General features: G+C 42.1%; 109 protein-coding genes, 7 tRNA genes, 1 other RNA gene and 2 pseudogenes (2 of these 119 cut by a window edge). 53 read left to right on the plus strand and 66 right to left on the minus strand.

The window, feature by feature from the left end:
* The 3 genes in view from FTT74_RS02645 to bioD are tightly spaced (at most 8 nt apart) and all read left to right on the plus strand, a layout consistent with a single transcriptional unit that may run on beyond the window.
* Positions 1-208: the end of an 8-amino-7-oxononanoate synthase gene (locus tag FTT74_RS02645; RefSeq protein WP_004972348.1), read on the plus strand. Its footprint begins 950 nt before the window's first position; only the last 208 of its 1,158 coding nucleotides appear in the window; the start codon falls outside the window, past its left edge; the stop codon is at positions 206-208.
* Between the two features lie 8 nt (positions 209-216).
* Positions 217-1,026 carry a malonyl-ACP O-methyltransferase BioC gene (gene bioC / locus FTT74_RS02650; protein WP_179988531.1) on the plus strand — a complete coding sequence of 270 codons (810 nt, stop codon included), beginning with the start codon at positions 217-219 and terminating at the stop codon, positions 1,024-1,026.
* Entirely contained in the window at positions 1,023-1,673 is a 651-nt protein-coding gene (bioD, locus tag FTT74_RS02655) for a dethiobiotin synthase (RefSeq protein WP_096902081.1), read from the plus strand. Before bioC ends, bioD begins: the two co-directional genes overlap by 4 nt.
* Before the next feature lie 404 nt (positions 1,674-2,077).
* On the opposite strand, the pseudogene rluB reads toward bioD, so the two are convergent.
* From rluB to FTT74_RS02685, 6 genes and pseudogenes are all read right to left on the minus strand, one after another.
* Positions 2,078-2,998: pseudogene (gene rluB, locus FTT74_RS02660) on the minus strand (23S rRNA pseudouridine(2605) synthase RluB); the annotation flags it as partial.
* A gap of 41 nt (positions 2,999-3,039) precedes the next feature.
* Positions 3,040-3,633, minus strand: a complete 594-nt coding sequence (gene scpB, locus FTT74_RS02665; RefSeq protein ID WP_004972340.1) for an SMC-Scp complex subunit ScpB — start codon at positions 3,631-3,633, stop codon at positions 3,040-3,042.
* Positions 3,630-4,424 carry a ScpA family protein gene (locus FTT74_RS02670; protein ID WP_096902076.1) on the minus strand — a complete coding sequence of 265 codons (795 nt, stop codon included), beginning with the start codon at positions 4,422-4,424 and terminating at the stop codon, positions 3,630-3,632. Before FTT74_RS02670 ends, scpB begins: the two co-directional genes overlap by 4 nt.
* A gap of 219 nt (positions 4,425-4,643) precedes the next feature.
* Positions 4,644-4,925: a hypothetical protein gene (locus FTT74_RS02675; protein ID WP_179988533.1), complete on the minus strand. Its 282-nt coding sequence runs from the start codon at positions 4,923-4,925 to the stop codon at positions 4,644-4,646.
* Between the two features lie 68 nt (positions 4,926-4,993).
* On the minus strand, positions 4,994-5,611 hold the full coding sequence (locus FTT74_RS02680; protein ID WP_004972336.1) for an L-threonylcarbamoyladenylate synthase: 618 nt from the start codon (positions 5,609-5,611) through the stop codon (positions 4,994-4,996).
* A 91-nt stretch (positions 5,612-5,702) separates the two neighbouring features.
* Positions 5,703-6,365 carry an elongation factor P hydroxylase gene (locus FTT74_RS02685; RefSeq protein ID WP_096902070.1) on the minus strand — a complete coding sequence of 221 codons (663 nt, stop codon included), beginning with the start codon at positions 6,363-6,365 and terminating at the stop codon, positions 5,703-5,705.
* Positions 6,366-6,463: 98 nt separating this feature from the next.
* Between FTT74_RS02685 and FTT74_RS02690 the strand changes: the two genes are divergently transcribed.
* From FTT74_RS02690 to lysM, 6 genes are all read left to right on the plus strand, one after another.
* Positions 6,464-7,021: a DUF177 domain-containing protein gene (locus FTT74_RS02690; RefSeq protein WP_131260705.1), complete on the plus strand. Its 558-nt coding sequence runs from the start codon at positions 6,464-6,466 to the stop codon at positions 7,019-7,021.
* A 76-nt stretch (positions 7,022-7,097) separates the two neighbouring features.
* Positions 7,098-7,280 (plus strand): 50S ribosomal protein L32, encoded by a 183-nt coding sequence (rpmF, locus tag FTT74_RS02695; protein ID WP_004972331.1) that lies wholly within the window; start codon positions 7,098-7,100, stop codon positions 7,278-7,280.
* Between the two features lie 204 nt (positions 7,281-7,484).
* Entirely contained in the window at positions 7,485-8,471 is a 987-nt protein-coding gene (gene fabD / locus FTT74_RS02700) for an ACP S-malonyltransferase (RefSeq protein WP_179988534.1), read from the plus strand.
* Complete coding sequence (gene fabG / locus FTT74_RS02705) at positions 8,468-9,202, plus strand: 3-oxoacyl-ACP reductase FabG (protein WP_004972328.1); 735 nt, start codon at positions 8,468-8,470, stop codon at positions 9,200-9,202. Before fabD ends, fabG begins: the two co-directional genes overlap by 4 nt.
* 83 nt (positions 9,203-9,285) lie before the next feature.
* Positions 9,286-9,522 (plus strand): acyl carrier protein, encoded by a 237-nt coding sequence (gene acpP / locus FTT74_RS02710; protein WP_001279871.1) that lies wholly within the window; start codon positions 9,286-9,288, stop codon positions 9,520-9,522.
* A gap of 250 nt (positions 9,523-9,772) precedes the next feature.
* Complete coding sequence (gene lysM / locus FTT74_RS02715) at positions 9,773-10,246, plus strand: peptidoglycan-binding protein LysM (RefSeq protein ID WP_004972325.1); 474 nt, start codon at positions 9,773-9,775, stop codon at positions 10,244-10,246.
* Positions 10,247-10,587: 341 nt separating this feature from the next.
* Here the strand turns inward: lysM and FTT74_RS02720 are convergent, their stop codons facing one another.
* The 4 genes from FTT74_RS02720 to FTT74_RS02730 all read right to left on the minus strand — a co-directional run bounded on the left by FTT74_RS02720 (position 10,588) and on the right by FTT74_RS02730 (position 15,313).
* Positions 10,588-11,871, minus strand: coding sequence for a ribonucleotide-diphosphate reductase subunit beta (locus FTT74_RS02720; protein ID WP_178319240.1), 1,284 nt, complete (start codon positions 11,869-11,871; stop codon positions 10,588-10,590).
* Between the two features lie 139 nt (positions 11,872-12,010).
* Positions 12,011-12,145: a hypothetical protein gene (locus FTT74_RS13860; RefSeq protein ID WP_004972322.1), complete on the minus strand. Its 135-nt coding sequence runs from the start codon at positions 12,143-12,145 to the stop codon at positions 12,011-12,013.
* A gap of 62 nt (positions 12,146-12,207) precedes the next feature.
* Positions 12,208-12,402, minus strand: coding sequence for a hypothetical protein (locus FTT74_RS02725; protein ID WP_179988535.1), 195 nt, complete (start codon positions 12,400-12,402; stop codon positions 12,208-12,210).
* 88 nt (positions 12,403-12,490) lie between these two features.
* Positions 12,491-15,313, minus strand: coding sequence for a ribonucleoside-diphosphate reductase subunit alpha (locus FTT74_RS02730; protein WP_179988536.1), 2,823 nt, complete (start codon positions 15,311-15,313; stop codon positions 12,491-12,493).
* Positions 15,314-15,903: 590 nt separating this feature from the next.
* Between FTT74_RS02730 and bfmR the strand changes: the two genes are divergently transcribed.
* Both bfmR and bfmS read left to right on the plus strand, forming a co-directional pair.
* A complete protein-coding gene (bfmR, locus tag FTT74_RS02735) occupies positions 15,904-16,620 on the plus strand; it encodes a response regulator transcription factor BfmR (protein ID WP_096902057.1) in 717 nt (238 codons plus the stop codon).
* Between the two features lie 62 nt (positions 16,621-16,682).
* Positions 16,683-18,350: a sensor histidine kinase BfmS gene (bfmS, locus tag FTT74_RS02740; protein ID WP_131260700.1), complete on the plus strand. Its 1,668-nt coding sequence runs from the start codon at positions 16,683-16,685 to the stop codon at positions 18,348-18,350.
* Positions 18,351-18,453: 103 nt separating this feature from the next.
* On the opposite strand, the gene putP is transcribed toward bfmS, so the two are convergent.
* From putP to FTT74_RS02765, 5 genes are all read right to left on the minus strand, one after another.
* Positions 18,454-19,944: a sodium/proline symporter PutP gene (gene putP, locus FTT74_RS02745; protein WP_179988537.1), complete on the minus strand. Its 1,491-nt coding sequence runs from the start codon at positions 19,942-19,944 to the stop codon at positions 18,454-18,456.
* A gap of 221 nt (positions 19,945-20,165) precedes the next feature.
* Positions 20,166-21,023, minus strand: coding sequence for an SPFH domain-containing protein (locus FTT74_RS02750; protein ID WP_004972306.1), 858 nt, complete (start codon positions 21,021-21,023; stop codon positions 20,166-20,168).
* Between the two features lies 1 nt (position 21,024).
* Complete coding sequence (locus FTT74_RS02755) at positions 21,025-21,510, minus strand: NfeD family protein (RefSeq protein WP_179988538.1); 486 nt, start codon at positions 21,508-21,510, stop codon at positions 21,025-21,027.
* Between the two features lie 130 nt (positions 21,511-21,640).
* The gene (locus tag FTT74_RS02760) at positions 21,641-22,558 is read right to left on the minus strand and encodes a patatin-like phospholipase family protein (protein ID WP_096902052.1); all 918 of its coding nucleotides are present in this window, start codon (positions 22,556-22,558) and stop codon (positions 21,641-21,643) included.
* A 62-nt stretch (positions 22,559-22,620) separates the two neighbouring features.
* Entirely contained in the window at positions 22,621-23,274 is a 654-nt protein-coding gene (locus tag FTT74_RS02765; RefSeq protein WP_004972299.1) for a 1-acyl-sn-glycerol-3-phosphate acyltransferase, read from the minus strand.
* Between the two features lie 227 nt (positions 23,275-23,501).
* Between FTT74_RS02765 and FTT74_RS02770 the strand changes: the two genes are divergently transcribed.
* A complete protein-coding gene (locus FTT74_RS02770) occupies positions 23,502-24,785 on the plus strand; it encodes an MFS transporter (protein WP_179988539.1) in 1,284 nt (427 codons plus the stop codon).
* 272 nt (positions 24,786-25,057) lie between these two features.
* On the opposite strand, the gene FTT74_RS02775 is transcribed toward FTT74_RS02770, so the two are convergent.
* Positions 25,058-25,735: a YetF domain-containing protein gene (locus FTT74_RS02775; protein WP_178866190.1), complete on the minus strand. Its 678-nt coding sequence runs from the start codon at positions 25,733-25,735 to the stop codon at positions 25,058-25,060.
* Between the two features lie 149 nt (positions 25,736-25,884).
* Between FTT74_RS02775 and FTT74_RS02780 the strand changes: the two are divergent.
* A pseudogene (locus FTT74_RS02780) lies at positions 25,885-26,273 on the plus strand (endonuclease domain-containing protein).
* 148 nt (positions 26,274-26,421) lie between these two features.
* Here the strand turns inward: FTT74_RS02780 and FTT74_RS02785 are convergent.
* Positions 26,422-26,997 (minus strand): hypothetical protein, encoded by a 576-nt coding sequence (locus FTT74_RS02785; RefSeq protein ID WP_136144609.1) that lies wholly within the window; start codon positions 26,995-26,997, stop codon positions 26,422-26,424.
* A 64-nt stretch (positions 26,998-27,061) separates the two neighbouring features.
* Positions 27,062-29,956: a valine--tRNA ligase gene (locus FTT74_RS02790; RefSeq protein WP_179988540.1), complete on the minus strand. Its 2,895-nt coding sequence runs from the start codon at positions 29,954-29,956 to the stop codon at positions 27,062-27,064.
* 251 nt (positions 29,957-30,207) lie between these two features.
* Here FTT74_RS02790 and FTT74_RS02795 point away from each other — a divergent pair, with 251 nt between their 5' ends.
* The 3 genes from FTT74_RS02795 (at position 30,208) to FTT74_RS02805 (ending at position 32,575) form a co-directional block, all read left to right on the plus strand.
* Positions 30,208-30,876 carry a hypothetical protein gene (locus FTT74_RS02795; protein ID WP_004972289.1) on the plus strand — a complete coding sequence of 223 codons (669 nt, stop codon included), beginning with the start codon at positions 30,208-30,210 and terminating at the stop codon, positions 30,874-30,876.
* A gap of 42 nt (positions 30,877-30,918) precedes the next feature.
* Positions 30,919-31,725 carry an SDR family NAD(P)-dependent oxidoreductase gene (locus FTT74_RS02800; protein WP_179988541.1) on the plus strand — a complete coding sequence of 269 codons (807 nt, stop codon included), beginning with the start codon at positions 30,919-30,921 and terminating at the stop codon, positions 31,723-31,725.
* Positions 31,726-31,840: 115 nt separating this feature from the next.
* A complete protein-coding gene (locus FTT74_RS02805) occupies positions 31,841-32,575 on the plus strand; it encodes a hypothetical protein (RefSeq protein ID WP_179988542.1) in 735 nt (244 codons plus the stop codon).
* 27 nt (positions 32,576-32,602) lie between these two features.
* Here FTT74_RS02805 and FTT74_RS02810 read toward each other — a convergent pair whose 3' ends face one another.
* The 8 genes from FTT74_RS02810 to sdsA all read right to left on the minus strand — a co-directional run bounded on the left by FTT74_RS02810 (position 32,603) and on the right by sdsA (position 43,308).
* On the minus strand, positions 32,603-33,064 hold the full coding sequence (locus FTT74_RS02810; protein ID WP_179988543.1) for a YbjQ family protein: 462 nt from the start codon (positions 33,062-33,064) through the stop codon (positions 32,603-32,605).
* A 31-nt stretch (positions 33,065-33,095) separates the two neighbouring features.
* Complete coding sequence (locus FTT74_RS02815; RefSeq protein WP_004972285.1) at positions 33,096-33,452, minus strand: YbjQ family protein; 357 nt, start codon at positions 33,450-33,452, stop codon at positions 33,096-33,098.
* A gap of 141 nt (positions 33,453-33,593) precedes the next feature.
* Positions 33,594-35,039, minus strand: a complete 1,446-nt coding sequence (adeK, locus tag FTT74_RS02820; protein WP_179988562.1) for a multidrug efflux RND transporter AdeIJK outer membrane channel subunit AdeK — start codon at positions 35,037-35,039, stop codon at positions 33,594-33,596.
* Positions 35,039-38,218 carry an efflux RND transporter permease subunit gene (locus tag FTT74_RS02825; protein ID WP_004972283.1) on the minus strand — a complete coding sequence of 1,060 codons (3,180 nt, stop codon included), beginning with the start codon at positions 38,216-38,218 and terminating at the stop codon, positions 35,039-35,041. Before FTT74_RS02825 ends, adeK begins: the two co-directional genes overlap by 1 nt.
* Before the next feature lie 13 nt (positions 38,219-38,231).
* Positions 38,232-39,476 carry an efflux RND transporter periplasmic adaptor subunit gene (locus FTT74_RS02830; protein WP_167845836.1) on the minus strand — a complete coding sequence of 415 codons (1,245 nt, stop codon included), beginning with the start codon at positions 39,474-39,476 and terminating at the stop codon, positions 38,232-38,234.
* Between the two features lie 21 nt (positions 39,477-39,497).
* On the minus strand, positions 39,498-40,115 hold the full coding sequence (locus FTT74_RS02835; RefSeq protein WP_004972280.1) for a phosphatase PAP2 family protein: 618 nt from the start codon (positions 40,113-40,115) through the stop codon (positions 39,498-39,500).
* 142 nt (positions 40,116-40,257) lie between these two features.
* Entirely contained in the window at positions 40,258-42,318 is a 2,061-nt protein-coding gene (locus tag FTT74_RS02840; RefSeq protein WP_167845837.1) for a site-specific recombinase, read from the minus strand.
* A 12-nt stretch (positions 42,319-42,330) separates the two neighbouring features.
* Positions 42,331-43,308: an All-trans-nonaprenyl-diphosphate synthase gene (gene sdsA, locus FTT74_RS02845; RefSeq protein WP_104853134.1), complete on the minus strand. Its 978-nt coding sequence runs from the start codon at positions 43,306-43,308 to the stop codon at positions 42,331-42,333.
* Between the two features lie 472 nt (positions 43,309-43,780).
* Here sdsA and rplU point away from each other — a divergent pair, with 472 nt between their 5' ends.
* The 7 genes from rplU (at position 43,781) to FTT74_RS02880 (ending at position 49,950) form a co-directional block, all read left to right on the plus strand.
* Positions 43,781-44,092, plus strand: coding sequence for a 50S ribosomal protein L21 (gene rplU / locus FTT74_RS02850; RefSeq protein ID WP_004972275.1), 312 nt, complete (start codon positions 43,781-43,783; stop codon positions 44,090-44,092).
* Positions 44,093-44,111: 19 nt separating this feature from the next.
* Positions 44,112-44,366 (plus strand): 50S ribosomal protein L27, encoded by a 255-nt coding sequence (gene rpmA / locus FTT74_RS02855; protein WP_004760935.1) that lies wholly within the window; start codon positions 44,112-44,114, stop codon positions 44,364-44,366.
* A 230-nt stretch (positions 44,367-44,596) separates the two neighbouring features.
* The gene (lolA, locus tag FTT74_RS02860) at positions 44,597-45,295 is read left to right on the plus strand and encodes an outer membrane lipoprotein chaperone LolA (protein WP_096902723.1); all 699 of its coding nucleotides are present in this window, start codon (positions 44,597-44,599) and stop codon (positions 45,293-45,295) included.
* Between the two features lie 459 nt (positions 45,296-45,754).
* Positions 45,755-46,552, plus strand: coding sequence for an RsiV family protein (locus tag FTT74_RS02865; protein WP_131260689.1), 798 nt, complete (start codon positions 45,755-45,757; stop codon positions 46,550-46,552).
* A gap of 120 nt (positions 46,553-46,672) precedes the next feature.
* Complete coding sequence (serS, locus tag FTT74_RS02870) at positions 46,673-47,944, plus strand: serine--tRNA ligase (RefSeq protein WP_004972265.1); 1,272 nt, start codon at positions 46,673-46,675, stop codon at positions 47,942-47,944.
* Between the two features lie 63 nt (positions 47,945-48,007).
* A complete protein-coding gene (gene cysG / locus FTT74_RS02875; RefSeq protein ID WP_004972262.1) occupies positions 48,008-49,378 on the plus strand; it encodes a siroheme synthase CysG in 1,371 nt (456 codons plus the stop codon).
* 92 nt (positions 49,379-49,470) lie between these two features.
* On the plus strand, positions 49,471-49,950 hold the full coding sequence (locus tag FTT74_RS02880; RefSeq protein ID WP_136144597.1) for a tRNA (cytidine(34)-2'-O)-methyltransferase: 480 nt from the start codon (positions 49,471-49,473) through the stop codon (positions 49,948-49,950).
* 194 nt (positions 49,951-50,144) lie between these two features.
* On the opposite strand, the gene FTT74_RS02885 is transcribed toward FTT74_RS02880, so the two are convergent.
* The 6 genes from FTT74_RS02885 to rpoD all read right to left on the minus strand — a co-directional run bounded on the left by FTT74_RS02885 (position 50,145) and on the right by rpoD (position 56,704).
* Entirely contained in the window at positions 50,145-51,539 is a 1,395-nt protein-coding gene (locus FTT74_RS02885; RefSeq protein ID WP_004972258.1) for an APC family permease, read from the minus strand.
* A gap of 267 nt (positions 51,540-51,806) precedes the next feature.
* The gene (locus FTT74_RS02890; RefSeq protein ID WP_096901030.1) at positions 51,807-52,991 is read right to left on the minus strand and encodes an iron-containing alcohol dehydrogenase; all 1,185 of its coding nucleotides are present in this window, start codon (positions 52,989-52,991) and stop codon (positions 51,807-51,809) included.
* A 1-nt stretch (position 52,992) separates the two neighbouring features.
* Positions 52,993-53,526 (minus strand): hypothetical protein, encoded by a 534-nt coding sequence (locus tag FTT74_RS02895; protein WP_026438100.1) that lies wholly within the window; start codon positions 53,524-53,526, stop codon positions 52,993-52,995.
* A 75-nt stretch (positions 53,527-53,601) separates the two neighbouring features.
* A complete protein-coding gene (gene lipB / locus FTT74_RS02900; protein WP_004972253.1) occupies positions 53,602-54,258 on the minus strand; it encodes a lipoyl(octanoyl) transferase LipB in 657 nt (218 codons plus the stop codon).
* A gap of 152 nt (positions 54,259-54,410) precedes the next feature.
* Positions 54,411-54,704, minus strand: a complete 294-nt coding sequence (locus FTT74_RS02905; protein ID WP_019837061.1) for a YbeD family protein — start codon at positions 54,702-54,704, stop codon at positions 54,411-54,413.
* Between the two features lie 113 nt (positions 54,705-54,817).
* Positions 54,818-56,704, minus strand: coding sequence for an RNA polymerase sigma factor RpoD (rpoD, locus tag FTT74_RS02910; protein ID WP_004972247.1), 1,887 nt, complete (start codon positions 56,702-56,704; stop codon positions 54,818-54,820).
* 373 nt (positions 56,705-57,077) lie between these two features.
* Here rpoD and FTT74_RS02915 point away from each other — a divergent pair, with 373 nt between their 5' ends.
* A complete protein-coding gene (locus FTT74_RS02915; RefSeq protein ID WP_004972246.1) occupies positions 57,078-57,287 on the plus strand; it encodes a PA3496 family putative envelope integrity protein in 210 nt (69 codons plus the stop codon).
* 68 nt (positions 57,288-57,355) lie between these two features.
* Entirely contained in the window at positions 57,356-57,880 is a 525-nt protein-coding gene (locus FTT74_RS02920; protein ID WP_004972244.1) for a YecA family protein, read from the plus strand.
* A 104-nt stretch (positions 57,881-57,984) separates the two neighbouring features.
* On the opposite strand, the gene FTT74_RS02925 is transcribed toward FTT74_RS02920, so the two are convergent.
* The 5 genes from FTT74_RS02925 to FTT74_RS02945 form a co-directional block, all read right to left on the minus strand.
* On the minus strand, positions 57,985-58,527 hold the full coding sequence (locus FTT74_RS02925; protein WP_131260684.1) for a hypothetical protein: 543 nt from the start codon (positions 58,525-58,527) through the stop codon (positions 57,985-57,987).
* A gap of 225 nt (positions 58,528-58,752) precedes the next feature.
* Positions 58,753-59,169, minus strand: a complete 417-nt coding sequence (locus FTT74_RS02930) for an ABZJ_00895 family protein (protein WP_179988544.1) — start codon at positions 59,167-59,169, stop codon at positions 58,753-58,755.
* A 48-nt stretch (positions 59,170-59,217) separates the two neighbouring features.
* Positions 59,218-59,832, minus strand: coding sequence for a DedA family protein (locus FTT74_RS02935; RefSeq protein ID WP_004972240.1), 615 nt, complete (start codon positions 59,830-59,832; stop codon positions 59,218-59,220).
* A 75-nt stretch (positions 59,833-59,907) separates the two neighbouring features.
* Entirely contained in the window at positions 59,908-60,195 is a 288-nt protein-coding gene (locus tag FTT74_RS02940) for a hypothetical protein (RefSeq protein ID WP_096901025.1), read from the minus strand.
* Positions 60,196-60,537: 342 nt separating this feature from the next.
* A complete protein-coding gene (locus tag FTT74_RS02945; protein WP_104853141.1) occupies positions 60,538-61,470 on the minus strand; it encodes a rhodanese-related sulfurtransferase in 933 nt (310 codons plus the stop codon).
* Between the two features lie 217 nt (positions 61,471-61,687).
* Here FTT74_RS02945 and FTT74_RS02950 point away from each other — a divergent pair, with 217 nt between their 5' ends.
* Positions 61,688-62,173 carry a DUF1289 domain-containing protein gene (locus FTT74_RS02950; RefSeq protein WP_131260683.1) on the plus strand — a complete coding sequence of 162 codons (486 nt, stop codon included), beginning with the start codon at positions 61,688-61,690 and terminating at the stop codon, positions 62,171-62,173.
* Positions 62,174-62,275: 102 nt separating this feature from the next.
* On the opposite strand, the gene panD is transcribed toward FTT74_RS02950, so the two are convergent.
* The 11 genes from panD to FTT74_RS03005 form a co-directional block, all read right to left on the minus strand.
* Positions 62,276-62,656 (minus strand): aspartate 1-decarboxylase, encoded by a 381-nt coding sequence (panD, locus tag FTT74_RS02955; protein WP_004972232.1) that lies wholly within the window; start codon positions 62,654-62,656, stop codon positions 62,276-62,278.
* A gap of 146 nt (positions 62,657-62,802) precedes the next feature.
* Entirely contained in the window at positions 62,803-63,384 is a 582-nt protein-coding gene (gene pth, locus FTT74_RS02960) for an aminoacyl-tRNA hydrolase (RefSeq protein ID WP_004972230.1), read from the minus strand.
* Between the two features lie 18 nt (positions 63,385-63,402).
* Positions 63,403-63,699: a 50S ribosomal protein L25 gene (gene rplY, locus FTT74_RS02965; RefSeq protein ID WP_004972228.1), complete on the minus strand. Its 297-nt coding sequence runs from the start codon at positions 63,697-63,699 to the stop codon at positions 63,403-63,405.
* 101 nt (positions 63,700-63,800) lie between these two features.
* The gene (locus FTT74_RS02970; protein WP_004972226.1) at positions 63,801-64,754 is read right to left on the minus strand and encodes a ribose-phosphate pyrophosphokinase; all 954 of its coding nucleotides are present in this window, start codon (positions 64,752-64,754) and stop codon (positions 63,801-63,803) included.
* A 36-nt stretch (positions 64,755-64,790) separates the two neighbouring features.
* Positions 64,791-64,865 (minus strand) — tRNA-Gln (locus FTT74_RS02975).
* 93 nt (positions 64,866-64,958) lie between these two features.
* Positions 64,959-65,033: transfer RNA gene (locus FTT74_RS02980), tRNA-Gln, on the minus strand.
* Positions 65,034-65,052: 19 nt separating this feature from the next.
* Positions 65,053-65,127: transfer RNA gene (locus tag FTT74_RS02985), tRNA-Gln, on the minus strand.
* A gap of 27 nt (positions 65,128-65,154) precedes the next feature.
* Positions 65,155-65,229, minus strand: a tRNA-Gln gene (locus FTT74_RS02990).
* Position 65,230: 1 nt separating this feature from the next.
* Positions 65,231-66,058, minus strand: a complete 828-nt coding sequence (gene ispE, locus FTT74_RS02995; RefSeq protein ID WP_179988545.1) for a 4-(cytidine 5'-diphospho)-2-C-methyl-D-erythritol kinase — start codon at positions 66,056-66,058, stop codon at positions 65,231-65,233.
* Positions 66,059-66,077: 19 nt separating this feature from the next.
* Entirely contained in the window at positions 66,078-66,656 is a 579-nt protein-coding gene (gene lolB / locus FTT74_RS03000) for a lipoprotein insertase outer membrane protein LolB (RefSeq protein ID WP_004972223.1), read from the minus strand.
* 7 nt (positions 66,657-66,663) lie between these two features.
* Positions 66,664-68,376: a tetratricopeptide repeat protein gene (locus FTT74_RS03005; RefSeq protein WP_178866170.1), complete on the minus strand. Its 1,713-nt coding sequence runs from the start codon at positions 68,374-68,376 to the stop codon at positions 66,664-66,666.
* A gap of 78 nt (positions 68,377-68,454) precedes the next feature.
* Here FTT74_RS03005 and hemA point away from each other — a divergent pair, with 78 nt between their 5' ends.
* Entirely contained in the window at positions 68,455-69,729 is a 1,275-nt protein-coding gene (hemA, locus tag FTT74_RS03010; RefSeq protein ID WP_179988546.1) for a glutamyl-tRNA reductase, read from the plus strand.
* 63 nt (positions 69,730-69,792) lie between these two features.
* Here hemA and FTT74_RS03015 read toward each other — a convergent pair whose 3' ends face one another.
* Positions 69,793-71,763, minus strand: coding sequence for a DNA primase (locus tag FTT74_RS03015; protein WP_096901021.1), 1,971 nt, complete (start codon positions 71,761-71,763; stop codon positions 69,793-69,795).
* Between the two features lie 198 nt (positions 71,764-71,961).
* Complete coding sequence (locus FTT74_RS03020) at positions 71,962-72,942, minus strand: outer membrane protein assembly factor BamD (RefSeq protein WP_154320974.1); 981 nt, start codon at positions 72,940-72,942, stop codon at positions 71,962-71,964.
* 71 nt (positions 72,943-73,013) lie between these two features.
* Here FTT74_RS03020 and rluD point away from each other — a divergent pair, with 71 nt between their 5' ends.
* The 3 genes from rluD to FTT74_RS03035 all read left to right on the plus strand — a co-directional run bounded on the left by rluD (position 73,014) and on the right by FTT74_RS03035 (position 75,490).
* Positions 73,014-74,066 carry a 23S rRNA pseudouridine(1911/1915/1917) synthase RluD gene (gene rluD, locus FTT74_RS03025; protein ID WP_004972212.1) on the plus strand — a complete coding sequence of 351 codons (1,053 nt, stop codon included), beginning with the start codon at positions 73,014-73,016 and terminating at the stop codon, positions 74,064-74,066.
* Positions 74,067-74,137: 71 nt separating this feature from the next.
* Positions 74,138-74,881, plus strand: coding sequence for a peptidoglycan editing factor PgeF (gene pgeF, locus FTT74_RS03030; RefSeq protein WP_179988547.1), 744 nt, complete (start codon positions 74,138-74,140; stop codon positions 74,879-74,881).
* A 39-nt stretch (positions 74,882-74,920) separates the two neighbouring features.
* A complete protein-coding gene (locus FTT74_RS03035) occupies positions 74,921-75,490 on the plus strand; it encodes a flavodoxin family protein (protein ID WP_179988548.1) in 570 nt (189 codons plus the stop codon).
* 78 nt (positions 75,491-75,568) lie between these two features.
* Here FTT74_RS03035 and smpB read toward each other — a convergent pair whose 3' ends face one another.
* Complete coding sequence (gene smpB, locus FTT74_RS03040) at positions 75,569-76,045, minus strand: SsrA-binding protein SmpB (protein WP_004972209.1); 477 nt, start codon at positions 76,043-76,045, stop codon at positions 75,569-75,571.
* Between the two features lie 179 nt (positions 76,046-76,224).
* Between smpB and coaD the strand changes: the two genes are divergently transcribed.
* From coaD to FTT74_RS03060, 4 genes are all read left to right on the plus strand, one after another.
* Positions 76,225-76,716, plus strand: a complete 492-nt coding sequence (coaD, locus tag FTT74_RS03045; RefSeq protein ID WP_004972207.1) for a pantetheine-phosphate adenylyltransferase — start codon at positions 76,225-76,227, stop codon at positions 76,714-76,716.
* A gap of 1 nt (position 76,717) precedes the next feature.
* Entirely contained in the window at positions 76,718-76,981 is a 264-nt protein-coding gene (locus tag FTT74_RS03050) for a YfhL family 4Fe-4S dicluster ferredoxin (RefSeq protein ID WP_004972206.1), read from the plus strand.
* 27 nt (positions 76,982-77,008) lie between these two features.
* An RNA gene (gene rnpB / locus FTT74_RS03055) (RNase P RNA component class A) lies at positions 77,009-77,386 on the plus strand.
* A 73-nt stretch (positions 77,387-77,459) separates the two neighbouring features.
* A tRNA-Met gene (locus FTT74_RS03060) sits at positions 77,460-77,536 on the plus strand.
* A gap of 39 nt (positions 77,537-77,575) precedes the next feature.
* Here the strand turns inward: FTT74_RS03060 and FTT74_RS03065 are convergent.
* Complete coding sequence (locus FTT74_RS03065; RefSeq protein ID WP_096901016.1) at positions 77,576-77,989, minus strand: hypothetical protein; 414 nt, start codon at positions 77,987-77,989, stop codon at positions 77,576-77,578.
* Positions 77,990-78,182: 193 nt separating this feature from the next.
* Here FTT74_RS03065 and FTT74_RS03070 point away from each other — a divergent pair.
* A tRNA-Met gene (locus FTT74_RS03070) sits at positions 78,183-78,259 on the plus strand.
* A 143-nt stretch (positions 78,260-78,402) separates the two neighbouring features.
* On the opposite strand, the gene FTT74_RS03075 is transcribed toward FTT74_RS03070, so the two are convergent.
* From FTT74_RS03075 to gltA, 3 genes are all read right to left on the minus strand, one after another.
* Positions 78,403-80,028: an NAD+ synthase gene (locus tag FTT74_RS03075; protein ID WP_004972204.1), complete on the minus strand. Its 1,626-nt coding sequence runs from the start codon at positions 80,026-80,028 to the stop codon at positions 78,403-78,405.
* Between the two features lie 355 nt (positions 80,029-80,383).
* Positions 80,384-80,899, minus strand: a complete 516-nt coding sequence (locus FTT74_RS03080) for a hypothetical protein (protein WP_004972203.1) — start codon at positions 80,897-80,899, stop codon at positions 80,384-80,386.
* 196 nt (positions 80,900-81,095) lie between these two features.
* Positions 81,096-82,370 (minus strand): citrate synthase, encoded by a 1,275-nt coding sequence (gene gltA / locus FTT74_RS03085; RefSeq protein WP_004972202.1) that lies wholly within the window; start codon positions 82,368-82,370, stop codon positions 81,096-81,098.
* Between the two features lie 1,154 nt (positions 82,371-83,524).
* Between gltA and sdhC the strand changes: the two genes are divergently transcribed.
* From sdhC to sucD, 9 genes are all read left to right on the plus strand, one after another.
* Positions 83,525-83,923: a succinate dehydrogenase, cytochrome b556 subunit gene (sdhC, locus tag FTT74_RS03090; protein WP_026438062.1), complete on the plus strand. Its 399-nt coding sequence runs from the start codon at positions 83,525-83,527 to the stop codon at positions 83,921-83,923.
* Positions 83,923-84,288, plus strand: coding sequence for a succinate dehydrogenase, hydrophobic membrane anchor protein (sdhD, locus tag FTT74_RS03095; RefSeq protein ID WP_004972200.1), 366 nt, complete (start codon positions 83,923-83,925; stop codon positions 84,286-84,288). Before sdhC ends, sdhD begins: the two co-directional genes overlap by 1 nt.
* Positions 84,289-84,300: 12 nt before the next feature.
* On the plus strand, positions 84,301-86,199 hold the full coding sequence (locus FTT74_RS03100) for an FAD-binding protein (protein WP_179988549.1): 1,899 nt from the start codon (positions 84,301-84,303) through the stop codon (positions 86,197-86,199).
* A gap of 14 nt (positions 86,200-86,213) precedes the next feature.
* A complete protein-coding gene (locus FTT74_RS03105) occupies positions 86,214-86,924 on the plus strand; it encodes a succinate dehydrogenase iron-sulfur subunit (protein WP_004972196.1) in 711 nt (236 codons plus the stop codon).
* An 883-nt stretch (positions 86,925-87,807) separates the two neighbouring features.
* A complete protein-coding gene (locus FTT74_RS03110) occupies positions 87,808-90,630 on the plus strand; it encodes a 2-oxoglutarate dehydrogenase E1 component (protein ID WP_179988563.1) in 2,823 nt (940 codons plus the stop codon).
* Positions 90,631-90,646: 16 nt separating this feature from the next.
* Positions 90,647-91,861, plus strand: a complete 1,215-nt coding sequence (odhB, locus tag FTT74_RS03115; RefSeq protein ID WP_004972191.1) for a 2-oxoglutarate dehydrogenase complex dihydrolipoyllysine-residue succinyltransferase — start codon at positions 90,647-90,649, stop codon at positions 91,859-91,861.
* 60 nt (positions 91,862-91,921) lie between these two features.
* On the plus strand, positions 91,922-93,355 hold the full coding sequence (gene lpdA / locus FTT74_RS03120; protein ID WP_131260672.1) for a dihydrolipoyl dehydrogenase: 1,434 nt from the start codon (positions 91,922-91,924) through the stop codon (positions 93,353-93,355).
* Between the two features lie 174 nt (positions 93,356-93,529).
* A complete protein-coding gene (sucC, locus tag FTT74_RS03125) occupies positions 93,530-94,696 on the plus strand; it encodes an ADP-forming succinate--CoA ligase subunit beta (RefSeq protein ID WP_179988550.1) in 1,167 nt (388 codons plus the stop codon).
* Between the two features lie 11 nt (positions 94,697-94,707).
* Positions 94,708-95,601 (plus strand): succinate--CoA ligase subunit alpha, encoded by an 894-nt coding sequence (sucD, locus tag FTT74_RS03130; protein ID WP_136144279.1) that lies wholly within the window; start codon positions 94,708-94,710, stop codon positions 95,599-95,601.
* 591 nt (positions 95,602-96,192) lie between these two features.
* Here sucD and trpS read toward each other — a convergent pair.
* Complete coding sequence (gene trpS / locus FTT74_RS03135; RefSeq protein WP_004972183.1) at positions 96,193-97,206, minus strand: tryptophan--tRNA ligase; 1,014 nt, start codon at positions 97,204-97,206, stop codon at positions 96,193-96,195.
* 206 nt (positions 97,207-97,412) lie between these two features.
* On the opposite strand from trpS, the gene FTT74_RS03140 reads away from it, so the two are divergent.
* The 3 genes from FTT74_RS03140 (at position 97,413) to FTT74_RS03150 (ending at position 99,699) form a co-directional block, all read left to right on the plus strand.
* A complete protein-coding gene (locus FTT74_RS03140; protein WP_167845849.1) occupies positions 97,413-98,339 on the plus strand; it encodes a DUF808 domain-containing protein in 927 nt (308 codons plus the stop codon).
* A gap of 34 nt (positions 98,340-98,373) precedes the next feature.
* The gene (locus tag FTT74_RS03145) at positions 98,374-99,279 is read left to right on the plus strand and encodes a neutral zinc metallopeptidase (RefSeq protein WP_179988551.1); all 906 of its coding nucleotides are present in this window, start codon (positions 98,374-98,376) and stop codon (positions 99,277-99,279) included.
* 84 nt (positions 99,280-99,363) lie between these two features.
* A complete protein-coding gene (locus tag FTT74_RS03150; protein WP_004972177.1) occupies positions 99,364-99,699 on the plus strand; it encodes an MGMT family protein in 336 nt (111 codons plus the stop codon).
* Positions 99,700-99,854: 155 nt separating this feature from the next.
* Here the strand turns inward: FTT74_RS03150 and FTT74_RS03155 are convergent, their stop codons facing one another.
* From FTT74_RS03155 to carA, 6 genes are all read right to left on the minus strand, one after another.
* Complete coding sequence (locus tag FTT74_RS03155) at positions 99,855-100,295, minus strand: universal stress protein (RefSeq protein ID WP_004972175.1); 441 nt, start codon at positions 100,293-100,295, stop codon at positions 99,855-99,857.
* Between the two features lie 189 nt (positions 100,296-100,484).
* Positions 100,485-101,123, minus strand: coding sequence for a CatB-related O-acetyltransferase (locus FTT74_RS03160; protein ID WP_096901002.1), 639 nt, complete (start codon positions 101,121-101,123; stop codon positions 100,485-100,487).
* Positions 101,124-101,258: 135 nt separating this feature from the next.
* Positions 101,259-101,471 carry a hypothetical protein gene (locus FTT74_RS03165; RefSeq protein ID WP_004972171.1) on the minus strand — a complete coding sequence of 71 codons (213 nt, stop codon included), beginning with the start codon at positions 101,469-101,471 and terminating at the stop codon, positions 101,259-101,261.
* A 113-nt stretch (positions 101,472-101,584) separates the two neighbouring features.
* On the minus strand, positions 101,585-102,061 hold the full coding sequence (gene greA / locus FTT74_RS03170) for a transcription elongation factor GreA (RefSeq protein ID WP_004972169.1): 477 nt from the start codon (positions 102,059-102,061) through the stop codon (positions 101,585-101,587).
* Positions 102,062-102,143: 82 nt separating this feature from the next.
* Complete coding sequence (carB, locus tag FTT74_RS03175; RefSeq protein WP_004972166.1) at positions 102,144-105,374, minus strand: carbamoyl-phosphate synthase large subunit; 3,231 nt, start codon at positions 105,372-105,374, stop codon at positions 102,144-102,146.
* A 15-nt stretch (positions 105,375-105,389) separates the two neighbouring features.
* Positions 105,390-106,529 carry a glutamine-hydrolyzing carbamoyl-phosphate synthase small subunit gene (carA, locus tag FTT74_RS03180; RefSeq protein ID WP_154320968.1) on the minus strand — a complete coding sequence of 380 codons (1,140 nt, stop codon included), beginning with the start codon at positions 106,527-106,529 and terminating at the stop codon, positions 105,390-105,392.
* Positions 106,530-106,852: 323 nt separating this feature from the next.
* Between carA and FTT74_RS03185 the strand changes: the two genes are divergently transcribed.
* Positions 106,853-107,335, plus strand: a complete 483-nt coding sequence (locus FTT74_RS03185) for a hypothetical protein (protein ID WP_167845852.1) — start codon at positions 106,853-106,855, stop codon at positions 107,333-107,335.
* 125 nt (positions 107,336-107,460) lie between these two features.
* Here the strand turns inward: FTT74_RS03185 and FTT74_RS03190 are convergent, their stop codons facing one another.
* Together FTT74_RS03190 and yhbY are read right to left on the minus strand one after the other, a co-directional pair.
* Positions 107,461-108,000: a DOMON-like domain-containing protein gene (locus FTT74_RS03190; RefSeq protein WP_179988552.1), complete on the minus strand. Its 540-nt coding sequence runs from the start codon at positions 107,998-108,000 to the stop codon at positions 107,461-107,463.
* Between the two features lie 6 nt (positions 108,001-108,006).
* Positions 108,007-108,330 carry a ribosome assembly RNA-binding protein YhbY gene (gene yhbY, locus FTT74_RS03195; protein ID WP_004972158.1) on the minus strand — a complete coding sequence of 108 codons (324 nt, stop codon included), beginning with the start codon at positions 108,328-108,330 and terminating at the stop codon, positions 108,007-108,009.
* Positions 108,331-108,627: 297 nt separating this feature from the next.
* Here yhbY and rlmE point away from each other — a divergent pair, with 297 nt between their 5' ends.
* From rlmE to FTT74_RS03215, 4 genes are all read left to right on the plus strand, one after another.
* Positions 108,628-109,278 carry a 23S rRNA (uridine(2552)-2'-O)-methyltransferase RlmE gene (gene rlmE, locus FTT74_RS03200; protein ID WP_004972157.1) on the plus strand — a complete coding sequence of 217 codons (651 nt, stop codon included), beginning with the start codon at positions 108,628-108,630 and terminating at the stop codon, positions 109,276-109,278.
* A 136-nt stretch (positions 109,279-109,414) separates the two neighbouring features.
* On the plus strand, positions 109,415-111,304 hold the full coding sequence (ftsH, locus tag FTT74_RS03205) for an ATP-dependent zinc metalloprotease FtsH (protein WP_004972155.1): 1,890 nt from the start codon (positions 109,415-109,417) through the stop codon (positions 111,302-111,304).
* Positions 111,305-111,478: 174 nt separating this feature from the next.
* The gene (gene folP, locus FTT74_RS03210; protein ID WP_207973931.1) at positions 111,479-112,333 is read left to right on the plus strand and encodes a dihydropteroate synthase; all 855 of its coding nucleotides are present in this window, start codon (positions 111,479-111,481) and stop codon (positions 112,331-112,333) included.
* A 91-nt stretch (positions 112,334-112,424) separates the two neighbouring features.
* The gene (locus tag FTT74_RS03215; RefSeq protein WP_131260668.1) at positions 112,425-112,739 is read left to right on the plus strand and encodes a DUF5713 family protein; all 315 of its coding nucleotides are present in this window, start codon (positions 112,425-112,427) and stop codon (positions 112,737-112,739) included.
* Between the two features lie 25 nt (positions 112,740-112,764).
* Here FTT74_RS03215 and FTT74_RS03220 read toward each other — a convergent pair whose 3' ends face one another.
* Both FTT74_RS03220 and FTT74_RS03225 read right to left on the minus strand, forming a co-directional pair.
* On the minus strand, positions 112,765-113,190 hold the full coding sequence (locus FTT74_RS03220; protein ID WP_167845853.1) for a hypothetical protein: 426 nt from the start codon (positions 113,188-113,190) through the stop codon (positions 112,765-112,767).
* Between the two features lie 120 nt (positions 113,191-113,310).
* Positions 113,311-113,396 (minus strand) — tRNA-Leu (locus tag FTT74_RS03225).
* A gap of 209 nt (positions 113,397-113,605) precedes the next feature.
* Here FTT74_RS03225 and FTT74_RS03230 point away from each other — a divergent pair.
* A protein-coding gene (locus FTT74_RS03230; protein WP_179988553.1) for an alkaline phosphatase crosses the window boundary here: on the plus strand, positions 113,606-115,343 show its 5' portion. It continues 35 nt past the right edge of the window; the window shows 1,738 of its 1,773 coding nt (coding positions 1-1,738); the start codon lies at positions 113,606-113,608; its stop codon lies beyond the right edge, outside the window.

Here is a 115,343-nt window from a genome sequence, read left to right on the forward strand (position 1 = left end):
TGCTTGCCCATCAACTTCGCAAATTGTACCTGTGATTATTGGCGACTCTACTGCAACTGTAAGCAAAGCCCGACAGTTACAGACTGCAGGTTTTTATGTGATGCCTGTACGTCCACCGACTGTGCCGCAAGGCAGTTCAAGACTGCGGATTTGTTTAAATACGCAATTTGAAACGGCAGATTTAACACAGTTACTGGATTTGCTTTGAGTGTGCGTATGCGTATAGATAAGGCACAAGTGGCACAGCGTTTTGCCCGCGCTCATCAGAGTTATAAAACGCATGCCGTGGTACAGCAGCAAATTTGTCAGCAGTTAATGGCAAAAATGCAGCAATATATTGTGCAGCAAAAGTTGTCAGATCAACCTCAGCCTTGCTTTGAAAACGTCTTGGAAATCGGCTGTGGTTCAGGGAATTTAACCGACTTGCTACTGCGTGAATTTCAAATTCAACAGCTGACTTTAAATGATTTATATGCCGAAGTGTTGCATGCGTATCTGCATCATCCTCAAACAACTAGTACGCAAATTCATGGCTTAATTGGCGATATAGAACAGCTCGATTTTCCGCAGTCTTTGGATTTAATTTGTTCGAGTTCGGCTTTGCAATGGGTGGAAGATTTTGGAGCATTATTGCGCAAGGCGAATCAAGCGTTAAAGCCGCAAGGGTATTTGTGCTTTTCGACGTTTGGCCCTCAAAACTTGACTGAAATTAAGCAATTAACAGGTCAAGGCTTACATTATTTGAGTATGGATGCGTTACAACAACAGCTTAAACAGCAGGGCTTTGAAGTATTACACTGTTCAGAGCAGCTTGAATCATTAAGTTTTGAACATCCTAAACAGATTTTGCAGCATTTAAAAGCCACAGGTGTCACGGGTACAGCACAAGGGCAGCGTTGGAACAAAACGACTTTAACCGAATTTTATCGGGGCTATGAACAGTTTAGTCAGCAGCATAGCTCACAGCAAAAAAGTTATACGCTCACGTATCATCCTATTTATTGTCTTGCACGGAGAATGCCATGACAGCTCAAGTCTATTTTGTGAGTGGTATTGATACAGGGATTGGCAAAACCTATGCCACGGGTTATTTAGCCAAGACCATGAATGAACAGGGTATTCAGACCATTACCCAAAAACTGATTCAAACGGGCAATCAAGACGTTTCAGAAGATATTGAGCAGCATCGTAAAATTATGGGCAGTGAATGGTTGCCTGAAGATGATGACAAACTCACCATGCCTGAAATTTTTAGCTATCCTGCTTCACCGCATTTGGCTACACAAATTGATGGTCGTGAGATTGACTTTGCTAAAATTGAGGCTGCGACTGCGCAACTGGCAGCAAAGTATGATGCAGTATTATTAGAAGGTGCGGGTGGACTCATGGTGCCGCTGACCACAGACCTACTCACCATCGACTATATTGAGCAAAAACAATATCCTGTTATTTTGGTGAGTTCTGGGCGTTTGGGCAGTATTAACCACACTTTGCTCAGTTTGGAAGCTTTAAAAACACGTGGTTTGAATTTACATGCATTGGCATATAATTTGAACGATGAATCACAAGACCCTTTAATTTCGCAGGATACTGCCAAATATTTAAAAAATTATTTGTCAAAAAGCTTTCCAAAAGCACAGTGGATTGAAATTCCTGTATTGCCAAATATTTAATTTTTATTATTTTTTGTCCAACCAATTTGCCCAATAAAAAAGCCACACATGAACGTGTGGCTTTTTATCAATTTGGCGTATTTCAGCTTTTAGAATTTTTTAAAGCTTTTATTGCCAAACGGTTTGCGTGGTGCATTTTCGTCACGACGTTCACGGTTGCCGTAGCTGTTGCCATCCTGACGTGGTTCACGGTTGCTGTAGCTGTTACCATCCTGACGTGGTTCGCGGTTGCCATAGCTGTTACCGTCTTGGCGACGCTCACGGTTGCCATAGCTATTGCCGTCTTGGCGACGTTCGCGGTTGCCATAGCTGTTACCATCTTGACGACGCTCACGGTTGCCGTAACTGTTACCGTCTTGGCGTGGTTCGCGGTTGCCGTAACTGTTACCGTCTTGGCGTGGTTCGCGGTTGCCGTAACTGTTACCGTCCTGACGACGTTCACGCGGTGCAAAACCTGTGTTTTGTGCAGCTTCTTCGATGTCACGACGTTGCTGACGCAAGAAACCACCACGACGTGCTGCCAATGGTTTTTCTTGCATACGCTCATTGCGACGTTTTGCCATGCCGTACAAACCTGTGCCTTGACGTGGTTTTAATTCAACTGCTTTGGCAAGGTTGTCGATGTCATTTTTATCCAATTCCATCCAGCGACCTGTACGCAATTCACGCGGTAAAATTACCGTGCCGTAACGGGTACGCAATAGACGGCTGACTTTCAGACCTTGTGATTCAAAAATACGACGAACTTCGCGGTTACGACCTTCTTTTACCACCACTTGATACCAGCGGTTAATACCATCACCGCCAATTTCAGAGAAAGATTCAAACTTGGCAGGGCCATCATCTAGCACTACGCCGCGCAGCATGTTGTTTTTCAGTTGTGGTGTCACTTCACCCATCACACGAACTGCATATTCACGTTCAATTTCGTTCGATGGGTGCATTAAACGGTTGGCTAATTCACCATCGTTGGTGAATAGCAATAAACCTGTCGAGTTAATGTCCAGACGACCAACCATTACCCAACGATCATTGGCAATTGCAGGCAGGTTATCAAATACAGTTGGGCGCTGTTCTGGGTCGTTGCGTGAGCAAATTTCGCCTTCTGGTTTGTAGTAAATCAGAACGCGACGACGAATTTCATCTTCAATTTGGAACTGAACTTTACGACCATCGATGCGAAGCTCATCACCTGGTTCGATACGTTCACCCACTTGGGCAACTTGGCCGTTGACACTCACACGACCAGCGGCAATGACTTCTTCCATATAACGGCGAGAACCCAAGCCTACTCGTGCGAGTACCTTTTGCAACTTTTCACTCATGACAGCATAACCTTAGAAATGATCATCAACAGTTTACCTATTCAAGACACAGACGCAGATGCATCGAGTGCCATGAAAGCTTCCTTGGCATCCTGTAGGGGAGGCAATTGACTTAAGGAATTCAAGCCAAACGCATTTAAAAATTGAGGCGTTGTAACCAACAACGCAGGTCTTCCTGGGAGTTCTCGGAAACCTGATTCTTTAATCCAGTTCCAATCAAACAATGTGCGTAAAATTTGACTATTGTTTGATACTCCGCGAATTTGTTCAATATCTGCTCGGGTCACAGGTTGGTGGTAGGCAATCACCGCCAGTATTTCTAGCAGTGAGGGCGAAAGTCGGGTCGGACGTTCAGGCCACACCTGTGTAATAATTGTACGATACTTTGCCCGCACCTGAAAACGGAAACCTTGTGCGGTTTCGATCAGTTCAATCGAGCGACCATGTTGTAACATGGCCAATTGTTGTAAAAACTGGCGTAATTGCGCTTTGCTATATTTATCTTGAAAAGCTTCTTTCAGACGCGCTAAAGACACAGCACTGTCACTGGCAAAAATAATTGCTTCGAGTTGCATCAGCACTTCATGCTGTTGTTCGCCTTCAGACAAGCTCGAAATTATGGGTTCTGGATTCATGCCTGCGCCCCTTGAATGCTCAATGGTGCTTCAATCCCACTGCTGATAATGCACACTTTTTGCTGGCGAGTCAGTTCTAAAATCGCCATAAAGGTCACAACCATGCCCATGCGTCCCTGACTTGGTTTTAGCAACGCATCAAAACTCAGTACTTCACCCGATGCGAGTTTGGCTTCAATAAATGCAATCCGTTCTTCAAGTAAAACAGGTTCTTGCAAAATTTGATGGGTGACAGGTTCAGGACGATTAAAAATGCAGAACAAGGCATCACGTAATTGATCGGCTGCATAGCCAACATTATTGACTGCGGTATGCCCTAAGCTAACATTGGTAGCAAAAGTATCGCGTTCTAAAACAGGCATTTGCCCCAAGCGTTCAGCTGCTTGTTTGACTCTTAAATAGGTTTCTAAACGGTCAATCAGCTCTTGTTTTGGGTCTTTTTCAATGCTGCTGATACTGGCAGGTTTAGGCAACAATAGGCGGGATTTTAAATCGGCCAGTAATGCCGCCATCACCATATAATCGGCAGTCAGTTCAATATTTAGCGATTTCATGGCATCCATATACGACAGATATTGCGATGCAATCGGGGCAATATCTAACTGAAGTAAATCGAAGCCATTTTTTTGAATCAGGTAAATTAAAAAGTCGAGTGGTCCTTCGAAATGCTCTAACAGAATTTCAAATGCTGCAGGAGGAATATACAAATCCTCAGGAATCGACTCTTGCCACTCATCTAACACACGAATGTGTTGGGCAGGTTCCATCGCATTGTGGAGGGATTGATTCATTACAGTGTTGGGCCACGCGAATTTTCAAAAGCATGCAAATGCTATTTCCGCTTCAGATAAGAAGGAGATGGAGAAATAGCTCAGAATTAATAGCGGTTAGTCTAAAGGATATCGTGATTGAAATAAATCTGTTCTACGACCAAATATCAAAAAAAGCCTAAAATAAATCGGGATTGAGGGAGATTTAAGGCAAGTTGTAAAAATTAACTCATTCAATCTTTAAGTATTTATTTCTGTTTTATTCTGTAATGCGTATTCAATCATTGCCATGCAGCTGTCTTGTAAACACAGATTACGAGTTTGCGATTGCGCTAAAAGTGCTTTACATAGTGCTGCATCTAAAAAGTAAGTATAAGAATCGGGAGGTTCAGGCATTGTTGCTGTGAATGCAGTTTTGGAACATACGATTGCATCGGACTCTAATGTCCAAGGATGTTGCACATAAATGTGCATCTCATCCGAGAACTGCTGCAAATTTAACAATACCTGAAATAAAGTCATCGGTTTAATTCATGCAAGCAAGGCTTTTAAACTGCCGTGCTGTCAATCACTTTGAAGGTAGTGAATGCTTATTCAAAAGCACTCACATCTCCCACACCACGACGCACAATTTGCGGGTTGTCGCCCGATAAATCAATAATACTGGTGGTGCTAAGTGTGCCTAAGCCACCATCAATCAGTACATCAATACGTTTGTTGAGTTGTAGATCAATCTCGTATGGATCATCTAAAGGGTCTTCTTGCCCCGGTAAAATCAGGGTGCTGGTCAGTAAAGGTTCGCCTAATTCTTTAAGCAGCATGCGACAAATGGGGTTGCTTGGAATACGCAAACCAATGGTTTTTTTATTGGGATGCATCAAGCGACGCGGAACTTCACTGGTCGCAGGTAAAATAAATGTGGTGACCGCAGGCGTATTGTTTTTCAGCAGACGATACATGGCATTGTCCACTTTGGCGTAGGTGGCAATATCCGATAAATCGGCACAAATAATGGCGTATTGGTGTTTTGCGCCTAAACCACGAATTTGTGAAATGCGCTCCATCGCGTTTTTATTACCAATTTGGCAACCAATCGCATAAGCAGCATCGGTTGGATAGACCACCACATCGCCTGCGCGTATGCGTTCAACCGCTTGGCTGATTAGACGCGGCTGTGGATTTTCAGGATGTACTCTTAAATGCAACATATGAATTCCTCAGTAGCGTAAATGTGACGTTAGGCTCATTATGAAAGGGGATTGATGTCACTTGCAATCATTGCCTTGTGCTTTATTACATTTAATCCAAATTTTTTCGTTCAAACTCTGCAATTTGTAATGTTTTGCCACCTCGGGTGCAGTAACAAATACATTCAATAAAGCGTTTTGCATCGCGTGGTAATTTGGCTTCTCCGTTAAAATAACGCTGCACTTGGGCAAAGACATTGTCTTTAAATGTGCGGCCATCTCCACCTTCACCGGTCAGGTTATCTAAAGATACACGGAATTTTCGTCCAAACGCTTGAGCAAACAGCCATTCAATGGCTTGAGGTTTAATTTCAACCTGTTCAAATAAGGCTTGTTGTTCCTGAGTACGACCATCGGGAGCATACCAATAGCCTAAGTCTGGCAGTAAACGTCGTTGTTCGCCTGCGATGCTCCAATGGCTAATTTCATGTAAAGCGCTATTAAAGAAACCATGTGCAAATTGAATACGTGCAGGCTGTGTTGCCGTGGCAGGAAAGTACTCAGGTTCAAAATCACCTTTGACCAAGTTCACATTTAGGTGGGAAAACCAGTGATTAAAGTGTAAGATGAGCCAGTCCACCTGTTCCGTTTCTGTATTGAGTTTTGCCCAGTCCGAGAGTTGCACTTGGGGGTGCGAAGTGTCAGAATTGGTGGTTGGAAGTGTGCTCACAAGTGATGAAAAATTCACTTCTGTTTGCGGCTGCAACAGATGCATGACTGTGTTACCCAAAATTGGTCTGTCTAAATAAGTACAAAATTGTATCTTAATCTTTGACAGAGTACTGATGAATTTGTAGAATTGCCGCCTTAATTATGTCAGCAAATACCTTTCCGGCACAGATTGAGCCGTTTAAATGGGCTGAACAGGGCTTTACATGGTCAGGTAACCTGCCATTGTCTCGCTTTGCTCGTATCGCCCGTGAAGCTGTTGGATCAATTGATGATCAATTGGTTAACATAGACTGTAAGCTATCAATGGATGCGTATCATCGCATTGTATGGCTAGATGGTCATATTGAAACGAGAGTTCCAATGGAATGCCAACGCTGCTTGGGTTCTGTAGAAATAGACCTCGTTTCAGATTTTCATCTAGCTCTTGTGGATGATGAGTCACTGATAGAGCGCTTGGATGAGGATGCTGATTTCATTGTATTAGGTGAAAGTGAAGCCACCACCAAAGGCGATTATGATTCGCCTGCGACGGCTAATTTACTGTCACTTATAGAAGATGAATTGTTATTGTTGTTGCCTTTATCTCCTAAGCATGACGCTTGCGAGCATAAGCATCAACCTGCCATTCAGAACATTGCCGAAGAAAAACGTGATAATCCGTTTGATGTTTTGGCAAGTTTGAAAGGTAAACTTAACTGAAAATTATGTTATAATTTTTAGTTAAGACAACTCAATTTGTTCTGATCCATTTTTTCGATCTTTGTAAGGAGCCATCATGGCCGTTCAGCAAAACCGTAAAAGTCGCTCTCGCCGTGACATGCGCCGTTCACATGACGCTTTAACCGAGAATGCATTAACTGTAGACCAAGCTACTGGTGAAACTCATCGTCGTCACCACGTAACTAAAGATGGTTTCTACCGTGGTCGTCAATTATTCGCTAAAGCAGATGCTGAATAATTGGTGATGTATTAAGCGTCAAGCTTAGTAGAAAAAATGGGAGCGTAAGCTCCCTTTTTTTGTGCACGATTTTTGTTGTATTTGGCAATTACTAAAAACAAAATTAAGTGTTAAATTTCCGCTCCATAACTGAGCTTACATGAGAAGGTGTGGGTTGTAGCTGCAAAAAACTACAATTTGCGCATCTTAATTAAAGGATTTTTTATGTCTGCTAAACGACTCGAGCAAGCAGCTCAAGCCACTAAAACTGCATTTGTCTTTCCTGGTCAAGGCTCACAAAAAGCCGGTATGTTGGCTGAGCTTGCAGAACAGTTTAGCGGTGTGCGCGAAACATTTGCAGAAGCCTCTGAAGCGATTGGCTTTGACTTATGGCACATTGCACAAAGTGGTGAAGGTTTAGACCAAACAGAATTTACTCAGCCTGTATTACTCACTGCAAGTATCGCTTTATGGCATGTGTGGTTAGAGTTGGGTGGTGTTGCACCAAAATATTTGGCAGGACACTCATTGGGCGAATACAGCGCATTAGTAGCTGCAGGCAGCTTGAGCTTGGGCGATGCCGTTAAACTGGTAAACTTGCGCGGCAAATTAATGCAAAACGCTGTGCCACAAGGTCAGGGCGCAATGGCTGCCATTTTAGGCCTTGAAGATGCCAAAGTGCTTGAGCTATGTGAACAAGTGAATGTGCAAGGTCGTGGCTCGGTAGAAGCAGCCAACTACAATGCACAAGGGCAAGTGGTTATTGCAGGCGATAAAACTTTAGTCGAAGCAGTAATGGCATTGGCCAAAGAAAATGGCGGTAAAGCCATTGCCCTGCCTGTATCTGTACCTTCACACTGTTCATTGATGAAACCTGCTGCCGAACAGTTTGCACAAGCTTTGGAACAAACTGCCATTGAGCTACCGCGTATTCCTGTAATACAAAATGTCAACGCTGGAATCGCGGCAGATGTTGCGCAATTAGGTCAGGCACTCACTGCGCAATTGTACCAATCGGTGCAGTGGACACAAACCATGCAATACCTACAAGATCAGGGTATTGAATATATCGTGGAATGTGGCCCAGGCAACGTATTGGCGAATCTTGCGAAGCGTTTACCGAATATCGAAAAAGCATTCCCACTCGACACACAAAGTCGTATGGAAGATGCACTAAATGCCATTTTAGTGGCAGAAGGGAAAATTGCATGACACAAGAACGTAAAGTTGCATTAGTCACAGGTGCAAGCCGAGGGATTGGTGCAGCCATCGCTCAGCAACTCATTCAAGACGGTTTTTTTGTGGTAGGTACTGCCACTTCTGAAGCGGGCGCAGAAAAATTATCGGCAAGTTTTGCAGAAAACGGTGCAGGTAAAGTATTGGATGTCCGTGATGGTGCAGCCATTGATGCATTGGTTTCTGAAATTGAACAAAGCTATGGTTCAGTTTTGGTTTTAGTTAACAATGCGGGCATTACCAAAGATAATTTGTTACTGCGTATGTCAGAAGATGATTGGGATGACATTCTCAACATTCACTTAAAGGCAGTTTACCGTTTATCTAAACGTGTCTTGAAGGGCATGACCAAAGCACGTTTTGGACGCATTATTAATATTAGTTCTGTGGTAGCACATTTTGCGAACCCAGGACAAGCGAACTATTCTGCGGCAAAAGCCGGTATTGAAGCATTCAGCCGTAGCCTTGCCAAAGAAATGGGCAGTCGTCAAATTACAGTAAACTCGGTTGCTCCGGGCTTTATTGCAACTGAAATGACAGATCAGCTAAGTGAAGAAATTCGCAAAAAAATGAGTGAGCAAGTGGCATTAAACCGTTTAGGTGATCCACAAGATATCGCAAATGCAGTGAGTTTCTTGGCTTCTGACAAAGCTGGTTACATCACTGGTACAGTGTTACACGTAAATGGTGGTTTATACATGAGCTAAGCTCAAGTATAAACTTTCAAAATTTTATAGATTCAATTAAACTAACGGCATTAAAAACGCCACAAGCAATGAGGAGAATTCCTGTGAGCGATATCGAACAACGCGTTAAACAAGCGGTTGCAGAACAACTTGGTCTTAAAGCTGAAGAAATCAAAAACGAAGCATCTTTTATGGATGACTTAGGTGCTGACTCTTTAGACTTAGTAGAGCTTGTAATGTCTTTCGAAAACGATTTTGACATCACAATCCCAGACGAAGATTCTAACGAAATCACAACAGTTCAATCAGCAATCGACTACGTAACTAAAAAACTTGGTTAATTGTTGATTTCAGCTCTGCTGAAATGAAAGCCACCGCAAGGTGGCTTTTTTATGCGCTGTCGTTTTTACAATCGAATATGAAAAAGGCGCATTTTGTTAAATGTGTGATGTAGCTTACATTTTGTTACCAGGCTAGTGTCTAATCACAACCGAAGTCGCTTATTTTTTTAGTTATAAATGAATGAGAACAGAAACGTGCTTATGTAAGTGAGCGACGCTTTATAACAGCAGAAAAAAATAGGAGTACCTCATGGGTCTTTTTGATTTTGTAAAAGGGATTGGTAAGAAAAATACAGCACCTGCAGAGCCACAAGCTGCACCAAGCACACCTGCAGAACCATCAGCACAAGAAATTGCCAATAAACTTTTGGGGCATGTGAAAAGTTTAGGCTTACCTGTGACAGGTTTATCGGTGAGTTATAACGCAACTACTGACTTAGCGACAGTGCGTGGACAGGTCAACAGTCAGGCAGACCGTGAAAAAATTATTCTTGCAGTGGGTAATATTGACCATGTTGCACAAGTAGATGATCAACTCACCGTTGCAACCCCAGAACCAGAAAGTAAGTTCTATACAGTAAAATCAGGCGATACCTTATCTAAAATTTCTAAAGAGTTTTATGGGGATGCCAACCAATACAACAAAATCTTTGAAGCTAACCGTCCATTACTAAAAAATGCCGATGACATTTTCCCTGGTCAAGTGTTGCGTATTCCTGCTTAAATGTGAGCAGTCTGAATAAAAAAGGCGCGTGATGCGCCTTTTTTTATTTTGTTTTTTGTAGTTTTTGGGGTGTTAGATTATTGTCCTATTCTCATAATGAACAAAAGAAGTAAAAAAAGACTTTGTTGTATAAATATTTTGTAAGATAACGATTTTTAAAAGTTTGTGGAAATTTTAAAAAATAAATAAATTAAATAAAGCATAGTGTTATGTGTTTGTATAACCAAGCCATTAAATACTAGGTCGAATCTTTAAAAAAACCGCCATGAATGGCGGTTTTCTCAATGACAACTCATGTGTCGCACAATGACAGCATATGTATCGAGTGACGCAGCGCTGTATTACCAGCTCAACGCACCGCCCGTCTGATAATCAGTCACACGCGTTTCAAAGAAGTTCTTCTCTTTACGCAAGTCCATCATTTCAGACATCCATTGGAACGGGTTGTTTACGCCAACAAACTGTTCAGGTAAACCGAGCTGACTTAAACGACGGTTACAGATGAATTTCAAATATTCTTCCATCATACCTGCGTTCATGCCCAATACACCACGTGGCATAGTGTCACGTGCATATTCAATTTCAAGCATCGTGCCTTCAAGAATCATTTGAATCACTTCTTGCTGGAATTCTGCAGTCCACAAGTGCGGGTTCTCAATCTTGATTTGGTTAATCATGTCGATACCAAAGTTCAAGTGCATAGATTCATCACGTAAAATGTACTGGAATTGCTCTGCAACACCATTCATTTTGTTACGACGACCCATCGACAAGATTTGGCTGAAACCGCAGTAGAAGAAAATACCTTCAAGTACACAATAGAATGCGATTAAGTTGCGTAGCAAAATTTGGTCGTTTTCAGGTGTACCTGTTTTGAAAGTAGGATCGCTTAAAGATTGCGTGTACTTCAAGCCCCATGCTGCTTTACGTGCAACCGATGGTACTTCGCGGTACATATTGAAGACTTCGCCTTCATCCATACCTAAAGATTCGATGCAGTACTGGTAAGCGTGAGTGTGAATCGCTTCTTCAAAGGCTTGACGCAAAATGTACTGGCGGCATTCTGGGTTGGTAATGTGGCGATAAATAGCCAATACCAAGTTATTAGCAACCAATGAGTCTGCGGTAGAGAAGAAACCAAGTGAACGCATAACAATGGTGCGCTCATCTTCAGTTAAGCCATTTTCAGACTTCCACAACGCGATGTCGTGGTTCATGTTGACTTCTTGCGGCATCCAGTGGTTTGCACAACCATCTAGATATTTTTGCCATGCCCATTCGTATTTGAACGGTACAAGCTGGTTTAAGTCTGCACGACAGTTGATCATGGCTTTATCATCAACCTGTACGCGCGATGCACCCATTTCCAGTTCTTCAAGACCAGGAGCAACGTCCAATTGATCTAGAGCGTTAGATGCTCTTGCCAACGGATCGGTTGAATCTGTTGTTCTACTTCTAGGGGCTGCAGCGGGTTGTGCAGCTGCCACAGTCGTCTGTGGTTGCTCTGCATGAGATACCATCTGCGTATCATGCGCTTTTTGCGGCTCGACGGGCGCAGACTTGTGTTCAGGAGCAGCCGGTTTTTGCGAATCATCTTCGAAATCGTCCCAACTTAGGATAGACATATCAATTCTCTCTTCGTTGCTTTATATCTTTTATGGACATCCAGCTACGCTGAGATGTCTTAATATACGCTTAATTTGTGAAAGCAAAATTAAGTTTTGCTCATCTTGGTCTGAAAAATGTACATTCCGACCAATTTGCTCACGACTTATTTTGCTTTCGTTGTTGTTTTGCCGCTTGTACCCAAAAGTAAGCAATCGGTGCGTAAAACAACACTACAAAGGAAACCAGCAAGACCGCGAGTCCTAACATATAGTTGTGGGTCATGTGTGGCATGGTGATTTCCTTGGTTATTCAACTGGATTGGTTGCCCTAAGTTTTAAGACAACCAAAAAATCTTATAAATTAAAAGTTGAACTCAATAATTTTGTTACTAACTCATTCTCTAACAGAATATTAATCGCTAGCAAAAGGCTTGATGTTGCTTCTACTAAATTTGCACAACTGTTTAAAATATCAGCTAAAGCTAGTAAAAATGTAATGATTAATAAGCTCACGATAGCTCCATTTATATTGTAAGAAGCTACTTTCATGGCGATGTGCTAGTAAAAACATCTACTAGAGTCACATTATTTGCCACGTAGGTAGCTAATAATGTTTTCTGACTTCTAGTTATTTATTTTACTGACAAGCCTCACAATCAGGATTATCAATACTACATGCCATTGGCACTGGTGCTGCTTGAGCAAAATCTTCATCAACAGCTGCAGACGCTTCTGGTGTAACGGCTGCCACAGGGGCTGCTGTTACTGTTGCAGGTTTTACTGCGTTCAATGCGCCCGTGTTAATGGTCGATTTCTCTGCAGACGTTGCACCCAATGCACGTAGGTAATAAGTCGTTTTCAGACCACGTAACCATGCCATTTTATAAGTCAGGTCAAGTTTCTTACCGTTTGCACCTGCAATATACAAGTTCAACGATTGCGCCTGATCAATCCATTTTTGACGACGTGATGCTGCATCTACAATCCAGCGTGGTTCAACTTCAAACGCAGTCGCAAAAATCGCTTTCAATTCTTCAGGAATACGTGAAATTTTTTGTACTGAACCTTCAAAGTGTTTCAGGTCATTCACCATCACAGAATCCCACAAATCACGCTCTTTCAATGCACGAACGAGGTAAGGGTTGATTACTGTAAATTCACCAGACAAGTTCGATTTCACATACAAGTTTTGGAATGTCGGCTCAATAGACTGAGAAACGCCACAAATATTTGAAATGGTTGCAGTCGGAGCAATCGCCATCACGTTTGAGTTACGCATACCATCTTTTTGAACTTTGGCACGTAAGCTGTCCCAATCCAAACGCTGTGTACGGTCTACTTCAAACATACGTTCTGGACGCGATTTCGCCACAATGTCTAAAGAGTCAATTGGTAAGATGCCTTGATCCCACAATGAACCTTTAAATGTTTCGTAAGTACCACGCTCAACCGCTAAGTCGCTAGACGTTTGAATCGCGTAGTAGCTGATCACTTCCATAGATTCATCGGCAAATTCAACTGCAGCATCTGAACCATAAGCCAAGTTCATCTCATAAAGCGCATCTTGGAAGCCCATGATGCCCATACCTACAGGACGATGTTTCAAATTTGAATTGCGTGCTTGTGGTACAGCGTAGTAGTTGATGTCGATGACGTTGTCGAGCATACGTACTGCAGTTTTAATAGTACGTGCTAATTTTTCACGGTCTAACACACCACCTTGAACGTGTTGCACAAGGTTGATTGAACCCAAGTTACATACCGCGATTTCATCTTGGTTAGTATTGAGGGTAATTTCAGTACACAAGTTAGATGAGTGCACTACACCAACGTGTTGTTGCGGTGAACGTAAGTTACATACGTCTTTGAATGTGATCCACGGGTGACCTGTTTCAAACAACATTGACAACATTTTGCGCCATAAGTCCTTCGCACGAAGTTTTTTATGCAGCATGTTAGTTTCTTTGGCAATGCTTTCGTAGTACGCATAACGCTCAGCAAAAGCTTCGCCCGTCAAGTCGTGCAAGTCTGGTGTTTCAGATGGCGTAAACAATGTCCATTCTGCATCTTCAAAGACACGTTGCATGAACAAGTCTGGTACCCAGTTTGCGGTGTTCATGTCATGGGTACGACGACGGTCATCCCCCGTGTTTTTACGTAGTTCTAGGAATTCTTCGATGTCTAAGTGCCAAGTTTCTAAGTAAGCACATACTGCACCTTTACGCTTACCACCTTGGTTGACCGCAACCGCAGTATCGTTCGCCACTTTTAAGAATGGCACAACACCTTGAGATTTACCGTTAGTACCTTTGATGTACGAGTTCAGCGCACGAACTGGTGTCCAGTCATTGCCTAAACCGCCTGCCCATTTAGACAGCATTGCGTTATCACGCATTGCGCCATAAATGTTGTAAAGGTCATCAGAAATGGTAGTTAAGTAACAGCTTGATAACTGTGGACGTAGCGTGCCTGAGTTAAACAGGGTAGGTGTAGACGCCATATAGTCGAAGCTAGACAATAAGTTATAGAACTCGATTGCACGTGCTTCACGGTCATCTTCATTGAGCGCCAGACCCATCGACACACGCATGAAGAACAATTGTGGAAGTTCAAAGCGTACGCCATCTGAGTGAATGAAGTAGCGGTCAAATAAAGTTTGCAGACCTAAATAGGTAAACTGGTTTGAGCGTTCAGGCTGAATTGCTGCTGCAAGTTTAGCAAGGTCAAACTCAAGCAAGTCTGCAGAAAGCAAATCAAGTGCTACACCTTTTTTCAGGAAAGTTTCTAAAGCGTCACCTTCAGGAGTATCTACAGATAAGCCCAAGAACTCTAAACCTGTTGCCACCAAGTCATTACGCAATAAACGCGCAGTCACATAGGTATAGTTTGGTTCTTGTTCAATACGGGTACGAGTCGCCATCATCATGGTGGTAGAAATGTCTGACTCTTTTACGCCGTTGTAAAGATTTTTTACGGTTTCATCAATGATGGCGTCTACATCAATGCCTTCTAAACCTTCGGCAGCTTTATTTACTGTCGCTTTTAACGCACCTAAGTCGAGTGGTTTAAGCTGACCGTTGGCATCGGTCACTTGTAAGGTTGGGTGATGATTTTCACCTGCTTGCTTACGTGCTTCAGAGCGTTGTTCACGGTAGATGACATAAGCACGGGCAACTTTTTGTTCGCCAGTACGCATCAGCGCAAGTTCAACTTGGTCTTGAATTTCTTCAATGTGAATAGTTCCGCCAGACGGTAAACGGCGATTGAACGTATTCAGCACCATTTCTGTCAGTTGTTCGATACGATCATGAATACGGCTTGAGTCTGCGCTTTGTTGACCTTCTACAGCCAAAAACGCTTTGCCAATTGCAACTGCAATTTTTTCAGCATCGAAAGCGGCAACATCACCAGTGCGTTTAATCACTTGTAATTGACCGGGGGTTGATGTGATTACGCTCATGTCAGCATAGCTCCATTGTCATCTATTGTTATGTTTATGGACCATTTAAACTGGGCAAAATTTAGGCCACAGTGTTTGAGGAATAAACACAAGACTTAGTGGTTTAAAATTGAATTGAACACAAGATACGGGAAAATTGAGGGTAGATCAATATTGACTTTTTTTTTTAAATTTTGACTTTTTCTGAATTAAAATTTATCTCAAAAATACCGAATTTTGTCCTATTGGCTATAAGCCTTATCAGACAAGGGCATAGCATAACAAAGCTCGGAAAAACTGCTTATAGATAACCTTGTGGATAACTTGAAAAGTTAAGAGATAATTTTTCCAAATCAAGCAAGGGCTTGATCTAGTGCAAAAAATACCCATTTTGTAACTCAATATTTCTTAAATGTGCCCAAAAATCACTAAAACTAGAAAAATACTATAAATTCAATGCTTAATAAAAATATAACAAAATAATACGCAGATGTATCAGTTTGGTGAACGGCATCTTGTTTACAATGTAAACGTGTGTATATTGCAAATTATATCAAGACCTATCTCTCAGATTTTAAAAGGATAGGTCGAATCCAATAAAGGGACAGGTTATGAGTCAAGAAGAAAAGTTACCAAAAATTTTAATTGTTGAAGATGATGAACGCCTTGCACGACTTACGCAGGAATACTTAATTCGCAATGGTTTGGAAGTTGGGGTAGAACCAGATGGCAACCGTGCGATTCGCCGTATTATTGCCGAGCAACCTGATCTTGTGGTGCTCGATGTGATGTTACCAGGTGCCGATGGTTTAACCATTTGTCGTGAAGTTCGTCCACATTATCATCAACCAATTTTAATGCTGACTGCGCGTACTGAAGATATGGATCAGGTGCTAGGTCTGGAAATGGGTGCAGATGACTATGTTGCAAAACCTGTGCAGCCGCGTGTGTTGTTGGCGCGTATTCGTGCTTTATTGCGCCGTACCGACAAAGTGACTGAAGATGAAGTGGCACAGCGCATTGAATTTGATGATTTAGTGATTGATAACGGTGGTCGTTCTGTAACTTTAAATGGTGAATTGGTTGATTTCACCAGCGCAGAATATGACTTGTTATGGTTATTGGCTTCAAATGCAGGGCGTATTTTATCTCGTGAAGATATTTTTGAGCGTCTACGCGGCATTGAATATGATGGTCAAGACCGTTCAATTGACGTGCGTATTTCACGTATTCGTCCAAAAATTGGCGATGATCCTGAAAATCCAAAACGTATTAAAACTGTGCGCAGTAAAGGTTATTTGTTCGTTAAAGAAACCAACGGCATGTAATACGCTTTTTTCTGAGTCAAATACTGGCTCACATATAAAATAAGTCACATAGGACGGATTTTGTGCTTAAACACAGTATATTCTTGCGCATATATGCAGGATTGGTGATCTTAGTTGCAGTAGTTGCCATTTTGGCGTACTTATTGGTGCAAATCATCAACTATCAGCGTGCGCAAGAATATCGTGAGTCTTTAACTGATGGTATGGCTTATATTATTAGTGAAGGGATTGCACGACAGCAAAACGAACAGCAAAAGAAAGACTGGATTTCTGATGCATCCGATTTGCTGGAATTGCCCATCTACTATGTGCAGGCAGACAAAGTAGATTTGTCGCGCGCAGAGCTTAGACGGATTAAAGAACGTAAAGCGGCTGTGCGCTATAATGCCGAAAATATGATTGCCTATATTATTTTGGGTATGAAAGATGATCCAAATCATTATTTATATATCAAGGCAGATAAAATTACAGAACGGCAAATGAAAGCTTTGCCGATTTTTGTTTTAGATTATTTGGTGTATTACCCAGGTCAGGAAAAAGAATATCTAGCCAAAATTCAGCAGCACTTTTCTTATCCGGTCAATATTAAAAATATTCAGGAACTGCCACTCGATTCTGAACAGATTGGGCGTTTAAGACTCGATCACAGCATTATTTTATATCGTGACAATGCCACCGTGCGTGGTACAACCATCTCGATTGTGTCACCGATGCCAAATTCACCCTCAGAAGTCTTGGTTTTAGGGCCTGTGCCGTTATTTAACTGGATGCCATTCCAGTTGGCAGCAGGCATTACCTTGCTCAGTATGTTTATGTTGAGCTTGGGGGTTTATGGTTTGATCTTGCCTATGCAACGTAAGATCCGCCAAGTGAACTATGCCTTAAACCGCACCAAATCGGGTGATTTAAACATGCGTTTGCCTGTAGATGGCACAGATGAAATGGCAAGTTTGGCATCTAGTTATAACAGCATGTCCGACCATATTCAGCGTTTGATTGAGGCGCAGCGTGAACTGATGCGCGCTGTATCGCATGAGCTGCGCACGCCTGTGGCACGTATTCGTTTTGGTATGGAAATGCTGGCAGAAGAAGATGATTACGAATATCGCTTACAGCAAGTCGAAATGATTGATAAAGATATTGAGGCTTTAAACACCTTGATTGATGAGATCATGACCTATGCCAAACTTGAACAGGGCATGCCATCTTTAGAAATTGAAAAGATCGTTTTGGTTGAAGTGCTAGAGCAGGTGGCTACGGAAACAGAAGCATTGAAAACCCAAAAAGATATTCAATTGCTTGCCCCACCTGTGACTTTGGAAGTGGAAGCTGAACGCCGTTACTTGCACCGTGTGGTACAGAACTTGGTGGGCAATGCAGTCCGTTACTGTGACCATAAAGTCTTGATCAGTGGCGGTATTAACGAACAAGGCATGGCCTATGTTTGTGTGGAAGATGATGGGCCGGGGATTCCCGAACAAGACCGAGAACGTGTATTTGAAGCCTTTGCTCGTTTAGATGACAGCCGCACCCGTGCTTCAGGTGGTTATGGTTTAGGTTTGTCTATTGTAAGCCGCATTGCTTATTGGTTTGGTGGCAAAATTGAAGTCGATCAGAGTCCGAACTTGGGTGGTGCACGTTTTATGATGGTTTGGCCTGCCAAACGGTTTAGTAAGGCAAGAAAAAAAGCCGCAGCAGAGAAAGAAAAAACCACCGATTCATTGACTTGAATTGAGTGCACCAAAACTAATTTTAGACATAAAAAACCAGTGCAATTCAAGGCACTGGTTTTTTTTAATTGCTTTTTTATCTCTATGCAGATCAATCTACAGCTTAGTGCGATTCTTTATATTGCTGATCGGCCTGTTCAAAACGGTCTGTCACTTCATGACTTGGCACTTTACCCAATAAACTCACCACGACAATCGCAATCCAAGAACACACAAAGCCTGGAATAATTTCATAAATACCCGTATCTGCCCAAAGGTTTTTCCAAAGAATGACCATAAGTGCGCCGACAACCATCCCCGCCAATGCACCATTTAAAGTCATGCGTTTCCAGAACAAAGACAAAATGATTAGTGGACCAAATGCTGCACCGAAGCCTGCCCAAGCATAAGAAACCAATCCCAAGACTTTTGATTCAGGATTACCCGCCATCCAAATAGCAAGCAGCGCAATCATGAGTACCATGCCGCGTCCGACCCACACCAATTCATTTTGTGAGGCATTTTTACGCAGGAACGATTTGTAAAAATCTTCGGTTAAAGTACTTGAACAGACCAAAAGTTGACAGCTTAGGGTACTCATCACAGCAGCTAAAATTGCAGCCAGTACCACACCTGCCACCCACGGATTAAACAGGATTTTGGTCAATTCCATAAATACTGTTTCAGGATTGGCATTGACCACACTTGCCAGTTCAGGATGTTGCTGGAAGTAGGCGATACCAAAAAAGCCCGCAGCCACCGCACCGCCTAAACATAAGGTCATCCATGTCATGCCAATACGACGTGCATTCGGAATAGACTTGACTGAATCAACTGCCATAAAACGCACTAAAATATGTGGCTGTCCAAAATAGCCTAAGCCCCATGCCATGAGGGAAATGATCGCGACCCAGCTTAAATCACTGACTAAATTCAGCGCCTGCGGACGAGCCGCTTCTAAAGCAAGTGTGACTTGGCTTAGGTCAGAAAAGCTGAGTAGGGTAATGATAGGGGTCAGCAAGAGCGCAAAAATCATCAAGCCAGCCTGAATGGTGTCCGTCCAGCTGACTGCCAAGAAACCACCAATAAACACATAGCTGATGGTGGCAATAGCACTAATCCACAATGCAGTGCTATAAGGCAGATCAAACATACTTTCAAATAAACGCGCACCTGCAACCATGCCCGAAGCACAATAAATCGCAAAGAAAATTAGAATTACGCAGGCAGATACAATCCTTAAAATTTTTCTTTGATCATTAAAACGGTTAGAAAAATAATCAGGCAAAGTCAGTGCATTGTGCTGTACTTCGGTGTGTACTCGTAAACGACCTGCCACCAAAAGCCAGTTTAGCCATGCGCCAATAATCAGACCAACGGCAATCCACATTTCAGACAAACCTGAAAGATAAATGGCACCGGGCAAGCCCATCAGCAACCAACCACTCATATCGGATGCGCCTGCAGAAAGTGCGGTGACAAAACTGCCAAGACGACGACCACCTAAAATGTAGTCCGAGAAATTTCGAGTCGCGCGATAAGCCAATAAACCAATGACAATCATGGCGACAATATAAAACAGGAAAGTAATAATGGTGGGGTTGAGTGCGCTCATACAGTATCCATTTGGGTTTTGGACAGTCGATTAAAATACAGACCGCTGCTAGATGTGAGTCACTCAATTTGGTGAGTGCAGAGATCTCATCTGCGGTGCTGATTTCATCAAGAAACGCGAAATTTAACCATACATTAAAAAATATTTCAGATTTTTTTCTGAATGGGCATAAAATAGGCAGCTTGAAAGCTGCCTATCATCTTGATGTTTATCTGATTTGCTTATGGATTATTGCGACCCATAACACCACGAATGGTATTCAGGACATCTGCAGGTAAGACCACAGTTTTGGCATTGTTCGATTTCGCCATATCTTGCATGGCTTTTACATATTGCTCACCCAATAAGTACGCCACAGGAATTTCTTTATCACCCACCGCAGAGCTAACCATTTCAATAGCACGTTGAGAAGATTCTGCCAATACAACTTGCGCTTCTGCATCACGACGTGAAGCTTCCAAACGACCATCGGCTTCTAAAATAGCCGCTTGTTTTTCACCATCGGCTTTGGTTACGGTAGCACGACGCTGACGTTCTGCTGCAGCTTGTTCTTCCATAGCTGCCTGCATGGTATGCGATGGTTTAATATCCTGAATTTCTACAGTTTTAAGGGTAATTCCCCAGTCTGAAATATCATCAGAAATGGCTGCTTTGAGTTTGGCTTTGATGTGATCACGTGAAGACAAGGCATCATCCAAATCCATTTCACCCACAATAGAGCGCAATGAGGTTTGAACAAGGTTTTGAATCGCCCAAGTATAGTTTTCAATGCCATACACTGCTTTTTCAGGAGTCGTGAGGTTTATGTACGCAACCGCATTCATGAGTAGAACTGCGTTGTCACGGGTAATAACTTCCTGAGATGGAATATCTAATACAATATCTTTGGTGGTGACTTTATAGGCCACTTCATCGACATAAGGAATGACGAAGTTAAGTCCCGGTGCAAGTGTGGTGTGGTATTTACCCAGACGTTGCACAATCCACTTATAACCTTGCGGAACAATTCGCACGCCTTTAAAAATGGTAATTCCAACAAAGGCTAAAATCGCTAAAACAATAATAGATCCACCAGACATTTTAATTTCTCACTTTTTCGTTGCCATGTGCGCTGTGATGCGGCTGCACCACCAAATCATTACCCAAAATATCAATCACGCGAATACGATCTCCCACTTGCACAGGGCTTGCGGTGCGGCAGTTCCATTCGTCTGAACCAAGTACGGGCATCGGGAAACGGACTTTAATTTGATCATGTTCTAAGTTGGTTTGAATGACCATGCCAATTTGTCCAATAGTGGCTTCGCGTGACAAGCCTGCTTTGGTTTTATCGGTAGATAAGGGTTTGATAAATTTAAACCACGCCAAGGTACACAGTACCGACAAGATAATCCACATCACCAATTGGGTAGTGGTACCCATCATGGGGAACATCCAGTATAAAATACCGACCATGACTGCCCCAATGCCAAACCATAAAGCGGCAAACGCAGGCAAGACCAGTTCTGAAAGCATTAACAGAACGCCTAGTACAAACCAGTGCCAAGGTTCAAGAACGAATTCCATACATCTACTCGCGTATTTTTTACGATTGGTTAATTCTAATTGCTTAGAGAAACGCATCGACTTAAAAAGATGCGCTCTCATCACTTTAACAGATCAATAAGTTTATGAATATTAAAAAAATCACTGAATCCTAAAATTTCGGACGCGGTGCAGGTTTCAGCGCGGCAGGTGATTTTTTAAAGTTATTGATGGCTTGCAGAATTGCTTTGACCTGTAATTGTGCGGCTTTTTCACCTTCTAAAATGGTTTGGTTACTGGCTTTTAAATCTAGAGTACCAATATGTCCAACTTTAGGTTGAATCACGATATTGGCCTGCGCCAATTCCTGATTGATGCTTTGCTGCCCCATAATATTGAGGGTTTGATCGAGTAAGCCCCACATGCTGACAGGTTGATTGCCTGTCGGACGTGCAGAAATATCCACTGCAATGACTAAGTCGGCACCCATCGCTTTAGCCGTCTGTACGGGAATTGGGCTGACCAAGCCGCCATCCACATATTGTGTTCCGCCAATGGTGGCAGGTACAAAAACATTCGGAATACTGCAAGAGGCACGTACGGCTTGACCAGCATTGCCTTTAATAAAGTCGGCTTTACGTCCATTATCTAAACGTGTGGCAACGGCAGCAAAACGAATTGGAAATTTTTCAATCGGTTTATTGGCTACGTGTTGATTGACAAAGTCTTGTAACTTTTGACCTGCAATAAAACCCTGACGGTTTAAGGTTAAATCACGAATGTCGGATTCTTTAAAGGTTAGGGCAATATGTTGGAGCTGATAAGGACTTTTACCACTGGCGTATAAACTGCCGACAAAGCTGCCTGCACTGGTGCCTGTGACAATTTTTGGTTTAATCCCGTGAGACTCTAAAACTTTAATGACGCCAATATGTGCAAAACCTTTAGCACCACCGCCACCCAGCGCCAGTGCAATTACAGGTTCACGTGCTTGGATAGGTGTGGTGCTTGGCGGTGTTTTTGTTGTTTTGTCGCAGCCAGCCAAAGTTAGAGCTAGTACGCCCACTAAAGAATAACGAATCAGTTGCATATCAAATCTAAATTTAGATCAAAGAATATTGCGCCCATCTGAACAAAAAATAGAAACTTTGACTAGCCCTTTTTCAAAAGCTTTTGTAACGGTTTTGCCAACCAATGTGGATTTTTAGCCGAAAACTTGCCGTGATATTGCGTATAAATTGCATCTAAATCTTGAGCATAATCGCCCGTAGGATGAAACACGCCCAAAATATGAATGGTTTTGTGTGCATAATCAAAAGAGAACATCACAATTGGGATATTGGCGCCGTAGGCAATATGGTAAAAGCCACTGCGGATATTTTCGGCTTGTTTACGTGTGCCTTCGGGCGCCATACCAATCCAGATTTTTTCTTTTTTTCGTACAATCTCAATAATATCTTGGGTATGTCCTTGAGGAGAATGGCGCACCACAGGAATTACCCCAATCCAGTTTAAAAGTGGCTTGAGTGGGGTTTCAAATAAAGTGTGCTTACCAAAAATAGTAATTTGAATACCTAAACCGAGTAGGGCGGTAAAACCATGCCACGCATCAATATTTGACGTATGCGGTGAGATAATAGCAACTGCTTTGGGCAAGTTGGGAAATTCGCCCACCATTTGCCAGCCTTGCGCCAAAAAAATATTTTTAAATAAAGCACGACTGCTGGCTGTTCCACGTTGTGGAACTTGGTCGGGTAACTGTGGAAATTGCCGTGCACTGCGTGCAAAAGGATTGGTGATTTTCATGAATGCGATGTCATCCTGACGTGCGTGATTAACAACAATAAATACCCAATATCATGACGCATGAATCTAAATCTATTCAAGATATTAGACTTTCGCTTTGTCTGATTCATTGGCAAAATAGTCGAAATCTGAATGTGAAAGTGATGAAAAATAACAATCCATTATTCAAAATTTTAGTGTAGTACTGTGTTTTTTTGATCTTTTGCCCATATCTAAATTGAGATGCTATGCCCAATTTGCGCCAAACTTATTTGTTGTTATTTTCTCTGTATTGGGCGCAGGGCTTGCCTGTTGGTTTTATGACCCATGCCTTGCCTGTGATTTTACGTGCGCAAGGTGTGTCTTTGGCACATATTGGCGGTTTCGGTTTGTTAATGCTGCCATGGTCAATCAAAGTGTTTTGGGCACCTTTGGTGGATCGCTTTGGACATTCATATTTTGGGCATTATCGTAGCTGGATTTTGCCGTGCCAGTGGCTGAGTGTTTTGGTGCTGATTGGGCTGTCCTTTTTACCGATTGAGTCCTTAAATCATCCTATATATTTGTGGGTGTTTTTTGTGGCTTTGCTCGGTATGAACTTGGTCGGTGCAACCCAAGATATTGCCACCGATGGTTTGGCGGTCAATATTTTACAAGCCAAACAGCAACATTGGGGTAATACCTTTCAGGTGGTTGGTTCACGACTGGGCTTTATTGTGGGTGGTGGTGCAATTCTGTGGGCATTGGATTGGCTAGATTGGCAAAAAACTTTCTTAATTTTAGCGGGATTGGTGTTTTTAAATACCTTGCCAATTTTAATGTTTAAAGAGCCACAACATGCTGCTAAACAAGTGCTTGTTCAAGCTCAAAGTAAAATGTCATTTCACGCACGTCTTGCTGCGATTCGTGAATATCTGCGCTATTTTGTGGAAACGCCTGTACTGTACGCATGGCTATGGGTGTTACTCAGCTTTAAAATTGCCGATGGTTTGGCTGGCCCTTTATTAAAACCTTTAATGGTAGATTTAGGCTTAAGCTTTTCTCAAATTGGCATTTATGTGACCATGTTGGGAGCAATGGCCGCTTTGTTGGGTGCAGGCATCGCAGGGTTGATGCTGAAATGGTGGTCTAGAGCGCATGCCCTCATCATTTTTTCTGTGCTTAAAATTTTGAGTTTAGTGGCCTATGCTTATTTGGCTGAATTGTATGAACAGCAAGTTGATGCTGCACACTGGCTGATTTATAGCATTAATGCTGCAGAAGATTTGTGCTCTGCCATGTTACTTGTGGTGATGCTGACCTTGATTATGCAGTACAGCCGTAAACAATACGCAGGGACCGACTTTACATTTCAGGTTGCGATTATGGCGACTGTGAGCGGGGTACTCTATACCCTGAGTGGAATGTTGGGCGATGCTTTAGGCTATGCGAATTACTTGCTGTTGATTTGTGTTGTTGCGATTTTATGCCTTGTCACGATCTGGAAATGGGCAAAGCTTGCGAAAAGCGCTCACTCATCCACGCTCGAATAAGAAGATAGATCATCAAGACAGAATGACAGGCTTAAACCACTTTAAAAAATTCATTGAGTGGAAAAAATAAAAGCGACCTTTAAAGAGTCGCTGGAGTATAAAAGGTATCCACATTGAAGTAGATACCGATCTCGTTTTTGTGATTTTCAAAAATTATTATTTGCGCTTTCAGTGCTTCACTTCGGCAGCGCAGGCAGTATAACTTTAAATTATGACAATCCTGCGACAGTTTAAGTCGCATAGAGATGTGTTGCAGGTAAAATCAGCATATTCTAGCTGCGGTATGGGGTATTGATTGCCTGTGTCCATTGTTGGTGATTACAACGCGGGCAGACTTCATTGGCATGTTTAAGTAAACGGACATGCCCGCAATACATGCAGGCATAATAAGTGTGTGGAACTATGCGGTACGCGAGTTGGCAAGCTTTAGGAAATAAGGGTAAACCATAGCGTGTGGCATCGCCATGAAAAAACAACATGCTGAATTTTCCATCACTTTCTAGTAAGCCAACACGTACTTGCCCTAAATGCTCCACGCCTTGTTGGCGCATTTCGGCAAAGAATTCATCATGCGACATTTTACCGTACTTAATTTTTTCTAAGACCAATTCACCATCTTCTACAATATATAGCGATTTACCTTCAATCAAATCTTCAAAGGGTTGGTATTTCATCATGAGCCATGTGGTCAGGCGATACATCCCAATCACCACTGTCATCACCACCAAGGCATGTACCAAGGGTAAATCTTCAGTGAACATAGGGTCGCCCGCAATAGAACCGAGCGATAAAATAATGGCCAATTCAAAAATAGAAAGCTGGCGTACTCCGCGTTTTCCTGTGAGGCGTAAAAATAGAATAATCATGCCAAACATGAGTGCAGCACGAATCATTAATTCTGCAACAAATGTCCATGTGGTGTCGTGAATGAAGATGGTGAACCAATCCATAGATTGTCTATTTTGTTATTTTGATGCTTGATACTATGCTTAAATTGAGTGGGTAAAATAGTGGTTTTGAGTAAAGAACTGCAATTATTTTAGTGGTTTAGAAACATAGAAATTTGTTATATTGCCTAAAAACTATAAATACAAAAATAATGAATCAGAAGATGAATTCACAACTATTACAATTTGCCAAATCTATGCGTCATGCTGCTACGGATGCTGAAAATTTGCTGTGGCAACTACTTAGTGCAAACGCTTTATGGTGCTCAAATTTAGACGTCCGTAGATGATTGAACCGTATATTGTAGATTTTTACTGTCATGAGATTGGCTTGGTCATTGAGTTGAATGGCGGTCAGCACAATACGGAAAATGGTCAGGCTTATGATGTCGAGCGCACTCAGTTTTTAGAGACTTTGGGCTTAACTGTCGTGCAGTATTGGAATTCTGATGTGTTGGGAAGGGTGGATGTGGTGTTGGAGGATTTGTGGCAGGTGTGTTCTGAATTGAAAAATACCTCTTTTATTAAAGAGGTATTTTGAAAATTATCGACGATTGCTTGATTCAAAATCTACACGGGGATCAGCACTTTCCGTAGTTACTCTGTAATTTGACGGTAAATTAACAGAATCTTTAACCCATGTAGGTCTAGGACGGCTAGAAGCTGTTAGGGTTGTTAAAGTATTTTGATTATTTCTTGATGTAGAGTTTTGAGAGTTCTGTGTATGTCTGGACATTGCATTCTCCCGTTAACCATAAAATTAATAGATATAGACATAATATGCTAAAAATAGCTGCTGCACAATTAATCTCTGAATAAGCTTTTTCTAAAGCAATAACTTTGTCTTCAAGCATTTGGGCATTTCGAGAAATTAAATCCTGATAAATTTCTCCCATATACCACAGGCATGTTCTTTCGTCATTATCCATAAAAGTGTTAATTAAATTGGTGTCATCCAACGGAACTTTTTCTAGTGCAGAAAGACTAAGTACTTTTGCAATTTTATACCAACAGCTTAGAATTGCTATAAACAAGATTACACATAAAATATATAAAATCCATTTAGTTAATGAAGTGCAAGCATAAGCAGTAAAAGTTTCTAACTTGGTTAGTGCTGCTGAGTAGGCAACTATCACAATACCAACCATTGTTGAATATTTAATTGCTTTATCATCCAGTGATTTACTTCTATCGATCTCTAGTTGATATTCATGCTTGGAAACTTCAAATAGAATTTTATATTTATTGATGTCATCTTGGCTCATATTGAAAAACAAAGGGCTGAATAATCAGCCCTTTATACACAAATTAGATCAAACTAACAACACATTAAAGCGCTGCAATCTGCTCCATATTCGCTTTAATTTTCGCTAACTGATCTGCAAATTCAGCAAGTTTCACTTTCTCGCCTTCAACCACAGCCGCAGGGGCTTTCGCCACAAAACCTTCATTTGCAAGTTTAGTTGCAATTTGGTCATGCTGCTTTTGAACCTTGTCTAAGTCTTTTTGTAGACGACCCAATTCTGCTTTCGGGTCAATCAAACCCTTCATTGGAACGAATACAGACACGTGACCGACTACAGAAGAAGAAGACAATGGTGGTTGTTCACCATCTGCCAAGAAGGTAATGCTTTCAACTTTCGCCAATGCTTTAAACAACGGTTCAATACGAGAAATTTGTGCTTTTTCTGCTTCAGTCGTGTTCTGTAAAAGTACAGGCAATAAACGTGCATTACCTAGACCCATTTCACCACGAATGTTACGCACCGCACCAATCAAACCTTGTAGCCATTGCATATCTGCTTCGGCTTGTTCGTTGATTTTGGCTTCATCTGCAACAGGGTAGTTTGCCAACATAATGGTTTCGCCACCCAAGCCAATCATTGGCGCAAGGGTTTGCCAAATTTCTTCAGTTAAGTACGGCATGATTGGATGAGCAAGACGTAAAGAAGCTTCCATCACCGCAAGCAATACACGACGAACTTCGGCTTTGCGTTCTTCAGAAACAGACTCATCATTCAGAACAGGTTTGGTTAGCTCTACATACCAGTCGCAGTATTCATTCCAAATAAAGTCATAAATCGCTTGCGCAGCCAAGTCTAAACGGTAAGTTGCAAACGCTTGATGAACAGCTTGCTCTGCCTTTTGTAAACGGCTCACAATCCACTGTTCAGGCAATTCCCAAAGGTCTTGACGTGCCTCTTGACCAACCGTTTGACCTTCAACATTCATCAATACAAAACGGGTAGCATTCCAAATTTTGTTGGCAAAGTTACGATAACCTTCCACACGTTTCATATCAAACTTGATGTCACGACCTGTATTTGCCAATGCGCAGAAGGTAAAACGAACCGCGTCTGTGCCATAAGCCTGAATCCCTTCTGGGAATTCTTTGCGGGTCGATTTTTCAATTTTCGCTGCTTGTTTCGGGTTCATCAAACCCGTCGTACGTTTCTGTACTAAAGTTTCAAGATCTACACCGTCAATCAAGTCTAATGGGTCAAGCACGTTGCCCTTAGACTTCGACATTTTTTGACCTTCGCTGTCACGTACCAAACCGTGAACGTAAACTGTTTTGAACGGTACTTGTGGCGTGCCATCTTCATTCTTCATGAAGTGCATGGTCATCATGATCATACGCGCCACCCAGAAGAAGATGATGTCAAAACCTGTCACCAATACATCAGTGGAGTGGAAGGTATTTAAGAAGTAGTTTTCTGCATCTTTCTTGGCATCACCCGTCCAACCTAAGGTCGAGAATGTCCAAAGTGCAGAGGAGAACCATGTATCCAGTACGTCTTCGTCTTGGTTTAATTGAACATCGGCAGGGATATTATTTTTCGTACGAACTTCTTCTTCGTTACGACCTACATAAACATTGCCTTCAGCATCGTACCAAGCAGGAATACGGTGACCCCACCACAATTGACGCGAGATACACCAGTCTTGAATGTTGTTCATCCACGCCATATACATATTGCTGTATTGCTCAGGCACGAACTTGATGCGACCATCTTGCACCGCTTCAATTGCAGGTTGCGCTAACGGTGCAATTTTCACATACCATTGGTCAGTCAATAATGGCTCAACAATTACGCCCGAACGGTCACCGCGAGGTGGTTTCAAGGTGTACGGTTGGATTTGATCTAACCAACCTTCGCTTTTCGCTTGTTCAACTAATTTTTTACGTGCTTCAAAACGCTCTAAACCAATGTAGTCTGCAGGTGCAGGAATGGTTTTAGAAATTTGTTCGCCTGCTTTCGCAATATATTCAAACTCAGCCAATACTTCAGCATTTTTGTTGAAGATATTGATGATTGGCAATTCGCAGCGTTTACCCACTTCATAGTCATTGAAGTCGTGTGCAGGGGTAATTTTTACACAACCTGTACCGAATTCTTTATCGACATACTCATCTTTTACGATTGGAACGGCACGACCTGTAATTGGGAGGATGATGTTTTGACCAACAAGGTGCGAGTAACGCTCATCATCAAGCGCAACCGCAACCGCTGTATCACCTAACAATGTTTCAGGACGAGTGGTTGCCACCACAATATGATCTTTACCATCGTGTGTGCGTAGTGATTTATCTTCAAAGAAGTATTTGAAGTGCCAGAGTGAACCTTGTTCTTCTTTATCAGACTCAACTTCTAGGTCAGATAGGGCAGTTTGTAATTTTGGATCCCAGTTTACAAGGCGTTTACCACGGTAAATTAAACCTTCTTCATGCAGTTTAACAAAAACCTCTTTAACTGCATTCGATAAGCCTTCATCCATGGTGAAGCGTTCACGTGACCAATCTACTGAGGAACCTAAACGACGGATTTGACGGGTAATGTTACCACCAGATTGTTCTTTCCATTCCCAGACTTTTTCGATGAATTTTTCACGACCCAAGTCATGTCGGCTGATATTTTGCGCGCCCAATTGACGCTCTACTACCATTTGTGTGGCAATACCTGCGTGGTCTGTACCTGGTTGCCATAAGGTATTTTTGCCTGACATACGGTTAAAGCGTGTAAGGGCATCCATAATGGCGTTGTTAAAACCATGACCCATGTGCAAGCTACCTGTGACGTTTGGCGGCGGAATCATGATACAGAATGATTCGCCTTTTTCTGACGGCTTAAAGTAGCCGTTTTCTTCCCAAGTCTTGTACCATTTTTTCTCGATCTCGGTAGGATCGTAGGTTGTAGCAATATTTTGCGCTGAATCAGTCATAGTAAGAACAGGTTAAAAGTGAATAAAAAATTGCAACTATTGTAGCAAAAAAATTGCCCGCTAAGCGAGATTCAACTCAGCCAAACTTATCGCAATTGGCAGTTGGGCAAACTCATCGTATGATGGGCGACAAGTATGATAAAAACTTCAAGTTCTCCGTTGCCTGTAACACTGTTTTAAACTGGGTTTAAGCAATGGATTTTAAAATAGATGAAAACACATCAATACGGTCAAAATAGGCAAGTTCAGTTATGACTTATGCTGTATCTTTAAAATTAAAACCAGAAACATATCAAAGATTTCAACACATTCATCAACAACTCAATGCAGGTGAATCGGAAAGTTTATCTAAAGCTTTGGGGGCGGTACTGACCGATATTTCTTGTGAAATTATTGAGCAACTTTTTGGTGAATTGTCACGTTCTAGTCATTCACTGGATGGTGAATCTGAAAAAATTATTCAGCAAGTCATACAAACCATGCAAAAATATATGCCATGGTCGGTGTCGTTTTTTGGCAATGAACGCTTAACGCCTATGGTGAATTATCTGGCAAGCATGATGTATCAGCAGGAAGGGCAAGGTTTTGTGACTTATCCTGTCGATAGTATTGTTATGAAAGAAACGTTGGGTTGTATTGAGCAAATTCGGCAGGGCAACAGTGCATGTATTGCGCCTGCATTTAAAGGGTTTACTCAAATTATTGATCAGGGCGTGGGTTATTTAATTCGTGATCCGAAAAAAATGCTGAAATTTAATTTGGTGGTCGATAAAACTTTAAATGGCGTGATTCATTTGACTACGCAACTGGGGTATAAACGCCTAGAAAAAATGGGTGCGCAATTCGATTTGGAAAGTGCAGAGATATATTTAAACCATTTTCTTGGGTTTTTGCAGCATCCTGCAAAACCTAAGACTTAAATTTTGATGACTTAAATTTTTAAATAACGCGGACAAACGGTTATGGCAAAACGGGAAAACTTGGAACATAAAGTGGTGTGGATTACAGGTGCATCTTCTGGCATTGGTAAGGCATTGGCAAAAGAGTGTGCTTTACAAGGTGCACAAGTGATTTTAACCGCACGTCGTTATGAAGAACTTGAAAAAGTACGCGTGAGTTTGCTGAATCCTGAACGTCATCTTTCTGTATGTGCAGACATCACCAATGAAAGTCAGGTGTTACATGCGTATGAGCAAGTGTTGGCACGTAAAGGACGCATTGACTGGCTAATTAATAACGCAGGTTTAAGTCAGCGCGCTTTAATTGCTGATACGACCATGCTGACTGAACGCACCATTATGGAAGTGGATTATTTTTCTCAGGTCTTTCTGACTAAAACCGTCTTGCCGACCTTTTTACAGCAAAAACATGGTCGCATTATTTTTGTATCTAGTGTTGCAGCATTATTGGGTACGCAATATCGCGCGTCATATTCTGCAGCGAAAAGTGCCATTCACATGTGGGCGAATAGTTTGCGTGCAGAAGTAGCAGAGCAGGGCGTACAGGTTTCAGTTGTTTTCCCAGGATTTGTGAATACCAATGTGTCTTTTAATGCATTAAATGGTGAAGGCAAACCACAAGGACATCAAGATGAAGCCATTGAAAATGGTTTAGATGCCGATGTTTTTGCTAAAAATACAGTTAAAGCACTCATGGCAGGCGATGAATATATCGTGGTCGGGGGCGCTAAAGAAAAACTGGGCGTGTTGGTGTCGCGTTTATCGCCAAGTACTTTATATAAAATGATTCGTAAAACCAAAGTGAAGTAATTTTTAATCAAAGTGACTTCAAAATAAAATAATAAAAACAAAAAGAAGGATGAGCCATGCGTTTAATAATGAAAGGTTTTTTTTTATCAGCGCGTGGCTTTTCGCTTTCTTAGGGATGACTCAAACGACATTTGCCAAATTACAAACAAACGATGATTCGTTGTGTAAACAACCTGAATATATTGAAAAGATTTTACGACAGCACACAAATACAACCACAGTGAATGAGGACTTTTTGGCTTGTGCAGATTTCCCCAATGTTACTGAACAAACTTTAATTGCTTATGCTGAAACTCAGACAAAAGATGATCAACCTGTAGATGATTATCAGCTGACTTTTTTAACCGTAAATAGTAAAACGCAAAAGCTTCATTCAATCTATCACGTGAAAGAGCTTTTGCCTTCAGATGCAATTGAACTGCGTTCTATCCAATTAGATTTGGCGCCGTATCAAGTTTCTGAAAGCTTAAGGGCAATTGGTTTAAGAAGGAATTATGCAGGACGTTCAAGTGCCAATCCATTTTCGGCGCAAGTACTCGATTTATATGATTTACAGCATAACAAGAAAATTTTAAACGGTTTAATCGTAGCGCGTTATCAGGCAGAAACGGATACACGTTGTAATGCCGAAGTAATAGAAAGTAAAGCTATTTTAATGATGTTGCGGAATACAACTCGACAATATTTTGATATGCAATTACGTGATCGTATTCAACATTATGAAATGTCGGGAGATTTAGAAAATTGTAAAGAAACTAAACGCGTGTCTACTCAACAGCGTTTCACTTTAAAATTTGATGGTCAGCAATATCAAATTCCTCAGCCTTATCGAGATCAGTATTTATACTAAATTCTTTATAAACGCTGAAAGACGTACTCAGCGTTTTACAGATGATTGATTGATGTTATTTTGAACCGCCGTTCCATAAGCAAAGACTTCGACCATGCCGCCTTGCATCCCCAATTCTGTGGTGCTTAAACGCAGCCCCATAATATGATTTGCGCCCATTTTTTCAGCTTCTAATTTTAAACGGACGATGGCTTCACGACGCGCCCGCTCGACAATACTTTCATAACTGGTCAAGCGCCCGCCAAAGAAGTTCTGAATATTGGCAATCACAAACTTAAAATAATCATGAGAAATGACCACATTGCTGTGTATCAATTGCCCAAAATTGGGACTGGTCTGGAAGCGGTTATTATCAATCTGAATATAACTTAAACGCAGTTCTTGCTCGGCTAAATATTTGAAATGTTTGCGTTCGTTGTGTCGCCCAAAACCAAAGCCTACGGCAAATAAAATCGCAAAGACAACAATTTGCAGAATTAAATTATCCATGTGATGTTATTCCTGTTCAATAATCTTTGCTTTAGTGTGATGCTGGAAATGGGTCTGGAAGTTTAGGAATATCTGCCTCGACCACCACTGCTGTACCATAAACAAACAATTCCGAAGCACCTTGAGCGATATTTGAAGTAGAAAAGCGAATCCCAACAATAGCATTGGCACCTAAACCACGTGCTTTAGCAATCATACGATCCATCGCTTCTTGGCGTGATTCTTCTAGTAATTCGGTATAAGCCGTTAATTCACCACCGACAATATTTTTGAGTCCTGCCAAGAAGTCACGCCCCACATGCTTACTGCGTACGGTGCTGCCATAGACCACATCAATTTGCCGTGAAATACGATGACCTGGTACAGATTCAAGATTACTAAGCAACATAAGATTCTAATATTTAAAAACAAGACGTATTGAAGATATGAAATGTGCTTGCAAAAAGCAATAAAAAAGCCCACCGAAGTGAGCTGATTTAGTCTTTATATCTGAGCTGTTAAGCAGCAAATTTAAGGTAGACGCAAAGACTTATTGCGCTTTACGTTCTGCCGATGATGCAGGTTGCGAAGTAGCATCTGAAGTGTTGGCTTTCACACCGCCACCCAAAGATTTATACAACTCCACCTGATTGTTCAAATTGGCTTGTTCCAACAACAATAAACCTTGTTCTGCTGCATAAGACGTACGCTGTGCATCCAACACGGTTAAATAGTTGTCAATGCCTGCGCGGAAGCGTGCATTAGATAATTTATAAGTGGTATTGGTCGCATCAACCAAGCGTTTTTGTGCCGCTAAACGATCACCAATATTTTGACGAACTGCCAAAGCATCATTCACTTCACGGAATGCAGACTGAATTGATTTTTCATAGTCAGCCAAAGCAATTTGTTGATCCGTTTCTGAAATTTTGATGTTGGCTTGGCGTGTGCCCCAATCAAAAATTGGCAAGTCGATGCTCGGGCCCACTGCCCAAACAAAACTGCCTGATTTAAACAAATCACTCAAGTCAGTTGATGCATAGCCTGCATTGCCCGTGAGGCTAATGCTTGGGAATAAACGTGCTTTTGCTGCACCAATATTGGCACCCGCAGCCGATAGTCGATACTCTGCAGTACGAATATCAGGACGGTTATTCAGCAAGTCACTTGGTAAGCCAGCGCCAATTGCGGTAGTTTTGGTAATGCGCGTCACACGTTGCGTTGGCAATAACGCACTTGGAACTTGTTCGCCCACCAACAAGTTCAGCAAGTTTTGTGCTTGCGCGACTTGGGTTTTGTAGTTGGCGACATCATTACGTGCAGTTTCAACTGAAATTTGTGCCTGACGGACAGGTAATTCACTATCAATGCCGACATCAAAACGCTTTTTGTTGAGGTTATAAGACTCAAGCTGTGTTTTTAAGGTTTGGTCTGCCAGTTTTAAATTGGCATTGGCAAAAGAATAGTTGAGCCATGCTTGCGCCACCTGACCAATCAAGGCAATTTGTGTGGCATCACGCGAGCTTTGAGTTGCCAAGAAGTTATCTAATGCATTGTCTTTTAAGCTGCGTACACGACCCCAAAAATCTAGTTCGTAGGCAGTTACACCTAAACCAACGTTATAGCGTGTGTGTGTGCCTAAAGCAGTACCTTGGTCTTGACGCAGTACGCCACCGCTAGCACCAATGGTAGGTAACTGGTTGTTTTCGGTAATTTGATAGGCTTGTTGGGCACGTTGGATATTCAGCGTCGCTGTGCGTAAATCACGGTTATTGTTCAATGCCATATCCAAAACTTGTAATAAGCGTTGATCGGCAAAGAAATCTTTATAACCTTGTTCAGCCACTGAAGTACCCGATGCAGCAGCAGTATAGCTGCTTGGAATACTTGCCTGAGCGACGGGCTCTGGCCCACGCATACTTTGACAAGCTGTCAAAGCAAGCGCGAGGGCAGAAACCGCAATACCACGGCCTGTATGCGACCATAAGTTTTGCATCACGATACATGCTCCTGATTATTTTGTTGTTTTGGTTTGTATTTAAAGATACTTCTAATCCAGACATAGAATACAGGAATAAAGAAGATCCCTAACAAGGTTGAGCTAATCACACCACCTAACACACCATAACCTACTGAGTGTTGGCTACCTGCACCCGCACCTGATGAAAGTGCAAGCGGCAATACACCAAAACCAAAGGCCAAAGTGGTCATAATGATTGGGCGTAAACGCATTTTTGCAGCATGCAAGGTCGCTTCAAACAGGTCTTCACCTTTTTCTTGTAGCTCTTTGGCAAACTCCACAATCAAAATCGCGTTTTTGGCTGATAAACCAATCACGGCAATAATCGCCACTTGGAAGTAAATGTTGTTGGATAGGTTCGGGTTTTTGAACAAGATCATGCCCCCGAAGGTGAGCAATAATGCTCCGACAATACCCAACGGTACCACCAACAGCACCGAGAATGGAATAGACCAGCTTTCATACAAGGCTGCCAAACACAAGAATACAATCAGTAATGACAGTGCATAGAGGAATGGTGCCTGATCGCCCGATTCACGTTCTTCAAGTGATAAACCTGTCCATTCATAGTCAAAGCCGTTTAAGCCCATAGATGGAAGTTTTGCGACAATTTCTTCCATCGCTTGCATGGCTTCACCAGAGCTGACACCTGGCGCAGGTGCACCCTGAATGTTCTTGGCAGATACGCCGTTATAGCGTTCCAAACGAGGTGAACCATAAGTCCATTCACCTGTTGCAAAGGCAGAGAATGGCACCATTTCACCACGGTTGTTGCGGACATACCACTTGTTCAGGTCTTCAGGCATCATGCGTGAATCAGATTCGGCTTGCACATAGACTTTTTTCACGCGACCACGGTCAATAAAGTCATTGATGTACGAACCACCCCAAGCCATGCCCATGGTGCTGTTGATTTCAGCAATGCTGACACCTGCCGCACCTGCTTGCGCTTGGTCAATAATAATACGGTACTGTGGTGTATCTTCTTGACCATTTGGACGTACGCCCATTAAGCGAGGGTCTTTAGATGCTTCACCCAACACAATATTACGTGCCATGGTGAGTTTTTCATGACCATTGCCCGCAGCATCTTTCAGTTGCAAGTTAAAGCCTGAGCTGACACCTAATTCTGGCATCGCAGGAAGCTGTAATGGCATGATGTAAGTGGCATCTTTCACAATCATGTTCAGTGCCATACCACGCTGGATAATTGCACCAACTTGAGATTCAGGGCTTGTACGCTCACTCCAGTCTTTTAACTTAATGAACGCCATACCTGCGTTTTGACCAACGCCTGAGAAAGAGAAGCCTGAAACACTAAATACCGACTGCACATGCTCTTTTTCATTTTCTCTGAAAAAGTTGGTCATGCTGGTCATGGTGGCGTCAGTACGTTCCAAAGTTGCATTTGGTGGGAGTTGTACCAATGTCATCACCACGCCCTGATCTTCATCAGGCAAGAATGATGATGGTAGTTTTTGGAACACTAGCACAATAATGCCCAGTACCACTGCATATAAAACCCCCGAGAAGATTTTATGATGCGTCATGCGGTTAACACCACCTTGATATTTAACCGAGAGCTTATCGAAACTGCGGTTAAACCAGCGGAAGAAACGCGCAAAAATACCGTTGCTTTCAGGCTTGTTTGGATCGTGTTGTTTAAGAATCGTGGCACATAGGGCAGGGGTAAAGGTCAACGCTACGACCAGTGACAACACCATTGCAGTCACAAGCGTAATTGAGAATTGACGATAAATAACGCCTGTAGTCCCACCAAAGAATGCCATAGGTACGAATACCGCAGACAATACCGAGGTAATCCCGATCAGTGCGCCTGAAATCTGTTTCATCGACTTTTCAGTCGCCGCCACAGGGTCAAGATGTTCTTCGACCATGACACGTTCTACGTTTTCCACCACGACAATTGCGTCATCGACCAATAGACCAATCGCCAGTACCATGGCAAACATGGTCAGGGTGTTAATCGAGAAGCCAAACATGTTGATCACGGCAAAGGTACCCAGTACCACTACAGGCACGGCCATGGTTGGAATAATTGTGGCGCGCCAGTTCTGCAAGAACAGGAACATCACAATAAAGACCAAAATGATCGCTTCAATTAAGGTTTTAACAACACTCTTAATTGAAAGTTCAATAAATGGCGTGGTATCAAAAGCCAACTCATCCTTTAAACCCGCAGGGTAGTTAGGACGTAATTGCTTAAGGCGTTCTTCTACAGCAGCAGCGGTATCTAGGGCGTTAGCACCTGTAGATAATTTAATTGCGACACCGCCCGCAGGCTTGCCGTTGTATTTAGAAATAAACTGATAGTTGTCTGCACCAAGTTCAATTCGTGCCACATCACCCAAGCGCACTTGAGCGCCCGAAGCGGTATTTTTTAGGAAAATATTGCTGAATTGTTCAGGTGTTTGTAGCAAGCTTTGTGCAGTTACCGTAGCATTCAAAGCCTGACCTTGAATTGCAGGCGCACCGCCCAATTGACCTACCGCAACCTGTGCGTTTTGGGTACGAATCGCTTGAGCAATATCACTTGGTGTGACTTGCAAGCTCGCCATTTTGGCAGGGTCCATCCAAATACGCATCGCGTATGAGCCACCAAAGACTTGTACTTCACCCACACCTGCAACACGGCTCAGCGGTTCAGAAATGTTAGAGTTAACATAGTCTTTAATATCATCGGCAGACAGGCTTTCATCAGGTGAATAAAAAGCGAGAACCTGTAAGAAGCTCGCTCCTGATTTGGTCACTTTCACGCCTTGACGTTGCACATCATCAGGCAAGAGCGCCGTAGCAGATTGCAATTTGTTCTGTACTTGAACCTGTGCAATATCTGGGTCGATACCTTGTTCAAAGTTTAACGTAATGGATGCAGAACCGTTCCCCGCACTGTTGGATGAAATATAGCGCAGACCATCCAAGCCGTTCATTTGTTGTTCAATAATTTGCGTTACTGTGTTTTCCACAGTTTCAGCAGATGCACCCGGATAGGTTGCAGCAATGGTGACCGTTGGCGGTGCAATGGTCGGATATTGGGCAATTGGCATATTGGTGAGGGTAATAATCCCCGCCAACATGATTACCAATGAAATCACCCATGCAAAAATGGGGCGATGAATAAAAAAGTGAGCCATTAACGTCTACTCCTTATGTATTTGAAGTAGCTTTTGATTCAGTTGCTTGGGCTTCTGAGGCTGGTTTGGCATCCCCCGATTTTGCTGGTGCAGCAGCGCCTTGCGGTTGATACGGCTTAGCGACCACTTGCTGTTCAGGTTTTACTTTGGCAATACCTTCGACAATCACTTTATCGCCAGTTTGCAAACCTTCAGTCACAATCCAGTTGCTGCCTTGCGTACCAACTGTGGTCACAGGACGCGGTTCAACAATACCTTTGGCATTCACAATCATTGCCATTGCCTGACCTGTTGGGGTACGGCTAATCGCAGCTTGTGGAATTAAGATTGCGTTAGGAATCACACCTTGCACAATTTGCGCAGTGGCAAACATACCCGGCAATAATAAATGATTTGAATTTGGGAACACGGCGCGTAAAGTCACGGTGCCTGTTTCTGGGTTCACGCTGGCATCAGAAAAAGCCAAACGACCTTCAACAGGGTAGTAGCTGCCATCTTCAAGTTTTAATTTTACTTTGGTGTTGTTGCTGCTATTTAAACTACCTTGGCTCAATTGCTGACGTAAACGTAGTAACTCTGCGCTGGACTGATTGATGTCTACATAAATTGGATCTAAGCGTTGAATCGTCACCAACGGTTCCGCCTGACTAGCCGTAACCAATGCACCTGCAGTCACAGTAGAGCGGTTAGTTTGCCCTGAAATTGGGGCACGTACAGTCGAATAGCCTAGGTTAATTTCGGCATTGCGTACTTCTGCTTGAGTCGCAGCAACATCGGCTTCGGCAAGTTTTACCTGTGCCACAATGTCATCATATTCTTGTTTAGAGATTGCATTGCTGCCTACCAACTGACGGTAACGACCTTCTTTAATGCGTAACACATTCAATTGCGCTTGCTGGCGGGTGAGTGCTGCACGGCTACTGTCTAGACTGGCACGGTTGGTACGTGAGTCAATTTCATAAAGCGCCTGACCCTCACGCACGTAGCTGCCTTCGGTAAATAAACGTTTCAGAACCACACCACTGGTTTGTGGGCGAACTTCTGAAATTTCAAAGGCTGTGGTACGTCCAGACAGTTCTACAGACTGTTCCACGCTTTGTGGCTGTGCCACCAGTACGCCAACCTCAGTCGGTGGCATTTGCTGAGCTGCACCTGCTTGCTGTGCATCTTTTGGATCTTTGCTACAACCCACAAGTGCTAAACTTGTGGCTAATGCGCAAGCAGTCAGGGCAGGAGCCCAAAGCTTTGCAGACATCATTCTTTCACCTCTATTAGATTCTTATCTAAACTTATGTATTGGTTTGTCTTGCAGATATTGAGCGCAAAACAGATACCACAATGTGATCCAAATAAAACTTATGCTCCAACCAGAGAGGACATCTGAAGGATAGTGCACTCCCAGATACACACGGGAAATGCCCATCAGCAACATCCATAACCACGCGCACACAGACAAAATTTTATGCGCTGGATGTTGCAAACTCAGGTAAATCACCAAACAACCTAAAGTTGCAGCATAAAAACTATGAGCGCTTGGAAATGATGCGCCAAAAGTTTCCACCAAATGCAATGCTTCAGGCGGGCGAGGTCGCGCGAATAGGTATTTGAGCAGCCATGAAAGCGCAATACTTACGACCAGTCCTACACTGATAAAAACAATTTTTGTGTATTTTTTATACCATGCCAAATAGAAACACCATAGGCAGGTTAAAAATAATACAAATGGCATGCCACCTAATACAGAAAGTGTGATTGCCAATTGATTCAAATGTGCGGTGCGCTGGGTACTTAAAAACTCCACACTGGCAACATCAAATTGTTGCCAACTTGGAATGTTTAGCACTAACACACTGATTATAAATAGTAAACTACCGAGATAAAGCAGTATTTTAGGCATGCTAAAAATCCCTGTAAGTTTAACCGATTTGAGCACGGTTGATGAATGGAATAAAGTGTACTAGTCAGTACACTTTATTTCAAGCCAATGTAAATGAGAAGAATTTCTTTTTTTGTTACTTTGTGCGCAATGTAAATGTGCACTAAATTTTAGCATTTCGTTCAGTATTTGAGGATGCATCGTCATCCACTGTAATTGGTTGTTTCGGTGGCCAAAAGAAATCACTTGGACGGGTTAAGAAGTGAGTCAGCACCAATTTTGCCAAAGGTTTCCACTGTTCAAAACGTACCCGACGCGCACGCAATGCCACAATAATGGTTAAAGTAAAGCTGACAAATAAGTTGGTTAAACCAATTAGCAGTACGCCTAAAAAGGACACAATAATCAGGCCAATTTCAGGTGAGCCATTAATATTCATTAAACCCTGAATAAAGTTGGCAGAAGCGAAGGCAATGTGGCGAATATCAATCGGTAAACCCAAAATATAACCCAGTGTGGCGGTACTGCCGAGCATAATCCCGAACAGGAAATTACCTGCCAAAGCCCCTAAGTTTCGTTCTATATAATTGGCAAATATATTGAGACGTTCTTGCCCGAGTAGCTTTTTTAAATGCAGATGGGCTTTTAGGCGTGGCCCGACTTTACGATACACGGCCATGTTATCGAAATAACCTGCAATCAAACCAGACAGAAATAAAAATACCCCTGCAATGGCGGCATGTGGAATGGCAAGTGAAGTAAACGGATTCAAGTCGTGCAGCATATTGGATGCTTTGGCATGTGACATCAACGGTTCATGCAACATGGCATCCCAACTAAAAGCAATTAAGGCTGCGACTGGAATGGCAATCGAGATATTGCCCAAAATGGCGACGAACTGCGTGCGGATAATATTAATAATTAAGGCAGCAAGTTCGGCAATTTGTGCCATTTTAGAGCCTTTACGATGCTGTACCGTAGAAGCCAATGCTGCAGCAGTCATTGCGGGTTGTTTGGTGGCAACAGTAAAGTGCAAGACATGAATCAGCATAAAACCAAATGAATAAATCATGCTGTTGATGATGGCCTGCATCATCGGAGCGAGCACTAAACGCGAGGCGAGGGTTTTTAAAGTCGCCATCGTGGCAATTAAAACACCTGCACCTGCCGCAGCTTTATACATGCCCCAAAAGCCGTCTTTGTCGGTACTTACATAATGCTCACCCGTTTTACTAGCATTTTCAGTGACTTGTAAGGCAATTAACTCACTGTTTTCTGCAAGCAAGGAGCGTACACTGCGTTCGCTATACAATGCCGCAGTTACATCTACCAGTAATTGTCCTGCCGAAACATAACGGACTTTGTCTTGCGCCACGATTAAATTTAGCAACAGCTCAATCCGCTCTAAACATTGTTCCAGTAAAGACAATAAATAAGTCAGGCTGATACTGACGCCAGTACGTTTAGTCGCACGACGAATTTTACTGCTGACATCATGACATTGGTCAATCATTACCAAAGCTTGAGAGGCATCGGGTGGTTGAATGGCACTGATTTGATCGTGTTGTTGATCGGCAACTTTATAAAGCTGAATAAACTCGTTGATTTCGCGGTTTTGTGCCAAAAAAGGTGAATCATATTCACTTAGTTCAGGATAGGCACTAATAAATTCAGGATATAAACCAATGCCGCTGACCCGATATGACAGCACTGTTAGAGCTTTAATAATTTCACTGCGAATCAGGCGTTTTTGTGTTTGTCCGCCATGTCCGCGATTCAGTAAAGTAAATAATTGCTGCCATTCGGTATCTTCAATATTGTCGAGCCAGTATTTATCACTACGTAGTGGAAAAACTCGACGGACTAAATCTTGCAGTTGGCTTTCATCATTAATCAGCGGTAAAAAGTGCGCGCCCAAACGCTGAAACAACTGATTCCAAAAACCATCGAGCGATAAAATTCCCGTGTCGGCATATAAACTGGTTTGTTTGTATTGATTGATTAGACGTAAAACAAAATGTTGCAAGGTTGAGCTGGCATCGGGTGTCAGCAGCAAGGCTTGTAAGAAAGCTTGAAACTTTTGATGAGTTTCTTCTAAATCTTGAGTGTCACTTGGACGGATACGATTGACCAGTTCAATCAGCAGATTTTCATCCAGAACAGCTTTTGGTGTATCCAGCTGTTCTTGCATTTTTCTAAATAAATCGTTGAGTTTTATATGCATAAGCTGCTTAAATTATTGAATGCGATGTAAAGCCAATAAGGCTAAATTCTTTAAGGCCTGACGATACTCCGAGTCTGGCAGTGCTTCTAAAGCGGCAATAGCGGCTTCTGTTTCTTCTGTGGCACGTTGGCGGCAATAATCGAGAGCGCCAGAGGACTGCACAATGGCAATAACCTGATCGAGGTCAGAAGTACCACCTGTCGCAATACTGCGACGAATAATTTGGTGTTGTTCGCCAGTGGTATTTCTTAATGCAGAGATTAAAGGCAAAGTTGGTTTGCCTTCCATTAAATCATCGCCAATATTTTTACCTAATGTTTCAGCGTCTGATGTGTAATCTAAAATATCATCAATAATTTGGAAGGCATTGCCAAAGTGTCCTGCAAATAAACGCAACGGCTCACGGTACTGTGGCGTGCCTGTTAAAATTGCTGCACCTTCAGTGGCAAGTTCAAATAAACGTGAAGTTTTGCCGTGAATAATGTCTAAATAAATTTGTTCTGTAGTGTCAGGTTGATGCTGTGCCTGTAATTGTAAAACTTCACCTTCGGCAATTTCACAAGTCCCTGTAGAAAAGTCTTTTAGCAATACCAAATCGTTTAAATCGACCAATAAGTCAAAGGCGCGGGAGATTAAAAAGTCACCGACTAAAACCGCTGTTTGGTTATTCCAAGTGGCGTTAGCAGTAGGTCGACCACGACGTAAACCAGACTCATCCACCACATCATCATGCACCAAAGTTGCGGTATGCAGCATTTCAATAATTGCAGCCAGTTTACGTTGACGCTCTAAATCTTCTGCACCACAAGCTTTGGCAGCAAGTAAGCACATAATTGGACGCATGCGCTTACCGCCAGCTTCGACCACATGCTTACTAACCGCCATCACTAACGCGACTTTAGAGGTAATCCCTTCATTAATAAATGTATCCATCGCGGCAAAATCAGAAGCAACAGGGGCGAGAATGTCTTGCTTAAAGTCGATGGTCATGTGAAGAGAAACCTCAATAATATTGAATGACAACTTAGTTGAATCAGTTGTAACTTATGTTACAGCCAAGAAAACTGCTTAAGTCTGCGAAAATAACGCAATGAATGCAATAGTTAGGCACCTGCCAAATGCTGTAATTGTTAATTCTACTAGAAAACGAAGTCAATAACTTTGTGGGTAAATTCAGTTATTTGCTCAAGTTGGGCATGATTTTAACAAGCACAGCAGTTTACGCCAACACAATCTGTCTGTATTGATTGATCCATTGAATATGGATGAGGCTGCAGAAAGTCATTTACGCGGCTGGGTATTAAATAATCAACCTTGTTGTGCAATAATTGCCGTAAATGGCTTGTTGTTTGTGCGAATATCGCTTAAAATCTTTGCCCTTGAATAACCCCCAGTGGCGTTCGTTTTAAGATCGATATATCCCTTTATCGGCACGACGACACGGGCATGTTTGGAGTACATTATGTACGCAGTAATCCAAAGCGGTGGTAAACAGCACCGTGTTGTTGAGGGTGAAACCCTTAAAGTTGAATTATTGAAAGCTGAAACTGGCGCAACTATTACGTTTGATGACGTATTAATGGTTGTAAACGGTGACAACGTTCAAATCGGTGCTCCAGTTGTTGCTGGCGCTAAAGTAACTGCAGAAGTGGTTGGTCATGGTCGTCACGACAAAATCCGTATTGTTAAAATGCGTCGTCGTAAACACTACCGTAAGCAACAAGGTCACCGTCAATGGTTTACCGAGTTGAAAATTACTGGTATTGCAGGCTAATCACTAGGAGTAAATAGACATGGCAACTAAAAAAGCCGGTGGATCGACTAAGAACGGTCGTGATTCGAATCCTAAGATGTTAGGTGTTAAAGTTTACGGTGGTCAAACTGTAACTGCTGGTAACATCATCGTTCGTCAACGTGGTACAGAATTCCACGCTGGTGCAAACGTAGGTATGGGCCGTGACCATACTTTATTTGCTACTGCTGACGGCGTAGTAAAATTCGAAGTGAAAGGTCAATTTGGCCGTCGCTACGTATCTGTTGAAGCGTAAGCTGAAATAGTGAAAAAACCCACAAGTGATTGTGGGTTTTTTTATGCTTGTATGATGGAAAATTAGGGTCAAAGGATAACTTTTAGTTCTTCATCATGATGGATAAATTTCTACATTTTATATTAATAAGCATACAAAACTTCTTATTTTCTATCATATTAGCGCCAGAAATTGGTTTAAGATGGGACATCCAAAACATTGCGATTGAGCAAATATAAAAAGGTGAATCTATGAATATGCTTCGTAAAACGATGTGTGCTGTGGCATTGGGTGCAACCACTTTGGCGCCAATCATGAGTACTACAGTGTTTGCTGCGCCAGTGGCAGCATCGGAGCAACAAGCGACAGCAAACCTTGTTAAACAATTGAATGGTATTAAAAGTTTTACCGCCAATTTTGAGCAAACCACAAAAGTTAGCAACAATGGCAAGGCTTTGCCAAACCGTGGTTTATCGGCACAGCACATGAACCAGAATTTTAAAGGGGTTATGAAAGTTGAGCGTCCGGGTAAATTCTTTTGGGAAACCACCAGTCCAGCCAAACAAACAATTGTGACTACGGGTAAAACCGTATGGATTTATGACCCAGACTTACAACAAGCTGTACGCCAAAGCCTAGATGATCAAGTGGCAAATACGCCTGCGTTGTTGCTTTCGGGCAATACCAATCAAATCATGCAGTCGTATCGTGTGACCCAGCCGAATAAGTCAAAGACTTATTACACCTTATACCCAAAAAGTGATGATGGCGTATTTCAAAGTTTAACCATTAGTTTTGGTGCACGTAACGCGCCAACCTTAATGATTTTGCAGGATTCATTGGGACAAACCACGCATGTGCGCTTTAATAATGTAAAAGTCAATGCGGCGATACCAGCCTCAACTTTTAATTTTACTCCACCAAAAGGCACGGACATTATTGATCAATAATTGAATGTTTTCATACATTCTTTTAAAAGCATAATTTGTTATTCCTTATCCTAGCCTTCTCCCACAGGGAGAAGGTTTTCAGCTTCAGCATAGCGGAAATTTATTTGAATATTCTTCCCGAGAAATCCACAATTTCTGTGGATAAATCTTGGGATAATTCACATTTTGCAGTATGCAGGATATAGACTGAGTCATCACAGATCATCATTTTGCACTAATGATGTGTTATCAATATTTTGATTTATAATGAAAAAATAAAAATAATCATACAAAAATATGAGCATTAATTTTAAGCAACTTTATCCCCCGATTATTCCGTTACACAACTGCTCTAGGATTGAACAGCGAGAGTTATCTATAGTCTTGACTAATTCAATTGAAGCAATTTTATCGCAAGATTTGTGCAGGTTTGCATTTCTAATCATTGGACTTTATGAATCGTGGTAGAAGGGGAATTTAATGCAATATTTAAAATCACAGGTGTTTTTGGGTGCTGTCGCTTTAAGTTCGGTTCTGTTGTTGACTGCATGTCAGCCAAAGAGTGAGGCAACTTCTAAAACCGAAACTGAGCAAGCTGCGCCTGCATCTGTCACAGCCGAGATTCCTGTGATTCAAGCTAAAGTGGTGGCGCTTAAATTGCCACAACAGCAAATTTGTGATGAAGAAGGCTGTACTGCTTACGATATTCAGACAGTAAAAACCAATGTGGCGTGGATTGATGAATATTTTATGCAGCGTTTGCAAAAGGCAGACCCAATTGCATTTTCTGAAGCTGCGGCATCAACTGCAACGCCAAAGGTAGAAGAAACCGATCCTATGCGACTGAGTCAGAGTTCGAGCTATGTGCGTTATATCGGGCAACATGCCAATTTAGCGACGTTTAGTTTGCAAAGCTATAGTTACCCTGCGGGTGCAGCACATGGTATTCATCACCAAGAATTTGTGACTTTTGATTTAAAACAGAAAAAGCGTTTGGCGTTGCAAGATATTATGCTGCCCAATACGGAAGCCAAAATGACAGAAGAATTATTTAACCATAATTATAACTGGCTAGATGAACATGATATTTCCCGTGAAAAGTTTAAACTGAGCGATAATTTTTATTATGGCGCCAATGGTTTGGTCTTTGTCTACCCGTTGTATGAATTGGCATCTTATGCAGAAGGTATGCCTGAGTTGATTCTGCCTTACTACGCGACAGAAAAATTAATAAAGTCTGAATATTTGCCAAGTTTGCCGCAGTATCCTAGCCAATAAAATTGCACAAAAATACGCAGAGATTGCTGTAATAAGGTGCAGCCGTGAATCGGGTTACTGTATTTTTTAACCCGAAGCGCTTACACTATAGCCAGTTTTTTTCTTATTCCAAGATTGGCTATGATTGACCCGAAATTACTCAGAAATAATATTGAGGCTGTAAATTTAGCCTTGGCAAAACGTGGTGTGCAATTAGATGTGGCAGAGTGGGCAGCACTTGAAGCACGTCGTAAAGAATTGCAATCTAAAACCGAAGCATTACAGGCAGAGCGTAATTCGGGCGCAAAACAAGTCGGTCAGATTAAAAAAGCAGGTGGTGATGCTTCTGAAATTATGGCGCGTATGGCTGCTATTGGCGATGAAATCAAAGCCGCTGAAGTGGCTTTGGCAGAGTTGCAAGATGAGTTAGAAGCTAAATCATTGTCTATTCCAAACTTGCCAGATGAGTCTGTGCCTGAAGGTAAAGACGAAGCTGATAATGTAGAAGTATTGAAATGGGGCACACCACGCCAGTTTGATTTTGAAATTAAAGATCATACCGACCTTGGCGAAATAATGGGTGGTTTGGAATTTGAAACTGCAACCAAATTAACAGGTTCTCGTTTTAGTGTTTTAAAAGGGCCATTGGCACGTTTACAACGTGCAATTACACAGTTCATGTTAGATACACATACTGTTCAAAATGGTTATACCGAAGCGTATGTGCCGTATTTGGTCAATGCAGATTCATTGCGTGGTACAGGTCAGCTGCCTAAATTTGAAGAAGATTTGTTCAAATTACAAGGTGAAAAAGAATACTATCTAATTCCAACTGCCGAAGTTCCAGTAACCAACTTTGTGCGTGATGAAATCATTGACCCTGAACGCTTGCCATTAAAATATGCAGCGCATACCCCTTGTTTCCGTAGCGAAGCAGGTTCTTATGGTCGCGATACTCGTGGTTTAATCCGCCAACACCAATTTGATAAAGTCGAAATGGTGCAGATTGTAAAACCAGAAACCTCAATGCAGGCTTTAGAAGAATTGACTGGACATGCAGAAGGTATTTTGCAGGCACTTGGTTTACCGTACCGTAAAATTATTCTATGTGGTGGCGATATGGGCTTTGGCGCAACCAAAACCTATGACTTAGAAGTTTGGGTGCCAAGTCAAAACACTTACCGTGAAATTTCATCATGCTCAAACATGGGGGATTTCCAAGCGCGTCGTATGAAAGCACGCTACCGTGCCGACCAAAAGAAAACTGAATTTGTGCATACATTAAACGGTTCAGGTTTGGCGGTAGGACGTACTTTATTGGCTGTTATGGAAAACTATCAACGTGCCGATGGTTCGATTGAAATTCCTGCAGTATTACGTCCGTACATGGGCGGTTTAGAGTTTATTGACTAAGTTGAGTGCAGGTCGACTTAGGATGAAATTGCTTACAATCAGATTTAAATATTGAGGTTTAGTGTGGATATTTTTCCAATCTCGTTAAAGTTGCAGCAGCAACCTTGTCTGATTGTGGGCGGTGGGCATATTGCTTATCGCAAAGCGGTGTTACTGGCTAAAGCGGGCGCAAAAGTTGATGTGCTTGCCCCTGAAATTGATGTCAATTTATTGCAACTGGTGCAACAAAGTCAGGGGCAGTATGTACAGGATGTTTTTAGTCCATCTACTGCGTTACGTCACTATCGTTTGGTGATTGCTGCAACGGATAACAATTTGGTCAATCAGCAAGTTTTTGCAGCTTGCGAAGCCGAAAATGTGCTGGTCAATAGTGTTGATGATCCACCACATTGCCGTTTTATGGTGCCTGCCATCATTGACCGTTCGCCTTTGGTGATTTCAGTCGCGAGTAATGGCACATCGCCTGTATTGTCACGTCAAATTCGTACACAACTGGAAAGTACCATTCCGCATGGTATGGGCAAACTGGCAGAGTTTTCAGGTCAGTGGCGTGCCGCAGTAAAACAGAAAATTGTAAATCCAGATGAGCGCCGTATTTTTTGGGAGGAGCTATATGCCAGTCCTCTTAAAGAACAGGTGTTCAACGACAATCTTGACGCTGCAAACCAAAGTATCCAACAGGCTTTAGCGGAATGGCAAACACCGAAAGGCGAGGTGTATTTGGTTGGTGCAGGGCCAGGTGATCCTGAGTTACTGACCTTAAAAGCCTTGCGTTTAATGCAGCAAGCCGATGTGGTGATTTATGATCGTTTGGTGTCTGCACCTATTTTAGAATTGTGTCGCCGTGATGCCGAAAAAGTCTATGTCGGAAAAGCACGTTCTAACCATGCTGTACCGCAAGAAGGCATCAATGCATTATTGGTGAAATATGCACAAGCAGGTAAGCGAGTTTGCCGTTTAAAAGGTGGCGATCCGTTTATTTTTGGGCGTGGCGGTGAAGAAATTCAAGAATTGTATGAAGCAGGTGTGTCATTTCAGGTCGTACCGGGCATCACCGCAGCCTCGGGCTGTTCGGCTTATGCAGGCATTCCACTGACTCATCGAGATTATGCGCAAAGTGTGCGTTTTCTTACTGGACATTTAAAAGAAGGTTCGCCTGAATTGCCGTGGTCAGAATTGGTGTATGAACAGCAAACTTTGGTGCTGTATATGGGCTTGGTTGGCTTAGAAAGCATTTGTGAAAAACTGATTGCACATGGACAACGGGCGGATATGCCTGTCGCCTTAATTTCTAAAGGCACGACACCTGAACAAAAAGTGGTGGTGGGGACGTTGGCGGATATTGCCAGTAAAGTCGCACAGCATCACATTCAGGCACCTACCTTGACCATTATTGGTGAAGTGGTCAATTTACGTGAACAGTTGAAATGGTAATGAATCTACCCCAACCCCTCTTTTAAAAAGAGGGGAGTTCCCACATTTTCTAAAGGGAGCTGAGGAGGGATTGTGAAAAGTAGAGAAAATTTGTGATCCACGTTGTTTTATATGAGCCTGAAATTCCAGCCAATACAGGCAATATCATTCGTTTGTGTGCCAATACAGGTGCGCAATTGCATTTGATTAAGCCATTGGGTTTTGAGCTGGATGATAAAAAGCTGAAACGTGCAGGTTTGGATTATCACGAATGGGCACGTATGCAAATTTGGGACAATCTTGAGCAATGCTTGGCTAATTTAGACAGCAAAGGCGTGGGGTTAGATGCGATTTATCCATTGACCACCAAAGGCACAGAAACACCACATACTTCGGATTTAAACCGACCTGTTGCCTTGTTGATGGGGCCTGAAACACGTGGTTTGCCAGAAGCAGTACGCATGTTGTTTCCGCAGCAGCACTGGATTCGTTTACCCATGGCAGAAAACTCACGCAGTTTAAACTTGTCTAATGCAACGGCTGTGATTGTGTATGAGGCATGGCGTCAGCAAGGTTTTAAAGCATTGCTCTAATTTGAGCATCAATTCATTTCAAATTTAATGCGATCTTTAGCATCAATGCGTACAATTGATAGATAAAAAGCTGAGACAAAACTGTACTCAGCTTTTTTGTTTTCGCTATTTTGCTGATTTAACGCTGCAATCCATTTGAGGCATAAGAAAAGGCGCATAAAGCGCCTGATCTTAAAGTTGTGATGCTATTTGTCTTAGCGATCATCAAACTCATTGTGCTGCGGAGCAGGGTGTTTAAAGCCTTTGGTTTTATAACCGAGGTATAAAACCCCAAACATTGCCCACCATAAGCCATACTTCAATGAAGTTTCATCGACTTCGAGCCATAAAGCAAAGACTGCAATAAAGCCGCACAACGGTACGATCACAAAATTGAGAAGGTCTTTAAAGCCTTTGGTACGACCATCACGTAGCGCGTAACGTGAAATCACCGATAAATTCACAAAGCTAAATGCGGTGAGGGCACCAAAACTGATTAATGAAATGACAAAATCCAAGTTCATAAAACCAGCAGTTAACGCCACAGCACCTACAATTAAAATATTGTATGAAGGTGTATAGCTACGTGGGCTGATATGACCAAAGATTTTTTTGTTAATCACGCCATCACGACCCATCACGTACATTAAACGCGAAACGCCTGCATGAGCCGAAATACCAGATGCCATTACCGTTACAATAGCAAAGGCAAGCACATAAGACTGGAACAGCGAGCCGCCGACCAAGAGCAGAATTTCTGGCTGCGTTTCTGCAATATTTTTAAAGTAGCTGCCCGGTTCATTTGGGAAGAAAATCTGCATGAAATAGGTGCTGACAATAAAAATTACACCCGCAATTAGCGCAGTTAAGAACATTGCCTTCGGTAAGGTTTTTTCAGTGTCTTTGGTTTCTTCTGCAAGTGAGCTGAGTGAGTCAAAACCTGTAAATGAGAAGCAGAGTAGGGTTGCACCTGTAATCAATGCGCCTACCGAAGTCAGTTCATTCCAGAAAGGTTCTAAGCTCCATAACTGATAACGTTGCTCGGCAGTAATTGGACCATCGGCATTGAAGCCTGCCTGAAGTTTGGTGTACATCATCCATGTAAATACGCCAATGACCACCAACTGTACCAAAACGATCATACTGTTAAAGTTGGCGACAAAACGCGCGCCACGCAAGTTGACACCCGTCATAAATGCCGTGAGTACCACCACCCAAATCCAGTGATTCACATCAGGGAATAAGGCTTCCAGATAAATCACCGCCAAGATGATGTTGACCATTGGTGAGAGTAAATAATCTAGCCAAGATGACCAACCCACCATAAAACCAACGTTGGGATGAATCGATTTTTGTGCATAGGTATACGCCGACCCAGAAGAAGGATAACGACGAATCATGTGACCATAACTTAAAGAAGTTAAAAGAATGGCAACCAGTGCAAAAATATAAGATGTGGGTACGTGAAAATGACTTTCTTCCGATACTAAGCCGAAAGTGTCGAATAACGTCATCGGTTGAATGTAGGCTAAACCAATAATAATAATGTGCCAGAGTCCTAGCGTTTTTTGCAGTTTAGCTGCCGATTGAGTCCCAGAGATATTTGTCAACGGCGTTATCCTCTTAATCGTTGATCAAGGATCAGTCATGTTTGTTCAGGATTGTTTGAGACGAACAATCCCCCCTACATAAAAAGTAAAAACGCGCCAATCTACTCCATAATGACGCGCTTTGTCAGTATCTTTGCTTTCTTTTTTAGCAGAAAAAACGCCATATTGATGAAAAAACATCAGACGCAGCAGTCTACCAATGAAAAGCCCGATGTTTAGAAAAACATCAGGCTAGATTTTCGGCTATGTTCGCCTATTTTGTAGGAATTACCAAGCCTTTTTTAAGATGGCTTTGAGTTCTTCTAAATTGGCTTCTTTCGGGTTGTAAATAATCGAACCATCGTTCAGGGCTTTTTCAGCGACTTCATCTAATTGTGCTTCGCTGACTTTACCAGTTTCTTGTAAAGTGCGTGGCAATTTGGTCAGTGCATATAAGCGGTCACGAATGGCTAAGAGTGTCGCAATGGTTTTATCGGCACGTAAATGTGCAGGGGTTTGCGCATAGACGTCTGCGCCTGCCAACGGTAATAGCAGCTCGGCAATTTTATCGGCATTGACGTCTTTGTTGTATTCCAACACGTATGGCAAGAATAAATTCATGCACAGTCCATGTGGCAAATGTGCCACAGCACCCAACGCATGACCTAGGGAATGCACTAAACCAACCATGGAATTTGAAAATGCAATGCCCGCCATAGTAGATGCTTGTGCCAGTTCCAAACGGCCTTGTTCATCGCTTGGGTTGTCTAATACATTGAACAGGTTATTGCTGATTTTTTTAATTGCTGCAGTAGCATAAGCATCAGAAATTGGGTTGGCTGCCATGCAACTATAAGCTTCAATGGCGTGCGTCATGGCATCCATAGCCGTCATTGCCGTTAAATGTGGTGGCAAAGTTTGCGTCATACGTGAGTCTAAAATGGCTGCATGTGGCATTAAGTAATACGATGCAAATGGCATTTTGACGTTCTTTTCGGTGTCGGATACCACCGCAACCATAGTCACTTCTGAACCTGTGCCTGATGTGGTTGGAATCACAAAAAAAGGTTTCAGTGGACGTGGTAAGTTATGCGCACCTGAATATTGCAATAAGTCATCACCACCTTCGCTGACTAAAATATTGGTGGCTTTAGAAGTGTCAATGACTGAACCGCCACCCACCGCGATAATGGCATCACAGTTATTTTCACGGTACAACTGTGCCGCACGACGCACTGTTGCCACACTTGAATCTTGCGGGACATCATCAAAAACATAGCCAATCACGGCATCGGTAGATTCAAAAGCCGCTTCAATCGGTGCAAGCAAATTGTTGGAACGCACACCTTTGTCGGTAATGATCATTGGACGCTGCGAACCGAGTGTCGCCAATTCAAACGGAATATGTTCAAGCGCGGCATGACCTGCAATGACTTTGACTGGGCAAAAAAATTCGTAATAAGGCTTCGCCATGTTATGCACTCCGTTTGAAATAAGATTGGGCAACTTTTAGATAGATATTGGCTGCACCTGATAGTTTTTCTTTTAAGCTGAGTTCAGTCGGATATTGTTTTACCGCCAGTTCTGCCAGTAATTTAGGCAAGATCAGTGCTTCCATTTTGTTCAGGCAACGTACCAAGCGAATTGCATAAGACACATCACCATCGGCAATCATGCGGTCATGCGCAAAGGCCTGTGCGGTACTTTCCTGAAATGAAAACACTAAAAATGCATGATTTAAGTGTTTAAAGGTAATGGTTAAATCGGGTTTTTGTGCCGTATTCTGTAACAGTTCTAATTGATGATCTGCAGTGACTTTGGCAACAAAGGCTGGACCATTCGGAAAAACTTTCATAGACAACACAAAGTTGCTGGGAAATTTGGCAACTTCTTGTTTAATTTCTTCATCGACCTGACTTGCCATGACTAAACCTCTGCCAATCACATCCATCATGAGTTTGACATAGGCCAGTTGCAAAGCGGGTTTCACAGATTTAGTTGAAATCACGCGCTGAATCCCTGTGTTATAAATCATTATTTAGAGTAAATACTCTATTTTATTTCTTATTGAAAAGAAAGCCATTTATACGTGAATGACTTGAACGTCATTAAAGTAACCGCTGTTTTGTAAAGTTTCAATGATATCTGCGCAGAAGTTTTCAAAATGTGGATAGTCATTGACTAAATCCATCACACGTACCATTTCCAAACCTGCATAGCCGCAAGGGTTGATACTTTGAAAACCAGTCAAGTCACAATCAATATTAAGGGCTAAACCATGATAACTACGGCCTTTACGAATTTTAAAACCAAGTGAGCCAATTTTCCGTTCATTGACATATACCCCCGGTGCATCGGCTTTGGCATAGGCTTCAATGCCGTATTTTTTAAGCAGCTCAATCATCAAGTTTTCAGCATAAGATACCAAAGTACGGACATTCCAGCCTAAACGGTTCAGGTCAAACATGAAGTAGGCAACCAATTGGCCTGGGCCATGCCATGTGACTTGACCACCACGATCAGTCTGTACCACAGGAATATCTGTCGCCATTAAAATATGTTCGGCTTTGCCTGCTTGCCCTTGGGTCAGTACATTCGGATGTTGCAAAATCCAGAGTTGGTCAGGGCTGTCTGCATCACGTTGTTCAGTCCAGTCTTTCATTTCCTGAAAGCGAGCTTGATAGTCAGTCAGGTCATGATATTGACGAATAATCAGGTTTGGCCGTTGTGCAGTATCCACAGTGATGCAGTCCTATCCATAAAAGCAAGAAATTGATTTTATTATACGAAAATGTGGCGGCTGTAGGGGATTTGTGGATTGAATAAGATTTTGGCAGCGCAGAAACAAAAAACACGCCCGAAAGCGTGTTATTTGAAAATCAATCTACAAAATTACAATGCAGTTTTAATCAGTGGGCAAGCTGCCAAATCTGCATAAATGGCATGCACTTGTTCCAATTCTTCAAAACGCAATTGTGCTGTAATTGAATGATACTTGCCTGTGCGTGATGGGGTAATGCTGATGCTTTGTGCATCAAACTCAGGGAAGTGCTTCACTAAAATTTCAACCACAGCAATACGCAGTTCATCACCCGCGTCACCAATGAGTTTAATTGGGTAATCCATTGGAAACACCCAAAGATGCTCTTGTAGTTCACGAGATGGGGTACGGTTGAATAACGTCATAAGCGTGTGTCTCTATCTCTATATCAAACGCCTGCATAGGGCAGGCGTTTTTTGTCTTGTTGAATAAATGAGGCTGAATTTAAAAATTTCAATAGCTCATTTATGCAGCAATCTTAGTCATTTTCCAAGAACGAGCGTAAGTGTTCAGAACGAGAAGGGTGACGAAGTTTACGTAAGGCTTTGGCTTCAATCTGACGGATACGTTCACGGGTCACATCAAACTGCTTCCCAACTTCTTCCAAAGTATGATCGGTTGGCATATCAATACCAAAACGCATTTTCAGAACTTTGGCTTCACGTTCAGTCAAGTTTTCAAGCACTTCACGGGTCGCTTCTTTTAAGCCTTCAGAGGTTGCCGCATCAACAGGTGAGGTGATGTTGCTGTCCTCAATGAAGTCACCCAAATGTGAATCTTCATCATCACCAATTGGCGTTTCCATAGAAATCGGCTCTTTGGCAATTTTCAGAACTTTACGAACTTTAACTTCATCCATTTCCAAGCGTTCGCCTAATTCTTCTGGAGTCGGTTCACGACCCATTTCCTGAAGCAATTGACGCGATACACGGTTGATCTTGTTAATGGTTTCGATCATGTGTACTGGAATACGAATGGTACGCGCTTGGTCGGCAATAGAACGGGTAATCGCCTGACGAATCCACCATGTTGCATAAGTCGAGAACTTATAACCACGACGGTATTCGAACTTGTCTACCGCTTTCATCAAGCCGATGTTACCTTCCTGAATCAAGTCTAGGAATTGTAAACCACGGTTGGTGTATTTTTTTGCAATCGAAATAACCAGACGCAAGTTGGCTTCAACCATTTCTTTCTTCGCACGACGGGCTTTGGCTTCGCCTACTGCCATACGCTTAGAAATTTCTTTGATGCCTTTAACATCTAAGCCTAACTCTTTTTCAATGTCGGCAATTTTTTGTTGGAACGCCAAAATATCTGGACGTACTTTTTCCAAATAGCCTTTTTGGTCGGCAGGTGCTTTGGCAATGTGCTCGTCTAACCAAGCAAAGTTAGATTCCTGACCTGGGAATGAGGTACGGAATTGAGTACGATCCATACGACCACGACGCACCGCATAACGCATCACTTCACGTTCAGCAGTACGAATTTGTTCATGTGTACCACGAATCATTTCCGAAATAATATCGAATAAACGTGGCGTAAATTTAAACATCATGAATACAGTCGCTAAAGCTTCTAAAGCCTCTTGAGCTTCGGCACTTTCACGACCATGTTTTTCAATGGCAGCAATTTTTGCAAGATAAGCCTGTTCCAATTCACCAAAACGCATTCTTGCAATTTCTGGGTCTGGACCTGAATCTGCTTCAGATTCTTCTTCGGCTTCAGCTTCTTCTTCCTCATCGTCATCATCAAGTTTGACGTCTTTGGTTGGTTTGTTGCTGGTGTCTTCTTCTTTGTCTAAATCGGCTTCGTCTTCTAAAACTTCTGGAATTTCTTCATCGGTTTCAGGGTCTAAATAACCTGATAAAATATCGGCAAGGCGACGTTCGCCTGCTTCATAATCTTTATATTCTTGCAGTACCACTTGCACTGCGTTTGGCCAGTAGGCAATCGAGTGAAGTACATCGCGAATCCCTTCTTCAATACGTTTCGCAATGCTAATTTCACCTTCACGCGTTAACAGCTCAACCGTACCCATTTCACGCATATACATACGCACAGGGTCTGTGGTGCGACCAGGCTCATTTTCTACAGAGGCAAGTACCGCTGCAGCTTCTTCTTCAGCAACTTCGTCGGCAGCTTCCGCATTATCCTCGAACATTGCATCATCAGATTCAGGCGCACGTTCATGCACAGGAATACCGACGTCTTGAAGCATTTGAATAATGTCTTCAATCTGCTCGCTTTCTGTGATTGAGTCCGGGAGATGATCGTTAACCTCAGCGTAAGTTAGGTAACCTTGCTCTTTGCCTCGGCTAATCAGAGCCGCTACTTGCGAAGTAGGGGAATTCATATCGCTCATCTTTGCTTACTCTTCGTTGAATCTGTGGCAGTGAAAAACCGTGCATGATAGCACAATTCGCTTTAAATAGGGGGTGAATTGATCAATCAAGCATGATTTTAAAATGATGTTTGAATGAAGAATGTGATAGGAATATGGGGCTTCATTACTGTTTTTCAAGTCAATTTCCTTTTTGCCCGCAAAATATTTTTATGATTGGGGCGAATCTCAAATAATGATACTAACTTGTTCATAAATACACAAATTTGCCGCAATGTTGCAAGCTGTCTATGTTGCAGTTTTTTGAAAAAAATAAATAAAACTTGACAATATTTATAAAGGCAGATAAATAGCGGCTAGACCCTTCACATTTTTTCATTCTGAGGTAGTTTTAGTGTCTTCTACAGATTTTGAACTAGATGATAACTACGGTGATGATGATGTTAATTTCGATGAGGCATCAAACAAAATAAGCGCGAAAGAATCTTTAGAAAAGCGCCGTTTGATTGATGATTTACTCGCACAACGTCGTTTGGAACGTGAGCTCAAAGATTTTGATTATGATTTTGACGATGACGACGATTTTGACGATGAAGATGACTAAAATCAGGTACTGTATCTGGCATTGAAAATGCTATGCTACACCCCTAAATTGACACCGATGGATTTGAAATGACTGCTTTAGATTTAGACCTGTTAAGTGAATATCTAGATGGTGACCAAAACGAGTATGGTCTAGACTTCGCTGCAACGCATGGTTTCTTGTGTGCCATTGCAGTTGGACCTCAATTTGACCCATGGTTAAATGAATTGTTTGAAGGCAACCAAAAGAAAGTGCCTGCTGAAATTATTGCGCAAATTCAGGCTTGGTTAGAAAGCATTCGCCAAAGTTTAGCCAATGAAGAAGGCATTGAGTTTCCATTTGAAATTGAAGAAGCAGAAGTTGATTCAAGTTTGGGTGATTGGAGCGTTGGCTTTGTCGATGCGATGTTCTTAAACGAAGAAGCATGGTTTACGCCTGAATTTGAAGAGCAATTGGTTGATTTAACTTTGCCAATGATGGTGTTTAGCGGCATTGATGAAGAAGATCCACAAATGGAATCTTTCCGTCGCAATGGTCAGTTAATGGACGAAATTGCAGAAGAAATTCCTGAAAACCTGAATGAATTATATTTGATGTACCACACGCCTGATTAATGGCTTGGTTTACATATTGTGTAATATGTAATCCTCATAAAAAAACGCACTGCGCAAATCGCAGTGCGTTTTTTATTATGGCGCTTCAATGATCATGTTACCAATTAGCGTGTCGCACGATCCCAAGCATCTTTGACAGCAAATTTAGCTTGTTCCCACGTTAAGCGTGAACTGCCTTTAATTTGCCCCCATTTGCTTCTTAGATCGGGCTCAACATCTTCGAAACGTGTGTGCGTATCATAATGTGGGCGGTTTTCATAACCAATGCGATAGGCATTTTGATAGTCACGATCATAATCTAAATCATGATAATGGTTGCGTGTTTCTGTAAAGTAGGTTGTATTTAAGCTATTGGTACGCCAGTAAGCTTCTTCTTCGGTAGGGTTCACAACTTCTGCTGCACCTTTACCTGCCAAACCACCCACTACAGCGCCTACAGCACCACCGACCACAGCACCTACTGGACCACCCAGCGCACCTACTGTTGCACCAGTAGCCGCACCGCCAACAGCACCTAAACCAGTACCGACAGGGTGTGCACCAGGTTCTCCTGTAATTGGATCGGCATTTAAGCGATCACGTTCTTCTTTTGGTAAGTTCTTAACCACATCACGGTCAATTTTTTCATTGCGTTCAAAATCTGACATTCGAATCACCTTTTTATCTTTGTATGCGTTATAGCGTTCCTATATTCATAAATCGCTATGAATAGGCTTAATCTACGCTGCTACAATGTAGGCTTATAGCCTATTCAGAATGCATTTCAGTTACAGCGCATGTCAGACGTAAATTTATGTGTGATATATCAGCCTGATGTTGATTTTAAGTGTTTGATGTTGCGGTTCAGTGTGAAATACGTACTTTAGGTAAGCTTATAAGTACTTTTTTTGATAATAACGGTTCGCATACCAACCATAGGCAACATGAAAAACTGCACCATGAATCGCAATCAAACACAGCATCACCACCGCAGCCAGTGCTAGTCCTGCTTTATCTGCAGCTTTTAAAATGGCTTCTGCATTCGGATTCATCAGCACCAAGAAAAACACAAAGAAGCTACCAATAATAATTGCCACCGCACTTGAGCCCCAAACTAGTTGAATTTTTTCATCACTGCTCGGTAAGCGTTGTTCTTTTTTGACAAAATGTCCTGCGCTAATGAATGCTGCGGCAATTAATGCAGGGAGCAAGGTCAAGCCACCTAAGTTCAGACCAAAAATCAATACGGTAATGAGTAAGACCAGCGTAATACTGTAAACCGCAGCAAAAAATAATAAATATGTTTTCATGTCTGATTTTCCCCAAAAAATTGATTCAATTGCGCAGCAACACAAGCATTAGTCACGCATTTTACGGCGATGCCTACGGTATAAAATAATTGCGATGACTAAGAGCACCAAGCCTATAATGACATGGCTGACCTGACTGAAAATTTGCTGCATCAATTGTTGGTTTTCACCAAAATAATAACCCACGCAAGCTAAAAAAGTGGTCCAAATAATTGTGCCTAAACCACTATAAAACATAAATTTCCAAAATGGCATGTGGCTCATGCCTGCAGGAATACTGATGAGAGAACGAATAGCGGGAATCATGCGCCCAAAAAATACAATCCGATGTCCATATTGTTCAAACCAATGCAGGGAGTTTCGGACGTCTTGTTCTTTAATCCATAGATATTTACCGTAGCGATTGACCCAGTGGTAAATACTTTCATGTTTGCAGCGATAACCTACCCAATATAACACTGCCGCTGCGAACAACGAGCCGATACAGCCTGCAATGATGACACCCAATAGCAGTAATTGCCCTTGCGATGCAGAATAGCCTGCAGAGGGCATAATAATTTCAGAAGGAACGGGTGGAAAAACATTATCCAGAAACATTAACAGGGCAATACCAAGGTAGCCCAGTTGTTCCATAATGGAAATAATCCATTCAGTTAAGTTCATGCAGGTTGTGCTTTAGAAAAGTGCTTCTATCCTAAGCAGTATTGGACGAACAGTAAAGTCTTGCGCAATTTAGACTTAATCAAGCTCTGCATGGGTCAGGGTATAGATATATACACGTCTTAAGCTATATGCCACAAGTATAGGAATGGCACAGAGCAGGGCGTAATTCAAGAAATGCGCTTGTAGATGATAGCCAACAAATGCCGCAATAATACCGCCTAAAATTGCACCTAAAGCCACAATAAAAGTATGAGATTCATGTTCCAAACCATCTTGCATTGTTGCGCTATGCGTAGCAGTCACAGATTTTACAGGCGTAAAACGTAGTGTGTGCATTGAATTTGAAATTGTTGTTTTAGGCATAGCGTCACTCCTGATTGCGGCATATAAATTTAGGAATACATAACGATCCTTGAATTTTGGGTTATGGGAGATGTTGAGTTTGTGCTGAACATCTGCACCAATATAGCCACAGATTTTGTGGCTTATTTTGATTGAATGCTATCACCCAATCTGGGGATATTGCGCAATGCTTGGTAAACAAGCGTTGTATTTTTATGTTCTATGTAATCTTGCGTGAAGCATATATGTAGACATAAAAAATCCCCATACTGGATGAGGACTTTTTCAATATGATTAGAGTGGTCGATACAACATCAACATGGCTTTTGTTAGACCTTGTTGATGTGTATGAGCCTGTACGGATTACAGACGTTTACGTTTAGCTGCGGCAATTTGTGATTGGCGCATACGGAAACCTTCTTTTTGTTTCTCACTGGTTTTATCAATACAGTACACACAAGATACACCGTGTTCATAGCTTGGTAATTCAACTTCTTCAGGCAGTAATGGCCAACCGCAAGCATGACATTTGGTGTTTTGACCTTCTTGCATACCATGTGTCACCGCAGTACGGCCATCAAATACGAAACATTCACCTTCCCATAAGCTTTCATCTGCTGGTGTTTCTTCTAAGTATTTAAGTACGCCACCTTTTAAGTGATAAACCTCGGTAAAACCTTCTTGCAACAATAACGAGGTCGATTTCTCACAACGAATCCCGCCTGTGCAGAACATCGCAATTTTTTTATCTTTATGCTGTTCTAGGTTTTGTTTCACATATTCTGGAAATTCACGGAACGTTTCAGTTTTCGGGTCAATTGCGCCCTTAAACGTTCCTGCTTTGTATTCATAGTCATTACGGGTATCAATCAGAATGACATCGTCACGGGCAATCAGTTCATTCCATTCTTTCGGGTCTAGGTAGTGACCGACTAAATCACGTGGTTTTACTTCTACACCCAAAGTCACAATTTCTTTTTTCAGCTTGATTTTCATTTTACGGAATGGCTTTTCAGAGCTGTGCGACTCTTTGTATTCCATTGTAGTAAAGCCTTCATTCAACAGAAATTGGTGAACTTGATCAATCGCGGCACGATCACCCGCTACAGTTCCATTAATGCCTTCACCTGCCACAATAAGAGTACCGCAAAGGTTGATTGAATTTACCAAATCTAATAAGCGTTGTTGAAGATCGGCAGGATCTGCAACTTCTTTGAATTGATAAAGTGCGGCAACAACCCAAGTCGTGGTCGCTGGCTGTTCTACAGGTGCAAGCTGTTCTACAGTAGCGTTCATGGAGTACTCCAATAGATGAAAGACAAAAATTTAAGGCGCATATTCTAACCTGCTTTGTGTGAATATGCGAGAAAACCGAGTGCGGTACATGGTTTTAAAGCACGACACAACATTTTAAAAATGTAGCAGAACGGGGTATGATGCCACTCGTTTCAAAGAAGAATGTTGTGTTCATGTTGATGCGCCAACAGGTGTTGTTAAATATTGGAGTGTTGTGTTGAGTAAGGATCGTCAAATTGCCACTTTAACCCCGTGTGCAGGTCGTTGTTCTACGGTGTTTGGTGATGCTGTCTGTCGAGGTTGCCGTCGCTTTAACCATGAAGTGATTCAATGGAACAGTTATACGCCTGAACAACACACTGCCGTTTGGCGTCGTTTAGATGCACAGCTTGATCAGATTTTAGTGCCTATGTTGCCTTTTGCTGACTTGCGTCATGTCGAAGGGTTTATCCGCTCTAAGCGTGTGCGTTTACGCGATGATGCTTCAAAAGGGCGTAAGCTGTATCACGCACTGAAAATTTGTGAAAAAAATCGACATTTTACCGATGAAAGCGGCTTGGGCATTCACTACAAAGAAGTGCGACCTCTGTGGCAGGAATTTGAGCGTCGCGTGTTGGCACTTGCAACTGCAAGTTATGATTTTGCATTTTTAAGAGCTGATGGTATCAGCCATAGCTTATTGCATAGCTTGCACGATGACTAATTTGTAAGTCTTGCTATGGGGTCTGTAAAGAGTAGATGACTTTATTGAGCCATAAAAAAAACTCGCAAAATCTGCGAGTTTTTTATTTTGTACAGGAGTGGCTTAAGCCACTTGTACAGGAATACAGTTTGCAGTGTGGCTCACGGTATTGTCTGGGTTTGCATAGACCAAACGTGGTTCGTGTGCATTGGCTTCTGCTTCAGTGAAGTCACCAAAGGTTGCGATAATAATAATATCGCCTACATCGGCTTGGTGTGCAGCACCACCATTGACTGAAATGATGCCTGAGTTGTCTTCACCACGAATTGCATAAGTTGTGAAGCGCTTACCATTGGTCACGTTCCATACGTGGATTTCTTCATATTCACGAATGCCAGCCAAATCCATGAGTGTTCCGTCAATTGCACATGAACCTTCGTAGTGAAGTTCTGCATGAGTTACAAAAGCACGGTGGATTTTGCATTTTAATAAACGAGATAGCATGGTGAGCGTCTCCTTAGTGGACCTAAGATTTTATCTTATGGTTGAATTCAAACACTGCTTGATGGATGTCAGTTCCGAGCAGAAAGCGCATTTTGCTCTGAAAATTGCGACATGGCAAGTGTGATTGTTCAACAATTGTGGATTCATCAGTTCGGTTTATAGGCATTGATTTGATTCATGGCTTGTTGTACTTCGCCATTGACCAGTAACTTGATACGACCTAATGCATGTGCAAGTGCATCATCCATTAAAGTTTGCTCGCTACTTGGTGCTTTGCTCAGTACATGACCAGACACGCGTTCTTTTGAACCCGGATGCCCAATACCAATGCGTAAACGATGGAAGTTTGGACCTGTGTGCGGCACGATGTCACGTAAACCATTATGTCCACCATGACCACCACCCGTTTTTAGGCGAATGATCCCTGGGTTCATATCCAGTTCATCATGAGCAATCAGCATTGCTTCAGGTGCAATTTGATAGAATTTGGCGAAGGGAACAACACTTTGACCAGAACGATTCATAAAGGTTGTGGGTAATAACAGACGAACGTCTTGACCTTCGATATTACCACGTCCGCTGATCCCGTGAAATTTAGGATCGGCTTTTAATGTAATGCCATATTGATCTGCAAGGCGTTCTACAAACCAGAAGCCTGCATTATGGCGGGTTTGGGCATACTCTTTACCAGGGTTGCCCAAACCAACAATCAGTGAAATATTAGCCACTAATTATACCATGAACACTTATGCGCGTTTGAAGTCAGCGTGCATAGGTGTGTTTTTAGCAGGGTGACGTTGTAACGCTTGGATTTTCACGTTTTCAACTTTGTCGCCTACTTTGATTTCTACAACTTCTTCAAAGAAAGCATTGCTTTCTAAAGCTTTTACAAGCTCACGAAGTTCTAAAGTGATTGTTACAGGCTCAGCGTCGCCACCATAAATGATAGCTGGAACTAATGCAGCGTGACGAAGGCGGCGGCTCGCACCTTTCCCTTGGTTAGCTGCTTCACGCGCTTGAGCGTTTAATACGAAGTTTGCCATGATAGACATCCTTATTTTGAGTTTAAATAAACTAGATCTGCGACCAATCTAGTGATAGAAAACCCTGCCAAGTGGCAGGGCTTTGAAAATTTAGCGCTCTATTATAGATAAGAATCGAACATTGCGCTAATAGATTCTTCGTTGTTAATACGGCGAATTGTTTCTGCAACCATACTTGCTACAGATACTTGGCGAATTTTACCAAGTGCTTGAGCTTCTTCTGAAAGAGGAATGGTGTCTGTAACAACCAGTTCATCAATCACAGAATTTTTCAGGTTTTCAATCGCTTTGCCTGAAAGTACAGGGTGGGTAGCATAAGCAACAACGCGGCGAGCACCAAAAGTTTTAAGTGCATCGGCAGCTTTGCATAATGTACCTGCAGTATCCACCATGTCATCTACAATGACACAGTCACGATCTTTTACATCACCAATCAAATGCATCACTTGTGATTCATTCGCTTTTTGACGACGTTTATCGATAATTGCAAGATCGATATCACCCATTTGTTTTGCAACAGCGCGCGCACGAACCACACCACCAACGTCTGGTGAAACTACCATGAGATTGTCGTGTGACTGTTGACGCAGGTCAGCCAATAGCGCAGGCGTACCATAAATGTTGTCTACAGGGATGTCGAAGAAACCTTGAATTTGGTCTGCGTGCAAGTCAATCATCACTACACGGTCAATCCCTACAGTGGTGAGCATATCTGCAACCACTTTAGCGGTAATTGGAACACGTGTAGAACGAGGACGACGGTCTTGGCGGGCATAACCGAAGTAAGGAATAACGGCAGTAATACGACCTGCACTTGCACGACGCAACGCGTCAGCCATCACCAAGATTTCCATGAGGTTGTCATTGGTTGGCGCACAAGTAGGTTGTACGATAAATACGTCTTTACCACGGACATTCTCGGTAATCTCTACAGCAATCTCACCATCAGAGAAGGTAGAAACTGATGCAGCACCTAAAGGAATGTGCAAGTGGCTTACGACTTTTTGAGCGAATTGTGGATGCGCGGTTCCACTAAAAACGACAAGATTGGGCATGAAGCACCCTTGGCGGTTGGTGTATGTAAGAATAGATGGCAGGGGTAGCTGGATTCGAACCAACGGATGCCGATATCAAAAACCGGTGCCTTACCACTTGGCGATACCCCTAATGCGGCAGAACTTTAATATTTTTACTGCGTTCTGTCAAGGTAAATTAACAGGATAGCGGTAATATTGGGGGTTCTGTCTAATGCGAGAAAATGGCAGGGGTAGCTGGATTCGAACCAACGGATGCCGATATCAAAAACCGGTGCCTTACCACTTGGCGATACCCCTAGATTTGATCACTGTAAGATGGCAGGGGTAGCTGGATTCGAACCAACGGATGCCGATATCAAAAACCGGTGCCTTACCACTTGGCGATACCCCTAATACAGTAATCTACAGGTGAAAGAGATGGCAGGGGTAGCTGGATTCGAACCAACGGATGCCGATATCAAAAACCGGTGCCTTACCACTTGGCGATACCCCTATTATACTGTGAAATGTCGTAATGGAGATTCATCTAAGCTGTTCACAACGTACGCAGTACATGGTGAGTGTGCCAAAATGTCGTCTACATTCATTTCTGCAGTCACTTCAGTAAAGACACAAGCACCTGTACCTGTAAGCTTTGCTTGACCAAATTGGTCAAAATAACGCATTGCTTCATCAACTTCGGGGTATAAATTTCGTGCCACAGGCTCAAAATTATTTCCAAAGTCAGATGGCTTTATCTGATAGCCGCAGAATTTAGTGGGCTTCGTGTTTCTTGTCAATGTTTTTTGTGAAAAAAGTAGTTGAGTGCTGATAAAACAGTCAGGTTTTAACACAATATATTGTTTTGGGGCTAAGTCTATGAATGTTAACTGTTCACCAATGCCTTCTGCCCATGCATTACGACCATGCACAAAGATCGGTACATCTGCTCCGAGCTGTAAACCAAGTTCAGCTAGTTTTTGAGTATCCAAGCCACATTGCCAAAGTTGATTGACTACAATTAAGGTGGTTGCGGCATTGGATGAACCTCCGCCAAGCCCTGCACCCATAGGGATGTGCTTCTCAATTTTAATATTTAAACCTGTGGCTTGTTTCGCGTAGGGTTTTAAAATTTGCGTGGCTTTGTAAATCAGGTTTTGCTCTAAATTGACACTGTTTAAACCCTGAATTTGAATGCTTTGAGTATCATTGACTTCAAATTCTAGCCAGTCGTATAAATCAATCAGTTGAAAAATAGTCTGCAATTCATGGTAGCCGTTGTCACGACGCCCAGTAATGTGCAAAAACAGATTTAATTTGGCAGGTGAGGGTACACGAATCATGGCGAAACTTGGCAAGTGATTAACGATTTTGGATGAGCATTGTAATACGGTTTTCTTGCCCTGATTCAAGTGCTTGTTTCAAAATCAGACGGTTTGGCAAACTGGCACTGTCGTTATAGCTCAAATCGACCGTCCAACCATCTTCAATAAATTGAGTCGGGCGCTGTTGGGGGTCTTTTTGAATTTGGGCATTGACCGTTGCAGGTCGGGCTTGTACCCAATCGACCAAGTGGGTGATGGGCGCTTGCCAACCTGTGGCTTGTTCTAACAGTTCTTCAGGACTTTCGGCATAAATTATCCCTGTTTTGGCACTGTTGAGGGTGACTTGTCCTGGTTGTCCGCTAATTTGCGTTTTACCAACGCCCAAAATGCCGCTCAGTTCAATATCAAACTGCTGTTGCTGCTGTACCCAAGTAAAAAAGGCACTGCCAGATTGCTGCGGAGTGCGCACACCAATTTTGCCTTGCAGGTTAAATTGATTTTCGGCTTCAACTTGCTGTGAAATGTTGGCTGGTTTTTGTACGAAAGGCTGACAACCTGTCAGCACAAGGCTACTGGTGGCAAAAAGGGTTAATCCTAATTTTGAAAATAAACGCATGAATCTTTTAACTCTTTTTAACTGGCTGCGGTAACAATAGCGAATTTAATTGTTGCAATTGCGGATCATTCGGATGATTTTGTTGTAATTGTTGTAACACTTGGCTGAATTTTTGAATATCTCCTTGCATATACAACGATTTTGCATAACGTGAGCCAATCGCGGCACTATGACTCAGCGCGTAGGCTTTTTCCAAAGCCTGTGCCGAAGCAGTGTAGTCATTTTGCAAATAGCTGACATAACCTAAAGTATCTAAAATAGAGGCTTGTTCAGGTGCAAACTCAAGTGCTTGCTCTACATAGCGACGCGCTTCATCCAAACGACGATTTTGCAGTGCAAGAGTATAGGCGTAGGCATTTAAATAGGTTGGGCTGTTCGGCTCAATTTCCAGTAACTTGGTGAGCAGTTGATCCAGTTTGTCTTTTTCCTGATGTGCATCCAATAGTAAGACTTCTGAATAGATCAGGTCAGGATCATCGGGCAGGTTTTTGATGGCTTCATCTAACAAACGCAGTGCTGCTTTTTTATTGTCCATGCGTTTTAAAATATCGGCCTGTGCCTGATATAAAAAACTGGCGTGCTGCGGATAGTTGACCCGTTCCTGCGTTAAAAAGCGCAGGGCATCGTTCAGTTTATCTTGCTGGGCAAAAATACTGATCATGTTGCGACGTGAAACCGTATAAAGGCTACCATCGACCAAACGATAATAGGCTTTGGCTGTTTCAAAGTGCTGTTTACGCTCGGCATTGACTGCCAAATAGAAATAGGCTTCGTTTTGATATTGGGCTGAATAGCGCAACTCTACTAAATATTTTTCGGCTTTTTCGTATTGTTTCAAGTCAATACTGGTCAAACCTGCAATAAATAAGGCTTCATCTTCCGTAGGCCATTTTTTTAAAATAGCTTCTAGCTTTGTTAGCGCCAAAGTTGCTTCATTTTTTTTGACCAAATATTTGGCTTCGGCTAAACGGACTTCAAAATTATTTTTGTGTTTACGGCTGGATTTTGCATACCAAGCTGCCGTTTCTTCTTCATTGCCAAGTACGCTCAACAAATTGGCTTTCATTAAAATATAGCCAGTGACTTTCGGGCGTTTGCGCAACGCTCTGTTAATGGTGTCGAGCGCGGCTTGATATTGTCCATTTTGCGCTTTTAAACCTGCAATCAATACCAAAATAGATGGATTGTCTTTGGCTTTGCTGGTGCGCAGGGCTTGAATCAGAAATTCACGGTCTTCTACAGATTCAGGGGAAATTCCCGCCAAAATTTGTTCTAAGTCAGCCGTGGCATCAATATTTAGAATTTTATCTAAGGTTTCTGCAGCCAAGTCATATTCATGCGCTTTGAGTGCAATGTGCGCCAAATAAAACAGTGCAGGGACATCGGATGGTTCTTGTACCACCCAATGTGTTGCAATATCTAATGCGGCACGTAGGTCATTTTGTTCAATGGCAATATTCAGGGCGCGTTGTTTAATGGAAGTCGAATTGTTCTTAATTGCCAAGACCGTGTAGTTGTGTAATGCAGTTGGAATATCGCCATAAGCCAAGGCAAATTCTGCCACCATGGTTTGTTTTACCGCATTATAATTTGAATTTGCATGATAAATTTCTTCAGATGCTCTAAGATGAGCAACTGAAGCCATGCTACCGACCAGTAAGAATGTGGTAGAATATTGCTTAATTGTCGCGCCGTATGGTCGGCTATTTGTTTGACGCAATTTTTCTTGATCCAAGTAATGCTTTTTATGACACCGTTATTGCACAATAGCATAAATTTAGCGAAATGATGATCTGATATGTCTTTCTTTGCATTGGGTGTCAACCATCAAACCGCCTCTGTAGAGTTGCGCGAGCAAATTGCATTTAACCCAGAAAAGTTAAGTGCCTTACTTGCTGAGCAAAGCCAACATCCCGAACTGAATGATTTGGTGGTGGTGTCTACCTGCAACCGTACCGAAGTCTACGCCATGTCTGAACATCCAGAACAGGTGTTGGATTGGCTTGCACACGTCAATGGTATTGATGCGAAGCAATTGAGTCGTCATGTTTATCGTTATGAAAATGCACAGGCGGTGTCGCATTTAATGCGCGTAGCCAGTGGGCTAGATTCACTCATGTTGGGTGAGCCGCAAATTTTAGGTCAGGTCAAAACTGCGCTGTCTTTAGCCAAAGACTCACATACGGTTTCGCAACAACTCAACCGAATTTTTGAATATGCGTTTTATGCTGCCAAACGGGTACGTTCAGAAACTGCCGTAGGCAGCCATGCCGTGTCTATGGGTTATGCGGTTGCGCAACTGGCGTTACAAGTATTTAGCCATCCTGAAAAACTAACCGTGATGGTGGTGGCAGCAGGCGAAATGAATAGCCTTGTAGCGAAGCATTTAGCTGAGATGGGCGTCGCTAAAATTTTAATTTGTAACCGTACCCGCGCCCGCGCCGAAACTTTGGCACAAGAAATTGCGCATCGGGTTGAAGTTGAAATTATTGAATTTGATCAGTTAGCGGCCAATTTACACCGCGCTGATGTAATTTCAAGCTGTACGGGTAGTTTGCATCAGGTGATTGCTTATCCTGAAGTAAAAGCAGCGTTAAAGAAACGTCGCTATCAGCAAATGTTGTTGGTCGATTTGGCCGTACCACGTGATATTGATCCTAAAATTGAAAACTTGGATGGCGTGTATTTGTACGGGGTCGATGACCTGCAAAGCGTGATTGATGAAAACTTGGCGCAGCGTCGTCAGGCGGCTGTGGAAGCAGAGCTAATGGTCAATCAGCTTGTGACTGAGTTGGTGACCCATCAAAAAGTTCAGCAAGCAGGTGCGACCATTCATGCTTACCGTGAACATGGCGAAAGCTTGCGTCAGGAAGAATTAAATTTGGCGATGGCGCGTATTGCCAAAGGTGAAGATGCTGCACAGGTTCTGCAGGAATTTTCCTATCGTTTAACCCAAAAACTGCTGCATCCAACTTCTATTTTATTGCGTGAAGCAGCCAAAGGTGATGAGCCTGAATGTTTTGAGTTTATGCAGGAAAATTTAGCAGCGACTGCCAAACATCGTCGCAAATAAGCAAGATTAACGTGATTCACAAAAAAGATTTTTGATGATACAAACTTAATCTAATCAGATCGCTTATTCCTCTAACAAGGTCAGCGATCTTTTTTTATCAATTTCATAAATTTGATGTTTCAATCGCTTCATTTCTTCAATACTGCTGAATTTTTTGGAGCGAATTTTTTGCTGTAAACAGTCGTATTGCAATTTGGTCGAAAAATCCTGCGCCAATTTATCGACGTGTTCAGGAGAAGTCGTGTAATCACTGACATTGGCTTGTTGTAAAATGCGCTGTAATTCATAGTGATACGCTGAGCATGCACCCAAAATATAATATTTGGCTTGTTCAGGATCATCGGGTAGATCATCAAAAATAGTATTTAAAATATTTAAGATTTGGTGTAGCAGATGATCATTTGGAATCAGCGCACGTAACGGTTCAAAGTGAATATACAAATACGGGTGATTGATTAGAATCGCAATCACATATTCTTCGGCATCGACTTTGGTGCTAAAACTCAAAGATGCATCGTTATTGGTCTGTGCCTGCCATTTACGGTTAAAGCCTAACTTTTCACGGAAAAACTGTTGCAGCAAATAGCGATAAGAACCCGTTTTGGGCAAAAGTTCGGTCAACTGCCGCAGTTCACCCATGACCTGACTTTTGCCTTCAGGGGTACTGATATTATGGTTTTGGGTGAGATGCGCAAAGACAAAATCTGATAGCAAAGGTGCTTGATCTAATAAACGTCGGAAATTTTCGATGCCTTCACGACGAATAAGTGAGTCAGGGTCGTGCTCATTGGGTAAAACAAAGAACTTCAGTTCACGTCCATCATTGAGCAAAGGCAGTGCAATTTCCAGTGTACGACGTGCGGCTTTTTGACCTGCGGCATCGCCATCAAACGCGATGGTAATGCGGTTGTTTTGGCGGAATAGAATGTTTAAATGATCGGTATTACTGGCTGTACCGAGTGTCGCTACAGCACCATGAATGCCGTATTGCTGCAAGGCAATCACATCCATATAGCCTTCGACCATTAAATAATCTTGGGCTTTTTGTTTGCGTCCTTCATATAAACCATAGAGCAATTGGTTTTTATGAAACACTTCCGAATCGGGCGAGTTGATGTATTTGGGTTTGATTTCATCATTAAGTGCGCGACCACCAAAGCCGACCACACGTCCTTTGCTGTCACGGATTGGAAAAATCACCCGATCACGTAATAAATCGAAGTCACGTCCCTTGTCACTGGTACGAATTAAGCCTAGCAGTTTTAAACCTGCAATGTCTTGCGGAAAGGCTTTTTCTAAATGCTGCCAATCTTCGGGTGCGTAACCCAAGCGCCAAAACTGCAAGGTTTGTGCGGTTAAACCACGTTTTTGAAAATACTGTTGCGCGGCAGGGCTGTGCGGCAATTGCTGCTCATAATATTGCGCTATATTTTCTAGCAAGTCGTATAAGTTGCCTTCTTGTGCAGGTGTGTCCTGCATGGTGTCCCATTGCTCAAAACCTGCAAACGGGTCGGCATTGTTTTGAAATTCCGAGTTCTGAAATTCCGAGTTTGCGTATTCAGCACTTTGAAACTCGGCAAAAGGATCAAAGTCGATGCCAGAAGCTTCAAAAGTATGTTCGCTTGATGTGGTTTGAGCTGCAGAAGTTTCATTCTGGTCTTTTGCTGTTGGTTTGGGTTGAGCTATCGGTGTTGGCTTTTTGGCTTCACGTTTATAAGAGAGTTTTTTATTGTCGTGCTGATCTTTTGGGAGTTCGATGCCTGTTTGACTGGCCAAGTCTTTCATGACATCTACAAAATTGCGGTTATCAATATCCATTAAAAAACGGATGGCGTTACCATTTGCCTGACAGCCAAAGCAATGATAATACTGCTTGTCACGGTAAACGTGAAAAGACGGGGTTTTTTCCTGATGGAACGGGCAGCAGCCCGAATAGGTACGACCAGTTTTTTTTAATTTCACGCGCTGACTAATCAGATCGACAATATCAGTGCGATCTAAAATTTGATCAATCGTGTGCTGTGGAATGGCCATACGGTTTTGTCTGTTATCTCTTGGTAGTGAAAGGTTCGCCGAACAGGTTGAATACATCAGACTGTGCTGATTGACTCAATGAGTATTCTCTTTTGTATCTTTTTCTAGGACAGGAAACAAGCCCATAAAAGAACAAAGGGCAAGTATCATAACTTGCCCTTTGCATTTTTCAAAACTGAAAAATCAGTCGGAATGGTTTTATTCAGTGCTGTCGTTTTGAGATTTTGGACGATCGAGCAAGCCAAAACTCAAACGGTTGGTGAGGCTGCGTGATGGCTCTGCTTGTGCTTTAGTATCTGACTGTTGTGTTTCAGTGCTGCTTTGCGCTTCACGTCCGAAAATACCCAAAGTTGCACGGTTAATCCAGCTTGCGTCATGACGGGCAGCACGTAAATTCACGCTACCATCTGCTTTAACCAAATTTGGATAGTTCAGTTTCAACACATCAATATATTGCTGAGCTGTGGCTTGATCGCCCAGTTTGCCATAACCATAAGCCACCGTTGCCAACGCTTCTGGAATTTGCGGAGTTTGCGGATAATGCTCAACTACCCACAATGAACGCTCTACTGCAGCCACCCATGCTTTACGTTTAATGTTATAACGTGCCGCATTCATTTCGGCTTCCGCCAGTTCCTGACCAATAAACTGCATGCGCTGTGCAGCATCTACCGCATAAGTGCTTGATGGATAGCGACGGATAAAATCGACAAAGTTTTGATAGGCCAGTTTTAAATAGCTAACATCACGGTGTGATTGCTTGAGCGAGGTATAACGCAACAAACCATCATAGTTTTGTTCCATATTCGCCACACCACGTACATAGTAGGCATAATCGGCTTTAGGATGCTGCGGGTTCATGCGGATAAAACGATCTGCAACAGCAATTGCGCCTTCATAATCTTTTTGCTGGAATTTTGCATACAACAATTCAAGCTGCGCTTGCTGCGCATAATCACCCGTTGGATAATAGGTTTCTAAAGCTTCAAGATGCTTAACGGCATCGGTGTATTGACCACGATCCAGTGCTTTTTCTGCTTTTTCAATATAAACCTGTTCGCTAGATTGCGGACCAGTATCGACCACTTCTTTTTTTGGATTGCTGCTACAGCCCACAATTGCAGACGCAACGCCGAGTGAAAGAGCAAGCATTGTTATTTTATAACGTGGTAGCGACATAAAAATTCCTCTGTTAATACGGGCAATGAGCTACAATTGCGCTATTAAACCACTTTTGTCTGAATGAGCAAATGAGTCAAGCACAATCTACCCATTCCAATTTACCTGAAACTGAGTTCAATTTACTTGAAGATGCTGAGGATGCAGATAACCATACTTCAGACTCAACTGCAACACGTTTATCGTTGCAATTTCAATTGGATGACAGCCACTTAGGACTACGCATCGACCAAGTTGCAGCCATCATTTGGAGTGAATTTTCACGTGAAAAGCTAAAACAGTGGCTCAAAGACGGTCATTTGTTGGTAAATGGTAACACGGTCAAACCTAAATATAAGTGTGAAGGTGATGAGCTTCTTACCCTAGAAGTCGAGCTTGAAGCGCAAACCCGCAGCCTGCCTGAAGATATTCCACTGGATATTATTTATGAAGATGATGACATCATGGTGATTAATAAACCTGTGGGCATGGTGGTGCATCCGGGGGCGGGAAATAGCTCTGGAACTCTGGTAAATGCCTTGCTGCATCATTATCCAAAATCGGCAGAGTTAACTCGTGCAGGTTTGGTGCATCGTATTGATAAAGATACTTCGGGTTTGCTGGTGGTTGCCAAAAATCTGGAAGCACAGTTTGCCTTGACCAAGCAACTGGCGAAAAAGTCAGTTTATCGTTTATACGACTTGGTGGTGTACGGCAACATGATTGCGGGAGGCACTGTCGATGAGCCGATTAAACGCCATCCTGTAGATCGAGTGAAAATGGCTGTTTTGCCGGGCGGCAAAGACGCCGTCACACATTACAATGTTAAAGAACGCTTTCAGCATTTCACTCGTGTTCAGGCGCGTTTGGAAACTGGACGTACTCATCAAATTCGTGTGCATCTAAGTTATATTGGTTATGGTTTGGTTGGCGATCCTGTTTATACGCCACGTGTACGTGTGCCAGCAGGCGCATCGGCATTATTAAACGATACCTTGCGTAACTTTAAACGTCAGGCCTTACATGCCGTCAAACTCGGTTTGGTGCATCCACGTACTCAAGAAGAAATGATGTTTGAAGCGCCGTGGCCTGAAGACTTTAAACAATTGGTAGACGTGTTACGCAGTGAAAATGCTGCCTATTAATTGTTGCATAGACAGCATTAACAAGATCAACTCAGATACGGCAATGCCAGAAAACGACTAAGGATAGATTTATGCAATTTGTTCAAGGATTACCTGCAGGTGTGTATGTTGGGCAAACCCGCATACAACATGTGCAAGCTTTAGCGACAGACTGTGCCGATGTATCTGGTTTTAATCTGGCGCTGCATGTGCAGGATGATGCATGGCGTGTGCAGCAGCATCGTATGAGTTTACTGGCAGAGTTTGCTGAATATGGGGTCGATAAAATGACGTGGATGACGCAAACACATAGCGTGTTGTGTCAGACCATTAATGAGCAAATCACTTGTGAAGCTTTAGAAGGCGATGGTTTGGTCACTCAGCGTAAAGCGCATGCTTTAATGATGATGACCGCAGACTGTTTACCTGTGGTTTTGGGCAATGCCGAAGGCACTGAGGTTGCGAATCTGCATGCAGGCTGGCGTGGTCTTGCCAACGGTATTATCGAAAACACCATCGTCGAAATGCAAAGTGCTCCAACATGGGCGTGGTTGGGTGCGGCTATTAGTCAGCCGTGTTTTGAAGTTGGGGCTGAGGTGAAACAGGCATTTTACGATAAATATCCTGAATTAGACACGGCTTTTATTGCAGGGCTGCAGCAAGGTAAATATCTTGCTGACTTGTATGCGATCGCGCGTTTTATTTTGCAGCAGCATGGTGTTACAACGGTTTTGGGCGGTGATCAGTGCTCGTATCAACAAGCCGATGATTACTATTCTTACCGCCGTCAAGCACGTACAGGACGTATGGCAACATTCGTGTTTATGCAGGCTTAGTGTTAAACTTGACTTAATTATTTGGTTTTAAACATTCTCATGTTAGTGACTCATTCAACATCTTCTTGCGCTGCTATTCGTGTGGCGGTGGTTTATCACAGTCCTTATGGTCATACTGCTAAGGTGGCACAGCATATTGCACAAGGTGCTGCGCAAATGGATGCTCAGGTGACTTTGATGGATGTGGCTGAAATTGAATGGGATAGCCTAGATCAAGCCGATATTATCATTATGGGCTGTCCAACTTATATGGGCAGCATTACTTCGGCTTTAAAACAGTTTATGGAGCAATCGTCTAAGCGTTGGTTGGCCAGAACTTGGCAGGGCAAACTGGCGGCAGGTTTTACCAATGGCGGTGGTTTAAGTGGCGATAAACTGGCGGTGCTGCAACAAATTAATTTATTTGCGATGCAGCATGGCATGTTGTGGTCAGGTTTACCGTTTATGCCGACAGGGCGTAGTCCACACGATATTAACCGCATGTCGAGCTTTTTGGGTTTAATGACGCAGTCTGATAATGCCAGTGTTGAAGTTACGCCACCCGAAGGTGATTTGGAAACTGCAGTCAAATTTGGTAAATATTTGGTGGAATTAAAACTTAAAGACTAAGCATTTTTAGTTTTACAACTTCCATAAAAAATGCTCGATGTTGATCTCGAGCATTTTTTATGGGCGGAATGTGCAAAATTATTTGTGCATCAAACGTGCTTTATCACGCTGCCAATCGCGGTCTTTTTCAGAAGCGCGTTTATCGTGCAATTGTTTACCTTTCACCAAAGCAATTTCAAGCTTCGCTAAAGGGCCTTTCCAATAACATGCTAAAGGTACGCAAGAATAACCTTTTTGATTGACTGCACCCATCAACTTTTCAATTTCACGTCGTGAAAGTAAGAGTTTGCGGGTACGGGTCGCTTCAGGCACTACATGCGTTGAAGCCGACAAGAGTGGTTGAATTTGTGCACCAAATAAAAAGGCTTCATTGTCACGAAACAGGATATAACTTTCGGTAATAGTCATACGTCCTGCGCGCAAAGATTTGACTTCCCAACCTTGCAAAGAAAGTCCTGCTTCAAATTTTTCTTCAATAAAATAATCGTGGCGTGCACGTTTATTCTGTGCAATTGTTCCGCCCGTATTTTTTTTAACTACAGTTAGCTTCGCCATATTCAATTACTTCCAAACTTATGACTATTGTGCCTCAAACCAAGGCTTGCTGACAAATCAAAATCATCACAACTGTTGGCTAAACTGCTTTGATATTTCATAATTTGGTAGACTTTAGTTCACTAAAATTTTTTGTATTTGTTAAACTAACTTTGACAAAACCAACTAGAGCATAATGGATGTCTAAAACTCGCGTAATTTATCCGGGCACCTTTGACCCGATTACTAATGGTCATATTGACTTGGTGACACGTGCTGCAAAAATGTTTGATGAAGTCGTGGTCGCAATTGCCATTGGACATCATAAAAATCCAATTTTTACTTTGGAAGAACGTGTGGAATTGGCACAGGCATCTTTAAAGCATTTGCCTAATGTTGAATTTGTCGGATTTGATGGTTTATTGGTTAATTTTTTCCGTGAGCAAAATGCGACTGCAGTTTTGCGTGGTTTGCGTGCTGTTTCAGATTTTGAATACGAATTTCAGTTGGCAAATATGAACCGTCAATTAGATGCGAAATATGAAGCGGTATTTCTGACTCCTTCAGAGCAATATTCATTTATTTCTTCTACATTAGTTCGTGAAATTGCACGCTTAAAAGGTGATGTGACTAAATTTGTTGCACCTGTTGTGGTCGAAGCCTTTGAGCGTAAATTACGACAAGGTTGGTAGCGTGTCTTTATATATTACCGATGAATGTATTAACTGTGATGTCTGTGAACCTGTATGCCCAAATGAGGCAATTTATATGGGTGAGCTGATTTATGAGATTAATCCAGCATTATGTACTGAATGTGTAGGACATCACGAGCAGCCGCAGTGTCAGTTATTTTGCCCAGTCGATTGTATTCCGCTCGATCCAGAGCATGTAGAAACACAGGAACAATTGCTGGAAAAATATAAAAAACTGATTGCTCAAAAAAGCGCAAGCAATTAACTTATAATTTTGCTAAGATGCGCCTTCGAAGTGAACCAGACGATCGCTGCTGTGGAGGTCTCCGTGACTGAAACAGGGGAGGAAAGTCCGGGCTTCATAGGGCAGGGTGCCAGGTAACGCCTGGGCGGCGTGAGCCGACGGAAAGTGCAGCAGAGAGTAGACCGCCTTCGTATGGTTTCTTTTTCGGAAGAAATTGAAGGTAAGGGTGAAAGGGTGCGGTAAGAGCGCACCGCATGGCTGGTAACAGTTCATGGCATGGTAAACCCCACCAGAAGCAAGACCAAATAGGAATCCTGAGGTACGGCCCGTACTGGATTCGGGTAGGTCGCTTGAGCGTATGAGTGATTGTGCGCCTAGAGGAATGATCGTTCTCGACAGAACCCGGCTTATCGGTTCACTTCACCAAATTTTAAGCAATTGATGCGTGATAAGGCTTGACGTTACCTAGATTACAGCAGATAATGCGCGCACAGTTTTTGGCTATGTAGCTCAGTTGGTTAGAGCACCGCACTCATAATGCGGGGGTCACAGGTTCAAGTCCCGTCATAGCCACCATTTTTCAGACCACGTTCACTAACGTGGTCTTTTTTTTGTTTAAAATTTGTCTGTGCAATCTATTTGAGCTGTATCCAGTTGAATCTGCATTTGTAGGTTTTGAATCTGTTGCCAATTGGCTTGTTGATCAGAGTGAGCAAAAATTTTGGCATCGACCTGATTTAATTTTTTTAGCGAAATGTGTTGTGATGCACAATAACGCCCTACAGCACGCTCATAAGCCAGTTGTTGCTGCGCTGCAGCATTCAGTTGATGCGCCGTTAAAATCTTTTGCTGTCCTTTGGCATAAGCAACCAAAACACGTCGGTCTGCGATGCTATAACTCATTTTAGAATTAATAAATTGCGCAACATCACGCCGTACACCGTTGTAATCTACAAAAATAGGTGAAACCAAAGCGCAGGAACTTAAGCCAACAACAAGGCTACTCAGTATTATAGACTTCAAGATCATGGTTGAATTTATTCTCTTTTTTCTGTGTGACTTGATATAGATTTTGCTGCAAATATTTAAGAATCTCCGTAAGAAAATAGTAATTTGATTAAAATTAAACAAATTGCACTGTTTTTGCTTAAACTGTGAGCGTTTGTAAATTAAAATACTTGACGATGCAGGGCTAAGTTTAGATAATGCGCACACAGTTTATGGCTATGTAGCTCAGTTGGTTAGAGCACCGCACTCATAATGCGGGGGTCACAGGTTCAAGTCCCGTCATAGCCACCATTTTTATAGACTAAGCTCTCAGCTTGGTCTTTTTTTATGTCAAAATTTTAGGCTACTTTTTGCAGCATTGGTTTAATGGCAGGTACAAAAAAACCAAGCCGTAGCTTGGTTTTTTATATCTTTGTTTAAGCAATGCTTTAGCGTTAAATCCCTGCTTTCCAACCATTGACGAGCGGATAGCGACGTTCACGACCAAAAGCGCGTGAACTAATACGTGGTCCTAATGCACCTTGGCGACGCTTGTACTCGTTGCGATCAACCAATTGAATGACTTTCTCGACCATCGCGCGTTCAAAGCCTTTGCTAATGATGTCTTCTTGGCTCTGATCTTCTTCAATATACGCATACAAAATCGCATCGAGCACTTCGTATGGTGGTAAAGAATCTTGGTCTTTTTGGTCAGGACGTAATTCTGCTGAAGGTGGGCGCGTGATCACACGCTCAGGAATCACAGGAGTATCGGCAATACTGTTACGGTATTTAGCCAGTTCAAACACAATGGTTTTGTACACATCTTTGAGTACCGCATAACCACCGACCATATCGCCATAAAGCGTGCAATAGCCAACTGCTAACTCAGATTTGTTACCTGTAGAAAGCACGAGGTTACCAAACTTATTCGACAGACCCATTAAGATTGTGCCGCGGGCACGGGCTTGTAGATTTTCTTCTGTGGTATCGCTAGGGCTGTTACCAAAGAAAGGATACAGCGTTTGCATAAAGCTATTTACGATCGGGTGAATTTCGGCAATACCAAAAGTCACGCCTAAAGTTTTGGCTTGCTCTGCAGCATCTTCCACACTAATTTGCGCGGTATAAGTGTACGGCATCATTACCGCTTGTACCTTATCTGCACCAATTGCATCAACCGCAATAGCAAGAGTGAGCGCTGAATCAATTCCGCCCGACAAGCCAAGAATTACACCAGGGAAGCCAGAGCGTTGCACGTAGTCACGGGTTGCGAGCACTAAACCTTGATAGATTTCTGCAAGGGTGTCTAAAGCTGGGCTAATTTCGGCAGTTTTAAAGTGCTTCTGTGCAGCGTCATATTCTGCGTAGAATAAACCTTCTTGGTAGGTTGGGGCTTGTAATGCAACATTGCCTGCTTGGTTAATCACAAAGCTCGTACCATCGAAGATTAAATCATCTTGACCGCCAACTTGGTTTACATACACCACATTGAGATGTAATTGTTTTGCCAGTTCGGTCATGGTCTGTACACGATGCTGCGGTTTACCCACTTCATAAGGCGATGCGTTCAAGACCAATGCAGTTTCTACATTCAACTGTGCCAATTGCTGCACGGTTGGCAAAGACCATAAATCTTCGCAAATCAAAACGCCAAATTTATGACCAAGGTATTCAAAAACTAAGTGTTGATGACCTTCATCAAAATAGCGTTTTTCATCAAATACAGCATAATTTGGTAAATTTTGCTTGTTGTAAATACCTAAGATGTTGCCATCTTTCATGACGGCAGCCGAGTTAAAGCGCTGACCATCTTCAGTTTCATTGACAAAGCCGAAAACTAAAACAATATCTTTAATTTCACGTAATTGTTCAAATGCTTGTTGTGTGCGTTGATTCAAGCTTGGGCGCAGTAATAAATCTTCTGCAGGGTAGCCCAAAATTGAAAGTTCAGGAAAAATAATCAAATCTGCATGTTGTTTTTTCGCTTCATTTGCTTGTTCAAGCATTTTTTGCGCGTTTGCTTCGAGATTGCCAATGTGTGGAGAGAACTGTGCAAGGGCAATTTTAAAAGATTTCATTTAAATTAAGTCCTATTCCTATAGGTGTAGAATACACGTAAGTGGCTGATGATTATTGTTATAAAAATTTCAGCGTAGTGTATTGTGGATTAAACGACTGCCGAAAGGCACAAATAAAAACCATTTATTATCTAACAGATAAAGATCTTATTTTGCAGTGCAAAAATGGAGACTTTTGCTATTTTATCTTAATTTAGAATAGATGCTAGCATCGAATACACTTTATTGTCTTGTCTGCAAGAATATCATTGAAATGTGACAGAATTTTTATGCTATTTATTTGAAAAGCATTATATTTTTAGGTTGTATGATGCATGTGTTTTTCGTGAAATAAGCATGTACCAAGATGAGTGAGCTAAGTCGAGCGGTGCGGGCTGTTTAAAATAATATTGTCTATTTTTTTAAGAAAAATATCTTTGGCAATTTCACCTTGTTGCTCAATGTTGTAAGCAAAAAAAGGTTTCGCTTCAATTAAGCGATAATGATATGGATTGTAACGCTTAAAACTCAAAAAATACGCGGTTTGCAATACCGCACCACGCAGTAAGACATTGATGTGATGTTGATGCTGTAAAATGTGCGCCATCTCATGAATAAAGATCGCTTGATAGCCACGGTGTGCTTGGCTGTAGTCGGCTAGATAATGCCGATTACGCACATGAATATAGCCACAGGGGGCCATAAAAATGTGCTGTGGCTGCCAAGGCAAATAAGGATGGTTCATGACTTTGACTTGGCTGTAGTCAATCAGATTGCCAAACACAGATTGGCACAACTGTATTTCCATTGCAGTTAGGCTTCGACATCTAAACTGATCTAGTTTGAGCAGTCGCATCAATAAGCTGAGAATGAATAAATGCAGTTGTAGCATGGAAATGAGTCGTAAGTGGCAGACATCAAAAATATAGCCTAAATCCGCAATGATCTAAATTTTATTTTACGTTTTGGTTGTGGTTTAGGACAAACCAAACAGAAATGAGTTTGGTGAGCTAAATAAAAGCAATAAAAAAACCACCCGAAGGTGGTTTTTTTGTCGTGTCGTTTTACACGCTACAACGCAGACCGAATTAACGGTTGATGTCGCGTTGAGTGTGGCCAGTGTAAAGCTGACGAGGACGACCGATTTTGTAAGGACCGCTGTGCATTTCTAACCAGTGGCTGATCCAACCAACTGTACGTGCAAGTGCGAAAATTACAGTAAACATTTCTGTTGGGATACCAATCGCTTTAAGGATGATACCTGAGTAGAAGTCTACGTTAGGGTATAAGTTACGCTTGATGAAGTATTCATCAGATAACGCAATACGCTCAAGTTCCATTGCAAGTGCAAGTTGTGGATCGTTGATACCTAAGTCGTTAAGTACTTCGTCACAAGTTTGCTTCATTACAGTCGCACGTGGGTCATGGTTTTTATAAACGCGGTGACCAAAGCCCATAAGTTTAACTTCTTTAGTCTTCACTTTTTCCATGAACTCAGCAACGTGTTCTACAGAGCCGATTTCATCAAGCATCTTAAGAACAGCTTCGTTCGCACCACCGTGAGCAGGACCCCAAAGTGCAGAAATACCTGCAGAGATACATGCGTATGGGTTAGCGCCAGTAGAACCAGCTAAACGTACAGTTGAAGTAGACGCGTTTTGTTCGTGGTCAGCGTGAAGCGTGAAAATACGATCCATTGCGCGAGCGTGAACAGGGTTTACTTTGTAATCACGGTCTGCTGGTGTAGCAAACATCATGTACAAGAAGTTTTCTGCGTAGCTTAAGTCGTTACGTGGGTAAACAAATGGTTGACCAACAGTGTACTTGTAGCTCCAAGCCGCTAAAGTAGGAATCTTCGCGATTAAACGAATCGCTGTGATTTCACGGTGGTTAACATCTTCGATGTCTAAGTTGTTGTGATAGAACGCAGATAACGCACCAACAACACCTACCATGATTGCCATAGGGTGAGCGTCACGACGGAAACCGTTATAGAAACGTTTTACTTGGTCGTGAACCATAGTGTGGTTACGAACTTTAGCGTCAAAATCAGCTTTTTGTTCTGCAGTTGGAAGCTCGCCATTTAATAATAAGTAGCAAGTTTCTAAGTAGTCAGCTTTAGTCGCTAATTGGTCAATTGGGTAACCACGGTGTAAAAGAATACCTTTGTTACCATCAATGAACGTAATTTTAGACTCGCAAGACGCTGTTGCCATAAAACCAGGATCAAAAGTAAAGTGACCTGCCGCCAACACATCCTTAACGTCAATTACATCTGGGCCTAATGTGCCGCTGTAAATTGGTAATTCAATTTCTTTTCCATCAAGCTGTAATACGGCTTTTTTGCCAGTTGCTTCAGACATTCAATAGATCTCCTGTCCTGGTGAATGTTGATCTGACTCGAAGTATCAATCTTTTAATGCGCAAGTCAGACGGATTAAAAATTAGCTCTAAGATTAGAGAGTACTGAAATTTTGTCAATTATACTTATGGATTAAGCAGACGACTGTTTATAGAAAAAGCCGAAAAAATTCCAGTAAAAAAATCAATAAAATCACAGCACAGCCGCCGTATCATAAGTCAAAATTTGTCGGATGTGCAGAAAAAAATCATCAATACGGATTAATTGTAAGCAATTTTAAATACTAGTTTTGATGTGCTATTTCTTTAGCAGGATTCAGTCCAATACTTAAATTTATCTAATTCTCATAACTTACACGTTTTTACATACACGGTAGGGTGGTCAGATTGTTTGTAATAGGCAGTAAGTCTGGTATTTAAATTCGATATTGATTGATCAAAAAATGACTGATTAAACTCCTGAAAATAGCCATGATCCATCATATTTTGAGTGGGAAATGATGAAATCTTTGTGAATAAAGCGCGGTTATTTATCCATACAGATACAAAAAATACTGGATAAGTCATTCATTCGCATGATGATTATCATTTTTAATATTTATTTAGGTGTGGTGTTTAAAGTAAATATAAGTTGTATAAATAGATTGAGGTATGTGCCGACATTAAAGTTTAATCCATGATCAGGTGTACCTTGACCAAAGCAAAGTGATGGGCTGTCTGGATCTAAGAGTCTTGTGTTGTGGTTGTAAATTGCTGCAAACAGTGGAGTACACACATATATAGTGCTGCTACTTATATATAAGTATGTGAAAACCCGAAGAACATCTGAAAAACAAAGTACAAATTTATCTTTAGTCTAAATATTCTAAAGCCACTGATTGTGTCATCAAGAGTTTTCACTTTAATAATTTATTTAAAAACATAGATTTATGTTTGATTGTGTGGTTGTGGATGGTAATTGGTTTGTCTTTATACTTGTTAATGATTCTTATTTAAGGGTTTTTTAGCCAAAAAGCCGAGTAGAGTTGTTTGTATTTTAACAGTTGACGTTTTATAATTCAGTGTCGTTTTAAGGTTAGGCATGAATTTGCCTAACAATGCCAGCTTTCCTTCGAATTTATTCCAACAAACTCCGGATGGAGTTTTTACTTACAGGATGCCCGCTGTGAAAAGCAACAGACCTGTCAATTTGTCCATGGGTCAAGTTTTAGAAGTAAACTTAAAATCGCCCGTGGCTATTGCATCAATTCTACACCGTCTTTCTGGTGTCATCGTATTTTTACTCGTACCGGTACTTTTATGGTTGTTAGACAAGTCTTTGTCTTCACCTGAAGGTTTTGCTCAAGTTCAAGAAATTTTTAACGGTTTCTTTGTGCGCTTTATCGTATGGGTATTTGTAGCCGGCTTAATCTATCACTTCATTGCTGGTGTTAAGCACTTACTTGCTGACCTTGGTTTTGCAGAAGAACTGCAAAGTGGTCGCATTGCAGCTACTATTTCATTGATCTTGTCTGCTATCGGTATCGTTGCAGCATTTGTATGGATTGTAATCTAATGAAAAGTGCTACAGGTTTAACGGGTTCAGGTTCTCGCGATTGGTTTATCCAACGTATTAGTGCTGTTGTTCTTGCTGTTTATACCGTTGTGGTATTTGGTTGGATTCTTCTTAACGGTGGATTCAACTTTGAACAGTGGTACGGCTTTATGATGACATTACCAATGAAGATTATGTCTTTATTGGCAGTCTTATCTCTTGTTGCACATGCTTGGATCGGTATGTGGCAAGTATTCACTGACTATGTGACTACTCGTCAAATGGGTCCTTCAGCTTCAGGTTTACGCCTAGTGCTGACTTCAGCAGTGATTATTGCTGTTTTTGCATACGCAATCTGGGCAATCCAGATTTTCTGGGCGAATTGATAGGAAAATATCATGGGCGCGATTAACCCTAAAGAAGATTATACAAATATTCCACACCAATTCTTTGACGCAGTCATCGTTGGTGGTGGTGGTTCAGGTATGCGTGCATCTTACCAACTTGCTCAAGCAGGTTTGAAAGTTGCGGTATTGACCAAAGTATTCCCTACACGTTCACACACTGTTGCAGCGCAGGGTGGTATTGGTGCATCTCTTGGTAACATGCAAGAAGATAACTGGCACTACCACTTTTACGACACAGTAAAAGGTTCTGACTGGTTGGGCGACCAAGACGCGATTGAATTCATGACGCGTGAAGCGCCACAAGTGGTTTATGAATTAGAACACTTGGGTATGCCATTTGACCGTAACGCAGACGGTACAATTTACCAACGTCCATTCGGTGGTCACTCTGCAAACTACGGTGAAAAAGCAGTTCCACGTGCATGTGCTGCAGCTGACCGTACAGGTCACGCACTTCTTCACACGCTTTATCAAAGCAACGTGAAAATGGGCACTCAATTCTTCGTAGAATGGATCGCTCTTGATTTGATCCGTAACGAAGCTGGCGATGTACTAGGTGTGACTGCAATTGACCAAGAAACAGGTAAAATCGCAGTATTCCAAGCGAAAGCGACATTGTTTGCTACAGGTGGTGCAGGTCGTGTGTACCGTGCATCTACAAACGCATATATCAACACTGGTGACGGTCTTGGTATGGCTGCGCGTGCAGGTATTCCATTACAAGATATGGAATTCTGGCAGTTCCACCCAACAGGTGTTGCGGGCGCGGGCGTATTGTTAACGGAAGGCTGTCGTGGTGAGGGTGGTATCCTTCGTAACGATTCAGGCGAACCGTTCATGGAGCGTTATGCACCAACTTTGAAAGACTTGGCGCCACGTGACTTCGTATCACGTTCTATGGACCAAGAAATTAAAGAAGGTCGTGGTTGTGGTCCAAACAAAGACTACATCTTGCTTGATATGACGCACTTAGGTGCAGACACAATCATGAAGCGTCTTCCATCTGTATTTGAGATTGGTAAGAAATTCGCGAACGTTGACTGTACTAAAGAGCCAATTCCTGTTGTGCCTACAATCCATTACCAAATGGGTGGTATTCCAACCAATATTCATGGTCAAGTGGTTGTTCCAGAAAGCCGTGAAACTCAAGAGTTGGTTGCGAACTACAACGCAGAAACTGATACATATACAACCAACGCGGGTGACCGTGACTTTGCTAAACCAGTAAAAGGTTTCTATGCAATTGGTGAGTGTTCATGTGTATCTGTACACGGTGCAAACCGTTTAGGTACAAACTCATTGCTTGACTTGGTTGTATTTGGTAAGGCTGCTGGTCAACACATCATTGAGTATGTGACTAAGCAACATGATGGTGAGTACGAACCACTTCCAACAACTGTACTTGAAAATACTGTGAACCGTATTCGTAAACTTGACGAATCGACTTCAGGTGAAAACGCTCAAGAAGTTGCTGATGCAATTCGTAACATCGTTCAAGACCACGCAGGTGTATTCCGTACTTCAGCATTGCTTGATGAAGGTGTGAAACAAATTCTTGCGCTTGAGCCACGTGTTCGCAACATTCATTTGAAAGACAAATCTAAAGTATTCAACACTGCACGTGTAGAAGCATTAGAAGTTGAAAACTTGTATGAAGTTGCTAAAGCGACACTAATCTCAGCTGCTGCACGTAAAGAATGTCGTGGTGCGCATACGGTTGTAGACTTTGAGTTACCACCAGATCACCCAACTTATTCTTATGGTCGTCGTGATGATGAGTGGATGAAGCATACTTTATGGTTCTCTACAGATAACCGTCTTGAGTACAAACCAGTACGTTACAAGCCGCTTACTGTATCTGCTATTCCACCTAAACCACGTACATTCTAATTGGGAGAAGTAAGATGAGTAGAGGTACTCGTACATTTAATATCTACCGCTACGATCCTGATAAGGATAAAGCACCGTACATGCAAACTTTTAAGCTTGAATTGACTGATAAGCACCGTATGTTGCTTGATGCACTTCTTGAATTGAAAGTACAAGACGAATCTTTGACATTCCGTCGTTCATGTCGTGAAGGTATTTGTGGTTCTGATGGTGTAAACATCAATGGTAAAAATGGTTTAGCGTGTCTTTGGAACCTAAACGATTTACCAGAAGTGATCACAATTCGTCCGCTTCCAGGTCTTCCTGTAATTAAAGACTTGGTTGTAGACATGAATCAGTTCTACGATCAGTATAACAAGATTCATCCGTTCTTGATCAACAACCAACCTGCGCCACCAAAAGAGCGTTTACAATCTCAAGAAGAGCGTGAGCATCTTGATGGTTTGTATGAATGTATTCTTTGTGCATGTTGTTCAACTTCATGCCCATCATTCTGGTGGAACCCAGACAAGTTCTTGGGTCCTTCAGCGTTGTTGAATGCATATCGTTTCATTATCGACTCGCGTGATACTGCAACTCAAGAGCGTTTGGCTCGTCTTGACGATCCATTCTCTTTGTTCCGTTGTAAAGGTATTATGAACTGTGTATCTGTATGTCCTAAAGGCTTGAACCCAACTAAAGCAATCGGTCACATCCGTAACATGCTTTTAGATATGGCTGGCTAATAGACTGCGTGATCAGTTGAAAAAAGCACACCTAGGTGTGCTTTTTTTTGTGCCAAAATTACGATAAAAGTCGTGTGATAAGTTGCTTGTTTTTGATGAGTACGTAAATGAAAAATGTTGCATGCAAAGAAGTGATTAAAAAGTGAGTATTTGATATTTTTTAGGTATAACTGTTGGATAAATAGACAAAAACAGCATTTAGCCGACTAAAGTTGCACACAATTGTAATCCAGTGCTGCTATTTTGTTGTAAAGCATGGGCAAATGCCAAGTTTAGCTGCAATATTTATTTTTAGATGTTATCATGTAACGTGTAAGTGAGAGGGCAGATTGAGAGATGTGCTCTCTTTTATTTTATCTGAAATAGCGGTGTTGGACTTTGGTCTAAATTGCATCTGTTTTTTAAATAAAGCACCATATGTTAGATGAAAATAGAATCAGTGTATTTCGCCAATTTATAGGAGGTATGTGTCAAAAAAATCAATTGCATTTCTGAGATCATGTTACGATTAACAAATGACTATATCTGAAAAATGTTGAATTTTTGTACATTTTATCAACATTTTAAGTGCAAATGATGTGTTATTAAATCAGGACTATTGCAGAAAAGTCGTATTAGAAAAGCTAAGACTGAGCACTTATTTTTTCTAAAACGATTTTGCAAAAAATTGCTCGGCTTGGGTCGAGTATATAAATGAGTGATGATGCCAATGAGGGCGTTATGATTCATAAATGACATTGGGTTTTCCTAATGTAGTGATAACGCCTCATGACATATGTCAACTGGGGACTAATGTCATGTTACCAATTTGACATTATCAATCATGGGTTTTGCTTAAAAAGCATCCTGGAAAATGTTTTTGCAATAGGAAATGGGTCCACAAATGCAAGAAGTTGCTGACGCACTGCGTCTTGACACTGAACTTTCCGCTGATAGTGCAGCGTATATTGAAGAACTTTACGAGCATTATTTGACGTCACCGGAATCAGTCGGTGCTGATTGGCGCGAATATTTCGATAAATTCCCGAAGGGTGATCAACCACACAGTAATGTACGTGAGCAATTCCTTTTATTAGGTCGTAATTCAAATCGCGTTCAAGCCATTGTTCAAGGGTCAGTGAGTTCTGAACATGAACAACGTCAAATTGGCGTGTTGCAACTGATTGCTGCTTACCGTAACCGTGGTCACCAAAAAGCAAAATTAGATCCACTAGGTTTGGCAAAACGTGAAGACGTGCCAGATCTTGATCTTGCTGCACATGGTTTAACCAAGTCTGATTTAGATACTGTTTTCCATACAGGTAATTTGGAAATTGGTAAGTCTGAAGCAACACTAGGCGAAATGGTTGATGCCATGCAGGCGATCTACTGCGGTTCAATTGGTGCAGAATACATGCACATTGTTGATACCAAAGAAAGACGCTGGATTCAACAACGCTTAGAAAGCGCACGTGGTAAGTTCACATTTACTGCAGATCAAAAGAAACACGTTCTTGAGCGCTTAACAGCAGCTGAGGGTCTAGAAAAATATCTAGGTAATAAATACGTTGGTGCGAAACGCTTTGGTGTAGAAGGCGGTGAATCATTTATCCCTATGGTGAATGAAATCATTCAACGTGCGGGTGCTGTTGGCTGTAAAGAAGTCGTGATTGGCATGCCACACCGTGGTCGTTTGAACCTGCTTGTGAACATCATGGGTAAAAACCCTGCAGACCTATTTGGTGAGTTCGAAGGTAAGAGCTTGCATAAAAAAGGTTCTGGCGACGTAAAATATCACCAAGGTTTCTCATCTAACGTGATGACTCCGGGTGGTGAAGTGCACTTGGCACTTGCGTTTAACCCATCGCACTTAGAAATTGTTGGACCTGTGGTTGAAGGTTCTGTACGTGCGCGCCAAGTACGTCGTAAAGACATTGGTGGTGATGATGTATTGCCATTAATCGTTCACGGTGATGCCGCATTTGCAGGTCAAGGTGTTAACCAAGAAACCTTCCAAATGTCACAAACTCGCGGTTATACCGTAGGTGGTACAGTTCACATTGTGATTAACAACCAAGTTGGTTTCACAACATCTGACCCACGTGACGCACGTTCTACTGAATACTGTACTGACATTGCAAAAATGATTCAGGCGCCAATTTTCCACGTGAATGGCGATGATCCTGAAGCGGTGATTTTTGTATCTCAATTGGCACACGATTTCCGTCATACATTCCGTAAAGACGTTGTGATTGATTTGTTCTGCTACCGTCGTCGTGGTCACAACGAAGCTGACGAGCCAGCAGCAACTCAGCCAATGATGTATCAAGTGATCAACAAAAAGACTACAACACGTACTTTATATGCTGACCAATTGGTGCAAGAAGGTGTGTTGGATCGTGCTGCGGCAGATCAAATGGTTGAAGACTACCGTTCTGATTTAGAAGCGGGTAATCACGTTGCGAATGCGTTGGTACTTGAGCCAAATACCAAAATGTTTGTAGATTGGTCTCCGTACTTAGGTCACGATTATACAGACGTTTGGGATACGACTTTCCCTGTTGAGCGTTTGAAAGAACTTGGTCAAACCATGCGTAAACTTCCAGAAGGTTTCGTGATGCAGCGCCAAGTTGCCAAAGTGATTGACGATCGCTTGAAAATGCAAACAGGTGAAATGCCACTGAACTGGGGTGCAGCTGAAACTTTAGCTTATGCAACTTTGTTGGATGAAGGCTATTTAGTTCGTTTGACTGGTGAAGACGTAGGTCGTGGTACTTTCTCACACCGTCATGCGAAATTGCACAACCAAGTCGATGGTAAAACTTATATTCCGTTATGCCATATCAAAGAGAACCAACCACGTGTTGCAATCTACGACTCTTTATTGTCTGAAATGGCAGTATTGGCATTCGAATATGGTTATGCAACGACACTTCCAAAGAGCTTGATTATTTGGGAAGCACAATTCGGTGACTTTGCCAACTGTGCTCAAGTGGTAATCGACCAGTTCATTTCATCTGGCGAAACCAAGTGGGAGCGTGTGTGTGGTTTAACGATGCTTCTTCCACACGGTTTTGAAGGTCAAGGTCCTGAGCACTCATCTGCACGTTTAGAGCGTTTCTTACAGCTTTGTGCGGAAGAAAACATGCAAGTGATGACACCAACAACACCTGCACAGATTTTCCACGCTTTACGTCGTCAGGCGATTCGTCCAATCCGTAAGCCAATGATCATCATGTCGCCGAAGTCTTTACTTCGTCACAAGTTAGCAGTGTCTAACCTTGATGAGCTTGCAACTGGTACATTCCAGACTGTGATTGATGAAATTGACAACATCAACATATCAGACGTGACGCGTTTGGTATTGTGTGGTGGTAAAGTGTATTACGACTTGCTTGAAAAGCGTCGTGAATTAGAATTGAACAATACTGCAATTGTTCGTATTGAACAGTTGTACCCATATCCAGAACAACGTCTTGCTGAAGTTCTTGCTTCTTATCCAAACGTAAAAGAATTAGTTTGGACTCAAGAAGAGCCGAAGAACCAAGGTGCTTGGTTATTCATCGCGCCACGTTTATATGATGACGTAATGAAAACTGGTAAACAGATTCGCATTAGTTATGCGGGTCGTGAAGCATCTGCAGCACCAGCGTGTGGTTCACCATATTTGCATGCAAAACAACAAGCTCAGCTCATCAATGACGCGCTTGCGATCGTAGCTGAATAACAGGAGATTCGAAGTAATGGCAACCGAAATTAAAGCACCGGTATTTCCAGAGTCAGTTGCAGACGGTACGATTGCAACTTGGCACAAACAACCAGGTGAAGCAGTTTCACGTGATGAAGTGATCTGTGATATTGAAACCGATAAAGTTGTTTTGGAAGTAGTCGCTCCTGCTGATGGCACAATCTCTGCAATCATCAAAAACGAAGGCGATACAGTTCTTTCTGACGAAGTAATTGCTCAATTTGAAGCGGGTGCTGTTTCTGGCGCTGCTCAAACTCAAGCAGTTCAGTCTGAAGCACAAGTAGAGCAAGCTGCGGCGAAAACTGAAGCAGGCGCTGCGCCAGTTGTTGAGCGTGCACAACCAGTTGCTGACCAAGCACCAGCAGTACGTAAAGCGTTGACTGAAACAGGTATCAATGCTGCAGACGTTTCTGGTACAGGTCGTGGTGGTCGTATCACTAAAGAAGATGTTGCAAATCATCAAGCTAAACCTGCTGCTGCAGCTGCGCCATTAAGCGTTGCGGTAGGTGAGCGTATCGAGAAACGTGTTCCTATGACACGTTTACGTAAGCGTGTTGCAGAGCGTTTACTTGCAGCGACTCAAGAAACTGCAATGTTAACAACATTCAACGAAGTGAACATGAAGCCAATCATGGAAATGCGTGCACAATACAAAGACGCATTTGAAAAACGTCATGGTGCACGTTTAGGCTTTATGTCTTTCTTCGTGAAAGCTGCAACTGAAGCATTGAAACGTTACCCAGCAGTAAACGCTTCTATTGATGGCGAAGACATCGTATATCACGGTTACTACGACATCGGTGTAGCGGTTTCTTCTGACCGTGGTTTAGTGGTTCCTGTATTACGTGATACAGACCGCATGAACTACGCTGAAGTAGAAAACGGTATTCGTGACTATGCTTATAAAGCACGTGACGGTAAGCTAGGTATTGAAGATATGACTGGCGGTACATTCACCATTACTAACGGTGGTACTTTCGGTTCATTGTTATCTACACCAATTCTAAACACGCCACAAACTGCAATTTTGGGCATGCACAAAATCCAAGAGCGTCCTATGGCGGTAAATGGTCAAGTTGAAATCTTGCCAATGATGTACTTAGCGCTTTCTTATGACCACCGTTTAATTGATGGTAAAGAAGCTGTAGGTTTCCTTGTAACAATCAAAGAATTGTTAGAAGAGCCAGCTAAACTCATCCTTGACCTTTAATTCTAAAGAATAAATCAGTGGGCTTGGAGCGATCCTCTAAGCCCATTTTTGGAGATAAAAATGTCTCAACAATTTGATCTTGTTGTTATTGGCGGTGGCCCAGGTGGTTATGAAGCGGCAATTCGTGCGGCTCAACTTGGCTTTAAAGTTGCGTGTATCGAAAAACGTATTCACAAAGGTAAACCATCTTTGGGTGGTACATGCTTAAACGTGGGTTGTATCCCATCTAAAGCATTACTCGATTCTTCACATCGTTATGAAGATACGGTTCATCACTTGGCTGATCATGGTATCACTACAGGTGAAGTACAGTTTGACCTTGCGAAGCTATTAGCACGTAAAGACAAAATCGTTGACCAATTAACTGGCGGTATTGATCAGTTATTAAAAGGTAACGGTGTTGAGTGGTTAAAAGGTACGGGTAAATTGCTTGCAGGTAAAAAAGTTGAGTTCGTTTCTCATGAAGGCGAAACTCAAGTTTTAGAGCCTAAGTATGTGATTCTTGCGACTGGTTCAGTTCCTGTAAATATTCCTGTTGCTCCTGTAGATCAAGACATTATTGTTGATTCTACTGGTGCATTAGAATTCCCAGAAGTGCCTAAGCGTTTAGGTGTGATTGGTGCAGGCGTAATTGGTCTTGAACTTGGTTCAGTATGGCGTCGTCTAGGTGCAGAAGTTGTTGTATTTGAAGCAATGGATGCATTCTTACCAATGGCTGACAAAGCTTTGGCAAAAGACTACCAGAAACTATTGACTAAGCAAGGTATGGATATCCGTATCGGTGCGAAAGTTTCAGGTACTGAAGTTAATGGTCGTGAAGTGACTGTTAAATATACCCAAGGCGGCGAAGAAAAAGAACAAACTTTCGATAAATTGATCGTTTGTGTAGGTCGTCGTGCTTATGCTGAAGGTTTATTGGCAGATGACTGCGGTATTAAACTGACTGAACGTGGCTTAGTTGAAGTAAACGATTGGTGTGCAACTTCTGTTGAAGGTGTATATGCAATTGGTGACTTGGTACGTGGTCCAATGCTTGCACACAAAGCAATGGAAGAAGGCGTAATGGCAGTTGAACGTATTCACGGTCATGCTGCACAAGTTAACTATGACACAATCATTTCAGTAATCTACACACACCCTGAAGCGGCGTGGGTTGGTTTAACTGAAGAGCAAGCGAAAGAAAAAGGCCACGAAGTGAAAACTGGTCAATTCGGTTTCGCGGTAAATGGTCGTGCTTTAGCAGCAGGCGAAGGTGCTGGTTTCGTGAAGTTTGTTGCAGATGCAAAAACAGATCGTTTATTGGGTATGCACGTGATTGGACCTGCTGCGTCTGACATCGTTCACCAAGGTATGATTGCACTTGAGTTCGTATCTTCAGTTGAAGATTTACAATTAATGACATTTGGTCACCCAACCTTCTCTGAAGTGGTGCATGAAGCCGCTTTAGCTGTAGATGGGCGTGCGATTCACGCGATTCAGCGTAAACGCAAATAACACTAAAAAGAGCGGCTTAGGCCGCTCTTTTTGCATTTGATGGTTGTATTTATGGGAATAATCATCTAAAAGTAAAGAGCATAGGAAAAACACCACACAAGGAAAGCAATATTAAAACGCAGGTTTGATATTGGTGGTGATAACTGAATAAAAGAAGTAGTAAAAGGTTAGTCAATGAATCTACATGAGTATCAAGCAAAAGCGCTATTAAAAAAATATGGTATGCCAGTACAAGAAGGCATTTTGGCAACTACAGCCGTAGAAGCCGTGCAAGCTTTCGAGCAACTGGGCGGTAAATTTGCGGTGATGAAAGCTCAGGTGCATGCAGGTGGTCGCGGTAAAGCGGGCGGCGTGAAGGTCGTAAAATCTGCACAAGAAGCAGCAGACTATGCCAACCAAATTCTAGGAACACGTTTGGTCACCTATCAAACCGATGCCTATGGTCAGCCTGTAAACAGTATTTTAGTGGCTGAAGATGTTTATCCTGTAGAGCGTGAACTGTATTTGGGTGCAGTGGTAGATCGTTCTAGCCGTCGCGTCACTTTTATGGCATCTACTGAAGGTGGTGTTGAAATTGAGAAAGTGGCAGAAGAAACCCCAGAAAAAATTATTAAAGTAGAAGTTGATCCTTTGGTGGGATTATTGCCATTTCAAGCACGTGAAGTGGCCTTTGCATTAAAACTCAAAGACAGTCAAATCACGCAGTTTGTGAAGATTATGACAGCGGCTTATCAGGCATTTATCGACAATGATTTTGCCTTATTTGAAATTAACCCATTGTCTGTACGTGAAAATGGCGAAATTTTATGTGTGGATGCCAAAGTTGGTATTGATTCTAATGCACTGTATCGTTTGCCAGAAGTCTTGGCACTGCGCGATAAAACACAAGAAAACGAACGTGAATTGCGTGCATCAGAATTTGACCTGAACTATGTTGCTTTAGAAGGTAATATCGGTTGTATGGTGAATGGTGCAGGTTTAGCGATGGCGACTATGGATATTATTAAACTCTATGGTGGCCAGCCTGCGAACTTCTTGGATGTAGGTGGTGGTGCAACCAAAGAACGCGTAATTGAAGCCTTTAAAATTATTTTGGCAGATCACTCGGTTAAAGGCGTACTGATTAATATTTTTGGTGGAATTGTACGTTGTGACATGATTGCGGAAGCAATTATTGCAGCGGTTCAGGAAGTAAATGTGACGGTACCTGTAGTGGTTCGCCTAGAAGGGAACAACTCGGAACTTGGTGCAAAATTACTCGATGAATCAGGATTAAAACTTATTTCTGCAAACGGCTTGTCTGATGCCGCAGAAAAAATTGTTGCTGCAGTGAAAGCTTAAGGAGAATCAGGATGAGCGTATTAATTAATAAAGACACCAAAGTATTGGTACAAGGTTTCACTGGTAAAAATGGTACTTTTCACTCAGCACAAGCACTTGATTATGGAACTAAAGTGGTGGGTGGGGTAACGCCAGGAAAAGGTGGTCAAACCCATTTGGAATTACCTGTATTTAACACCATGAAAGAAGCTGTACGTGAAACAGGTGCAGATGCATCGGTGATTTATGTGCCTGCACCGTTTGTTTTAGATTCGATTGTAGAAGCAGTCGATTCTGGAGTAGGTTTGATTGTGGTGATTACGGAAGGTGTGCCAACCATCGACATGCTCAAAGCCAAGCGTTATTTAGAAACCAATGGCAATGGTACACGTTTGGTGGGACCAAACTGCCCAGGTGTGATTACACCAGGTGAATGTAAAATTGGCATCATGCCAGGGCATATTCATCAACCAGGACGAATTGGCATTATTTCACGTTCAGGTACTTTGACCTATGAAGCTGTGGCACAAACCACCAAATTAGGCTTAGGGCAATCGACCTGTATCGGGATTGGTGGTGACCCAATTCCAGGTATGAACCAAATTGATGCTTTAAAATTGTTCCAAGACGACCCAGACACCGATGCGATTGTTATGATTGGTGAAATTGGTGGTACGGCAGAAGAAGAAGCTGCGGAATATATCCAGTCGAATGTTAGCAAACCTGTGGTGGGTTATATTGCAGGAGTGACAGCACCTAAAGGTAAGCGTATGGGACATGCGGGTGCAATTATTTCAGGCGGTAAAGGCACTGCGGAAGAAAAATTTGCAGCCTTTGAGCGTGCTGGAATTGCTTATACGCGTAGCCCTGCTGAATTGGGTTCTACCATGTGGCAAGTATTAAAAGATCAAGGTTTGCTTAAATAACAAATTTTGAAGATCTTGATTTTATTCAGTACTCAATCCCCAATTTTGGGGATTTTTTATGTTGAAAAATTAGCCACATTTGAGAGATAAAGTATATGATAAGAGTTAATTTGGTATTGCTTTGTTGCATAAATATGTAAGCATCTGATTTAAATAAATTTAATTTTGTATCAAAAAATAATCAAAACTTTTAAATCATATAGTTATGAAATCTTTGTGCGACAAAGCCGTTCAAGTAGTTTTTGCATCTAGGGAAATGATTTTTTATTGTTGAACAAGCTGTATAAACAGCTGATTCAAATAAAAAAAATACGCAATGATTGGGGTGATCATTGCGTATGAAAACGAATCTGCTTTCACAGCTTCGATAACGGAGAAATGTTATGAAATTAGGATTACTCCTAAAGCATGTAAGTATACTAAACTGAGAAGAAATACTAATCCGCAGTATTCAGGTTACGTGATGTTAAATCACGTAAGTAATAAGTGTTTTTTGTGAATCACGTCATCTTATGTTGATTTTTCACTCAAATAAAAAGTCTCTTATTCATGTGAATAAGAGACTTTAAAATATTTGTATCTACAAAATGCTTAGAAGCGGAATACACCCAAGCCAGCTTTCACTTCATCTAAAGTTTGCTGGGTAATATCACGGCATTTGTCGGTGCCTGTTTTCAAAATATCCATAATGTAGTCAGGATCTTTAGCAAGTTCGATACGACGTTCACGGATCGGCCCAATCAATTCTTTTAGAATGCCTTCCAAACGCTTTTTCACCGTACCATCGCCCAAACCACCACGACGATAATGCGCTTTCAGTTCTTCAAGTTCTTCTTTGTTGGTATCGAAGGCATCTAAATAAGTAAATACTACGTTGCCTTCAACCTGACCTGGGTCTTCGATACGCAGGTGATTTGGGTCGGTGTACATTGCATTGACAGCTTTTTTAATGTCTTTGTCTGTGGCATCTAACACAATGGTATTGCCCAGTGATTTTGACATTTTCGCTTTACCATCAAAACCAGGTAAACGTCCGACATTTGACAACAATGCCTGACATTCAGGTAGCAAGTCATGACCAATTTGACGATTCACCCGACGCACAATTTCATTGGTCTGTTCAATCATTGGAATTTGGTCTTCACCTACAGGAACGACCGTTGCTTTAAATGCAGTAATATCGGCTGCTTGAGCTACAGGGTAGCACAGGAAACCTGCAGGAATATCACGCTCAAAACCACGCATCTGAATTTCAGATTTAATGGTTGGGTTACGCTCCAAACGTGCCACAGTCACGAAGTTTAAATACAACATGGTGAGTTCGTTTAATGCAGGCAGGCAAGATTGCACGCAAATGGTGGTTTTTGTTGGATCAATCCCCACCGCTAAATAATCGGTTGCTACCTCAATAATATTACGACGGACTTTTTCAAAGTTATCGGCATTGTCAGTTAAGGCTTGAGCATCGGCAAGTAACAGGTGTTGATGATGTGAGTCTTGTAAACCTACACGTGAACGTAAAGAACCCACAAAGTGACCTAAATGTAGTTGTCCAGTTGGACGATCGCCTGTCAAAATCACAGGACGATTATCTTGATTACTCATTTTTTATTCCAAGTCGTATCTACGACATCTATGTACCGATGAATTGCTACATTGTAAGGCATAACATTTTTCAATGTCACTTCCTTAAGTGAGTTGAATAGAATTTACTGTAAAAAATTTTGCTGTAAAAATTAATGAAGTAAATACAGACCCTATATAAATTCAGTTTTAAAATAACTTGAAAATCATATAAGGATAACAACGCAATGGCGAGCAGCTTATTACTTTTATTAGATGACATTGCAACAGTTTTAGATGATGTGGCAGTTATGAGCAAAATGGCTGCAAAAAAAACCGCAGGGGTTTTGGGCGATGATTTGGCGTTGAATGCGCAGCAAGTCAGTGGTGTACGTGCAGAGCGTGAGTTGCCTGTGGTATGGCGTGTGGCTAAAGGTTCATTCATCAATAAGCTAATTTTAGTACCGCTCGCGTTATTAATTAGTGTCGTTGCGCCGTGGTTAATCAATCCTTTATTGGTGGTTGGTGGTCTATTTTTAAGTTATGAAGGTGTGGAAAAAATCATGCACACCTTACAACACAAAAAAGCCCAAACGGCTAAAGAAGCGCAACTTGAGCTAATTCAAACTGAGCAAGACCTTGCGGCTTATGAAACCGAAAAAATTAAAGGTGCTGTGCGTACTGACTTTATTTTATCGGCGGAAATTGTGGTGATTTCTTTGGGGACTGTGGCTGCGGCAGGCTTTCTAACCAAAGTGACAGTATTAAGTTTAATTGCGATTGCCATGACGGTGGGTGTCTATGGGTTCGTTGCGTTAATTGTCAAAATTGATGACATTGGTTTATACCTCACAGAACAAGCTGCCAATTTTAAACAACGTATTGGGAGTGGTTTACTGGCATTTGCTCCAATTTTAATGAAGACTTTATCTGTGGTGGGTACTGCAGCGATGTTCTTGGTTGGTGGAGGAATTATCAATCATGCTATTCCTTTTGTGCACCATTTCACAGAAGATACGGTAGAGTATGTACAAGATATCCCAACGATGGGCAGTATTGTAGGTTCACTCACGCCAATGTTGATGAACCTTGTCGTGGGTATTTTGGCAGGCATCTTGGTGGTGATTGTGGTCGCACTTGTTCAAAAAGTGTGGTCAAAGTCTAAATCGGCTTAATCTATTATCAGAGTTTAAGAGAAGGATAAGAATAATGCGTTGGAAAGGTCGTCGAGTTAGCACGAATGTAGAAGACCGCCGTGGTGGCGGTGGAGCAAAAGCGGGCGGTATCAGTATTTTGGGCTTAGTGGTGGCCTTTGTTGCATGGAAGTTCTTTGGCATCGATCCGCAATCGGCTTATCAAGCGACCAAGCAAGTCACCTCACATGCGCAAAGTGCTGAAACTAAAGGTTTAGATAATCCAACTCCTGAACAACAAGAGGCGATGGAGTTTGTGGGCACTGTTTTGGCCGATACAGAAGATACGTGGTCACAAGTGTTTCAGCAGCAGTTAAATAGCCAATATATACCACCTAAACTGGTGTTATTTACAGGTGTGGTCAATTCTGGCTGTGGTACGGCACAATCGGCAATGGGGCCATTTTATTGTCCTGCCGATCAAAAAGTATATATTGATACTTCATTCTTCCAAGCCATGCGTCAGCAAATGGGCATTGGTGGTGAACAAAATCAGACTGAATTAAGCCGAAATGATCAGGCGGGCGATTTTGCTCAAGCCTATGTGGTGGCGCATGAAGTTGGGCATCATATTCAGACCATTTTAGGGATTTCAGAACAAGTGCATAAAGCACGTCAGCAAGTCAGCGAAGTACAGGGTAATCAGCTTTCGATACGTCAGGAATTACAAGCGGACTGTTTATCGGGAGTGTGGGCGCATCATAACCATCAACGTACTCAATTCCTCGAACAAGGTGATATTGAAGAAGCAATGGATGCGGCACATAAAATTGGCGATGACTATTTACAAAAACGTGCACGTGGGCAAGTCGTGCCTGATAGCTTTACGCATGGTACCAGTGCACAGCGCGTACAATGGTTCCAGACTGGCTTAAAATCAGGCTTGATCAGTGATTGTGATACATTCAATGCCGCAATTTAACTGACTTAAAAATCAAGTTTTATAAACAAAAGGAGTGCTGCCAGTCGCTCCTTTTTTATAGGCTAAATGAATGCGAGTGGATAGATGCAAACAACGTTAAGCCGTAAACCGAGTGATGAATTAGCACACATGATTTTGAACGTGGTGTGTTTGATTCCAGCAGGTCAGGTTGCGACCTATGGGCAAGTGGCACGCCTAGCGGGTCTGCCCAAACATGCACGTTTGGTCGGTTATGTCCTCAGGCATTTATCGGCAGAACATACTGTGCCGTGGCATCGGGTGATTAATGCGCAAGGAAAAATTAGCCTAAGCAAACTAAACGCCCAAGGAGAAAATATACAAACTTTAAAATTACAGGAAGAAGGGATTGTGGTAATTGCAGAAAAGGTGAATTTAAAACAATACCAATGGCAGAATTAAACTGAGCTGCTAAATCGAGCGTTTAATATTGAGATATGGTGATACTGAGAAAATTTGCTGAATAGAGTGCTGCAAATAAAAATTTTAGAACAAACAAAGAAATCTAAATGAGAGGGGAAGTTCCTCACTTCCGTAGAAATGAGGAACACGCAATCTTATTGACGTACAACCAATACAGGTGTTGTACCTTCACTTAGGATGCTTTGCGCAACGCTACCTAAGAATAATTTTTTCAAGCCAGTGCGGCCATGTGAACCAATCACGATAAGGTCAGCATTTAAGTCTTTTGCAGCATTGGTAATTTCGCGTGCAATTACTTGACCTTCAAGTAGTTTAGTTTCAGCTTCAACACCTTGTTCAGTGAATTTTTGCTTTGCTTCTTCTAAAGTTTTTACGATAGAAGCGCGAGCGCGTTCAATCAAGTCATTGGTTTGGTTTGCAGTGATGTATTCTGCAGCAATATACGGGTCAAGTGTAAGTACTTGTACCACAGTGATTTTACTACCAAATGCTTTTGCAAGTTCAGCAGCTTTTGCAACAGCGGCAAAAGAAGTTTCAGAACCGTCCACTGGTACGAGGATGTTTTGGTAAGCCATGAGTGTTTCTCCTTATTGTAATTTCAATACTTTAATAAAATATTCGCTCTGAGTCCTGTCTTATCTTACGCTGAATTCATATAGAATAAAACCCAGTAATTTCATAAAGATAATTGAGTGCTGTAAGTCCTTATTTCACCTTAATTTAGCATGAAATTATGAAGCTGTGCTTTCAATTCAACTAAAGTTTTAGTCATTTTTTGTTTGCGTGTTTGTCAAAAAATCGATCAGTTGATTGACATCATTACTCTGCAATTGTTCGCGGATTTTCAGTAAATATTTTTCATCAAAATCATACAGTTTTAGCGCCAAAAGTTGAGCAATCTCTGTTTCACTAAAGCGGTATTTAATTACTTTGGCAGGCACACCTGCCACAATAGCGTAAGGCGGTACATCTTGCGTAACCACTGCACCTGTCGCCACAATTGCACCTTCGCCTAGTTCAACACCTTGCATAATCATGGCGCGACTGCCAATCCAGCAGCCATCGCCAATTGTGGTATCACCTGCCGCAACAAAACTGCGAGTATCAAACGGAAAAGCCGAAACCCAGTCACTGCGATGCAATTGATTGCCACCCATCATAATCACGCATTCCGCACCAAAACAGACAAAATTGCCAATATGTAATTGATCAATTGGCTTGTCTGCTGTTGCAGGTTTGTCATGTAAATAACGCACCACACAACGTTCAAAACCCTGATCCCAATAGGCTGAATAATAAGAGTAATTGCCTTTGATGTGGATGTTGGGGTTTTTCACAGTTTTGGAGATGAACTCAAATTCGCACCAGTGTTTAACAGGGGAATTAATCAGCGTTTCGGACATGGTTTTTTCGTGTGGAGAGATGAGGGGATTATATCTGAAATTTTGAACCTCTCCCTAGCCCTTTCCTAGAAGGAGAGGGAATGTTCAAAATATTAGTTGACCACTACACTTTAGTGATTTGAAAGCTTAAAGTATCTATCTTAAAAAATTCCACAAATACATAAAAACATTTTTAACACTGTTTGGAAATAAGAATCCCCAAATAGCAAAAAAGAGTGATGATGCCAATACGATACTGACAGGACTGGTTTGTGTATTGATAAAGAGTCCCCAGACTGGAATTAAAATCAGTCCTAACACAGCCCCAGAAAGCGCATAAACAAATGCATGAATGATGCGATTTTCCATCTTATTTTCCTCTATTTTTATCGCAGTATAATCTATAAGCTCGGCTGTATGATTTATAGGCAATAAAAAACCCCTCAAAGAGGGGCATCGCGTGTAGTCATCTTTATTAAAACTTAAAGATATTCTACATTTACAATTTCATATTCCACTTCGCCTTGCGGAGTGACAATTTTGGCTTCATCGCCTTCATTTTTGCCCAACAAACCGCGTGCAATAGGCGAATTCACTGAAATTTTATTGATTTTAAAATCAGCTTCATCATCACCTACAATTTTGTAGGTTTTTTGCTCTTCGGTGTCTAGGTTTTCAATGGTCACAGTCACACCAAAAACCACACGTCCGTTTTGTTCCAATTCTTTAACATCAATTACTTGGCAAGCGCCTAATTTACCTTCGATATCTTGGATACGACCTTCGCAGAAACCTTGCTGTTCACGTGCGGCATGGTATTCAGCATTTTCTTTTAAATCGCCATGTTCACGCGCTTCTGCAATCGCTGCAGTAATACGTGGACGTTCAACCGATTTAAGTTGTTGTAATTCTTGCTCTAAAGCGTGTTTACCTTCAGGCGTCATAGGATAACGTTGCATGTTGTCCCTCTTTAAAAATATTGAAGTCTATAAATGAAAAAAGCCCGCCACCCGAAAGGTGACGGGACTTTATTGAAATGTATTAACCTACAGTAAGATCTTGCAGGCGATATACATCCATTGGTAATTTAATCGCTAAGGCTTGGCATACAGCATCTGCGCCATTCAAGGTCGTGGTGTAATACACTTTACCTTGCAATGCAGAACGACGGATTGAGAATGAATCCTGCTGAGCTTGTTTGCCTTCAGAAGTATTGATGATGAGGTGAATCTCACCATTTTTCAAGCGGTCTACAATGTGTGGGCGACCTTCAGTCACTTTATTCACACGTTCACACTCAATACCTGCATCGGTGATGACTTTATGCGTACCACCCGTTGCAACAAGTTTGAAGCCAAAATCAGCCAATTGTTTTGCAATACGCGCCACATGCGGTTTATCTGACTCACGTACAGATAAGAATGCATGTTTTACTTCGCCTTCAGTTGGGATTCCTGGTAAGCGATCATTCGAGCCTAACACAGCTTTATAGAATGCTTCACCAAAAGTTTTGCCCACACCCATCACTTCACCTGTAGATTTCATCTCAGGCCCAAGCACAGGGTCTACACCAGGGAACTTGTTGAATGGGAACACAGCTTCTTTCACAGAGAAGTGTTGCGGAATAATTTCTTTAGTAAAGCCTTGTGCTTCTAAAGATTGACCTGCCATACAACGTGCTGCAACTTTAGCCAATGATTCGCCAATACACTTAGAAACGAACGGAACAGTACGTGATGCACGTGGGTTCACTTCTAAGATATAAACGTCATTGCCTTTCACTGCAAACTGTACGTTCATTAGACCAATAACGCCCAACTCTTTTGCCATTGCAACAGTTTGACGACGCATTTCGTCCTGTACTTCATCTGACAATGAATAAGGTGGAATTGAACATGCTGAGTCGCCAGAGTGAATACCTGCTTGTTCGATGTGCTGCATAATACCGCCAATCACCACATCTTTACCGTCAGATACGCAGTCTACGTCAACTTCAATCGCATCATCCAAGAAACGGTCTAACAGTACAGGTGCATCGTTAGATGCTTGAACTGCATCACGCAAGTAGCGTTTCAATTCTTCTTCGTTATACACGATTTCCATTGCACGACCACCCAATACATAAGATGGACGAACAACGAGCGGGTAACCCACTTTCGCTGCTTCTGCGATACCTTCTTCAGCAGATTTTACAATGCTGTTGTTAGGCTGACGCAATTGCAGACGTTGAATCATTTGCTGGAAACGCTCACGGTCTTCTGCACGGTCAATTGCATCTGGTGATGTACCAATAATTGGCGCACCTGCCTCTTCTAAAGCGCGTGCCAATTTCAATGGAGTTTGACCACCGTACTGTACGATAATGCCTTTTGGCTTTTCAGTACGTACGATTTCAAGTACATCTTCCAAAGTAATTGGTTCAAAGTACAAACGGTCTGAAGTGTCGTAATCGGTAGATACTGTTTCAGGGTTACAGTTCACCATGATGGTCTCAAAACCATCTTCACGCATTGCAAGCGCAGCGTGTACACAGCAGTAATCGAATTCGATACCTTGACCAATACGGTTTGGACCACCGCCAATCACCATGATCTTGTCTTTCGCTGAAGGATTTGATTCACACTCTTCATCGTAAGTTGAATACATATATGCTGTGTCAGATTCAAACTCTGCAGCACAGGTATCCACACGTTTGTAAACTGGGGTTACGCCCAAGTTCCAACGGTGTTTACGGAATTGCTTTTGTGAAATTCCCATCAAGTTCGCAATACGCAAGTCAGATAAACCTTTACGTTTGAACGAACGGATGTTGTCAGCGTTTAGATCGCCAAAACCTAAAGTTTTGATTTCATTTTCAGTGTTAACGATGTCTTGAATTTGAATTAAGAACCAACGGTCAATTTTGGTCGCTTCAAAAACTTCGTCCAAGCTAAAGCCGTGACGGAATGCGTCTGCCACGTACCAAATACGCTCAGGACCTGGAACTTTCAATTCAACTAAAATCTTGTCGCGTGCGCCTTCAGCACCCACTTCAATTTGTTCGTCAAAACCACAAGCGCCAGTTTCTAAACCACGAAGGGCTTTGTTTACAGATTCTTGGAAGTTACGACCAATCGCCATGACTTCACCTACAGATTTCATCTGCGTGGTTAAAGTCGCGTCTGCTTGAGGGAACTTTTCAAAGTTGAAACGTGGAACTTTAGTGACAACGTAGTCAATTGATGGTTCAAATGCCGCAGGAGTGGTACCGCCTGTGATGTCATTTTTCAGTTCATCAAGGGTATAACCCACAGCCAATTTCGCTGCAACTTTTGCAATTGGGAAACCAGTGGCTTTAGATGCAAGTGCAGATGAACGAGATACACGTGGATTCATCTCAATCACAACCATACGACCAGTATTCGGGCAAATACCGAACTGAACGTTAGAACCACCTGTTTCTACACCAATTTCACGCAGTACTGCTAAAGATGCATTACGCATCAATTGGTATTCTTTGTCCGTCAAAGTTTGCGCAGGAGCAACGGTGATTGAGTCACCAGTGTGCACGCCCATTGGGTCAAAGTTTTCGATTGAACATACGATGATACAGTTGTCGTTTTTATCACGTACAACTTCCATCTCATATTCTTTCCAACCAATAAGTGATTCATCAATCAATAATTGTTTGGTTGGAGAAAGATCGAAACCGCGTTCACAGATTTCAAGGAATTCTTCTTTGTTATATGCGATACCGCCACCAGAACCACCCATGGTGAATGATGGACGAATAATCACAGGGAAGCCAAAGCGAGATTGAATCTCAAGTGCTTCTTCCATAGATTCAGCAATTGCTGCTTTTGGACACTCAAGACCAATTTTGCGCATTGCTTCATCAAACAATTTACGGTCTTCGGCTTTTTCAATCGCGTCTTTGGTTGCACCAATTAATTCAACATTGTATTTGGCTAAAATACCGTTGGCATCTAATGCAAGCGCACAGTTCAATGCAGTTTGACCACCCATGGTCGGAAGTACTGCATCTGGACGTTCTTTTTCAATGATTGCTGCAACAGTCTGCCAAGTGATTGGCTCGATATAAGTTGCATCTGCCATTGCAGGGTCAGTCATGATGGTCGCAGGGTTCGAGTTTACCAAAATAACGCGGTAACCTTCTTCACGCAGCGCTTTACATGCTTGAGCACCAGAATAGTCAAACTCACAAGCCTGACCAATAACAATAGGACCAGCACCAATAATTAAGATGCTTTTAATATCCGTACGTTTAGGCATTATTTCGCTCCTTAATTACTTCTTAGCGGCTTCAATAAGTTCGATGAAATGATCGAACAAGAGTGCGCAGTCATGTGGACCTGAACTTGCTTCTGGGTGACCTTGGAAGCTAAATGCAGGCTTGTCTGTACGATGAATACCTTGGTTTGTGCCATCGAACAATGAACGATGCGTTGAACATACATTGCTTGGTAAGGTGCTTTCATCTACCGCGAAGCCGTGGTTCTGAGAAGTAATCATCACTGTACCAGTTTCTAAGTTCTGTACAGGATGGTTTGCGCCGTGGTGACCGTGCGGCATTTTCATTGTTTTTGCACCTGATGCAAGTGCAAGAATTTGGTGACCTAAACAGATACCAAATACAGGAGTATTCGTGGTTTCTACAATTGTTTTTACAGCTTCAATTGCGTAGTCACATGCAGCAGGATCGCCAGGGCCATTTGACAAGAAAATGCCATCTGGGTTTAACGCAAGGACTTTTTCAGCAGGGGTTTGTGCAGGAACAACGGTTAATTTGCAACCGCGGTCTGCGAGCATACGCAGGATGTTGGTTTTGACACCGTAATCGTATGCAACCACATGATATTTAAGTTCAGGTTGAGTAAAGCCTTTGCCAAGTTCCCATGAACCTTCAGTCCATTCAAAACCTTCAGGGTCGCAGCATACTTTTGCAAGATCTAAGCCGTTTAAGCCGCCAAATGCACGTGCTTTTGCAATTGCTTCTTCTTCAGTGATATTTTCACCAGCAAGAATACAACCGTTTTGCGCACCTTTGGAACGTAAAATACGGGTCAATTTACGGGTATCAATATCGGCAATTGCAACAACATTGTGTTGTTGTAAGTATTCGCCTAAAGATTGAGTAGAACGGAAGTTACTGTGTAATAAAGGCAAATCACGGATAATTAAACCGTTTGCCCATACTTTATGAATTCGACCTGACTCAACATCTTCATCATTGCAACCAGTGTTCCCAATATGTGGGTAAGTTAAAGTCACAAGTTGTTGTGCATAACTCGGGTCGGTCAAAATTTCTTGATAGCCAGTCATGGCAGTGTTAAAAACGACTTCACCAGTCGTGCTTCCCGTTGCACCGATAGACGTACCTTTAAAGATTGTACCGTCGGCGAGGGCTAAAATGGCGGGGGTGCTCAAACCAAAGCTCCTGAACTAAAACCACAAAAATAGGGCTGTAAAAAAGCGAGTAGACGAAAAAAAAGGAAGGTCAATATTTAAACCTACCCTCCTATGTCTGCTCGCTTGAACTTAACATTGCATTATACGCATGAACTCGCCAAAAGTCCATTGTGAATCTAACGAATATGTAAGATAAAAGACTTGCTTTTTTTGCTAGGTTTATGTTTTAGCGTGTAGTCCAAATGTAAGCAATCTACGATTGTTAGACAATCCAAAACCCATTTGAGTCTAAATTGCCTTATGCTTAATTTATAAACAACAACGACCTTGGGTAAAAGCGAATGACTGAACAAGATAAATCAGCCACTGAACCACAAAACAGTGCAATCAAAGCAGTAAGTGAAGGCGCTGAAAGGCTTGAAAAAGTAACGCATGATGCCAAAGAGCAGGTGCTTGATGTGGTTGCAGAAACGCAAGAAAAACTTCAAGCCGAAGCAAAACAACTCAATGCCAGCGTGCAAGAGCAATTGGGTCAGTTAAAGCAAGATGTGTTGCAAAAAATTGAAGCTTTAAAAGCACAATTTGGTAGTTCACCTAAAGATTTAGGCGAATTAAAAGACTTTGTAAAAACTGAATTTAGCGCAATTATTGAAGATCTTTCTAAACTTGGTAAAGAGTTGAAAGAAGATGTCAGCAGCATTTCAGTAAAACACAAAGATCAATTGGCTGAAACTTTTAAGCGTTCTAAAGAGCACACACTAGAAGCGTGGAAAAAAGTAAATCCATCAAAAACTGAAACTAATGATGAAACTGATCAAGCATAATCCAGTTTAATCTGTTGCTGATTCAGCCATAAAAAAAAGTGAGGTCATGCGCCTCACTTTTTTATTTAAATTTCTTGCTCAAACCAAAAACTAGTTGTTTCAATCTAAACTACTATTAATCACAGTTAGAACTGATGTAGCCAATCGCGCTTATTGTGAAAATCGGCGGCAGGGCTGCTGTGTTGCATGGCATAAAATTGCTCGCCTTGACTGGTTTTGAGCACAGCCGTCAGCCCAATAAACAAATCTGTCCATTTCAGTTTATGTTTCAGCATAAATTCGGTTAAATCCAAACTGACATTTAAACCGTAATGCGTACGTTTTAGCTGATTCAACTCAATATCATAAGCGGCCACAGGTGGCATTTGCTCAGGATAACGATATTCTTCAAAGGCATAGGCTTGCCAAGCTTGAGAAGAGGAGAGATTGATTTCACGATAAAAATCTTCGCCCTGAACGCCAATGAAAATTTCAAAGCAGGTCTGTTCCCACAAAAAGTCCTGACGCGGATGTGAAGCCACCAATGCAGGCCATTCGACCCATTGATTCGGATCACGCAGCCAATAACCTACATTTAAGCTAAACGGACTTTGTTGTTCAATTGCACCGACCAAAGAAATCGCTTGAAACTGACGATCAAAGGCGCTGAGTTCGTAACTTGCCATATAAGCTTAGTTAGACAAATGAGCGTGACGAACTAAATTTGACAACTTGGCATTTTGTTTTGCTGCTTTTTTATAAAGCAAAGCAATTTTACCAATTGTTTGTACCACTTCAGAACCTGTTGCTGCAGCAATTTCAGTAATTACAGCTGCACGTACTTCACGGTCTTCACCACCAATTTTAACTTTAATCAATTCGTGATCGTTTAAAGCACGGTTGGTTTCTTCAATTACATTTTCAGTCAAACCTTGACCGCCAACCATCACTACAGGGTTAAGTGCATGACCAATTTGACGTAAACGCTTGCGTTCCTGAATAGAGAGAGCCGCCATAAAGATAACCTAATTTTAAAAACGGCTTAGTATAACAAAAGCCAATTTGAAACGCTGTAAATTCTATGCAAATAATCCGCGAACATGCAGCAGTGCAAAAATATCAAAATCGAACATTTGCTTAGGTTTATCCATCTGTGATGAGAGAGGTTTTTTATGCCACAGTACAGAAATAAGCGATGGATTTAATAGAAAAAACTTGTTAGTTATTGGCATTTAGATACAGATGTCTACTGCAAGCTTGCTAATTTTCACGTACAATCGCAATTTAGATGGCTATTCGTTACTAAGAGAGTTATGGCAACACGCATTACCAACCAAAAGTTATCCAAAAGTAGTCGTGCGTGGATGAGAGAGCACCTAGATGATCCCTTTGTGAAAAGAGCGCAAAAAGAAGGGTATCGTGCACGTGCTGCATACAAACTACTTGAGATTCAAGAAAAATATAAACTGATCAAACCGGGCATGACGGTGGTGGACTTAGGTGCAGCACCGGGTAGTTGGTCGCAAATCGCAGGGAAACTTGTCGGCGACAAAGGTTTGGTGATCGCTTCCGATATTTTGGAAATGGACGCACTACCAGATGTGACCTTTTTACAAGGTGACTTCCGCGAAGAAGAAGTTTTCGAAAAATTGTTAAATATTTTAAACGGACGCACGGTAGACGTTGTAATTTCCGATATGGCCCCCAATACATCAGGTAATAAAGCTGTAGATCAACCGCGTCAAATTTACTTATGTGAGTTGGCTCTCGATTTTGCCAATCGCGTATTGGGACCTAATGGTCAGTTTGTGGTCAAAGTGTTCCAAGGTTCGGGATTTGACGAATTTCGTAAACAGGTCGTGGACAGTTTTGATGTGTTAAAGACAGCAAAACCCGCTGCTTCACGCGCGCGTTCCAAAGAAGTATTCCTTATTGGACAAGGACGTAAAAAAGCGTCTAAATAAAGTTTACTTGCCAAGCCGTTAAAAATTGTGCATTTTGTACGTTTTTAATGAATTGTCTAGCTGATCTTCAGCTTTTTGAATGAAAGGTCACCCAGTAACGGGCATGATCAAATTAGATTGATATGGGAATAAAGCTTTGAGCGATCTCTTCAAGAATGCCGTATTGTGGCTGATTATACTTGGTGTGCTGATTCTAATTTTCAGCAACATCAATAACAGTGAAAAGCCAACTGCAATGAACTATTCAGAGTTCGTTACAGCGGTGAATGCTGGTCAAATTAAGCAAGTCACAATTGATGGCGAAAGAATTAGTGGCGAAAAAGTCAACGGCTCGTCCTTTGAAAGCATTCGTCCAGCAGTTCAAGACCCTGAACTGATGCCGAATCTGATTAAAAACAACGTTGTTGTTGAAGGTACTGCACCTCAACGTCAAGGTTTGTTAATGCAACTATTGATCGCAAGTTTCCCTGTACTTTTAATCATTTTGTTATTCATGTTCTTTATGCGCAACATGGGTGGCGGTGCAGGTGGTAAAAACGGCCCGATGAGCTTTGGTAAATCTAAAGCCAAAATGTTGTCTGAAGACCAAATTAAAGTCACATTTGCCGATGTTGCAGGTTGTGACGAAGCAAAACAAGAAGTGGTTGAAATTGTAGATTTCTTAAAAGACCCTGCTAAATTCAAGCGTTTAGGTGCAACTATTCCTAAAGGTGTGTTGATGGTGGGTCCACCGGGTACAGGTAAAACCTTATTGGCCAAAGCCATTGCTGGCGAAGCCAAAGTGCCATTCTTTAGCATTTCTGGTTCTGACTTCGTTGAAATGTTCGTGGGTGTGGGTGCTTCTCGTGTCCGTGATATGTTCGAGCAAGCTAAACGTCATGCACCGTGTATCATCTTTATTGATGAGATTGATGCGGTAGGTCGTCACCGTGGTTCAGGTACAGGTGGTGGTCACGATGAACGTGAGCAAACACTTAACCAAATGCTTGTTGAAATGGATGGTTTTGAAGGCAATGAAGGCATTATTGTTATCGCTGCGACAAACCGTGCCGATGTACTGGATAAAGCTTTATTGCGTCCAGGTCGTTTTGACCGTCAAGTCATGGTTGGCTTGCCAGACATTAAAGGTCGTGAGCAAATTCTGAATGTTCACTTGAAAAAACTGCCTTCAGTTACAGGTGTAGATGTCAAAGTCTTGGCACGTGGTACACCAGGCTTCTCTGGTGCGCAATTGGCAAACCTTGTGAATGAAGCTGCATTGTTTGCTGCCCGTCGTAATAAAAATACGGTGGATATGCACGACTTTGAAGATGCTAAAGATAAGTTGTATATGGGCCCTGAACGTAAGTCGATGGTGCTGCGTGAAGAAGAACGTCGTGCAACGGCTTATCATGAAGCAGGTCATGCGATTGTTGCTGAAATGCTGCCAGGTACAGACCCTGTGCATAAAGTAACGATTATGCCACGTGGCTGGGCATTGGGTGTGACATGGCAATTGCCTGAACATGACCAAACTAGCCATTATAAAGACAAAATGCTGAACGACTTGTCTATCTTGTTTGGTGGTCGTATTGCAGAAGAAGTCTTTATTAATCAAATGTCGACAGGTGCATCGAATGACTTTGAGCGTGCGACTAAATTAGCACGTGCGATGGTGACCAAATACGGTATGTCTGACAAGTTGGGCGTAATGGTCTATGAAGACGATACACAACAATCATTCATGGGTAGTTTAGGCAGCCGTACCATTTCTGAAGCCACCCAGCAACAAGTGGATGCTGAAGTTCGTCGTATTATTGATGAGCAATATAAAGTTGCCCGCGATATTTTGGAAAATAACCAAGACATTGCCCACGCAATGGTAAAAGCATTGTTGGAATGGGAAACCATTGATCGTGACCAAATCCGTGACATTATGGAAGGTCGTGAGCCACAGCCACCGAAGGTGTATATTGCAGACAATCCTGTGATTGATGTAACACCAACCGATGGTCCAAGCACACCGCCACCATTACCAGCGAGCTAATCAGTTCACATAATGTTAAAAAGAGTCTTTGTATAAAGGCTCTTTTTTTATTCGTGTGGTTTATGCGCCGTTGCAACAGGAATATTGGTAATGTTGAAGCGCACTGAAAAGAATTCAACATCTTCAAAATTACCCTTGTTAAAATAAGCTTTTCAAATTGAAAGGAAGACCAGCATGCAGCTGATGCCATTACCCAAGCGCGTATTGCAATGTGGACGTTTGCGTTTAGATTTATCTCAGCCGCATGTGATGGGAATTCTAAATGTGACACCAGACTCGTTTAGTGATGGTGGGCGACATAATGAAAAAGATGCTGCTGTGGCGCGTGCTTTGGAAATGATGGCAGAAGGTGCAACCGTGATTGATATTGGCGGCGAATCAACACGTCCAGGAGCTAGTCCTGTGAGTGTAGAAGAAGAAATTCGTCGTGTGGTTCCTGTGGTAGAAGCCTTATCTGCTTATGATGTGGTACTTTCGATTGATACGTCACAGCCCGAAGTGATTCGTGCTGCCGTAGCTGCAGGGGCGCATATCTGGAATGATGTACGTGCGCTGACCCGCCCCAATGCGTTGCACACAGCCGCTGAGTTAAATATTCCCGTGATTATTATGCACATGCGTGGTGAACCGACTACCATGAACAATTTAGATCAATATGATGATGTCACAGCAGATGTGATTGCAGAATTGCAGCAACGTGTCGCTGATGCTTTGGCGGAAGGGGTCAAGCCTGAAAATATCATGATTGATCCGGGTTTTGGTTTTGCTAAAAATGCACAACAGAACTTGAAATTGTTAAATGAGTTGTATCAACTGAATGGTATGGGGTATCCAATTTTATCGGCATTGTCTCGTAAACGCTTTATTGGTGAAGCTTTGGGTGGGGCAGAGCCAACACAGCGTGCAGTTGGTTCTGTAGCGGCACATTTACTCAGTATTCAGCAAGGTGCTTGTATGGTGCGTGCGCATGATGTTAAGGCTATGTCTGATGCCATTAAAGTCTGGCAAGCAATGCTGTTAGCAAATTAATCGCTGTTTATAGATTTGGGGCGAAGCTAGAATTAAAGCTCTGCTTATGCTATATAGGCACGCTTGAATCTCTGTATTTTTGAGTGCCTGTATGTTTGCAGATTTACTTCTCCCGATGTTTGATGATGAGTTTTATCCTGATATTTTAGTTGCTGAGTTAAAACAACTGATTCAACAGTTTGCAAAACACGTGTCTAAATCCAATTTATCTGAAACGGATATTTATCATTTTGCAGATCAGACCGTGCAAGCCATTAATAAAATGAAACCACAATTTGAAGATCTGGATTCAGATTTGGACGATACCGCAGCAGATTATATTGCTGAGGCGATGATGATGGTGCTGCAAGATCAAGGCTATTTCGAGATTGAAATGGAAGAGTTGATTGCAACGAGAGAGTGGTGATAGGTCACTCTCTTTCAGCTTTAATTTATGGGTGATTCAATAAATCATCTAAAACATCATCCAAATGGCAACTTTGCTGTGTATGTAGTTCTGCAATTTCTCGAACATTCAACGTATATAGCCCATTATGTTCATTCGGCTGTGCAATTAAATTGACCCAAAACTTTGTATTTTGTTGCAGCAAAGTTTTGAGTTGCTTTTCTTCTTCAGGATTTTGGAAATTTAATAAATATAAATTGTTGCCTAAGCTGCAACGACGTAATTGTAATTCTTGATTTTTATATTGCAATGTTCCTGCAAAAACATCATAAAATTCTGCATCAGTTTCAATTGGGTTTACGGATTCGGTTGCTGACTCAAGGCTGGGATTTTGTGCATGGCTTGCAAAACTGAGCAAGCAGCATAAACAGATCACCCATTTGAAAGAGAAGATAAAGCGTTGTAGAGACATTTCAAATCATCGGCACATAAGTGTTATCGTTTTCAATATTATATTTTTTAGGCATAAAAAAAACCAGCTTAATGCTGGAGTTCTTTATTTGCACCATTTGAATGATTTGATTCATTAAAATGGTGCCCGAGGCCAGACTCGAACTGGCACGCTTTGAGGGCGGGGGATTTTAAATCCCCTGTGTCTACCGATTTCACCACTCGGGCATGTGCGCAATAATAGAGGACGAAATAAATCTTGGCAAGTAAATTTATTTACAATTGCTTTCTTTTCAATCAATTCAACTTATTAGCTTGAAAAAAGTTCGGTTTGCAGTATATTTCTGCTGTTTGTCATCAATATTTCATGAATTTGAGATCAAAGCGAAATCATAAATTTCTATGTTGAGCGCTCAAGAAAAATAAAAGGAATATTCATGAACATTCGCTTAACTCGCCGAGAGCTGATTCAAAAAAGTTTGGCTGGTTTTGGGGCGTTGTCATTGCCAGTCGCATTAACTGCATGTGGTGATGACAATGAAAATACAGCAGAAAATGCATTAAAGGTGCAGTTTTTGCATGGTGTCGCCAGTGGTGATCCGCTGCATGATCGTATCATTTTATGGACACGTGTAACGCCAAGTGACATGGCAGCATGCATTGAAGTGGTTTGGGAAATTGCCAGCGATGAGGCGTTTAAGCAATTGGTAAATACTGGCAAAGTACAAACCAGCGCAGCGCAAGATTTTACTGTTAAAGTGGACGCAGATCGTTTACAGGCAGGGACTAAATATTATTACCGTTTCCGCTTTGGTAATACGGTTTCTGCTATAGGACAGACCAAAACCTTGCCACAACGCAGCGATCAAGTGAAATTTGCGGTCTGTTCTTGCTCGAACTATCCCGCAGGTTATTTTCATGTGTATAAAGAAATTGCACAGGAAAACAATCTGGATGTGATTATTCACTTGGGTGATTATATTTATGAATATGGACAAGGTGGCTACGCGACTGACGATGCAAAACAGTTAGGACGTACCTTTGCTGCAGACAATGATAAAGAAATTATCAAGTTAGATGATTATCGTAAACGTTATGCTTTATATCGTACCGATGCTGATTTGCAGACTGCTCACCAACGCCATCCATTTATTGTCATTTGGGATGACCATGAACTCAGTAATGATACTTGGGAAGCGGGTGCAGATAATCATCAAGAAGGTGAAGGCAGCTTTATAGAACGTAAAATTGCCGCATTACAGGCTTATTTCGAGTGGATGCCAATTCGTCCAGTTGCAGAAAATGATCATTTGAATATTTATCGCCAGTTTGATTTTGGTGGTTTGGTGAATTTGATGATGCTGGATACGCGTATTTTGGCGCGTCATAAGCAATTAGATTATGCTAACTATATGACGGCAGAAGGTATTGATGCTGCTAAATTTCAGGCAGATTTATTTAGTGATCAACGCACATTGATGGGTGGAGTTCAACGAGAATGGTTGCAAAAGCAGTTGGGGCAGTCTAAGGCTACTTGGAATGTTTTGGCTCAACAAGTGTTGATGGCGAAAATACTGATTCCACAAGAACTGTTATTGCCTTTAGCGAAAATCACCAATGGTGATCAGCAACCTGAAACACTTGCACAAATGAAGCAGAAAATTACAGAATTGGTCACGCTGAAATTGCGTTTAAAAGCGAATGATCCAACTTTGACAGCAGTAGATAAGGCACGTTTGTATGCGGTTGCACCTTATAACCTCGATGCTTGGGATGGTTATGCCTACGAGCGAGAAGTTGTGTATGGGACATTGCAGCAACTTGGGAAAAAAGCAGTGGTGTTGGCAGGTGATACTCACAATGCTTGGGCTGCAACCTTGCATACACATGAAACAAATCATAAGGTTGGGTTGGAATTCGCGACCAGCTCGGTATCATCGCCCGGAATTGAATATTACTTAAATGTGCCTGCAGACGAAATGGCAGCGTTGGAATATGCCTTTCAAGAACTGATTGATGAACTGGATTATTGCAACTTAAATCAACGTGGTTATTTAACGGTGACTTTTGATCGTGCGCAAGTGGTTGCAGATTGGAAGTTTATAGATACGGTTAAGGCACGTGAATACAAACTCGATGATACGCGTGGTCATCAACAGAAGTATGGTGTAGACT

Source organism: Acinetobacter sp. YH01007, from assembly GCF_013420425.1.
Classification (GTDB): Bacteria; Pseudomonadota; Gammaproteobacteria; order Pseudomonadales; family Moraxellaceae; genus Acinetobacter; species Acinetobacter towneri.

Bases quoted from the DNA above. Each gene is read 5' to 3' on its own strand.
- FTT74_RS03165 (WP_004972171.1), bottom strand. From the start codon at position 101,471: ATGGAAAATCGCATCATTCATGCATTTGTTTATGCGCTTTCTGGGGCT.
- folP (WP_207973931.1), top strand. From the start codon at position 111,479: ATGCAGCTGATGCCATTACCCAAGCGCGTATTGCAATGTGGACGTTTG.
- rpmA (WP_004760935.1), top strand. From the start codon at position 44,112: ATGGCAACTAAAAAAGCCGGTGGATCGACTAAGAACGGTCGTGATTCG.
- panD (WP_004972232.1), bottom strand. From the start codon at position 62,656: ATGCTATCTCGTTTATTAAAATGCAAAATCCACCGTGCTTTTGTAACT.
- FTT74_RS02920 (WP_004972244.1), top strand. From the start codon at position 57,356: ATGACTGCTTTAGATTTAGACCTGTTAAGTGAATATCTAGATGGTGAC.
- bfmR (WP_096902057.1), top strand. From the start codon at position 15,904: ATGAGTCAAGAAGAAAAGTTACCAAAAATTTTAATTGTTGAAGATGAT.
- yhbY (WP_004972158.1), bottom strand. From the start codon at position 108,330: ATGGCGGCTCTCTCTATTCAGGAACGCAAGCGTTTACGTCAAATTGGT.
- coaD (WP_004972207.1), top strand. From the start codon at position 76,225: ATGTCTAAAACTCGCGTAATTTATCCGGGCACCTTTGACCCGATTACT.
- FTT74_RS03035 (WP_179988548.1), top strand. From the start codon at position 74,921: ATGTTAGTGACTCATTCAACATCTTCTTGCGCTGCTATTCGTGTGGCG.
- FTT74_RS02935 (WP_004972240.1), bottom strand. From the start codon at position 59,832: ATGAACTTAACTGAATGGATTATTTCCATTATGGAACAACTGGGCTAC.
- FTT74_RS03110 (WP_179988563.1), top strand. From the start codon at position 87,808: ATGCAAGAAGTTGCTGACGCACTGCGTCTTGACACTGAACTTTCCGCT.
- FTT74_RS03105 (WP_004972196.1), top strand. From the start codon at position 86,214: ATGAGTAGAGGTACTCGTACATTTAATATCTACCGCTACGATCCTGAT.
- FTT74_RS02765 (WP_004972299.1), bottom strand. From the start codon at position 23,274: ATGAAAATCACCAATCCTTTTGCACGCAGTGCACGGCAATTTCCACAG.
- sdhC (WP_026438062.1), top strand. From the start codon at position 83,525: ATGCCCGCTGTGAAAAGCAACAGACCTGTCAATTTGTCCATGGGTCAA.
- trpS (WP_004972183.1), bottom strand. From the start codon at position 97,206: ATGAGTAATCAAGATAATCGTCCTGTGATTTTGACAGGCGATCGTCCA.
- FTT74_RS02680 (WP_004972336.1), bottom strand. From the start codon at position 5,611: ATGTTGCATTTAAGAGTACATCCTGAAAATCCACAGCCGCGTCTAATC.
- FTT74_RS02815 (WP_004972285.1), bottom strand. From the start codon at position 33,452: ATGTTGCTTAGTAATCTTGAATCTGTACCAGGTCATCGTATTTCACGG.
- FTT74_RS02925 (WP_131260684.1), bottom strand. From the start codon at position 58,527: ATGTCAGATTTTGAACGCAATGAAAAAATTGACCGTGATGTGGTTAAG.
- FTT74_RS03150 (WP_004972177.1), top strand. From the start codon at position 99,364: ATGCAAACAACGTTAAGCCGTAAACCGAGTGATGAATTAGCACACATG.
- fabD (WP_179988534.1), top strand. From the start codon at position 7,485: ATGTCTGCTAAACGACTCGAGCAAGCAGCTCAAGCCACTAAAACTGCA.
- fabG (WP_004972328.1), top strand. From the start codon at position 8,468: ATGACACAAGAACGTAAAGTTGCATTAGTCACAGGTGCAAGCCGAGGG.
- FTT74_RS02790 (WP_179988540.1), bottom strand. From the start codon at position 29,956: ATGACTGATTCAGCGCAAAATATTGCTACAACCTACGATCCTACCGAG.
- FTT74_RS02755 (WP_179988538.1), bottom strand. From the start codon at position 21,510: ATGGAATTCGTTCTTGAACCTTGGCACTGGTTTGTACTAGGCGTTCTG.
- lolA (WP_096902723.1), top strand. From the start codon at position 44,597: ATGAATATGCTTCGTAAAACGATGTGTGCTGTGGCATTGGGTGCAACC.
- FTT74_RS03020 (WP_154320974.1), bottom strand. From the start codon at position 72,942: ATGTCGCTACCACGTTATAAAATAACAATGCTTGCTCTTTCACTCGGC.
- FTT74_RS02825 (WP_004972283.1), bottom strand. From the start codon at position 38,218: ATGGCTCACTTTTTTATTCATCGCCCCATTTTTGCATGGGTGATTTCA.
- rlmE (WP_004972157.1), top strand. From the start codon at position 108,628: ATGGCAACACGCATTACCAACCAAAAGTTATCCAAAAGTAGTCGTGCG.
- FTT74_RS03075 (WP_004972204.1), bottom strand. From the start codon at position 80,028: ATGAAATCTTTTAAAATTGCCCTTGCACAGTTCTCTCCACACATTGGC.
- rplU (WP_004972275.1), top strand. From the start codon at position 43,781: ATGTACGCAGTAATCCAAAGCGGTGGTAAACAGCACCGTGTTGTTGAG.
- rplY (WP_004972228.1), bottom strand. From the start codon at position 63,699: ATGGCAAACTTCGTATTAAACGCTCAAGCGCGTGAAGCAGCTAACCAA.
- sdsA (WP_104853134.1), bottom strand. From the start codon at position 43,308: ATGACCATCGACTTTAAGCAAGACATTCTCGCCCCTGTTGCTTCTGAT.
- FTT74_RS02775 (WP_178866190.1), bottom strand. From the start codon at position 25,735: ATGGATTGGTTCACCATCTTCATTCACGACACCACATGGACATTTGTT.
- FTT74_RS02670 (WP_096902076.1), bottom strand. From the start codon at position 4,424: ATGAATCAATCCCTCCACAATGCGATGGAACCTGCCCAACACATTCGT.
- ispE (WP_179988545.1), bottom strand. From the start codon at position 66,058: ATGATTCGTGTACCCTCACCTGCCAAATTAAATCTGTTTTTGCACATT.
- FTT74_RS02750 (WP_004972306.1), bottom strand. From the start codon at position 21,023: ATGTCTGGTGGATCTATTATTGTTTTAGCGATTTTAGCCTTTGTTGGA.
- FTT74_RS02890 (WP_096901030.1), bottom strand. From the start codon at position 52,991: ATGGCGAAGCCTTATTACGAATTTTTTTGCCCAGTCAAAGTCATTGCA.
- carB (WP_004972166.1), bottom strand. From the start codon at position 105,374: ATGCCTAAACGTACGGATATTAAAAGCATCTTAATTATTGGTGCTGGT.
- rpoD (WP_004972247.1), bottom strand. From the start codon at position 56,704: ATGAGCGATATGAATTCCCCTACTTCGCAAGTAGCGGCTCTGATTAGC.
- FTT74_RS03145 (WP_179988551.1), top strand. From the start codon at position 98,374: ATGCGTTGGAAAGGTCGTCGAGTTAGCACGAATGTAGAAGACCGCCGT.
- FTT74_RS02760 (WP_096902052.1), bottom strand. From the start codon at position 22,558: ATGCAACTGATTCGTTATTCTTTAGTGGGCGTACTAGCTCTAACTTTG.
- odhB (WP_004972191.1), top strand. From the start codon at position 90,647: ATGGCAACCGAAATTAAAGCACCGGTATTTCCAGAGTCAGTTGCAGAC.
- FTT74_RS02835 (WP_004972280.1), bottom strand. From the start codon at position 40,115: ATGCCTAAAATACTGCTTTATCTCGGTAGTTTACTATTTATAATCAGT.
- scpB (WP_004972340.1), bottom strand. From the start codon at position 3,633: ATGAATCCAGAACCCATAATTTCGAGCTTGTCTGAAGGCGAACAACAG.
- bioC (WP_179988531.1), top strand. From the start codon at position 217: ATGCGTATAGATAAGGCACAAGTGGCACAGCGTTTTGCCCGCGCTCAT.
- lolB (WP_004972223.1), bottom strand. From the start codon at position 66,656: ATGCGTTTATTTTCAAAATTAGGATTAACCCTTTTTGCCACCAGTAGC.
- serS (WP_004972265.1), top strand. From the start codon at position 46,673: ATGATTGACCCGAAATTACTCAGAAATAATATTGAGGCTGTAAATTTA.
- FTT74_RS02865 (WP_131260689.1), top strand. From the start codon at position 45,755: ATGCAATATTTAAAATCACAGGTGTTTTTGGGTGCTGTCGCTTTAAGT.
- FTT74_RS13860 (WP_004972322.1), bottom strand. From the start codon at position 12,145: ATGCCACACATGACCCACAACTATATGTTAGGACTCGCGGTCTTGCTG.
- FTT74_RS03220 (WP_167845853.1), bottom strand. From the start codon at position 113,190: ATGTCTCTACAACGCTTTATCTTCTCTTTCAAATGGGTGATCTGTTTA.
- FTT74_RS02970 (WP_004972226.1), bottom strand. From the start codon at position 64,754: ATGCCCAATCTTGTCGTTTTTAGTGGAACCGCGCATCCACAATTCGCT.
- pgeF (WP_179988547.1), top strand. From the start codon at position 74,138: ATGCAATTTGTTCAAGGATTACCTGCAGGTGTGTATGTTGGGCAAACC.
- FTT74_RS03190 (WP_179988552.1), bottom strand. From the start codon at position 108,000: ATGGCAAGTTACGAACTCAGCGCCTTTGATCGTCAGTTTCAAGCGATT.
- FTT74_RS02810 (WP_179988543.1), bottom strand. From the start codon at position 33,064: ATGGATAATTTAATTCTGCAAATTGTTGTCTTTGCGATTTTATTTGCC.
- FTT74_RS02945 (WP_104853141.1), bottom strand. From the start codon at position 61,470: ATGAACGCTACTGTAGAACAGCTTGCACCTGTAGAACAGCCAGCGACC.
- FTT74_RS03100 (WP_179988549.1), top strand. From the start codon at position 84,301: ATGGGCGCGATTAACCCTAAAGAAGATTATACAAATATTCCACACCAA.
- smpB (WP_004972209.1), bottom strand. From the start codon at position 76,045: ATGGCGAAGCTAACTGTAGTTAAAAAAAATACGGGCGGAACAATTGCA.
- FTT74_RS03015 (WP_096901021.1), bottom strand. From the start codon at position 71,763: ATGGCCATTCCACAGCACACGATTGATCAAATTTTAGATCGCACTGAT.
- FTT74_RS02675 (WP_179988533.1), bottom strand. From the start codon at position 4,925: ATGACTTTATTTCAGGTATTGTTAAATTTGCAGCAGTTCTCGGATGAG.
- FTT74_RS03160 (WP_096901002.1), bottom strand. From the start codon at position 101,123: ATGTCCGAAACGCTGATTAATTCCCCTGTTAAACACTGGTGCGAATTT.
- gltA (WP_004972202.1), bottom strand. From the start codon at position 82,370: ATGTCTGAAGCAACTGGCAAAAAAGCCGTATTACAGCTTGATGGAAAA.
- FTT74_RS03080 (WP_004972203.1), bottom strand. From the start codon at position 80,899: ATGCTACAACTGCATTTATTCATTCTCAGCTTATTGATGCGACTGCTC.
- FTT74_RS02690 (WP_131260705.1), top strand. From the start codon at position 6,464: ATGTCAGCAAATACCTTTCCGGCACAGATTGAGCCGTTTAAATGGGCT.
- FTT74_RS02725 (WP_179988535.1), bottom strand. From the start codon at position 12,402: ATGAAAGTAGCTTCTTACAATATAAATGGAGCTATCGTGAGCTTATTA.
- sdhD (WP_004972200.1), top strand. From the start codon at position 83,923: ATGAAAAGTGCTACAGGTTTAACGGGTTCAGGTTCTCGCGATTGGTTT.
- FTT74_RS02770 (WP_179988539.1), top strand. From the start codon at position 23,502: ATGCCCAATTTGCGCCAAACTTATTTGTTGTTATTTTCTCTGTATTGG.
- greA (WP_004972169.1), bottom strand. From the start codon at position 102,061: ATGCAACGTTATCCTATGACGCCTGAAGGTAAACACGCTTTAGAGCAA.
- FTT74_RS03215 (WP_131260668.1), top strand. From the start codon at position 112,425: ATGTTTGCAGATTTACTTCTCCCGATGTTTGATGATGAGTTTTATCCT.
- FTT74_RS03155 (WP_004972175.1), bottom strand. From the start codon at position 100,295: ATGGCTTACCAAAACATCCTCGTACCAGTGGACGGTTCTGAAACTTCT.
- lysM (WP_004972325.1), top strand. From the start codon at position 9,773: ATGGGTCTTTTTGATTTTGTAAAAGGGATTGGTAAGAAAAATACAGCA.
- FTT74_RS02840 (WP_167845837.1), bottom strand. From the start codon at position 42,318: ATGCATATAAAACTCAACGATTTATTTAGAAAAATGCAAGAACAGCTG.
- sucD (WP_136144279.1), top strand. From the start codon at position 94,708: ATGAGCGTATTAATTAATAAAGACACCAAAGTATTGGTACAAGGTTTC.
- FTT74_RS03065 (WP_096901016.1), bottom strand. From the start codon at position 77,989: ATGATCTTGAAGTCTATAATACTGAGTAGCCTTGTTGTTGGCTTAAGT.
- putP (WP_179988537.1), bottom strand. From the start codon at position 19,944: ATGAGCGCACTCAACCCCACCATTATTACTTTCCTGTTTTATATTGTC.
- hemA (WP_179988546.1), top strand. From the start codon at position 68,455: ATGTCTTTCTTTGCATTGGGTGTCAACCATCAAACCGCCTCTGTAGAG.
- sucC (WP_179988550.1), top strand. From the start codon at position 93,530: ATGAATCTACATGAGTATCAAGCAAAAGCGCTATTAAAAAAATATGGT.
- FTT74_RS02685 (WP_096902070.1), bottom strand. From the start codon at position 6,365: ATGCATCTGTTGCAGCCGCAAACAGAAGTGAATTTTTCATCACTTGTG.
- FTT74_RS02940 (WP_096901025.1), bottom strand. From the start codon at position 60,195: ATGCCTAAAACAACAATTTCAAATTCAATGCACACACTACGTTTTACG.
- FTT74_RS02785 (WP_136144609.1), bottom strand. From the start codon at position 26,997: ATGAGCCAAGATGACATCAATAAATATAAAATTCTATTTGAAGTTTCC.
- FTT74_RS02930 (WP_179988544.1), bottom strand. From the start codon at position 59,169: ATGAAAACATATTTATTATTTTTTGCTGCGGTTTACAGTATTACGCTG.
- FTT74_RS03140 (WP_167845849.1), top strand. From the start codon at position 97,413: ATGGCGAGCAGCTTATTACTTTTATTAGATGACATTGCAACAGTTTTA.
- FTT74_RS02795 (WP_004972289.1), top strand. From the start codon at position 30,208: ATGACTTATGCTGTATCTTTAAAATTAAAACCAGAAACATATCAAAGA.
- FTT74_RS02830 (WP_167845836.1), bottom strand. From the start codon at position 39,476: ATGATGTCTGCAAAGCTTTGGGCTCCTGCCCTGACTGCTTGCGCATTA.
- rluD (WP_004972212.1), top strand. From the start codon at position 73,014: ATGAGTCAAGCACAATCTACCCATTCCAATTTACCTGAAACTGAGTTC.
- FTT74_RS02905 (WP_019837061.1), bottom strand. From the start codon at position 54,704: ATGACGTTATTCAACCGTACCCCATCTCGTGAACTACAAGAGCATCTT.
- bioD (WP_096902081.1), top strand. From the start codon at position 1,023: ATGACAGCTCAAGTCTATTTTGTGAGTGGTATTGATACAGGGATTGGC.
- adeK (WP_179988562.1), bottom strand. From the start codon at position 35,039: ATGCAAAACTTATGGTCGCATACAGGCCGTGGTATTGCGGTTTCTGCC.
- FTT74_RS03185 (WP_167845852.1), top strand. From the start codon at position 106,853: ATGACTGAACAAGATAAATCAGCCACTGAACCACAAAACAGTGCAATC.
- FTT74_RS02800 (WP_179988541.1), top strand. From the start codon at position 30,919: ATGGCAAAACGGGAAAACTTGGAACATAAAGTGGTGTGGATTACAGGT.
- FTT74_RS02730 (WP_179988536.1), bottom strand. From the start codon at position 15,313: ATGAGCGTAATCACATCAACCCCCGGTCAATTACAAGTGATTAAACGC.
- FTT74_RS02720 (WP_178319240.1), bottom strand. From the start codon at position 11,871: ATGTCTATCCTAAGTTGGGACGATTTCGAAGATGATTCGCAAAAACCG.
- lpdA (WP_131260672.1), top strand. From the start codon at position 91,922: ATGTCTCAACAATTTGATCTTGTTGTTATTGGCGGTGGCCCAGGTGGT.
- FTT74_RS02805 (WP_179988542.1), top strand. From the start codon at position 31,841: ATGACTCAAACGACATTTGCCAAATTACAAACAAACGATGATTCGTTG.
- rpmF (WP_004972331.1), top strand. From the start codon at position 7,098: ATGGCCGTTCAGCAAAACCGTAAAAGTCGCTCTCGCCGTGACATGCGC.